This window comes from Roseomonas alba (genome assembly GCF_019430885.1).
GTDB lineage: Bacteria > Pseudomonadota > Alphaproteobacteria > Acetobacterales > Acetobacteraceae > Neoroseomonas > Neoroseomonas alba.
This window is the reverse complement of sequence record NZ_JAHYBZ010000001.1, coordinates 681,387-794,133: the sequence shown is the minus strand read 5'-3', so window position 1 is coordinate 794,133 and position 112,747 is coordinate 681,387. Positions and strand designations below refer to the sequence as shown.

Sequence of the window (112,747 nt, the reverse complement as noted above, 5' to 3'; positions counted from 1 at the left end):
GACGCCGGGTCTCAACGACCTGATCGGCGGGCAGGTCGACATCCTCTTCGACGGCATCCCGGCGCTCATCCCGCATGTGCGGGAAGGCCGGCTGCGCGCGCTGGCCGTCGGCAGCCAGCAGCGCGTGACCTATGTGCCGGGCCTGGAACAGACGCCGGGCATGGCCGAGCTGCTGCCAGGTTCCGGCATGGACATGGAGTTCTGGTATTGCATCTCCGCCGCGGCCAATACGCCGCCGCCGATCGCGCTGGCGTTGTCCCGCGCGACGGTCGGCGCCGTGCGCCAGGCCGATTACCGCGAGAAGCTGATGCCGCTCGGCTTCACGCCGGTCTGGGACGACAGCCCCGACGCCCTCGCGACGTTCATTCGCAGCCAGGATCGCGTGTGGCGGGACCTGGTGGAACTGTCGGGCGCTCGGCTGGACTGATCGGAATCGGAGGGGTGCCGCCCCTCCGAACGCCCGAAACCGTCACTCGCCGCTTCGCAACAGGTTCAGGACCGCCTGCAAGGCATCGGCTATCCGATTGGCGCGGCGACGCAGCCCCACGCGAACCATGCGCGACTCATCAGGCGGCAGGCCAGCAAGGCCCAGCGCCGGCGATAACCCCGGCAGGAGACGGCTGATACGGCCCAGATCGTAATCATGGTTGCTGCTTCCATGATGCAGCACCGGGTTCAGCAGCCGCGTGACCCGCATCAACAGGGCGTTGCGCCCCGCGGCATCCGTCGCTGGCCGGCCGGCCAGCGCCACCGCCGCCGTGCGGACCTGCTCCGCCAGCGTCTGGAGCCAGGCGATCTCGGCCAGTTCCGGCGCCGCCTCGGCATATTCGCGCAGGCTGGCGAGCACGTCGTCCACCATCGCGACCGGGTCGAAGGGCAGGATCTCGGCCCCGGTCAGGGCGCTGACCAGCGCGTGGTGGATCGCCGTATCGGTCGCGAGTTCCGCCGGGTCGCAGCGATCCGGCGTGTCCTGCTCGGTCTGCCACCACCAGGCGAGGCCGCTGCCCGGCATGTGCTCCGGGCTCGCCGCGGGCAGGAAGCCGCTGACCTGGAGGCTCGGCACGCCGATGCCGCAGAAGCTCTGGTCCGAGTTCCGCGCGCTGCGCGTCGGCGCCACATACATGTCCCGGCGGCGCAGGGCATGGGCAACGAACGCCTTCTCGGAGTCCGGCAGCGGCCCGGCCATTGCGTCCAGCACGCCCGTCGCGAAATCATGCAACTCCGCCGTGGTGTTGCGCAGCGCCTTGGTGGTGCCGCCGCGCACGCCGACGATGTCGACATTGACATAGGCGATGGCGTGGTCGCGCAGCTCCGCCCAATGCTGGTCGGCGTACCAGGAGGACCCCGCATAGCCGCCATGCTCATGCCCGGTCCAGAAGGCGAAGCGCAGCCCATGGCGACGACGCGGCCCGGCGGCGAACAGGCGCGCCAGCTCGATCAGCATGGCCACGGCAGCCAGGTTGTCCGTGGCCCCCGGCCCCCAGGTGCAGTAATGCGCGCCAACCATCACGAAATGCGGGGATTCGCCCGGGATATCCGCGACCGGCATGCGCACGGGGCGCCATTCGCGCCGGGCCTCGGCAACCAGCCGGATAGCGGCACCGGGCCGCGCGCGCAGCAGCGCGCCGTCCTCCTGCGACACCTGCACCGCCGGAATCTGCGCCAGTGCGGCGAGATCACCTGCGCCGGTCGGCGCACCCCAGAGCGGCGAAGCCTCGACATAGTGCCGCTCCGGACCGTGCGAGACGGCCACGACGCCGACAGCACCCGCGCGTTGCGCCGCCATGATGGCGTCGTAGCGCGGCAGCCCGTCGATCAACGCAATGCATCCCGCTTCGCCGCGTTCGGACACCGGCGCGACGATGCCGCCGGGCGGCGTGCCGGCGGCCATGCCGACCCCGCTCGCCGCGATCGCGCGCGGCGCCGCGCCCAGCAGCGTCACCTCGGATCGCGTCGGCCAGCCGATGAACGCCTCGAACTCATGCACCGTGCACGCGACACCCGCCGCGGCGAGCTCACGCGCAATGATGGCGCAAGCGGTCTTCTCCGCCTCAGACCCCGCGAGCTTCCGCCCCGGCGCGCAGAGTTCGGACACCAGCGCATGCATCCGCCCGGCGGAGATGCCGAGCGCCGGCGGATCGATCACTCCGCCGCTTCCCGCATGGCCCGCGGCGCCAGGGTGTAGCGCGTGAAGTCGCGGTTCAGCGCCGGCAGCGGCGCGATCTCAATCACCCCATCGGCCGGGCGCATCAGGATCATCGCGACCGTCGCCGACAGGTTGCCGCCGAGATTCATCCGCGGCGGCCGGCACACCGACCACGGCGTCTGCCAGTCGTCGAAGAAGGCCTCGCGCAGGTCGTCCATGGTCAGCCCGCCCTGCTTCGCATCCAGCGCGGCGCGCACGCGACGGTCGCGATAGACGCTGTCCGGAGTGGACAGCAGCCCCGTATCCTTCAGCTTGGCCAGCGCAACGGGGCTCTGCCAGTGATTGGCGTGGACGATCACGCCATTCTCAGGCTGCACCAGGAAGGACTCGTCCGGCGCGCATTCGATGTCGATGCCGAAGCCGCTGGCGTGGCTCAGCATCAGGTTGTTCGACCCCGATTTCGGCGTCCCGTAGAGGATGCGGAAGGCGAGCGCGACCTGCTCCTGCTCCAGCGCCTTGCGCCGCAGCAACGACAGCGGGACGCCCTCCTGAGTGTAGTCGCGGTCGCTCTCCAGGTAGTTCGCGGTGATGGCGATGCCGGCGGCGTTCAGGCCGCAGCGCGCCAGGCCGCCCGCCTCGACGAAGGTCAGCACGTCCGGACCGTCCTCGCGGCGGATGCGCAGCACCACGCCGGTCTCGGCGCATTCGCTCTTCCAGTCCCAGTTCTGGCCGTGGATCAGCGTACCGTCGGCGCTCGCCTCTGGCAGGATGATCGCGCCGGTGCAGCCGTCGGGGTCGCGCCGCGCGGCCTCCAGCGCCTCGGCGCGCTTGGCGAGTTGCAGCACCTCGGTGCGGCAATTGACCAGGACGATGTCCTCGAAGGCGACATCCGCGCCCTCGGCGATGCCGCGCATCTCGGCGACGAAATCGGGCTCGAAGGCCTCGATGCGGGGCACGAAGGCTCGAGCCATGGCGCGCACGGCGCCGGCGTCGCGCCCCTGCCCTGCAAGCTGGGCGCCGTAATGCGCCAGCGACTTGTGCACGCGCGCCTTGGCCGCCCGGCCATAGGCCCGGCCGCGCTCTTCCGGCGGCCCGGCCAGGTCGATCAGGGGAAAGGGTTCGATCGGGTTCGACGACATGCCGCCTGCCTTCTTGAAGGAGGGACCGTGATGATCACCGATGCCGATCCCTCGCAGGCGCCACACTGCCCCCGTCAACGCCGCTGCGCCACCTGCCCCGCCAGGAATTTCTGCACGTAGAGCTGCCGCGCACGTTCCATGTGCGTTACCGACAGATGCTCCAGCGTCTCCCGGTCCTGCTCACGCAGCGCGCGCACCATCGCCTCATGCTCCGCGCAGGCCTGCGCGAGCGCACCCGGATCGGCGGCGCCATAGGCACGGGCAGGGAAGCTCAGCCAATCATGCAGGCGGATCGATTCCGCGAGATACGGGTTGTCGCACAGCCCGAAGAGCAGCCGATGGAAGGCCATGTTCTCGCGATGGATGCGGATCAGGTCGCCGCTGCGCGCCGCCGCCGCATGCGCCTTCATCGCTGCCGTCACCTCCGAGAGGCGCGCCCGCGGCACCGGCAGCGGCGTCGCCTGCGCCGCCGCGCGATGCAGTACCGTGCGCATGGCGTAGAGGTCGTCCAGCTCCTCCGCCGTGAACAGCGGCAGCTCGGCACCGCGATGCCGCGGCTTGGTCACGACGCCAAGGCGCTGCAACTCCGCCAGCGCCGCGCGGACCACATGCCGCTTGGCGTCGTAATCCTCCATCAGGTGGTCCTCGATCAGCCGCGTGCGCGGCAGGATGCGGCCGCGGATGATGTCGGTCTCGATGGCGGCGATGACGGCCGCCACCTGTTCGGGCAGGTCGACATCGCGCGGGGTCCGGGCGGGAGGCTTCACGGCAATCACTTTCAAGGCCCGTTATCGATAATCTTATAGCCTCTTTTGGCAACATCGACCGCCTTTGCAAGGCACTCTGACGCGCGCAAACCCTCGGGCCACGAAACCGAGGAACGCCGCATGGATGCGCTACCGCCCGCCGCCCAGGGTGATGAACTCGTCAGCACCGATCCTGCGACCGGAGCGGTGGTGGGCAGCGTGCGCGTCACCACGCCGGCCGAGCTCGACACGATGGTCGAACGCGCCTGGCAGGCCTTCCACAATTCCGGCTGGAAGACGCTGCTGCCGCATCGCCGCGCGCTGATCCTGCACGCCATCGCCGATGGCCTGGTCGCCGAGAAGGACTCCCTCGCGACCTTGCAGATGCGCGACAACGGCAAGCCGCTCGCGGAATGCCGTGCCATGGTGGACAGCGCCATCGGCACCTTCCGCTACTATGCCGGCGTCTGCGAGACCATCGAGACCGACGTCACGCCCCGTCGCGGCGACTATGTCTCCATCACCGTGCTGGAGCCCTTCGGCGTCGTCGCCTGCATCACGCCGTGGAACTCTCCGATCATGAACGACGCCACCAAGGTGGCGCCAGCGCTGGCGGCGGGCAATGCGGTGCTGCTCAAGCCCTCCGAGGACTCCCCCCTGCTGGCGCCGGAACTCGCGCGCATCGCGCTCAAGGCCGGCCTGCCCGCAGGCATGCTGCAAGTCGTGCAGGGCCGCGGTGCCGAGATCGGCGCGGCACTCGTCGCGCACCCCGGCGTGCGCATGGTCTCCTTCACCGGCGGCACCACCACGGGCCGCGCCATCGGCCGCACCTGCGGCGACAAGCTGATTCCGGCCGCGCTGGAACTCGGCGGCAAGTCGCCGCATGTGGTCTTCGCCGATGCCGACCTCGACCATGCGGTCGCCGCCGTCGTCGCCGGCATCTTCGGTTCGGCCGGCCAGTCCTGCGTCGCGGGATCGCGCCTCTTCATCGAGGCGCCGATCTATGACGAGGTCCTGAAGCGCGTCGTTGACCGCGCCAAGACCCTGCGCGTCGCCGCACCCGATGCGTCGGGCGTCGAGATGGGCCCCCTCGCCTCCTTCCATCATCGCGACCGCGTCATCCGCTTCGTGGATCGCGCGCGCGCCGAGGGTGGCCGCATCCTCTGCGGCGGTGCGGTGCCGGAAGGCCCGGACTACGCGAAGGGCGCCTACTACCTGCCCACGGTCATCGATGGCCTGCCGACCGATGCGCTGACCTGCCAGGAGGAAGCCTTCGGCCCGGTGCTGGTCGCCCTGCCCTTCCAGGACGAGGCCGACCTCATCGCCCAGGGCAACGGCACGGCCTTCGGCCTCGCCTGCGGCATCTGGACCGAGAGCTTCAAGCGCGCCTGGCGCGTGGGCCGTGCCCTCGAAGCCGGGTCGGTCTGGATCAACACCTACAAGCAATCCGTCACCACCACGCCTTTCGGTGGCTTCAAGAACAGCGGGATCGGTCGCGAGAAAGGCATCGACGGCCTCCGCCTCTATGCACAGGTGAAAAGCATGTATTTCGGCCTGCACGAACAGCCCATGTCGGTGGCTCGCTGACCATGGCGCACAAGGACACCGCCGCCGTCCCGGTGAAGGGCAGCAAGCTCATGGTCATCGGCGGGGCGAGCCTGGTCGGCTCCGCCACCGTGGACGAGATGCTGGCGCGTGGCGCCGAGCAGGTCGTCATCTTCGACAACCTCTCCTTCGGCGGCCAGCCGAACATCGCGCACCTTCTGGACAATCCGCGCGTCAAGATCGTCCAGGGCGACATCCTGAAGCTGCACCAGCTCCTCGCCGCGACCGAGGGGCTGGACGGCATCGTCCACCTCGCCGCCTATATGACGCTGAACTTCGACCGCGACCCCTGGGGCGGCATCGACGTCAATATCCGCGGCCTGCAGAACGTGCTGGAAGCCTGCCGCGCCAACCGCGTGAAGAAGGTCATCTTCGCTTCCTCCAACGCGGTCTATGGCTATGGCCCGGGCGTGAAGGGCGACCTGGTGGAGGACACCCCCTTCCACGCCGCCGGCGCGCCCCCCGCCGCCATCCTCTACGGCGCGAGCAAGATCATCGGCGAACAGCTCTGCCGCGACGCGCACCGCAAGCACGGGCAGGATTACATCGTGCTGCGCTACTCGACCGTCTATGGCGAGCGCCAGCACTACCGCGCCGCCAATGCGCTCTACATCGTCGAGACGCATGACGCGATCAAGCGCGGCCAGCGCCCCAAGGTGATCGGCGACGGCAGCGAGACGAAGCACTTCGTCTATGTCGGCGACCTCGCCCGCGCGAACTGCATGGCGCTCGAAGCGCCGACGACCGATGTCGCGGTCAACACCTCCGGCCCCGCCCCGGTGACGACGCTGGAACTGGTGACCCTGGTCGCCGAGCTCTCCGGCCGCCCCGACCTGACGCCGGAACTCGTCGAGCCCGACCCCACCAAGGTGCGCCTGACCTCCGGCGGCGCCTTCGAGATCGTCCACACGGCCGCGAAGGCCGCGATCGGCTGGGAGCCGAAGGTGGATATGCGCGAAGGCCTGCGCCGCCTGCTCGCCTGGCGCGACGCGGAAGCGATGCGCAACGCCGCCGAATGATCACGCCGGATGCCGGGTCCGCCCGGCATCCATGTCCCGCGGGGCCCGCGCCCCCAATCCCTGAGGAAACAGACATGAAGCTCGATCGCCGCGCGTTCGGCCTGCTGGCCGGCGCTTCCCTCCTGCCGGCCTCGGCCCTGGCCCAGGCCCCCTATCCCAGCCGCGCCGTGCGCATGGTCGTGCCCTATCCGGCCGGCGGCGCGACCGACGTGATCGCGCGCATGATCGGCGAGAAGCTGTCCGCGCAATGGGGCCAGCCCGTCGTCATCGAGAACCGCGCCGGCGCCGGCGCCACGGTCGGCGCCGAGGTCGTCGCCCGCTCCGAACCCGACGGCTACACGCTGTTCGAGGCGACCAGCGCCCACACCATCAGCAAGAGCCTCTACACCCACCTCACCTACGATCCGATCCGCGACTTCACCGCGATCACGCTGACAGCGATCATCCCGCTCGTGCTCGTCGTCTCGAAGCGCGTGCCGGCGACCACGCTCCAGGAATTCATCGCCTGGGGGAAGGCGCAGCCGCAGGGCGTGACCTTCGGGTCCACCGGCAACGGCACCGCGCAGCACCTGACCCAGGCGCTGTTCAACAAGCGCGCCGGCATCCAGGCCGAACACGTCCCCTATCGCGGCGACAGCCCGCTCAACACCGACCTGCTCGGCGGCCTGGTGGATGCGTCCTTCTCCACCCTCTCCGCCGTGCTGCCCTACATCAAGAGCGGCGAGCTCAAGGCCATCGCCCTCGCCCACAGCCGCCGCATGGACGCGATCCCGAACGTGCCGACCTTCGCCGAAGCCGGCTGGCCCGATTTCGAGGCCGCGACCTGGTTCGGCACCTTTGCCCCACGCGGCCTGCCCGACGCAATCCGCACGAAGGTCGCCCGCGACATCAGCGCCATCGTCGCCGAGCCCGCTTTCACCCAGCGGCTTGTCGAGATGGGCGCGGACGTGACCAACTACCCGCCCGCGCGCTTCGACGAATTCATCGCCGCCGAGACGGCGCGCTGGGCCGAGGCGGTTCGCGTCTCCGGCGCCACCGTCAATTGAGAGCCGACGCATGACCGATACCGAGACCGCCCTGCTCGCCCGCTGCCGCGCCATTCCGGTCAGCACCTGGTCGGATGCGCTGGACCAGTTCGACGCCTGGGGCCTGGCGCAGGGGCTGACGCTGCAATCGGGCAGCGGCCGCGTCTGCGGCTTCGCCGTCACGGCGCGGCAGATCCCCGGCCGGCTGCATGAATTCGAGAAGGCCGAATTCGCGGTCGGGCGGCTGGTCTCGGCCTCGGCGCCGGGCAAGGTGCTCATGGTCGACGTGGGCGGCCAGCCTATTTCCACCATGGGCGGCCTCGCCGCCTACGGCGCGAAGCAGCTCGGCGTCGAGGCGGTGGTCATCGACGGCGCCTGCCGCGACGTGGACGAGATCCGCAAGACGGGCCTCTGGCTCGCCAGCCGCTGGGTCGCGCCCACCACGGGCAAGGGAAGGCTGCGCCTGATGCCGATCGGCGTGCCGGTCACCATCGGCGGCATCACCGTGCAGCAGGACGACCTGGTGGTCGGCGACGAGAGCGGCATCATCGTCGTCCCGCGCGCCCTGCTGGACGAGGCGCTGCCGCGCGCCGAGGCCCTGGTCGCCGCCGACCAGGCGGTCGAGGCCCGCATGCTGGCCGGCGAGACCTTCGCCGCCGCCGGCGTCGCCACCGGCTACCTCACGCCGAAGGGCTGATCGGCGTGACGGCATCCACCGTGTTGCAGCTCGCCCCCATCGGCCCGCTCGCCGATGGCTTGCTGCGCGACGAGTTGCAGGCGGTGCGGTTGTGGGAACAGGCGGAGGGCTGGCTCGCAACGCATGGCGCCTCGGTCGGCCTGCTCGCGACCAGCGTGCGGTGGGGCTGCGATGCGGCGATGCTCGCCGCCCTGCCCAATCTGCGCGCCGTGTCGAGCTGGGGCGTCGGCTACGACACGCTGGACGTCGCCGCGGCCCATGCGCGCGGCATCCAGGTCGCGAACACGCCGGATGTTCTGGATGATTGCGTGGCGGATCTCGCCTGGGGGCTGCTGATCGCCGCCGCCCGGCGCATCCCGGCGGCGGATCGCTATGTCTCCGCCGGGTCGTGGAAGGTGCTGGGTGAATTCCCTCTGGCGACGCGTGTGTCCGGCAAGCGGCTCGGCATCCTCGGCCTGGGGCGCATCGGCAGCGCCATCGCGCGGCGCGGCGAGGGCTTCTCCATGCAGGTCCGTTACCACGGCCGTGGCCCCAAGGACGTGCCCTATGGCTTCGAGCCCTCCCTCGAAGCCCTGGCGGCGTGGAGCGACTTCCTTGTCGTCGCCTGCGGTGGCGGGACGGAAACGCGCCACCTTGTCTCGGCACCCGTGCTGACGGCGCTCGGCCCGCGCGGTATCCTGGTGAATATCGGGCGCGGTTCCGTGGTGGATCAGGATGCGCTGATCGCAGCCTTGGACGAAGGCCGTCTCGGCGGCGCGGGCCTCGACGTGCTGCAAGGCGAACCCGGCGCGCCGGACGCCCTGCGCAACCGCGACAATGTCGTCATCACCCCGCATGTCGGCAGCGCGACGATCGAAACGCGCGAGGCCATGGAACGCCTCGTCGTGGACAACCTCCACGCCATGCTGCGCGATGGCCGCGTCCTGACCCCGGTCCTGCCGTGACCGACGCGCTGACGCAGGATCTCCGGGCGCTGCTCGGCGCCGCCCATGTCCTGACGGGCGAGGACGCCCAGCCCTACCTGACCGACTGGCGCAAGCTGGTGCAGGGCAACGCCCGCCTGGTGGCGCGCCCGGGCACGACCGACGACGTCGCTGCCGTGATGCGCCTCTGTGCGGCACATGGCGTGCCCGTCACCCCGCAGGGCGGCAATACCGGCCAGGTCGCCGGCGGCGTGCCGGGCGCGGAGGGTGACGGCGTGCTGCTTTCGCTCGCCCGCCTCAATCGCGTGCGGGCCATCGACACCGACAACGACACCATCACCGTCGAGGCCGGCTGCGTGCTGCAATCGGTGCAGCAGGCCGCGGAGGCCGCCGGCCGCCTCTTCCCCCTCTCCCTCGGTGCCGAGGGAAGCTGCATGATCGGCGGCAATCTCGGCACCAATGCCGGCGGCACGCAGGTGCTGCGCTACGGCAATGCGCGGGAACTCTGCCTCGGCCTGGAAGTCGTCCTGGCGGATGGCGAGATCTGGCACGGGCTGCGCGGCCTGCGGAAGGACAACAGCGGCTACGACCTGCGCGACCTGTTCATCGGTAGCGAGGGCACGCTCGGCATCATCACCGCGGCGACGCTGAAGCTGTTCCCGCTGCCGGCCGCGCGCTGCACGGCCCTCGCCGCGCTCGGGTCGATCCATGATGCGGCCCGCTTCCTCGCGCGTTGCCGCGCAGGCTTCCACGCGACGCTGACCGGCTTCGAGCTGATGTCCGGCGCCTGCCTGCGCCTGGTCGTCGAGACCTATTCGCAGCAGCGCGCGCCCTTCGCCACGCTGGACGCGCCCTGGTACGTGCTGGTCGAGATCAGCGACGCCGAGGACGAGCCGCATGCGCTGGCGCGCCTCGAAGCCGTGCTCGGCGCCGCGCTGGAGGCCGGCGAGATCGCCGACGTCGCTATCGCGCAGAGCACCGCCCAGGCCGACGCGCTGTGGCATCTGCGCGAGAGCATCACCCTTGCCCTCGCCGAGGACGGCAAGTGCCTCAAGCACGATGTCTCCCTGCCCGTCTCGGCCGTGCCGCACTTCGTCGAGAGCACTGACGCCGCGCTGCAGCAGCACTTCCCCGGCGTGCGCAACTTCACCTTCGGCCATCTCGGCGACGGCAACCTGCACTACAATGTCGCGCGGCCGGAGGCGGCCGATGATGCGACGCTGCACGCCATGCAGCCCGGCCTGTCCAACCTGGTGCATGACGCGGTGCATGGCCTCGGCGGGTCCATCAGCGCGGAGCAGGGCATCGGCCGCGTCCGCACCGCCGATCTCGCCCGCTACAAGCAGCCTGTCGAGCTGCGCCTGATGCGGGCGATCAAGCAGGCGATCGACCCGGGGGGGCTTCTCAACCCTGGCGTATTGCTGCCGTAGCGCCGCCCCCCCCCGGCCCCGGGGGGGTCGCGACGCCGGCCGGTCAGTCCACCCGCATCCCCGCTTCCCGCACCACCGGCGCCCACATCGCGATCTGCTGCCGCACGAAATCCGCCGCGTATTCCGGCGAGGTATTCTCCGGCGGCACCATGTTCAGTTCCGCGTAGCGTGCGCGCAGCGACGGCACCTTCATCGCCTCCCCTACGAAACCGGCGAGGCGATTGACGATCGCCGGCGGCATGCGCGCGGGTCCGGCCAGCACGTTCCAGGAATCCACGACATAGCCCGGCACCAGACTGCCGATGGCTGGCGCGTCGACGCCCGGGAAGGGCTGGCGCGACGACAGGCCGAGGATGCGTGCCCTGCCCGCTTCGACATGCGGAATGGCCGTCGCGATATTGTCCACGATCAGGTCGATGCGCCCGCCGAGGAGATCCGCCCAGGCCCCGCTGCTGCCGCGATACGGTACATGGATCATCTTCACGTCTGTGCGCTGGCGCAGCAATTCGCCGGCGGCGTGTCCGCTCAGCCCGTTGCCCGCGGTGCCGAAGGTCAGCTCGCGCGCCGAGGGCCCGGTATTCGCCAGCAGATCCGCCAGCGTCCGCAGTGGCGAATTGGCATTCACCGCCACCACGACCGGCTGCAGGTTGAGCTGCGAGATCATGGTGAAGTCGTTGATCGGATCATAGGGGAGGTTGGGATACAGCGTGGGATTCACGCCATGGGTCGCGATGGTGATGACGCCGATGGTGTAGCCATCGGGCGGCGAATCCGCGATCACCTTCACGCCGATATTGCCGCCGGCACCGGGCCGGTTCTCGATGACGAATTGCGGCCCGCCCGGCAGCGCGGAAATGGTCGCTGTCAGCAGCCGACTGACGATGTCCGACCCGCCGCCCGGCGTATAGGGCACGATGTACTTGATGGGCCGGGAGGGCCACGACGCGTCCTGCGCCCGTGCGGCGAGCGGCGCCGTGGCCAGCAGCGCGGCGCCCTTCAGCAGATCGCGGCGATCGAAGCGTGTCATGGTGCGTTTCCTGTCCTGATTCATGATTGGGAAATCGGTGCGAAGCCGTAGAGCGTGACCGGATTGTCGACGAGGACGCGCCGCAGCGCCTCGGCGGAAGGCGCCCAGGCGGCCAGCAGGTCGAGCAGCCGCGCATCGTCCGGCAGCGGCTTCTCGCCGGCCGTCGCGGCGGGGTGTGGCCAGTCGGTGCCCCAGACGACGCGCTCCGGCGCCGCGGCAAGCCAGGCGCGGGTCAGCGCGCCGCTATCCGCGTAATCCGGCGCGCCGTCGGCGCTGTCGTGATACGCGCCCGACAGCTTCACCCATGCCCGGCCACCGTCCACGAGCCGCCGCAACACCGGCCAGGCCGCGTCCTCCATCGCGCCCGGCTGCGCAAAGCGCCCGAGATGGTCGATCACCAGTGGCACCGGCAGGCTTTCCAGCTGCGCCGCCATCGCCGCGATGCGTGAAGCGGGCGCGTGCAGCTGCACATGCCATCCCAACGGCGCGACGCGACGTGCAAGCACGTCCAGCGCATCGGCCGCAGCGCCCGCCGGCCGCGCCAGGTTGAAGCGGATGCCTCGCACCCCGGCCTCGTCCATCGCCCGCAGCGCCACGTCGTCCGTCGCCTCATCGATGACGGCAACCCCGCGTGCCGCATCGCCGAGCTGCCGCAGCGCATCCATCAGGCAGGCATTGTCCGTGCCATAGGTCGAAGGCTGCACGACGACGCTGCGCGACAGGCCGAGATGCTCGCGCAGCCGCCGATACATCGCGACCGTCGCTGCGGCGGGCCGCAACGCCGCGCGTGCATCGGGCGCGAAGCGGTCGTCGTAGATGTGGTGGTGGCAATCCGTCGCCCCCGGCGGCGCGCGGTACACCGGCCGCGCCTCCCCGGCCGTGAATGGAACCGTCGTCACGCCGTCACCGACCAGCTTTCGGTGATCCACGGCGCAAGCTGCTCCGCCCGCAGCTCAAAGCCCGCCCCCGGCCCCTCCGGCAGCGCGACCATGCCCTCGGCATCAAGCACCACCTCGCCCAGCACCGTCTGCAGCGGATTGCCCGACACGTCGCATTCCACGAAGGGATAGGGCATCGCCGCTCCGCCGCGCCGCGCCGGCAGCAACGCCGCCATCTGCAGCGAGGCATGGAAGTTCACCAGCGTGCCGAAGACATGCGGCATGGCCGGCAAGTCCCACGCCGCGCACAGCGCCGCGACGCGCGCGAAGCCCGAATACCCGCCGCAGACCGACATGTCCGGCTGCACCACCGACACCGCGCCGGTCTCGAGGAACTCGCGGAACGCCGCCAGGCTGCCCAGCGCCTCGCCGCCCGCGATGCCGATCGGCGAGGTCGCCGCCACCATGCGGTAGCCCGGCAGATCCTCCGGCACGGTCGGTTCCTCGATCCACAGCAGCCCGGCCGGCGCCATGCGCTGCGCCGCATCGAGCCCCGCCCGCGCCGTGACGCCACGGTTGAAGTCCACCATCAGCGCGACATCCGGCCCGACCTGCCGGCGCAGCGCCGCCGCCATCGCGCCATCCGCCGCCGGGCTCACCCCCGCGCGCGGCTTGATGGCACGGAAGCCGCGCCGCAGATACGCGTCAATGTCGCGCGGGAAGCCGGCATAGGGGTCCGGCCCCTCCACCATGAAGGGCCCGCTGGCATAGGCCGGCACGCGGCTGCGCAACGCCCCGCCGCGCAGCGCCGCGACGCTGATGCCCCGCTGCCGCGCCGCGACATCGTGCAGCGCCATGTCGATGGCCGAGGCCGCCATGATCGACACGCCGCGTTGGTCATAGCCGCGCAGGCCGAGCAGCGCCTCGAAGATGCGCCCGTACTCCGCCGCATCCTGTCCCAGCACCTGCCGCGCCAGGCCGTGGCGGATCAGCGCCGCCGCCGCCCAGGGCGAGGCCCCCACCTCGCCCCAGCCGATCGTACCGTCCGCCGCCTCGACCTCCAGCAGCAGGAAGTCGCGTCGGCGAATGAAGCCCGCCGCATTGCCGAGCGGCACCGCCGGCGCGAAGCCGACATGGTGGCCACGAATGGCCGTGATCTTCCCCATGGCGTCAGGCGGCGATCCAGCCCGGCGCATCGCCGCCGAGGGCCGGCGTCGGCCGCGCCCAGTGCGGCGGCGTCTCCGACATGCGCAGCACCGGCCCGATCGTCTTGAGCCGCCCGTAGGAGGTGTCGGCGGTGACGTGCATGGCGTCGATCTCCGCGCGCGTCAGCCGTTCCGGCGCGTCCTCGAAGCCGGTGATGGTGCCCTGCCGCAGCAGCAACATCGCCGACTGGCACAGCGAGACATTCACATGGTAGCTGCCGCCCTCGCGCATCCGCCGCCCGAGCGCGAGCAGCGCGCCATAGCCCGCGAGATAGCCGGTCAGGTAGTCGCAGACCGGCGCGAAGACGAGCTTCGGCGTGCCGTCGCCGATCGCCTTGCCATGCACATGGGCGACGCCGCTGACCACCTGCGCCACCTGTTCCCAGCCGCTGCGCCCGGCGAAGGGCCCGCCCGACCCGAAGCAGGAGATGGTGAGGTAGATGCGCCCCGGCTGTTCCGCCGTGATTTCCGGCCCCAGCCCGTTCGCGGCGAGCCGCCCGGGGCGATAGCCCCCGATCACGATATCCGCCTGCCGCGCCAGTTCCTGCGCCCGCGCCGCCTGCGTCGGGTCGCGGAGATCGAGGAAGCAGCTCCGCTTGCCGTGGCTCGTGTCACGCACATGCTCGGGCGTCTGCGGCAGGTGCGGCGCGGTGACCATCAGCACCTCGGCCCCATGTTCCGCCAGCGTCCGGCCGCCGATCGGCCCGGCCAGGATGCGCGTGAAGTCGAGCACCCGCACGCCCGAGGCCGGCCGGTCGCCCGCCCCCATCGGCACCGGCGGGCCATCGCGCAGCTTGGTGATCTCCACCACCGGCCGCGCCGCCAGATACTGCCCCTGCGGATGGGCGAGCCAATCCTCCGGGCTGCGGATGCGCCCGCCGCAGCCATTCACCGCGGCGATCGCCTCCTCCAGCGCATCGGCGTCCCAGCGCCCGACGGCTTCCTTCACGGAAGAGGGGTTGAACTCCGCCCCCAGCACGCCGAGCACGCGGTCCTTCAGATGCGGCAGGTTGAGATGCGGCAGCACCCAGGCGCCGTCCCTGGTCGGCCAGGGCTGGGTCGCGGCGATCATCTCCTTCATCCCCTGCGGGATGGGGATGTGCTCGTAGCTGCCATCGGGCTTCTGCCCTTCGGTGTAGTCCACCGTCCGCAGCGTCGCGGCGGCCTGGCGGACATCGACCGAGACCTGCTGCCGGCGGCCGGTCCGCCCTTCCCACAGATCGTTGGCGGCGACGCCGGTCGCGGCCAGCACAGCGGCGGCCGTCTCACCCACGCGCAGCGGCGTGCGATAGAAGGGGTCGTTGCCGGTGATGGTCGCCTCACCCGCGGCCGGCGCGCCGAGACCGCGCACCTCCATCAGCTCCGCGAAAGCGCCCGCCTTGCCCTGGGCCGTGGGCAGGTCCCCGATGGCTTCCGGCATCACCGCGCTCCGGTGTCGCACAACAGGGACGAACGGGCGGCGCTTTCCGATCCTGGCATCGATTCCTCCACGGGCGACTCTTCGGAGCCGCATCTGCTGCGATTTGCCCAGCCTTCGCTCATGCGCTCAAATATGATTTCCGACAGAGATCATGGTCTGAAGTTATGATCCTGAGCCTTCGCGAAATGGAGGTCTTCCGCCAGGTCATGGAGCGCGGCAGCGTCACCGCCGCCGCCGATGCGCTGCGCATCTCCCAGCCCGCCGTCAGCAAGATGCTGCAACAGGCGGAGGACCGGCTCGGCTTCAAACTCTTCGTGCGCGCCAAGAAGCGCCTGCTGCCAACCACCGAGGCGCATTCCCTCTTCCCCGAGACGCTCAACGCCTTCGCCGCCCTCGACGTGGTGCAGCGCCTGGCGGGGGATCTGCGCGCCGGGCGGTCGGGCCTGCTGCGCCTCGCCGTCACGCCGACCCTCGCGCACAGCCTGGTGCCCGAGGCCATCCGCGCCTTCCGCGAAGCCCGGCCGGAGGTGACGGTGACCATGCGCATCATGACGATGCTGGAAGCCGCGACCCTGGTCGCCGACCATCGCGTCGACATCGGCATGGTCATCGGCCATGTCGGCGATCCGCGCGTCTCGGTCCACGACCTCGCCGTGCTGTCGCTCGGCTGCGTGCTGGCGCGCGACCATCCGCTCTGCGCGCGCGACGCGCTGACGCCGGCCGACCTCGCCGACCAGCCCATCATCGCGGTCGCACGCCACCTGCCGGCCGGCCAGCTCGTCGCCCGCGCCTTCGAGGATGCGGATGTCGAACTTCGCGTCGCCGTCGAGGTGAACCAGTCCTCCGTCGCCTGCGCGTTGGCGCAGGCCGGCGTGGGCGTGACGGTGCTTGATGGCTATGCGGTCATGGCGGCACGCGCCCAGGGCATGGAGACACGGCCCTTCCTGCCCTCGGTTCCCCTGCCGGCGCGCATCCTGACGTCACGGCAGCGGCCGCTGCCGAATCTCGCCGCGCTATTCGTGGAGGAACTGCTGGAAGTTGGCCGCGCAGTCTGCCGTTAGGACGCCCGCCGAAGCATCACGGTTGCGCCAGATGCCCGGCCACCGAGGACTCCCGTGCCGGTCACCCTTGACACTGCAGCGCCCATCGCGGCGCATTTCTTGCTTCGACAGCGGCGACAAAGAAGGGCCCATGGCGATGCATCTCGCGACCAGACGTACGCTTCTCCTCACGGCCGCCACGCTTCCCATCGCCGCGCCACAGGTCCGGGCCGCGGAAGCCGGCGCGGCGCTCGCCCTGGCCGTGGGCGCGATCCCGACCTCGCTCGATCCGCAGTATCACACGCTCACGCCGAACAGCGCGCTCGCGCAGCACTTCTTCGACGGGCTCGTGCATCGCGACGCGCAGGCGCGCCTCGTGCCCGGCCTTGCGGAATCCTGGCGCCTGGTCGATGAGAGCACCTGGGAGTTCAAGCTCCGCACCGGCGTCACCTTTCACAACGGCGCACCCTTCACCGCGCGCGACGTGGTCTACACGCTCGAGCGCGTGCCGAAGGTGGTGAACAGCCCCGGCTCCTTCGCGGTCTTCACCCGCGCCATCAAGGCAAGCGAGATCGTCGACGACCACACCATCCGCTTCCGCACGGACGGCGTCTATCCGCTGCTGCCCGCGGATCTGTCGCAGATCGTCATCCTCTGGAGCGGCCTCGGCGACGACACCAGCCAGACCGGCGACTTCAACAGCGGCCGCGCGGTGATCGGCACCGGCCCCTTCCGCCTGCGCAGCTACCGCCACGGCGAACGCGCCGAGATGGAACGCAACCCCGACTACTGGGGCCCCAAGCCGGCCTGGTCCACCGTCGACTACCGCTTCATCGGCAATGACGGGTCGCGCGTCGCGGCACTCCGCGCCGGCGACATCGCCTTCATCGACGCGGTGCCGACCACCGACCTCGCGCGGCTGCGCAGCGAACGGCAGTTCACCCTCTCGGAGACGGTCAGCCTGCGCTCGGTCTATCTCCGCCCCGATTTCCGCGAGAACAGCCCCTATGTCGCCGGGCCGAACGGCGAACCCCTGCCCGTCAATCCGCTGCGTGACCTGCGGGTCCGGCAGGCGCTGTCCATCGCCATCAACCGCCCGGCCATCGCCGAACGCATCATGGCGGGCGCCGCGATCCCGACCGGCCAATTCATGCCGCCGGGCACCTTCGGCAACGTCCCGGACCTCGCCGCGCCGGCCTACGATCCCGACCAGGCCCGTCGTCTGCTCGCCGAGGCCGGCTATCCGCAGGGCTTCACCATCACCCTGCACGGTCCGAACGACCGTTATGTGAACGACGGCCCGATCGCGCAGAGCGTTGGGCAGATGTGGGCCCGCATCGGCATCAAGGCGCGCATCGACACCATGCCCTATGCGGCCTTCGCCCAGCGCAACGCGCGCATGGACACCTCCATCCCGCTCGGCGGCTGGGCGAATTCCAGTGGCGAGCCCTCGGCCGGGCTTCGCGGGCTGCTCGGCACGCGGGATGTCGCGCGCGGCTGGGGCACGGTGAACCGCTCCGGCTACTCCAATCCTGAATTCGATGCCGCTGTCGCGCGCGCGCTCGGCACCGCCGATGACGCCGAACGGGAGAAGCTGTTCCAGCAGGCGACGCGCATCGCCGCCCAGGACGTCGCCTGGATCCCGCTGCACATCCAGAAGAACATCTGGGCCATGCGTCAGGGCCTCGCGCACACGCCGCGCGCGGATGAGATGACCCTCGCCCAGGATGTCCGGCCCGCCTGAGCCGCACGGGGCGCGGCCCGCGTGCCGCACGGCCGCTTACGTCCGGGCTGGAATCCTTGCCCCATGCCCCGCAGATGGAGAGGGGCTCCGGGGGAGGGAAGAGCCCTCCCCCGCTCGACCATCACCGTGATCTCGGGCAAGCTCCGCAGCGGAACCAGCCAGGCGCCTGGACTCAGCCGCCTACCGACCCGAGCTCCTGCCGGACCAGGCTCAGCCAATACGCCACCCCATGCGGAATGGCGTCGTCGTTGAAGTCGTAGGTCGGCGTGTGCAGCCCTTCCGAGCTCGGCCCGCCCGCACCGATGCCCATGAACATGAAGGCCCCGGGACGCGCCTTCAGCATCAGGGAGAAATCCTCCCCGCCGGTGACCGGTCCCGCATTGCCGGTCACCTGCTCCGCCCCTGCCACCGCCGTCGCTGCCTTGACCGCGATCTCGGTCTGCTCGACGTGGTTGACCAGCGCGGTGCCGCGGCGAAGGTATTCGACCTCCGCGGTGCAGCCGAAGGACGTGGCGAGCCCCGCCGCGAGTTCGCGCATGCGCCGCTCCATCGTGTCGCGCACGGCCTCGGTGAAGGACCGTGCGGTGCCGCCGATCACCATCTCCGACGGCATGACGTTGGTCGAGGCCAGCGATCCGCCATGGATGGCGCCGACGCTGATCACCGCCGCGTCGATCGCCGCGACGTTGCGCGAGACGATGGTCTGCACGGCCAGGATGAACTGCGCCGTCAGCACCGTGACGTCCGTCGCCATGTGCGGCGTCGACCCGCCATGCCCGCCGGTGCCGCGGAAGGTCACCACCCAACGGTCGCCTGCCGCCATCGCCGGCCCGGGCTGGATGGCAAAGGTGCCGAGCGGACGGTTGGGCTTGTTGTGCAGGCCATACACCGCATCCACCGGGAAGCGCTCGAACAGTCCATCCGCGAGCATCGCCTTGGCGCCGCCGCGCCCTTCCTCGGCGGGCTGGAAGATGAAATGCACGGTGCCGCCGAAATCCGGGTCATCCGCCAGCATCTTCGCCGCGCCGAGCAGCATCGTCGTGTGCCCGTCATGCCCGCAGGCATGCATCACGCCGGGAGTCGTCGAGGCATGCGGCAGTCCCGTCGCCTCGGTGATGGACAGCGCGTCCATGTCCGCCCGCAACCCGATCGCGCGCTGGCCCGGCTGCCGGCCCTTCAGCGTCGCCACGACGCCGTACTTGCCAACACCCTCGGTCACGTCGAGCCCCCAGCCGCGCAGCGTCCGCGCCACCAGGGCCGAGGTGCGGACCTCCTCCATCCCCATCTCTGGGTGGGCGTGGATGTCCCGCCGGATCGCGACCAGCTCCGGCTGGAGCGCGCGAAGGCGGGCTTGCGTGGCATCGTTCATGATGAGGAATCCCTGATGGCAGCATCGGCGGACGGGTCGCGAATGCTGGCCCCTGACGGGCCGCGTGGCAACCGCCCGCCCACGCTCACGGCAACCGGAGCCCGCCTTCGAGCACCGGGCTCCGCGCCTTCCCGCGCAGCTGGAGCCGGTTGAGATAGAGATACACCACCGGCGTCGTGAACAGCGTCAGCAGCTGGCTGACCGCGAGCCCGCCGACGATGGCGAAGCCGAGGGGGCGGCGAAGCTCCGCCCCCGTCCCCTGGGCGAGCATCAGCGGCAGGGCCCCGAGCAACGCCGCAGCCGTCGTCATCAGGATGGGGCGGAAGCGCAGCAGGCAGGCTTCGCGGATGGCCTCGGCCGGCGACTTGCCCTCGTCGCGCTCCGCAGCCAGGGCGAAGTCGACGAGCATGATGCCGTTCTTCTTCACGATGCCGATCAGCAGGATCACCGCGATCATTGCGATGATGTCGAAATCGAATCCCCCCGCCCACAGCACGATCACCGCCCCGAGCCCGGCCGAGGGCAGCGTCGACAGGATGGTCAGCGGATGGACGAAGGATTCGTAGAGGATGCCGAGCACGATGTAGATAACGACCAGCGCGGCCAGGATCAGTAGCGGCACGCTGGCCAGAGAGGACTGGAAGGCCTGCGCATTGCCCTGGAAGCTGGTCAGCAGGCCACCGGGCGCCTGCAACTGCGCGACGGCCTGGCCGATCGCGGCGACCGCCTCGCTCAGCGCGACGCCGGGTGCCAGGTTGAAGCTGATCGTCACCGAGGGGAACAGCGCCTGGTGGTTGATCGCGATCGGCCTGGTCGGCGCCGCGCTCCACCGCGCGAGTGAAGACAGCGGCACCTGCGTCCCCGTCAGCGGCGAGGTGATGAAGATCTGCTGGAGCGCATTCGGCGCCGCCTGGATCGCCGGCAGCGCCTCGAGCACCACATGGTAGTAGTTGGTCTGGGTGAAGTACTGCGCGGCCTGGCGCTGGCCGAAGGCGTCATACAGCGTGTTGTTGATCTGCAGCGGCGTGATGCCGTAGCGCCCCGCCGCATCGCGGTCGATCGCGATGTCGAGGGTCGTCCCGCCGGTCTGCTGGTCGGTCGCAACGTCGCGAAGCTGCGGGAGCGCCCCGAGGGCCGCGAAGATGCGCGGTGCCCAGAGATCGAGTTGCGCCGCATCCGCATCCTGCAGCGTGTACTGGTACTGCGTGCTGGCGAGCCGCCCGCCGACATTGATGTCCTGCACCGATTGCAGATAGGTCCTGGCCCCCGGCACCGCCTCAAGCTGGGGCGCGAGGCGCCGGATGATTACCCCGGCCGAAGCGTCGCGCTCGTCGCGCGGCTTCAGGCTGATGAACATCCGCCCTTGATTCTCCGTCAGCCCGGCGCCACTGCCCAGGCTCAGCCCCACGCTCGCCACCTCCGGGGCCTGCTGCACGATGGCCGCGAGCCGCAGGGAGATCCGCTCCATCTCAGCGAAGGAGGTCTGCGGCGAGGTCTGGATGGTACCGAGAATCAGCCCCGTATCCTGCTGCGGAAAGAACCCCTTCGGGATGCGCGCGAAGGCGATCCCCGTCGCGACGATGGTCGCGAAGAAGACCGCCAGCATCACCAGGCGGTGGCCGAGCGCGATGTCGAGCAGACGCCGATACCCGTCCTGCAACGCCTCGAAGCCGCGCTCGGACAGGCGGTAGAGCCTGCCATGCCGCGTCCCCGCGTGATCCGCCCGCAGCATGCGCGCCGCCATCATGGGCGTAAGCGTCAGGGACACGATGACCGAGACCAGGATGGTCGCCGTGACCGTCACCGCGAATTCGCGGAACAGCCGCCCGACGATGCCGGGCATCAGGAACAGCGGGATGAACACCGCGACCAGCGAGATGCTGATCGAGACGATGGTGAAGGCGATCTCCCCCGATCCGCGCAGCGCGGCCTCTCGCGGGCCGAGCCCCGACTGCGCGTGCCGCTCGATGTTCTCCAGCATCACGATGGCGTCGTCCACGACGAAGCCGACCGCGATGGTCAGTGCCATCAGCGACAGATTGTCCAGGCTGTATCCCAGCGCGTAGAGCACCGCGAAGGTCGCCACCAGCGCCAGCGGCACCGAGACGGCGGGAATGACCGTCATGCGAAGGCTGCGCAGGAAGACGAAGATGACGGCCACAACCAGCCCGATGGTGATCAGCAGCGTCCGCTGCACATCGGCGACCGCCGCGCGGATCGTCTGCGTCCGGTCGCTCAGCACCGTGACCGTCACGGTGGGCGGGATCGCGGCCTGCAGGGCCGGGAGCGCGGCCTTGATGCGCTCGACCGTGGCGATGACATTGGCGCCCGGCACGCGGCTGACGGCCAGCAGGATCGCCGGCCGCCCGTTGGCGAAGGCCGCGAGGCGCAGGTTCTCCGCCGCGTCCACCGCCTGGCCGATATCCCGCACGCGCACCGGCCCGCCATTGCGGTAGGCGATGATCGCATCGTTCCAGCGCGCCGCCGTGAGGAGCTGGCCGTTGTCGTAGATGACGAAGTCGCGCGTGGCCTGCTCCAGCGACCCCTGCGGCGCGACGGTGGTGAGGGTGGTGATCGCCGTGCGCACATCCTCGAGTGACAGGCCGAGCGAGGCGAGCTTCGCGGTGTCGATCTGGATGCGCACCGCGGGCTTCTGCTGGCCGTTGACGCCGACCTGAGCGACCCCCGCGATCTGCCCGATATGCTCGGCCAGGATCGATTCCGCGTAGTCGTCCACCTGGATCAGCGGCAGCAGATCCGACTGCACCGCGAGGACGAGGATGGGCGCATCCGCGGGATTGATCTTCCGGTATTGCGGCGGCGCGGGCAGGTTCGCCGGCAGTTGCCCGGCGGCCTGGTTGATCGCCGACTGGATGTCGAGCGCAGCCCCGTCGATGTTGCGGCTCAGGTCGAACTGCACGGTGATCGTGCTGGTCCCGAGCACGCTGCTGGAGGTCATCGTCGACACGCCCGGGATCTGCCCGAACTGGCGCTCCAGCGGTGCGGTCACCGATGTCGCGATGATCTCCGGGCTGGCGCCGGGAAGCTGGGTCGTGACCGAGATGGTCGGGAAATCGACCTGCGGCAGTGGCGCGACGGGCAGCAGGGGATAGCTGACGGCGCCGAGGAAGATCAGCGCGACCATCAGCAGGATGGTCGCCACCGGCCGGGCAATGAAGGGGGCCGATAAGTTCATGGCGTGGGACGGCCGCCGGCGGTCGTCATGACGCGGCTGCCCGATTGCAGCCGGTACTGCCCGGCGGTGACGACGCTCGTCCCCGCCGGCGGACCGCCCTCCAGCACCGCGATGCCGCCGGTCATGCGCCGCACCTGCACGCTCTGCGCCGCGACCGTGCGGTCCGGCCGCACGACATACAGCCAGTAGCCGTCCGGCCCGCGCTGGATCGCTGTCGAGGGCACCGTGGGCACGCCGCGATCCGTCCCCAGCGTCAGCCGAACCGTGACGAACTGCCCCGGCCACAATGCGCGGTCCGGGTTGGGCAGCTCGGCCTTGAGCTGCAACTGCCCGCTGGCCGTCTCGATCTGGTTGTTCACCAGCAGCAGCGTGCCCTCCCCCAACGGCCGGCTGCCCTGCCGTTCGAGGACCGTCACAGGCAATGGCCCCGCCGCCATGGCTTGGCGGATCTCCGGCAGGGTCTCGGCCGGCAGGGTGAAGATGACGGCGATGGGCTGGACCTGGGTGATCACCACGATCGTCGTGCCCTCCGCCGCGCGGATCAGGTTTCCCGCATCGACCTGCCGGAATCCCGTCACGCCACCGATGGGCGCGGTCAGGGTGGCGTAGCCGAGCTGGATGCGCGCGGTCGCGATGGCCGCATCGTCCCCCCGCACCTGCGCCTGGAGCTGCGCCACCAGCGCCTGCTGGTTCGCGAGTTGCTGGCGCGACGCGAAGTCGTCCCGCGCAAGATCGGCATAGCGCGCCAGGTTGAGCTCGGCGTTGTGAAGTTGCGCCTCGTCCTGCGCCTTCCGCGCGACGGCCTGGTCGAGCGCGGCCTGGTAGGGCCCCTGGTCGATCTGTGCGAGAACGTCCCCCGCCCGGACCTCCTGCCCTTCCCGGAAGCGGACCTCCTGCAGGACGCCATCCACCTGGGCCCGCAGCGTCACCGCGTTGAGAGCCTGCACCGTGCCGATGCCCTCCAGCGCGACCGGTACATCGGCCAGCCGGACCTCTGCGACCTCGACCGGCACGGCGGCGGTCTGGGCCGGCGCCGTGCCGGAGGCAAACAGGCACGCCGTCACCGCCACGGCGTAGGCGACAGAGTGAGGCTTCACGCCAAGGCTCCCCCATGCGGACCATTCCGATGCGCCCGGCATCGGAATGCCCGGCGCGTCGCGACCGCAAGTTAGGCCGGGTGCCGCCGGCAGTCTGCCGCGCCCCGCGCGGCGCTTTCGGTTCCGCACGGCCGGCGGCGGCCATACGAAGGTTTATCCGTGCCACGCGGAAGGTCGATGCGGACCGACCAGCGTAGAATGTCGCGACCGCGCGCCTTGCCGTCAGATGTCGCCATCGAGATGACGGAGGACAAGCGATGCCGACGATCAGCGCAACATCAACGACTGCCGCATCCACCCGCCCGCCTGCCGGCTTCGGTGTCATGGCGGACATCGACGGCGGCGATGGCTGCCCCGATGCCACGATGGCGCATTTCGTGCGGGCCCTGCTGCCGTCGGATGCGGCCGAGCAGGTGCTCAGCGGCTTCTACACCGATGCCTTCCACGCCAGCCTGCTCAGTCGCCTCGCGGCCCTGCGCGGCTCGACGGATCGCGATGGCCGGCGGCGCGTGTCGCCCCTGCCGAAGTGGAAGCTCCGCCAGGTGGAGGCGCATGTCGACGCCAATATCGGGGAGCGGATCACCCTCGCCGATCTCGCCGCCGCCGCGCGCCTCAGCGAGATGCATTTCGCCGCACAGTTCAGGCTCGCGACCGGACAGCGCCCCCACGACTTCGTCATTCACCGGCGGATCCAGCATGCGCGCCGCATGATGGTCGAGACGCAGGAACCGATCGTCCAGGTGGCGCTCGCGGTAGGCTTCCAGACCCAGGCGCATTTCACCACCGTGTTCAAGCGGGTGGTCGGCCTGACGCCCCATCGCTGGCGCCAGGCCGAGCTGGAACGCGAGGGCGCCCCGCATCCGGTAGCGGCCCCGGCATCCCGCGGCGATCGCTGGGCGGGCGTCTCCGCGACCGCGATGCCGAGCGCCTGATACCAGCGGCCACTCCTGTCCGGACTGTGGAACCGAGAGGGGCTGTGCCCCTCCCGGACTTTCCCCACCAAAGGCCGAAAGGCCTTCGGAGACCTCGACCTGGCGCCGGGCTTTGCGATCAGGATCGGTATCGGAACCCGCCCTCTGGCCCCAAACATGCCAACGAGAGACGGAACGCCTGCGCTGCCCCGCGCCAGGTGCCGGCTTCCAAAGGCCCTGTGGCCGATGGGATCCCATGGCCGTGTGGCTTGGAGGGGCGGGGCCCCTCCCATCTTCCAACCTTCCCGGCCATCAACACAGACCCTCGGTCTGACAGGCCCCTTCGAAGGGTACCGTCCGGCGCATCTCCGGCACCGCCCCACCCCGGGCACGCCATGCGATGCGGAGCAGCCCCTCCGCGCAGCACAGGGGGCAGCGGCACCCGGGGGGAAGCCCGCAATGGCCTTCCCCGCCATGGCGCCGCCGCTTCCGGTCAATGCCCGGCTTCGCCGCGTCGGCTGGCTTCGAACAGGAACCAGGCGCGGCCCTCCGCCTCGTCGATCCGGGCCTCGGGCAGGCTCGCGGTTGCCACATCGCCATGCCGGTCGCTCAGCGCATGCGTCTCGGCGCGATAGACCGCGAGCTGGCGATTGTCGTCGCGCAGCTCGGCGAGCATGTCGAGCGGCGCGACATACTCCGCATCGTTGTCGGCGATGCGCGCGATACGGACCGCATGGCCGATCGAGCGCAGGGTCGTGCCACCGATCTTCCGGGCGCGCTCGGTGATCCGGTCGGTGGTGGCGAAGATCTGCGCCGCCCGGTCGTCGAGCATCAGGTGGCAGTCGCGGAAATGCGTCCCGGACAGATGCCAGTGGAAGTTCTCGGTCTTCGCGTAGAGCGCAAGCATGTCCGCGAGCATGGTGGCGAGCGACGGCTCGGTGACCGCCGCCGCCGGGAAGCGGCTCTGGGTGGCGAGCGGCGCGGTCATGAGCGCAGAGGCCTTGTCGATCTGCGTGGGAAGCTCCCCGATGCGGTGGGCGCTGTGTCCGTTCCGGCCCCCTGCTGGCGGGAAGCATCGCGGGAATGGCTTGCGCTCCGGCGCGGCCGGCGATTTCAACCGGCGCCGGCGGCTTTCCCCACGGCACAATCCCGGCCGCCCCGCATCAGCCGGCGCACGTCTTTCCCGCCAGGCGGCTCAATGTCCCGCCGGGGCCGCGGCACCCAGTCTGGTCGTCCGCAGGCAGAGCGCGAGTGGCACCGCCGCCAGCGCGATCCACATCAGCACCCAGAACACATCGACATAGGCGAGAAGGCTCGCCTGCCGCCCGACCTCGCTGCCGATCCAGGCGAAGGCCTGCTGCTGCGCCTCCGGCAACAGGCTCCCATGGCTGTGGAAATACTCGGTCATCTGCTGCAGCGTCTGCTGGAAGGCCGGGTTGGACGGCACCGCGTTCTCCGCAAGGCGGGATTGGTGGAACTGCTCGCGATGCGCCAGCACGTTGCTGCCGATGGAAACGCCGATCGATCCGCCGGTGTTGCGCGCCATGTTGATCAGCGCCGAGGCCATGTCCGTCCGGTCCGGCGCAATGCCGTCGAAGGATGCGGTGGTGATCGGGATCAGCAGCAGCGGCAGCCCGATGCCCAGCAGCATCCGGGAATGCGCGAAGTACCAGAAGTCGACGGCGCCATACACGCTCGTCAGGCCATACATCGACACCGCGGCGATCACCGCCCCCGCGGCGATCAGGATGCGCGGCTGCACCCGCCCGGACAGCCGGCCGATGACGAGCATCATCGCCATCGTGACCAGCCCGCCGGGGGACAGCACAAGCCCCGCCCAGGTCGCCGTGTAGCCGAAAAGCTGCTGCACCAGGAGCGGCAGGAACTGCGTCGTCGCCAGCAGGATCGCCCCGGTCCCGAGCATGACGACGAAGCAGGCCCCGAACTGGCGTGTCGCGAGCATGCGCAGGTCGATCAGCGGCTGCCGGCGCGTCAGCTCCCAGGGGATCATCAGGATGAAGGCCAGCGCGCAGATCGCCGTCGCGGTGATGATGAAGGTCGATCCGAACCAGTCCTCCTCCAGCCCGCGATCGAGCACGACCTCCAGCGCCCCGAGGAAGGTCGCGACCAGGCCGAATCCCACCAGGTCGAACCGCCCCAGCGTCGCGCGTTCCGCCGCCGTCGCCCGCTGCGGGCGCAGCACCGCCATCACGGCCAGGATCCCGATCACGCCGACCGGCCCGTTGATCAGGAAGCACCAGTGCCAGGAATAGGTGTCGGACAGCCAGCCGCCGAGCGTCGGCCCGACCACGGGTGCCACGACCACCGCCAGTCCATAAAGCGCGAAGGCCTGGCCGCGCTTCGCCGGCGGAAAGGACGAAGCGAGGATCGACAAAGCCGCCGGCACCATGCCACCACCGCCCAGCCCCTGGAGGACGCGGAACAGCAGCAGCGATTCCAGGTTCCACGCGAAGCCGCAGGCGACCGAGCTCAGCGTGAAGAGCCCCAGGCACGCCTGGAAGAACAGCGTCCGCCCGAAGCGCTTCGCCAGGAAGGCGCTGGCCGTGACGATGACCGCATTGGCGACCAGGTAGCTGGTCACCACCCAGGACGCCTGGTCCTCGCTGACGCCGAGCCCGCCGGCGATGTAGGGCAGCGCCACATTGGCGATGGTGGTGTCGAGCACCTCCATGAAGCTCGCCGTGGCGACCAGCACCGCGACGAGCCACGGGTTCGGCACGGCCGCGGATGCCGCGGCGCCGGCCGTGCTGGCGGCCCCGCTCACAGCCACTGCCTCAGCCGCTCGTAGAGCGACGGCGTCGGATCGACGCGCACCGTCGGCACGACCGACATGCCCGGCCCCAGCGCGACGTCGGTGGGCGCGTTGTCGATGCCGATCTTGACCGGCACGCGCTGGGTGATCTTCACGTAGTTGCCGGTGGCATTCTGCGCGGGCAGCAGGGAGAAGGCCGTGCCCGACCCCGGCTGGACGCTGTCCACATGGCCCTGCAGATCGCGGCCGGGATAGGCATCCACCTCCAGCGCCGCGGCCTGTCCGGGCCGCATGCGGTCGAGCTGCGTCTCCTTGAAGTTCGCGGTCACCCAGATCTCGTCCGGGACGAACATCGTCAGGCTGGTGCCCGCCGCAACGTATTCGCCGACCCCGGCCGTCAGCGCCACGACCCGCCCCGGCTCCGCCGCCGTGATCGTCGTGTAGGACAGGTTGAGCCGCGCCTGGGTCTGCTGCGCGGTCGCCTGCTGCAGGCTTGCCGTGGCACCCGCCCGCTGCGCCGTCAGCGCCTGGACCTGGCGCCGCGCGGCATCGAGGGCGGCCTCCGCGGTGCGCAGCGCCGCCTGCTGCTGGCTGAGCTGCGAGGAGGTCTGCTCGGCCGTCTGCTCCGGCCCGTAACCGCGCCGGGCGAGGTCGGCATAGCGCACCGCCTGTTCCTGCGCGAAGGTCAGCGCGGCATGCGCCTGGTCGACCTGCGCCTGGTTCTGCGCGATCTGGGACTGCTGCACCGCGAGCTGCGCGTCGATGGCCGCGATGCTCGCCTGCGCCGCGGCGACCTGCGCATCGGCCTGTAGCAGGGCCGCGCGGAAGTCGCGGTCGTCGATGCGCACGATCACGTCGCCCGTCGTGACATGCTGGTTGTCCGTCACCGGCACCGCGACGATGTCGCCCGAGACCCTCGGCGCAATCGCGATCTGTCGCGCGGCGATGAAGGCGTCGTCGGTCGTCTCGAAGTGATTGCTGTGTTCCCAGTAGAGATAGCCCCCCGCGAACAGCACCGGCAGCAGGACCGATGCCACCGCCGCGCTCCGCGCATGGCGGCGGAAGAAGCCGGGCTGCGCACCGCCCTGGCCCGCCCCGGCCAACGGTGCCGCGTCCTCCGGGCTGGGGCCCTTCATGCGCGGCGCCGTGCCGTCGCCCTCGCCAGCCGGCGGGGCGGGACGAAGCCGCGTGACCTGCGCGGCCGTCTCGGTGGACTCTTGTTCCATGGCACGCATCGTCTTTCCTCGGATGTGGATACGATCCTGCCGCGGCCCGAGCGCACTCGATCAGCGGACACTGCGTGGGATAGACCGAGGTGCATCCGCGCGATTTCCGGACGATGCCGACCCTTGCGGATTCTCACGGTCACCCGGGGCTGTCGCGCCGCACCGGGCAGTGTCCCCGATCTGGGTTGCCGAAGCGCCTTGGGGAGTGCGGCAGGGCCATGTCCGTCGCGGGCAGGTGCCATGCGACGCGCGCCCGGCAACGCCGGAGGTATGCCGAAGGCCGTGCCCTATTGGGGCCGATCGTTGCCCAGAAGCGCTGTAGCGAGGCATTGCGCGATCGTGTCGCCATCGACCGGCTTGCTGAGATAGGCGCTGGCGCCCGCACCCATGACCTGCCCGCGCACCCGATCCGTGGGAAACGCGGTCATGAAGATGATCGGGAAATGCCGCCCGACGCTCCGCAGCCTGGCCTGGAGCTCGGCGCCCGTCATGCCCGGCATCTGCACGTCGAGGATCATGCAGGCAGGATCGTCATGGTCGCGATCCTCAAGGAAATCCCACGCCGAACCATAGCCGCGGACCGCATAGCCGAGCGAGCGAAGCAGGCTGGACAGCGCGCTCCGCACGGCCTCGTCGTCATCGACGACGGCGATCAGGGGAATCTGGTTCATCCGCAACACATCCTCAGCGCCGCGCCGCACCTGCGGCTATCCGATCGCGGCCCGCTCCTTATGGCGACTTGCGGCGCGCGGCGGAATCATACGGAGGTTTGGCGCCGGTCATGACGGCGGGCGCGGCAGCCCCAGGAGTTCCGCCTGGCGCACCAGCTCCGCGAGGGATCTGGCCTGCATCTTCCGCATGGCGTTGCCGCGGTGGATCTTCACCGTGATCTCGCTCAGCCCGATCATGCCGGCGACCTGCTTGTTCATCAGCCCGGCCACGACATGGATCATCACCTCGCGCTCGCGCGCCGTCAGGGTCTCGTAGCGTCCCCTCAGGTCGTTGGCCGCCTGCGCCTCCTTGCGCCGCTGACGGTCGCGCCCGACCGCGGCGGCCACGGCGTCGAGCATGTCCTGGTCGCGGAACGGCTTGGACAGGAAATCGACCGCGCCCGCCTTCATGGCGCGCACGCTCATCGGGATGTCGCCGTATCCCGTCATGAAGACGATGGGCACCGCGATGCCGCTGCGCGCCAGCTCCGCCTGGAGATCAAGCCCGCTCGCACCCGGCAGCCGCACATCCAGGATGATGCAGCCCGGCATCTCGGGGATTGACGCGCCCAGCAGTTCCGCCGGGGATGCATGCAGCCGCGTGGCGAAGCCGACCGACCGGAACAGGCTGTCGAGGGATTCGCGCACCGCCGCGTCGTCGTCGACGATGATCACGATCGCCTCGGCCGCCGGCTGCGATGGCGCGGCGCCGCCCTGACCCGGCTTCATCATGGCGCGGCAATCTCCTCTGTCGCGGCGGGCAGCCACAGGCGGAAGGCCGTCCCCTCGCCCGGGCGGCTTTCGACGGTCAGATGCCCCCCATGGGCCTCGGCGGTGGTGCGGCAGATGGCGAGGCCCATCCCCATACCCTGCTGCCGCGTCGTGAAGAAGGGTTCGAAGAGGCGCGGCAGATCCTCTGCGGCGATGCCCGGCCCGGTATCCGTCACGCTCAGCACGATGCCGCCCGCCTCGTCCCGTGTACCCGACACACGCAGCCGGCGCGGACGGTCCTGGGCCGCCATCGCCTGACCCGCATTCACCATCAGGTTCACCAGCACCTGCTGGAGCTGGATGCGGTCGCCGAGCACCATCGGCAGCCCGGGGGCGACATCGACGTCCAGTGCGACCTGCGCCGCCGACAGTTCCCGCTCGACCAGCAGCACCGCTTCCTCGACGAAGGTCGCGGCGTCCAGCAGGTCCCTCTGCACCGGCGCCTTCTTCACGAAGGATCGGATGCGCGCGACGATCTGGCCCGCGCGGCGCCCTTCGGCGACGATGCGGCTGATCGATTGATCCACCTCGCCGAGGTCCGGCGGATCACGCCGCAGCCAGCGCAGCCCGGCCTCGCCGCTCGTGACCACGGCCATCAGCGGCTGGTTCACCTCATGCGCGATGGAAGCTGACAGTTCGCCCAGCGTCGCCGCGCGTGCCGCATGCGCCAGCTCCGCCTGGGCGAGGAGCAGCGCATCCTGCGCCTGCCGGCGTTCGGCGATGTCCATCACGAAGATCAGGACGGTTCCATCACTGTCCTCCGGGCGCGGGAAGGTGATCGCGAACAGCACCGGGACGCGCGTGCCGTCATCGCGCAGGACCTCGGATTCACCTTCGTAGAAGGGCTCGCCCCGCGCGAAGGCGTCGAGCGTCTCGGCGAAAGTCCGGTCGCTGGCGACCAGCGGTCGCGCCCCGCCGTCGAGCAGCGGCGCCGCGGCGTCGCGTCCGAGCATGGCCAGCATGGCCGGGTTGACGCCGACGGTCCGCGTCAGCCCACGGATGCGCTCCGCCTGGCCGAGGGCGCTGCCGCCCGCCGCCCCCCGCGCCGCGAGTTCGGCCCGGACCCTGCTCCAATCCTCCTCGACGACGCCGACCCGGCTCGCATCGAACATGCGGCGATAGCGGCTTTCGCTGCGCAACAGGGCGGCGGTCGCCGCCTGGCTCTGCAGCGCCAGGATGGCCGAGATGCCGATCGCCGCGAGGCTGACGAAGGCGCGCACGGTCGGCGAGCCGACGTGATGGAGACCATGCATGGCGACATAGGCGAGCAGCGTCAGGGCCATGGTGCCCGCCGCCGCCGCGACGATGTCCCGCCGCCGCCCGCTGCGCGCCGCCAGCAGCACGACCACGACATAGAGCACCGCCACCGCGCCCTCGAGCGGCGTCAGCGTATCGACGAGGAAGATCGCCACGGTGAGGGCCGCGGCGAGCGCCAGAAAGGCCGTCCGGTTGGCCGCCTGCCGCGGCCGGTGCGCGCCCCGCGCGCTCGCGCGCCCTGGCCCTGCCTCGGGGGTTCGGTTCTCGCTCACGATCCTGCCACCATCTCCGCCGCGGGCCCAAGGCGCAGGGCCCCCGCAGCGTCGAGCATGCCCCGGCACGCCCGCACCCGATACTATACGGACGTTTGGGACAACCCCGCCCGTCGGCAGCCCTGCTTCCGGCGCGGTTCCAGGCGCCGTCTCAGCCGGCGCGCAGGATGGTCCGGAAAGTGGTGTAGCCGTCCCGGATGATGCGGCCATAGCCGGCGCCATCCTCCACCGCCGCCACGCCGACATAGCGGTCGGCGAATTCCGTCATTGCCGGCGAGCGCCCCAATTCCAGCATCAGAGATTCCCACCAGGCCGCCGCCTCGGGCGTCATGCGCCCCGGGCCGACGAAGCCGTAGCTGACGGGAAAGCAGAGCGGATAGCCGAGCGACCGGAAGGTCGGCACTTCCGGATGCCCGGGGATCGGAGTGGGCCCGCTCTCGACCATCAGCCGCACCGCGCCCTGTCGCAGCAGCGGCCCATAGTCCGGCGAGGCGACGCCCATGATGTGACCGCCGAGCAACGCCTGGATCGCTTCCGCCCCGCCACGGAAGGGTGCGGTCGTCGTCTCCACCCCCTCATGCTTGAAGGCTTCTTCGACCATCAGCTCAGCGATGCTGCGCGCGCCGGCGGTGCCCCAGGTGAACTTGCCGGGATTGGCCCGCGCGAAGGCAAGCACGCCCCGCCAGTCGGTGAAGGGGCTGTCCGCCCTGACGTAGAGCGGCAGCGGCTGCGCGATGAGCTGCGCGAGCGGCGTGATGTCGGTCAGCGGATCGTAGCCGACATTGCCCTGGTTCGGCAGCACGGCGAGCGCGCCGGCGCTGCCGAGCACGATCATCTGCCCCTCCGGCTGCGCCCGCGCCACGCGCTCCGTCGCGACCGTGCCGCCGGCACCGGGCCGGTTCTCGACGATCACCTGGGCGCCGCGCTTCTCCTTGGCCGCCTCGGCGACCAGGCGCGCCAGCGCATCGCCAATGCCGCCCGCGGCAAAGCCGACCACGATCGTCGCGGTGCCCGGCGGTGGCCGCCCCTGGCCCCATGCGCGCGAGACAGCGGCCGGCGTGGCGAGCGCCGCGATCGGCGCGGCGAGCAGGGATCGGCGGTTCATGGCAGGCTCCATCAAAGATCCGGCACATGGCGGGTCGCTATGGCCCGATGGCCCGCCACGCATCCTTCCGCAGCGCGGTCTGCGCGCCAAGGCGCAATCTTGTGCGATGCAGCAGTTTGACGGCATCCGGGCCCCATGAGTGAATAGCCACATGCCGCCCATCGCGATGCGCCGCGTCGCCCTTGCTGCACCGGCGCAGGACCGACCTCCCCGCATGGCCGTGATGCCGTCTCCCGCTGTCCCGATCGCAAAGGGTCCCGCATGAGCCTGCCGAACGAAGCGCCGCTGCCGCCGCTGGGTCGCGCGATCCGTCCCGCCTTCGCCCTCGACCCCGACTGGTTGACGGTGAGCCACGGCGCCTATGGCGCGACGCCCCGCCCGGTGCTGGACGCACAGACCGCCTGGCGCGCGCGGATGGAGGCGCAGCCCTCGGTCTTCTTCAAGCGCATCCTGCCCGGCGCGCTGCGTGACTCCGCCGCAGCGCTCGCGGCCTATTTGGGCGCGGACGCGCAGGACCTCGCCTTCGTCGAGAACGCCACCGCGGGCTGCAACGCCGTGCTGCAATCCCTCGCCTTCGTACCGGGCGATGAGATCCTCGTCCTCGACCACGGCTATCGCGCCGTGCGCAATGCCGCGCACCACGTTGCCTCGCGCAGCGGCGCGGCACTCGTCACCGTCGCCGTGCCCTGGCCCGATCCCGACCCTGACGAGATCATCCGCCGCGTCGCCGCCGCGCTCACGCCGCGCACGCGGCTCGCCATCCTCGACCACGTCACCTCGCCGAGTGCGCTGGTGCTGCCCATCGCGCAGCTCATCGCCGAATGCCAGGCGGCGGGCGCGAAAGTGCTGGTGGATGGCGCCCATGCGCCGGGCATGCTGCCACTCGACCTGCCGGCGCTCGGCGCCGACTGGTACGTCGGCAACTGCCACAAATGGCTGATGGCGCCGAAGGGGTCCGGCTTCCTCTGGGCCCAGCGCGACCGGCAGGACGGCCTGCACCCGACTGTGATCTCCCACCCCTATGGCGAGGGCTTCCCCGCGGAGTTCGACTACACCGGGACACGCGACAGCACCGCCTTTCTGTCCGTGCCTGCTGCGCTGGAGTTCTGCTCCGGGCTGGGCGGGGAAGCGCTGATGCGCCGCAACGCCGCCCTGGCGCGCGAGGGCGCGGTCCTGCTCGCCGCGCGCTTCGGCACACAGATCGGCGCGCCGGCCGAGATGAGCGCCGCCATGGCCACCATCCGCCTGCCCTGGCGCGGCGCCGCGACGCGCGAGGCCTCGAACGCGCTGCGCGAGACGCTGATCGAGACGCATCGCACCGATGTCCCGGTGCATCCGATCGGCGACGCGCTGTGGATCCGCATTTCCGCCCAGGCCTTCAACGAGATCGGCGACTACGAGGCCCTGGCCGATCGCTGCCTCGCCGCCTGCGCCTGACGGGCGGCGCCGTCCCGCCGCCGCGCCGCCGCCTCTACCGCTTCGTCAGCCACCTCTTGGCGATGCGGCAGGCCACCGTATAGGCCGGGTTGAAGACATTGCCGACATCGTAGCGGACCACCTGTCCCATCAGGTGGCTCGCCGCCCGCGCATCCAGGCCGTAATCCTCGCCGAGCCAGCGCGACATCTCGGTCGTCGCATGCTGCAACGCCTGGTCGAGCGGCCGCGCATTGCCGATGGTGAAGATGTCCTCCGCGGTCTCGCCCCGCGGCCAGGCGATGCTGCGCTTCAGGACTCGGAAGGTCACCTCCATCTCGAAGGAGGTCTCGATGCCCGTGCCGGTGATCTCGCCATCGCCCTGGCTGGCATGGCCGTCGCCCAGATAGAACAGCGCCCCGGGCACCGAGACCGGGAACCACGCCGTCGTCCCCGGCGCGAAGAGCCGGTAATCCATGTTGCCGCCATTCGGCCCGCTGGTCGCTGTGGAGATGGCCTGCCCGCCGGCCGGCGCGACGCCGAAGCAGCCGATCATGGGCTGGATGGCCGGCGCGAAATGCTCCAGGCCCCTGACCGGTTCCTGCAACCGCACGGTCCCGGCCGCCTGGTCGATGTCCCAGACGACGCGCTGCGAGGGCGGCCGGTCGATGATCGCCGCCGGGTCCAGCACGGTCAGCGCAAGCGGCGAATAGGTCCAGCCCGTCCCGCGGCTCGGCGTCAGCCGGTCGATGCGCACGGCGAGCGTGTCCCCCGGCTCCGCCCCCTCGATGAAGAACGGCCCGGTCATGGGGTTGGGCCGGCTCGCCACGGCGACCTCCCGCGCATCGAGGCCCGAGGCGTCGATCGTATCGGTCACCACCGTGTCGCCATCGGCGATGCGCAGGCAGGGCTCGGCCGTGCCGATGGCGTTGAAGTAGCGGGCGGGACGGAAATGATGCTTGGCCATCGGGCTCCCCGGGGAAAGGCTCCGGCGCCCGTCACGGCTTCTGGCCCGCCGGGCGACGGCGTCGGCGCGCAGGCTAGAGCGGTTCCCGGGAGGGTGGAACCGCCCGACCCCTGCCACGCCCCCTTGGTCCGCCCCGATCCCCTTCCGGCCCCGGCCCGCTTGCGCATCCCGCCGGCCGAACCAAGATCACCGCGGCCCGGGCGGCGCGCGGCGCTGCCTCCGGCGCGGGCGCCCTGCCCCGCCACGCCCGGCTGCCCCCCTCAAGGATGGAATGTCGCTCCAGGTGAACGAGGTCGTGACGCGGTGAGCCAACAGACCGAACTCGACAAGGTGAAGACCCGCATCCGGGCGCTGGCCGCGCGCACGGTCGAACGCGGCTGCTCGGAAGCCGAGGCGCTGGCCGCCGCCCAGAAGATCGGCGAGCTGCTCGAGGTCTACGGCCTGACCATGTCCGAGGTGGAATTGCGGCAGGAGACCTGCCTGCAACGCGAGATCGCCTTCACCGGCCCGCGCCTCCAGGCGCTCTCCGCCATCTTCCTCTCGGTGATCGACCTGACCGAGACCCGCGGCTGGATGGTCGGGCGCGACCACTTCGTCTTCTTCGGCCTCGAACCCGATGTGCTGATGGCGGAATACCTGATGCATCTGGTGGCGGGCGCGGTCGATCACGAGGAAGCCCTGTTCCGCGCCAGCGATGCCTATCGCCGCAGTCGCGCCACGCCCCAGAACCGCCTGCGCAGCTTCCGCTACGGCTTCGCCGAGCGCGTGTCGACGCGCATCGAGGAATTCGCCGCCCATCGCCGTGCCGCGGAGGAGGCCGCGCGCCAGCCGACCTCGACCGGCACCGCCCTCGTCCTGGTGAAGGAACAGATCATCGCGGAAGGCTTCGGCGAGCTCGGCATTCGCCTGCGCACCAGCTACACGACGCGGACGGTGCGCGACGGCGCCGCCTACCGGAAGGGCGTCGAGGCCGGCGGCCGCGTGAACCTGCAAAGACCTGTCCGCGGCGCCGGCGGCACGATGCGCCTGCCCGGCCGGACCCGATGACCAGCGCACGGGACGAACGCCTCTACGCCTGGGAGAACCGCGTCGTCGCCCCGCTCGACCGGTCCATCGTGCCGTTCGGGCAGATGCAGGCGCTCATCGACCATGTCTGGACCACGGAGGGGCTGCGCTGGCCGCCCCGCATCCGGCCGCGGAAGGCGACGAAGGCGGTGCTCGCCACCGGCAGCCGCCTCGCCATCGAAGCCCCCGAATCCCTGCCGAGCTGGGTCCTGCTGCACGAGATCGCCCACGCCATGACCAGCACGGCCGAGGGCCGCGGCGCCGGCCACGGCCCCGATTTCGTCGGCGTCTACGTGCGGCTGCTGGTCCGCTTTTGCCGCCTCGACCCCGCGCTGCTCGCCGAGACCCTCGCCGCCGACGGTATCCGGTGGAACGCGGACGCCCGACCCACCTTCCTCGACCCTGGCTGACCCCCGTCGCCCCCACCCGCCCGGGCCGGCGTTCCGCGCATGATCCGTTCGATCCTGCCCGCCGGATCGGGTGATTTCACCTTCCGCCGTCCCGCTCTAGGCTGCCCGCGCGTCTTCGGGGACAGGTGCACGACATGACATTGGCGATGAGCTGGGACGAATGGGCCGCGCAGGATGCCGTCGCGCTGGCCGGCCTCGTCCGCCAGGGGGCGCTGACGCCGGCCGAGCTCGCGGCCCAGGTTGCCGCCGGCATCGCCGCGACGAATGCCGCGGTCAGCGCCGTCGTCGAGGTGTTCGACGACGTGGTGGCCGATCCGCTGAAGGACGGCATGGACCCCGCCGGCCCCTTCGCCGGCGTGCCCTACCTGATGAAGGATCTCGGCCCGACCCTGAAGGGGCGATTGCAGGAGATGGGCTCGCTGCTGATGCGCGGCAACCGCGCCGCGGCGGACAGCTACCTGGCCGGCCGCATCCGCCGGGCCGGACTGAACATCATGGGCCGGACGACAACGCCCGAATTCGGCTGCTGCAGTTCGGCCGAGAACCCCGCCGTCTATGTCACGCGCAATCCCTGGGACACCGACTACACCACCTGCGGCTCCTCGGCCGGCAGCGCGGCGATGGTCGCGGCGGGCGTGCTGCCGATCGCGCACGCCACCGATGGCGGCGGGTCAATCCGCATCCCCGCCGGCGTGAACGGCGTGATCGGGCTGAAGCCCTCCCGCGGCGTCTTCTCCATCGCCCCCGCCGCGTCGGACCTGACGGGGCTGGTCTCCATCCAGGGCTGCCTGACCCGCAGCGTGCGCGACACGGCGCTGTTCGTGGATTCCTGCCGGGGCGGCGCGCCGGGCGAGTTCATGCCCTACTGGACCGCGCCCGAATCCTGTTCGGCGCTGATCGAACGCGACCCCGGCCGGCTCCGCATCGCGCTGTCGCATGAATGGGGCGACTACCGCGCCACGCCGCAACGGGTGGAGGAACTCGCCCGCGTCGGCCGCTTCCTCGAAGGCCTCGGCCACCACGTCGCCTGGACGGTACCGGCGGTCGATTTCCGTGCCGCCTTCGCCGCCCAGACCACCTGCTACATCAGCAATTTCGCGCAGACCATCGCCAACCTGCTCGCCCAGCGCGGCCTCGACCGCCCGCCGGCCGACCTGGTCGAACCCATCAACATCCGCATCTGGGAATACGGCCGCGACATCTCCTATGCGGAACGCGCGCGCATGCAGGGGGTGTTCAACACCACCTCCCGCGCCTTCGGCGCCTTCTTCGAGGATTGGGACATCATCCTGACCCCGATCACCGCCCTGCCGACGCCGCGCATCGGCACGACGGAATACCTGACGATCAGCGACAATCCCGACGTGCTCGACTGGTTCGCCAATCTGTGGCGCAACTTCGCCTATACGCCGCTCGCGAACCTCGCCGGCATTCCGGCGATCTCGCTGCCGCTCGCCACGCAGGACAACGGGCTGCCGCTGGGCATCCAGGCCCTGGCCCGCCAGGCGAATGACGGGCTGCTGCTGCAATTGGCGGCGCAGATCGAACGCGCGATCGGCGGCCGATGGAACGACGGCAGGCGGCCCGGCGTGCATGTCGCGGCGCCATAGGGCGAAGGGCGCGGGGTTCGGCCGGCAGCAGCGGGCGAGGATCAGCCCCATCCACGCCACCTGACGGCGGATGCACGGGGCGCTGCCGCTCTTCAAGCCTCTCCACGCCACGGAATCCCATTCACGTTGCCATGCAACGTGAATGGAGGCGCATCGACCGAACGGCCTTTGGAAACCTCGACCTGGCATCTCGCGGCACGGTTCAGCCATCCATCGGCGCATGCTCGTGGCCCGGCGCCCGGATGCATGCGGGGCACAACGCACCCACGCCTCGAAAGAACCGCATCGCGCCAAGCGTCGGTTCCGAAGGCAGGGCCCTTGCCGGGCGTGCCGCCAAGATGAGAGGAGTGGCAGGATCCGTCCCGCTTCCCCATGTCGCGCCCGGCGGCACCCCCATCCATTCCGACAGGAACTCGCCATGCGCCTCACGGATTTCACCACCCTGACCTTCGACTGCTACGGCACCCTGATCGACTGGGAGAGCGGCATCCACGCGGCCCTGCAGCCGCTCCTGGCGAAGGCCGGCACGGCGCTGTCGCGCGACGCTGCGCTCGAGGCTTTCGGCGAAGCCGAGGCCGCGCAGGAAGCGGAGACGCCGCGCATGATCTACTCGGATATCCTCACCGAAGTGCATCGCCGCCTCGCCAAGGCCTGGGACGTCACGATGGCCGAGGAGGACCATCGCCGCTTCGGCGCCTCCGTGCCCGACTGGCCGGCCTTCCCGGACTCCCCCGCCGCGCTGGCCTATCTCAAGCAGCACTACCGGCTCGTCATCCTGTCCAATGTGGACCGCGTCAGCTTCGCCGGCAGCAACCGCCGCCTCGGCGTGACCTTCGATGCCATCTGCACGGCGCAGGACATCGGCTCCTACAAGCCCGACCTCGCGAATTTCGACTTCATGCTGCGTCATCTCGCGACCATGGGCGTCGGCAAGGCCGATATCCTCCACACCGCGCAGAGCCTGTTCCACGACCATGTGCCGGCGAAGAAGATCGGCCTGGCCACAGCCTGGATCGACCGCCGCCACGACCGGCCCGGCTGGGGCGCAACGCCGGAACCCGCCGAGGCCGGCCGCTACGATTTCCGCTTCGAAAGCCTCGGCGCCCTGGCCGAGGCCCACAAGGCCGCGGCCGCCGACTGATACCGATGGGATCGGCGGGGCTCCGCCTGGCAGGCCCCGCGACGACCGGAACTGTGGAACCGGAGACCGGCTTTGCCCCTCTCCGGACGTCTCCCCACCGAAGGCCAGAGGGCCTTTGGAAACCGATACCTGGTGTTGCGCAGCACTGTTGGCCGGCGACGCCGCGCGCCCACCATGCGGGGTGCCGGCCATTTGCGGCGCGCCGGGCTCGGAACCACTCGTCCTCAGGGGGAAGGACCGCGATGCCCCGCACTAGATGGAAGTCTGCAAAGGCCCTTCGGCCTTTGCTGGGGTGAGCCCGAGAGGGGCAATGCCCCACCCGGTTCCACCGCCCAGGAAACAGCACCGCTGCGACGCCTGCCCTTACGGCCCGGGAAAGTGGCAGGCCACGGCATGCTCCGCCCCATCCCCCAGCAGCGCGGGGTCCTGTTCCGCGCAGAGCCCCGCCGCGCGCGGGCAGCGCGTGCGGAACCGGCAGCCGGATGGCAGGTTGGTCGGGCTGGGCGGCTCGCCTTCCAGCGCGAAGCTGTCGGTGACGCGCGCCCCGCCGATCTTCGGGATCGCCGCCAGCAGAGACTGCGTATAGGGGTGCTGCGGCGCGGCGAAGATCGCCTCGGTCTGCCCGATCTCGACGATGCGGCCGAGATACATCACCGCGACCCGATGGCAGACCAGCCGCACGACGGACAGGTCGTGCGAGATGAACAGATAGGTCAGCCCGAAGGCGCGCTGCAGGTCGAGGAACAGGTTCAGGATCGTCGCCTGCACCGACACGTCGAGCCCCGATGTCGGCTCATCGAGGATCACCACCGAAGGCTTCAGCGTCAGGATGCGCGCCAGCCCCACGCGCCGCTGCTGCCCGCCGCTGATTTCGTGCGGATAGAGATCAAGATGCGTCTCCGGCAGCCCGACCGCCTTCAGGATCTCGCGCACGCGCGTCTCGCGTTCCGCCGTGGGCAGGTCGGTGTGGACGATCAGCGGCTCATGCAGGGACGACCGGATGGTCCAGCGCGGATCGAGCGAGGCCCCCGGGTCCTGGTAGCAGTATTGCAGATGCTCGCGGTATTTCCGCGCCTGTGCCGGCGTCAGCCCCGCGACATCGTTCCCCTCGAAGACGACGCGGCCCGATGTCGCCGGCTGGATGCCCATCAGCGTCTTGCCGAGGGTGGATTTGCCGCAGCCGGACTCGCCCACGATCCCCAGGATCTCGCCGCGCCGCACGTCGAAGGACACGCCATCGACCGCGCGCAGCCAGCCGACCCGGCGTTTCCAGACATTGCGGACGGGGAAATGCTTGTGCAGCCCGTCGACGCTGAGGATCGGCTCCACGGTCATGCGCCGCCCTCCAGCGGGTGGTGGCAGCGCACCGTATGGCCCGCCGCCACGGCCTCGGGCGGCGGCCTCGTGGTCCGGCATTCCTCCGTCGCGCGTTCGCAGCGCGGGTGGAAGCGGCATCCCGATGGCGGGTCGATCAGCCGGGGGATCTCCCCGGCGATGCCGCGGATGCCGTTCTCCGACGACGGCAGGCTGTCGAGCAGCTTGCGCGTGTACGGATGCGACGGCGCGTCGAAGAAGCTCGCCACCGGCGCTTCCTCGACCTCCTGCCCCGCATACATCACCGTGATGCGGTCGCAGATCTCATAGGCCGTGCCGAGGTCGTGCGTGGTGAACAGCACCGCGACGCCATGCTCCCGCGCCAGGCGCTTGAGCAGCGTCAGGATCTGCGCCTGCACCGTCACGTCGAGCGCCGTGGTCGGCTCATCGGCGATGACGAGCTGCGGTTCGGGCAGCAGCGCCATGGCGATCATCAGCCGCTGGCGCTGGCCGCCGGAGACTTCATGCGGATACTTCCGCAGCACGCCCTCCGGGTCGGGCAACTGCACCATGCGGAGCAATTCCAGCACCCGGGCGCGATCCTGCCGCCGGCGGTCCCGCCCCGACAGCGCGCCCCCGCGCAGCAGTGGCGACTTGAAGCGCATCAGGTCGTCGATCTGCGTGCCGATGGTGAAGACCGGGTTGAAGGCGGTGAACGGGTCCTGCGGGATATAGGCGATCGCCCGCCCGCGGATCTCGCTCGCCAGCGTCTTTTCCCCGAGCCCCAGCAGGTCCCGTCCCTCGAAGCGGATCTCTCCCGCCTCGATGCGCGTCGCATGGGGCGGCAGGATGCCGAGGATGGATCGCGCCAGCGTCGTCTTGCCGCAGCCGGATTCGCCGACCAGCCCCATGATCTCGCCGCGCCGGATGGTCAGATCCACCCCATCGAGCACGCGCGCCACCCCGGCATCCGAGCCGAAGGAGACCCGCAGCCCGCGCACCGCGATCAGGTCACTTTCCATGCCGGGCCGCCCGCCTCAGCCGCGGATCGAGCACGTCGCGCAGCCCATCGCCCAGCAGGTTGAACCCCATCACGACCAGGAAGATGGCCAGCCCCGGAAACGCCGCATACCACCAGGCCATCGGCAGGAACTCGCGCGATTCCGCGATGGTCCGCCCCCATTCGGGCGTCGGCGGCGGCGGCCCAAGCCCCAGGAATCCCAGCGTTGCCGCCGTCAGGATCGTCCCGCCCATGCCGATGGTGGTGCGCACGATGATGGAGGAGGAGATCGACGGCAGGATATGCAGCACCATGACGCGATAGGGCGAGCAACCCAGCGCGATCGCCGCCTCGACGAAGGGCTCGTTCTTGCAGGACCGCGTCTCGGCGAAGACCAGGCGCGCCCAGAACGGCCAATAGGTCGCCGACAGCGCCAGGATCACGTTCTCGATCGACGGCCCCAGCGTCTGCGCGATGGCGATCGCCAGCACGATCTGCGGCACGGCGAGGAAGATGTCCGACACCCGCATCAGCAGGTCGCTGCCGATCCCCTCGTAGTAGCCGGCGATCAGCCCGATCGGCACGCCGATCGCGACCGCGACCGCGATGGCGGTCACCGCGATGGTGATGGTGATGCGCGCCCCGAACAGCAGGCGCGAATAGATGTCGCTGCCCATGCGGTCGGTGCCGAGCCAGTTCTCCGCCCCCGGCGCCGACAGCCTCCGCGCGGTGTGGAACTCCGCCACATCCCCCGGATGCGTCGACAGCAGCGGCGCGAGCACCGCCGCGAGCACGAGCAGGACGATCAGGACCAGGCCGAGCAGCGCCGCCCGGTCCTCCATCAGCTTCCTCAGGATACGCAGCATCAGCGGGCCTCCCGCGGATCGATCATGCCGTGGAGGATATCGACGATGAGGTTCACCACGATGAACATCGTCCCGACGACGACTGTGAAGCCCATCACCGCATTGTAGTCCGATGACAGGATGGAATTGACGGCGAAGGTGCCGAGCCCCGGCCAGTCGAACACCGCCTCCACCACCACCGCGCCGGCCAGCAGGATGCCAAAGATCAGGCCGATCTGGGTGACGGTACCGATCAGCGCGTTGCGCAGCACGTATTTCCAGATGACCAGCCGGCGCGGATAGCCCATCGCCGTCTCATACAGCACGTAGTTGGATTGCAGCGCGTCCAGCACGCCCGCGCGGGTGAAGCGCACGATGGTCGCCGTCGCCGGCACGGCCAGCGTGATCACCGGCAGGATCATGTGCTGCAGCGCATCGAGCAGGATCTCATGGTCCTGCAGGATCAGCGCGTCGATCAGGTAGAAGCCGGTGATCTGTTCCGGCCCCCAGCCTTCTACCCGCCCGCCCAGCGGCGTCACCCCGAGCCGCATGGAGAACAGGAGCTGGAGCAGGATCGCGAACCAGAAGCTCGCGATGGCGAGGCCCGCGATCGTCACCACCCGCAGCGCATGGTCCAGCCAGGAATTGCGCCGCAGCGCGGAAACGACGCCGAGCGGCACGCCGACGACCGTCGCCACCACCACCGTGACCAGGGTGAGTTCGAGCGTCGCCGGCAGCCGGCTGAGCAGATCCTCCGCCACCGGCCGGCCGGTATAGATCGAGCGCCCCATATCCCCATCGAAGATCGAGACGATGTAGCGCCAGAACTGCACATGCAGCGGCTGGTCGAGCCCGAGCCTCGTGCGGATCGCCGCGATCGTCTCCGGCGTCGCATTCTCCCCGGCGACGAAGGCCGCGGGGTCCGCCGGCACGATGTGCGAGATGAAGAAGACGATCGCGAGCAGCCCAAGCAGCGTCGGCACGAACCAGGCGAGCCGGTTCACGATCAGGACGACCGTCTTCATGCCTTCGCCGCTCCGGGCCTGCCAGCCGTAATCAGGTGATGCGCAGCCACCGCATCTCCTGCCCGTCGCCGATCGGGCAGAAGCGCACGCCCTGCACGTTCTTGCGGAAGGGGCCGTACCATTTGGTGTTGTGGATGAAGACGCAGGCCGCATCCTCGCTGCTGATGCGCGCCACCTGTTCGTAGAGCGGCGCGCGGCGCGCCTGGTCCGGTACGGCGAGGGCCTCGGCCAGCAGCCGGTCCACCTCCGGGTTGGTATAGTAGCTGGCGTTGCCGCCGCGATGGCGGTTGCTGGCAAGGATCTCGCCGGCCCAGTTGTGCGGGTCGGCGTAGTAGGTGCTGCGCCAGAGGAACAGCATGTCGTACATCTGCTCCGGATCGCGCATCTTGTTGGACACGACCGGCCAGGGCTCGTTCAGCAGCCGGCTCTGGATGCCGGCGCGTGACAGGCCGTTCTGCAGCAGCGCCGCCGCCTGCATGGACTGCTCATAGCCCACCATGCCGGCGACGGTGATCTCCCGCAGCGGCGCCTGGACCCGCTGGAGGTACCATTTCGCCTTGTCGATATCGTAGGTGTAGCCCACGACATCCTTGGGCGCCCCCCACATCGGGTTCGGGATCACCTGGGTGTTGCGCACCACCGATCCGCCCAGGATGTTGTTGATCCAGCCATCGTAGTCGAAGCAGTGGCAGACCGCCTTGCGGAAGTTCGCATCGGTGAAGGGCGGACGCTGGTGGTGCATGGTGGCGTAGAAGAGCCGCGTCGACTCCGCCTCCATGATGTTCATGTTCGCATCGCCCTGCAGCCGCGTGATCTGGTCCTGCGGCATGTAGGGATCGGTGCCCTGAAAATCGCCGCGCACCAGGCCAAGCACGCGGCTGTTCACCTCGGCCACATAGCGGAAGTCGATCTCCTGCAGGCCCGCCGCCCCCAGGAAATGCTGGTCGTAGCGCTGGGCGAGAAAGCCGCGCGCCGGATCGAAGCGCCGCAGGATATACGACCCCGACCCCGCATCGTTGCGCGCGATCCACTCCTGGCCCCAGTCGCCATCCTTCTCGTTCCGCTTCACCAGCGCGCTGTTCACGATGTAGATGTCGTGGGTGATCGCCGCGAAGATCGCCGACGCTTCCTTCAGGTTGAATTCCACCGTCAGCCTGTCGCGCGCCTTGGTCGAGCCCGGCTCGATCAACGGCGCGAACAGCGGATAGGCGCCCTTCTTCACCGCCAGGATGCGGTCCATCGAATAGACCACGTCCTCCGCGGTCAGGTCCGTGCCGTCATGGAACTTCACGCCGGCCCGCAGCTTGAACACATACTGCTTGCCGTCGTCGGACACCGTGTAGCTCTCGGCCAGCCATGGTTCGAGCTTCGGCGGATTGTCGAGCCAGCGCATCAGCCCGTCATAGAGGTTCAGGCGATAGGCGACGCGGCCGACATCGAAGGTTGCATGCGGATCCATCGTGTCGAAGGCGCTGCCATTGGCAAAGACGATGCGCCCGCCGCCGCGCTGCGCCAGCGCGGCGCCGGGCAGGCCCATCATCGCCGTCCCGGCGGCGGCTGCCTTCAGCAGGTCACGTCGTCCGGTGCCCGCGGGCACGGCGTGTTCGCGGCGCTGTTCCATCGCCCGGTCTCCCATTGTGTGCCTCCGGCTGCGGCGCGCCGCAGACATGTCCCGCGGACACGCAGCGGCGCATGCTGGCAATCACCGTGCCGCGGCGTCAAGGCATCAGCCCCGGTTGCCGCGCCCGCCCGTGGCCACTAGCGTTCCGCCCGGAACCGCGTCGCGGGGGACATGATGCACGACGATCCGATCCTGGTCTGGGGCGCGGGCGCGATCGGCGGAACGATCGGCGCCTTCCTCCGCCGGGCCGGCCATGACGTGACCTTCGTCGATCTCGTCGAGGACCACGTCGCGGCAATCGCCGGCGGCGGCCTGACGATCCGCGGCCCGGTCGCCGAATTCACCACGGGCGGCCCCGCCTTCACGCCCGCCGCGCTGTCCGGGCGCTTCCGCCGTGTCATCCTCGCCGTCAAGGCGCACCATACGGCGGATGCCGCACGCGCCCTCGCCCCGCACCTCACCGAGGACGGATACGTCGTCTCCGCGCAGAACGGCCTCAACGAGCTGGTGCTCGCCGACATCCTCGGCGCCTCGCGCGTCATCGGCGCCTTCGTGAATTTCGGCGCGGACTGGCACGGCCCGGGCGACATCCTCTATGCCAATCGCGGCGCGGTCGTCCTGGGCGAGCTCGACGGCGCCCGCACGCCGCGCATCCTCGCCCTGCACGCCCTGCTGCGCGACTTCGACGCGGTCACGGTCATCGCCGACGACATCTTCGCCTATCTCTGGGGCAAGATCGGCTACGGCGCCCTGCTCAAGGCGAGCGCCCTGACCAACGAGACCATTGCCGACTTCATCGATGCGCCGGCGCTGCGCCCCCTGCACCTCGCCCTGATCGGGGAGGTCATGGCCGTCGCCACCGCCGCCGGTGTCCGCCCGATCGGCTTCAACGGCTATGACCCGGACGCCTTCGGCCGCGGCGATGCGGCGGCGATCGATGCCTCCATCGCAGCCATAGCTGCCTTCAATCGCGCCACGGCCAAGCCGCGCAGCGGCATCTGGCGGGACCTCGCGGTCCGGCGCCGCCCGACCGATGCGGGCGCGCAGCTTGCCCCGGTCCTGGCCATGGCGCGCCGCCACGGCATCGCGACACCCGTGCTGGACCGGCTGGTCGCGCTGATCGGCGCCGTCGAGCGCGGCGAGCGCGAGATCGGCATGGAACTTGCCGAGAACCTTCTCGGCATCGCAACCGCGCGGCAGGGGGCCGAGGCATGACGGACAAGGTGGCGGTCGTCACGGGCTCGGCCCGTGGCATCGGGCGCGGCTGCGCGCTGGAGCTCGCTCGGCGCGGCTATGACATCGTGATCGTCGACATGCTGGCCCCGGAGATGCACCGCACGGCCGGCGAGATCACCGCCCTCGGCCGCCAGGTGATGACCGAGGAAGCCGACGTCGCCGACCACGCGCGCGCCAAGGCCATCGCCGCGGCGGTGCAGGCGCGCTTCGGCCGGATCGACGTGCTGGTGAACAATGCCGGCCGCGGCAACCCCACCGGCATCTTCGACATCACCGAGGAAGGCTTCGACCGCACCATCGCGATCAACCTGAAATCCTGCTTCAACTATATCCAGGCCTTCGCGCCGATGATGCTCGATGGCGGCGGCGGGCGCATCGTCTCCATGTCCTCGCTCAACGCGCATACCGGCGGCGTGACCAGTGCGGTGTCGAAATTCTCCTATGCCGCGGCCAAGGCCGGCATCATCGGCATGACGAAGGCGCTGGCGAAGGAACTCGGCCCGACCATCGCCATCAACTGCGTCTGCCCCGGCATCATCGAGACCGAGGTCGGCAATTCGCTCACCAAGTCGCGCGGCCCGGAACTCGCCAAGAAGATCGTGCTGAACCGGCTCGGCACGCCGGCGGATGTCGCGCAGCTCGTCGCCTTCCTCGCCTGCACCGAGCCCTTCTTCATCACCGGCCAGGCCTTCACCATCGACGGCTTCCAGTGGGAGATCTGAACCGCATGGCCTGCCGCGTCGGCGTCGACATCGGCGGCACCTTCGCCGATTTCTGCGTCCTCGACGAAGCGAGCGGCGCGCTCTCCACCCTTAAGGTGCTGACCACGCCGGACCGCCCGGGCGCCGAGGTCATCGCCGGCCTTGAAGGCATCCAACAGCGCTTCGGCGTCGCGCCGGCCGACATCGCCTGGTTCACCCACGGCACCACGGTCGGCGTCAACGCCATCATCCAGCGCAAGGGCATCCGCCTCGCGCTTCTCGTGACCGAGAATTTCCGCGACGTGCTGGAAGTCGCGCGCCTCAAGGTCCCCGACCCCTACCACCTCTATTCCCGCCGCCCCGATCCGCTGGTGCCGCGCGCGCGCGTGCTGGAAGTCCGCGGCCGCCTGCTCGCCGACGGTTCCGAGGCCGAGCCGCTCGACCCCGCCTCGGTCGAGGCCGCCCTCGCCCGCGCCGAGGCCCTGGGTGCGGAGGGCATCGTCCTCGCCCTCATCCATGCCTGGCGCAACCCGGCGCATGAACACGCCGCCAAGGCCATCATCGCGGCGAAGCGCCCCGACCTGCCGGTCTACTGCTCCGCCGACATCTGGCCGATCATCCGCGAATACGAACGCACCGTCACCGCGACGGTGCATGGCCATGTGCAGCCGCGCGTCGCCTATTACCTCGGCTCGCTGCAGGACGCGCTGAAGCGCGCCGGCGTCGCCGCCGAGGCGATGGTCACCAAGTCCAATGGCGGCGTCATGCGCGCCGAGCTCGGCAAGACCCGCTGCGTCGAGATGCTGCTCTCCGGCACCGCCGCGGGCGCGATCGGCGCCGCCTTCGTCGCGCGCCAGGCCGGCATCGACCGGGCGATGAGCCTCGACATCGGCGGCACCAGCGCCGATGTCGCCATCATCGCCGATGGCGCGCCCGGCTACGGCACGGGCGAACGTGTCGGCGACTTCCCCGTCTACATCCCCACCGTCGCCGTCTCCTCCATCGGCGAGGGCGGCGGGTCGATCGCCGCCGTCGATGCCATCGGCCGCCTGACCGTCGGGCCGGAGAGCGCCGGCTCCACCCCCGGCCCCGCCTGCTATGGCCGCGGCGGCACCCGCGCGACCATCACCGATGCGATGTGCGTGCTCGGCTGGATCGGCCATGGCGAGCTCGGCTACGGCGCCGTCAGCGTGCGCCGCGACCTCGCCGAACAGGCGGTCGATGCGATCGCCGCCGCCCTCGGCCGCACCCGCCACCAGGCCGCCGAGGCCATCGTCCAGGTCGCCGTCAGTGGCATGTACAAGGAAGTCAGCAAGCTCGCCGCGCGCCAGGGCGTCGATGCGCGCGATTTCTGCCTGCTGCCCTTCGGCGGCGCCGGACCGATGCTGGGCGCTTTCCTCGCGCGCGAACTTGGCATGCGCGACGTGCTGATCCCGACCACGCCCGGCGTGCTCTCCGCCCTGGGCGGCCTGATCGCGGAAATCCGCAACGACTTCCTCGACACCGTCTATGCCGAGCTTGATGCCGCCTCTCTCCCCGCCCTCGTCGACCGCTTCGCGCGCCTCGAATCCCAGGCCCGCCACTGGCTCGCCGAGGAACAGCGCTTCACCGGCGAGGCCCGCCTGCTCCCCTCCGCCGACATGCGCTACCGCGGCCAGTCCTTCGAGATCGAGGTGCCGCTGCGCCCCGAATGGCTCGCGCAGGGCGACCTCGCCGCCATGGCCGACGCCTTCCATGCCGAGCACGAACGCCTCTACGGACATGCCGACCGCGACGCGCCGATCCAGGCCATCTCGCTGCGCATGGTGATCGCCGGTGCCGTGCCCGCCCCCCGCTTCCCCGAACAGGACCGCGTGAGCGGCGATCCCATTCCCGCCGGCACGGTCACGGTCTTCCTCGACGGCGCCCCGCATACCGCGCCGCTCTATCGCCGCGACGCGCTGCGCCACGGCCACCGCATCGCCGGCCCCTGCATCGTCGCGCAGGAGGACACGACAAGCTGCATCCCGCCCGGCCTGGCCGGCGAGGTCGACCGCTTCGGCAATCTTCGTCTCGGCGTGCAGGCGCCGCAGGGCATGGAGGCCTGACCACATGCACGGGACAACCGCGCCGGCGACCATCGACCCGGTCACTCTTCAGATCCTCGGCAACCACGCCCAGGCGGCGGCGGAGAGCATGGCCTTCACGCTCTTCCGCACCGCGCATTCGACCTTCGTGAAGGAGACGGAGGACTTCACCACCGGCCTCACCACGCCGGACGGCCAGACTTTCGCCTCCCCGCGCGAACTGGGCGCGACCTGGTTCGTCGGCCTCGACTACGGCCCCGTCATCCGCGCCATCGCCAGCTACAATGAAGGCGATGTCTGCATGACGAACGACCCCTACAGCGGCTTCGTCTGCACCCATTCGCCGGACATCCATCTGTGGAAGCCGGTCTTCTGGAAGGGCGAGCTGGTCTGCTTCGCGGTCGGCCACATCCACAACACCGATATGGGCGGTGCGGTGCCCGCCTCGCTGTCGCGCGCGCTGACCGAGGTGCATCAGGAAGGCATCCGCTTCCCGCCCTGCAAGCTGGTCGATCGCGGCATGCTGGACCAGGGCCTGCTCGACGTGATGCTGACCAATGTCCGCGCGCCGACGCAGAACTGGGGCGACCTCAAGGCCCAGCTCGCCGCCATGACGACCGGCGAGCGCAAGGTCCATGAGATGATCCGCCGCTTCGGGATCGAGACCTTCCGTGCCGGCATCCGCGGCCTTCTCGACCTTGGCGAGCGCCAGGCGCGCCTCGTCATCGCCGGCATTCCCGATGGCGACTACCCCTTTACCGACTACCTCGACGAGGATTCGCCCGACGGCCTGCCCTGCCGCCTGCACCTGACGCTGCGCATCCGCGGCGATGCGGCGGAACTCGACTTCACCGGCTCCGATCCGCAGCTCGCCGCCTCGCTGAACATGCCGACCGGCGGCAATCCGCGGCACATCCTGCTGATGGTCGGCTGGAACTACGTCCTCTACACGCTCGACCCGACGGTGCTGCTCAATGGCGGGCTGATCCGCCCCGCCACCTGCATCGTGCCGGAAGGCACCGTGCTGAACCCGGTCTTCCCCGCCGCGGTCGGCATGCGGTCGATGACCTGCATGCGCCTGCAGGGCGTCGTCATGGGCGCCTTCCGCCGCGCCCTGCCCGATCGCCTGCCCGCCGGCCCCGCCAGCGGCGGGCCGATGACCAACGTCAACACCACCGACAATCGCACCGGCCGCCGCATCATGGCGGCGATCGACCCGATCACCGGCGGTGCCGGCGGCTCGCCCCTCGGCGACGGCGCCGATGGCTCGGGCGCCAACAGCGGATTCCTCAAGAACACCCCGGTCGAGATCAGCGAGGCCGAGGTCCCCGTCCGCATCCTCCGCTATGGCCTCGAACCCGATTCCGGCGGCGCCGGGCTGCATCGCGGCGGCCTCGCCACCGTGCTCGAATTCCGCGTCCATGCGCCGGGGACGGTCGTCACCGCACGCAACCGCGACCGCTCGCATTTCCGCGCCATGGGCATCGCCGGCGGCCGGGCCGGCGCGACCTCCCAATTCTGGCGCAACCCCGGGACCGCACGGGCGCAGAACCTGGGCAATACGGATGTCGTCACCCTCGATCCGGGCGACGTGATCCGCATCGTCTGCTCCGGCGCCGCCGGCTGGGGCCCGCCCTGGGAACGCCCGATCGAAGCGGTGCTGGCCGACCTCGACGCTGGCAAGATCACCCGCGAGGCCGCGGAGCGCGATTACGGCGTGATCCCCGGCGATGACGCGGCGACCGTCGCGCGCCGCGCCGCCATGGCCGCCGAACCCCGTCCCCCGGCCGATGCCGGCCCCGAACGCGCCGCGCATGAGGCGATCTGGACCGAGGCCAACTACGCCGCGCTGACCGAGGCCCTGGCGCGCCTGCCGGTCCATTGGCGCCACTTCGCGAAGCGTCGCGTCTTCGCCTCCGTCGCCGCCGATGCCGACCGCCGCGGCGACGGCACCGAGGTGCGGCGCGCCATCGCCGCCCTGCAGGACGAATTTCCCCAGATCGCGTGAAGGAACCGCCCATGGGAACGCGCTTCGCCGGACAGAAGGTCGTGATCACCGGCGCCGCCGGCGTCTATGGGGCCGCCCTCGCCGCGGGCTTCGCGGCGGAAGGCGCGACCCTTCTGCTGACCGACCACGACGCGGACCGCCTCGCGTCGGCCTCCACCGCTCTGCCGGCAGGATGTTTCACGCTGCTCCCGGCGGACCTCACGCACGACGACGCCATCGACGCCCTGATCCATGCGGCGAGCGACGGCGGCGCGCCGCATGTGCTGGTCAACAATGCCGGGCTCTACCCCTTCCTCCCGTTGATGGAGGTCACGCCCGCCGAATACGACCGCATCCTCGGCGTCAACACCCGCGCGCCCTTCCGCCTGATGCAGGGCATCGGCGGTGCGATGGCGCAGGCCGGGCGCGGCGCCATCGTCAATGTCACCTCCGCGGCGGCCGAGGTGATCCGCGGCAACGGCGTGCCCTATGGCGCGTCGAAATGCGCGCTCGAATACCTCACCCGCGCCTTCGCGCTGGAACTCGGCCCCCACGGCGTCCGCGTGAACAGCGTGCGGCCAGGCTTCGCCGAAGGCAGCGCCGCCGTCGTGATGCCGCCGGGCTATGCCGATGCGATCCGCGCGCGATCGCTGCTGCGCAGCCTGTCCACACCGGCGGAGTTCGCTGGCGTGGTGGCCTGGATCTGCTCAGCCGAGGCCGCTCACATCACCGGAACGGTGCTGGATGCCGGCGGCGGCGGACACATCAACCGCCGCGACGGCGCGGCCACGCGGGCACGGAGCTGAACACCGCCCCTTCCGGCGATGTCGAACCGAGAGGGGCTTTGCCCCTCTCGGACTTACCCCACCAGAGACCGAAAGGCCTTTGGAACCTCGACCTGGCGTCATGCGCCACTCGCAGAATGCATGCCGGAACCCGCACCTGCGCCCGAAGCACGCTGCACGACAAGGGGGATGCCTGCACCGCCCCGGGCCCAGTGACGGTTTCCAAAGGCCTCGGGCCTTTGGTGGGGCGGTTTGGAGGGGCAAGGCTCCTCCAATCGGCCGGCCGGAAACCTGGACCGGCATCCGCCAGACCCGGCGCGCAGGCTCCTCCCTGCGGACCCGTCCCTACCCGGCCGCTTCCAGCTTGTCCTGCGTCTTCGTCTCGAAGTCGCTGGCGTCGTGGCGTTCGCGGAGCTGGCCCGACAGCTCTCCCTGCACGCGGTTGACCATGCGCCCGCGCTGCACGGCCGGGCGCTCGCCGATCATCTCCGCCCAGCGCTGCACATTCGTGTAGCTCTGCACGTCGAGGAATTCCGCCGCGCCATAGAGCCACCCCTTCACCAGCCCGCCATACCAGGGCCAGATGGCCATGTCGGCGATGGTGTAGTCCGGGCCGGCGATATACGGGCTCTCCGCCAGGCGGCGGTCGAGCACATCGAGCTGCCGCTTCACCTCCATCGTGAACCGATCGATCGGATATTCCATCTTCGCCGGCGCGTAGGCGTAGAAATGCCCGAAGCCGCCGCCGAGATAGGGCGCGCTGCCCATCTGCCAGAACAGCCAGGACAGGCATTCGGCGCGCGCCGCGGCGTCCTTCGGCAGGAAGGCCCCGAACTTCTCCGCGAGATGCACGAGGATCGCCCCGGACTCGAACACCCGGATCGGCACCGGCCCGCTGCGATCCAGCAATGCCGGGATCTTCGAGTTCGGATTCACCGCGACAAATCCGGACCCGAACTGGTCGCCTTCGCCGATGCGGATCAGCCAGGCGTCATACTCCGCCCCCGCATGGCCCAGCGCGAGAAGCTCCTCCAGCATCACCGTCACCTTCACGCCATTCGGCGTGGCGAGCGAATAGAGCTGCAGCGGATGCCGTCCGACCGGCAGGTCCTTCTCATGCGTCGGCCCGGCGATCGGCCGGTTGATGTTGGCGAAGCGCCCGCCATTCGCCTTGTTCCACGTCCAGACCTTGGCTGGTGCGTATTCGGTCGCTGAACTCATGAGCTTCCTTCCTGATCCGTGGCCGCTGCCGGCCGATACGCTATCAGGTGGGATGCTGCCCGAACTTCGCCAGGGCGCGCCGCCAAGGCGTGCCGCGACCGTCATGCCCGCCGGGGATGGCCCTGCCCAGGCAGCGCCGATACCATCGCGCCCATGACACGGGATCGTCATCGGCGATGACCAGGGCCGCGCGCGAGCAGCCGACACGCGCGGGATGGTCCCGACGGAAGCGCCTTCTCATGCGGGCGGCCCTTCTCGGCCTCGGCCTGCCGGTCGCGCTGATCCTGCTGTTCCGTGTCGTGCCGCCGCCGGCGACGCCCCTGATGCTGATACGCCTCATCCAGGGATATGGATGGCAACGGGACTGGGTGCCGAATACCGCCATCGCGCCCAGCCTCGCCGCGGCGGTCATTGCGTCCGAGGACAACCTGTTCTGCACGCAATGGTTCGGCTTCGATTTCGCCGCGCTGCGCGACCAGATGGATGCCTGGTCGGATGGCGAAAGACCGCGCGGCGCCAGCACCATCACCATGCAGACCGCGAAGAACCTCTTCCTCTGGCCCGGCCGCGATCCAATCCGCAAGCTGTTCGAGGCCTGGCTGACGCCGCAGATCGCGCTGCTCTGGCCCAGGCAGCGCGTGCTCGAGGTCTATCTCAACAGCGTGGAGTTCGGCCCCGGCATCTATGGCGCGGAAGCGGCGTCCCGCCACTTCTTCAGCAAGCCGGCCGCCCGGCTCTCGACGCGCGAGGCCGCCCTTCTCGCAGCCGTCCTGCCCAATCCACTCGAATGGTCGGCCGGCGAACCGGGCCCCTATGTCCGCCGCCGCGCCGCGATCATCGAACGACGCGTCGGCACGATCCGTCCACTGCTCGGCTGCGCCTGGTAGCCGATCCCGCGACGTGCGGAGGCCGCGCTGCCGCGAACCGGGCACGCGCCCCCGACGCCTTCGCCATCGACTGTTCGCGCAGGGTGCCGCGCAATGCACCCACGCGCCGCGGCGAAGCAAGCCGCGATGGGCCCGTGCGCGATCGTGAGGTGCCGTCCCGCGTGGCGCCTGGACGGGGATGCCGCACCGCGCATGCCCGACCTGGTCTCTCAGAGTCTGTCTGGAAAGTCCGGCACCGGCCCGTACCCCCAGCCGGCCACCCATTCCAGGATACTGACGTGGGTGGCCGGGTGGGGATACCGGCCGGTGCCGGACGCGGAAACGCGCCGCATGACGCGTTTCCAAACAGATTCTCAGATGAAGGTCAGCAGCCGCCGCGGATTGCCGACCATGATCGCCTCGATCTCGCTCTCCTGCCAGCCGCGCTTGCGCATGTGCGGCAGCACCTTCTTCTGGATGTGGGCATAGCCATGCCCGCCCCATTCGCTGAACTGGATGGTGTGGCAGATGTCGTGGCTGATCACGACCTGGTCGAGGTGCCCCCGGTCGATCACGCGCCGGATGGTGCGCAGCCGCATGCCGTCATTCGGCATGTCGATGTCGGAATGCGCGTAGTAGGTGTTCTCCTGCCCGAACAGGTCCCATTCCAGGACCACCCCCGCATCGGCCAGCCGGAACAGCCGGTCATCGTCGAAGATGGTGCGGTCGATATGGTCGATGATGGTACGGGTCATGTCGGCCCCGTGTTCCCGCAGGAACTCGACCAGCATCCAGGGATGGTCCTCGTGCCGCGCCGGATGGATGGTCAGCGACGCGCCGGTTTCCTGCTGCGCGATCACCGCCGCGGCGAGGCACCGCTTCTCGGTATCCGTCCATGGCCATTCGCAGCCGATCTCGCCGACGATGCCGGCGCGCACATCGGTGCCCCAGGCGCCCTGCTGCACCTGGTCGATCATCTCCTGCGCGAAGCTGTCGATGCTGCGGTCGTGGTTCCTCGGATCCTGGTAGGTGTGCACATAGTGCCCGCAGCCCATGACGATATGCGCACCGGTCTCGCGCGCCACCTGGGCCAGGCCTTCCGGATCGGGCTCCAGCCCGCCGATGGTCAGCTCGACCACCGTCTTGCCGCCCGCATCCACGATCTCCCGCGTCGCGCGCGCGGCGACGGCGCGGTCCTTCTGCGTGGTGTTTCGGATATCCGTGACGTGGCTGTTCAGCAGGTCCCAATACTGCCCGTGATCCGGCCCGCCGCTGACGCCCGGCTGGCGCTTGTCCGGATGGGTGATGTTCCAGATCAGATGCTCATGCATCAGGGTAGGGCCAAGTTCAGCCGGATCCACGAGCCCCAGTACCGTCTGGGCCTTGCCCCGCATCTCGTCGCGCGTCAGGCGCATTCCGTCTCTCCTTCTCGCAGAGCGTGATCATCCATGGCCGCGGCATCCGCCTAGGTCCCGCTCATCTCCGCTCACGCCGATGGTGCGGCGAAGGGCGACAAACCGCAAACCGCGCCCGGCACCATCCGGCGCTTGCGAAGGGCGGGTACCGATGCGACAGACCTGCGATGGACACCGTGCTCCTCCTCAAGTTCTTCGGCGCCCTGCTCGCGATCATGAACCCGCTCAGCGGCCTGCCGATCTTCCTGAACATGACGGAGGGCGACAGCCCGGCGGTCCAGCGCCGGATCGCACTGCAGGTCACCGGCTATCTCCTGATCCTCGGCACCGTGACGGCGCTCGCGGGGGCCCAGATCCTTGGCTTCTTCGGCGTCAGCATCCACGACCTCCAGGTGGCCGGCGGCCTTGTCGTCCTGAAGCTGGCCTTCAGCATGCTGAGCGGCAGCGACAGCAGCATGCACCACGGCAGCGCCAGCGAGCAGTCAGCCTACCCGGACAGCGCCCGCGCCATCGCCTTCTATCCGCTCGCCTTCCCGGTGATGATGGGGCCCGGCACGCTGACCACGCTGATCCTCTTCGCCGGTCAGACGAAGGGCATGGCGAACTGGATCGGATACTTCGCGGTCCTGGGCGCCGTGGTGCTGTCGGTGGCGGTGGTTTTTGCCCTGGGCAGCCGGGTCGGCACCTTCCTCTCCAACACCGCCCGCGTGATCATGAGCCGCGTGATGGGCCTGATCCTCGCCGCCATCGCCGTCCAGATGATCGCGGACGGGGCGAAGGCCCTGCTCCCCGGACTGGCCGGCTGATCCGCCGAACTGGTGGCGCGCCCTGCCCCGCAGGTGCGAAGCCATGGCCGGTGGCGCTGCATGGAGAGGGGCTCTGCGCCTCTCCAAACCTTACCCCGCCACGCGATCCCATCGGCCACAGGCCCTTTGGAAACCGTCACCTGGCGCCGTGCGCAGCGGCTCGGCCACCATGCGAAGCGCGCTTCATGCGCAACGCCGGGACGCAGGATCGGGCAAAGGCGCCGCCGGTATCAGGCCTCTGCGATGCAGTCGATCGAGACGAGAAAGTCCGGATGCGCGAGGCGCGCCGATTCCGTCGTCTGCCGCGCCGGGAAATTGCCCTCCGCGAAATAGGTGCGGAAGGTCGCGTCGAACTCCGCGTAGCGGCTCATGTCGGTCAGCGCGATGTTCATCTTCACCGCGCGGTCCAGCGACGTGCCGGCCTCCTCCAGGATCGCCTGCATGTTCTTCATCACCTGGTGGATCTGCGCGACCAGGTCGCCCTTGTCGATCGTCGCCGTCATGCGCTCCGCCCCGCGGAATGGCGTCACGCCCGTGACGAAGACGAAGCCGCCCGACTTCACGGCATGATTCACTGCCGATCGCATGGGCGTCACGCGGGACGAATTGATGATCTCTCTGGTCATGGCCGGCTCAGTCCTGTGTCAGTCCAAGTGTCGCGATCAGGGCGCTCAGCCGCGCATTCTCCGACCGGATCCGCTCCGTCAGCTCGGCCGGCGTCAGGATCAGCGGCGTCACGCTGAGCGGGAGCTTCTCGGCGAAGCCGGGATCGTTGGCCGTCGCCTGGAAAGTCTGGACCGCGCGGTCAACCGCCGCGGGCGCCGCGCCCTTCGGGAAGAAGAAGGCCGACCACGCATTCAGCATCTGCGCCCCGGGCGCCGCCTCGCGGAAGGTCGGCACGTCGGGGAATTCGGCGCTGCGCGCCGGCCCGCTATAGGCCAGCGGCCGCAGCTTGCCGGTCTGCATGTGCGGCACGGTGATGCTCGCGGAATCCATCGTCACCTGCACGCGGTTGGCGAGCAGGTCGGTATTGGCCGCCGCGCTGGTGCGGTACGGCACGTGCTGCATGGTGAAGCCGAAGGTGCGGCACACCGTCTCGATGTTCAGATGCGGCACGGTGGCATTGCCCGGCGAGCAGTAGAACAGCGGATTGTCCGCCGGCCGCGACTTCGCATAGGCGACCAGTTCGGCGAGCGTATGCACCGGCAGCGTCGCGTTCACCGCCAGGTAGGTGCTGGACAGATAGGCGCCGCAGACCGGCACGAAGTCGGCGACCGGATCGTAGCGTACCGCCTGCCTGTTGGCGTGCGGCGCGATGGTCAGCGCGGCGGCGGAGATCATCCCCATCACCGAGCCGTCGGCCGGCGCATGGGCGATGTTGTAGGCGCCCAGCGTCCCGCCGGCGGCCGGCTGGTTCTCGATGACGAATTGCTGGCCGGTGCGCGCGGTATGGAGATCGAGAAAGACGCGCGCGACCTGGTCGGTGATGTTGCCCGCGCCATAGGGCACGATCATCTTCACAATGTCGCTGCGGCCTTGGGCATGCGCGCCACCGCCACCGAAGGTGGCGCCAGCCATGGCGGCGCCGAGGAGCCTTCGACGCCCCGGCATGGCATGCGCCCGATGGAACGTCGATCCGGCCGGCTCCGACCTGCTCGTCATGATCCCACCCCAACAATGATTGCGGCCGACACCTGAGATCGGCGGTCTGGCCATGTCAACGGCCCCATCCGCGCCTTCCGCGCCTCTCGGATGGACCCGGTGGCAAGCCGCACGCTCTCTGGGCAGGGCCGCTGCGGAAGAAGGCAGACGAGCGGGGTGACGCGGGATCCGGTCCCGGATCCGGATCACCCGCGCCGGCGCCGCGGCACCGGCGATCTTTCACGAACGCAGAAGAGTGCTTTCGTTTTCGCCGCGCCCTGCGGCGTTGCCTGAAACAGGCGCTCGGATGAAACCTGCGGCCAGACACGGCGAGGAAACGGCAGGAACGCGATGGCAGGCTCGGCAGGGCAGGACAGCTATGATCTGGTGGTGATCGGGTGCGGCGTCGCGGGGCTGTCCGCCGCCACCGCGGCCGCCGAGGCCGGGGCCCGCGTCGCGGTGCTGGAGCGCGCGCCACGAGAGGAGCGCGGCGGGCAATCCCGCTACACCGAAGCCTATCTCCGCATGAAGAGTCATTCGGAGGTGACCGATGACTTCGAGACGATGCTCGCGGAGAATGGCTCCCCGCCCTATCTCGACCCCGACCTCGCGCAGGAGGTGGCACGCGGCCCCGAGCATCGCGCCGGCTATGCGCGCGCCGTCGCGCTGATCGACCCGGAGGTGGTCGGCACCTTCGCCGACGAGGCCGGCCCCACCATCGCCTGGCTGACCGGCCTCGGCGTGCGCTTCGATTTCCTGCCGACGCAGTTCCTCACGAAATCGCAGCCGCGCCTGTTGCCGGTCGGCGGCGGCGCCGCGCTGGTAGAGGCGCTGGCAGCCCGCGCCGAGGTCCTCGGCGTGGACTTCCATTACGAGACCACGGCACAGCGCCTTGAACAGGATGAGGATGGCCGCGTCACCGGCGTCGTCGCGCGCGCCGAGGGCGGGCTGCGCCGCTTCCGCGGCCCCGTCACCCTCGCCGCCGGCGGCTTCGAGGGTAATGGCGAAATGCTGACGCGCTATCTCGGCCCGCGCTCGGTCTATCTGCGCCCGGTCTGCAAGGGCGCGAACTACAATCGCGGCGAAGGCATCCGCATGGCGCTCGACATCGGCGCCGCGGCGAGCGGCGATTTCGGCAGCTACCATGCCGAGCCGGTCGATCCGCGCTCCGGCATCGCCGAACCCTCGGTCTTCATCTTCCCCTACGGCATCCTGGTGAACAAGGCCGGCCAGCGCTTCGCCGACGAGGCGCCCGGCACCGTCGATGCCTATTACGAGCGCGTCACGCGCCGCATCTACGAACAGGCGGAGGGCATCGCCTGGGTCGTGCTCGATGCGCGCCACATGCGCATCCCGAACTACCGGCTCGGCATCCGCACGGACAAGCCGCCCATCGTCGGGCAGACCGTGGCAGACCTCGCCACCGCCATCGGCGTGCCGCCCGATGCGCTGGAAGCGACCGTCGCGACCTACAACGCCGCCTGCGTCGCGGGCGAGTGGAAGCCGCTGGAGCTCGACGGCCTGGCGACGCAGGGGCTGAATCCGCCGAAGTCGAACTGGGCAACGCCACTCGTCGAGGCGCCCTTCCATGCTTATCCGATCATCTCCTCCAACGTCTTCACCTTCGGCGGCGTGAAGATCGACGGGCGCGCGCGCGTGCTCGATGCCAGCGACAGGCCGATCCCCGGCCTCTACGCCGCGGGCGAGATCATCGGCACCTATTGGGGCAACTACACGGGCGCGACCTCGGTGCTGAAGGGTCTCGTCTTCGGGCGCCTGGCCGGCACCGACGCGGCGCAGCGGCGGTCCAACGCGTGAGCACATCCGATCTCGCCGGCCGCGTCGCCCTGGTCACCGGGGCGGCCGGCGGCATCGGCCGCGCGGTGGCGACGGCGCTCGGCGATGCGGGCGCGTCGCTCGCCCTCGCCGACATCCGCGAACCGCCCGCTCCACCCGACGCACTGACGATGGCCGTGGACGTGACGCGCCGAGATGCCATCGCGGCGATGGTCGCACGCACGGTCGAACGCTTCGGCCGGCTCGACATCCTGGTGAATGTCGCGGGCGTGGTCTCCACCGGCGCGGCGGAAACGCTGCCGGAAGCGGAGTGGGATCGCGTCCTCGGCATCAACCTCAAGGGCACCTTCCTCTGCTGCCAGGCAGCGATCCCGGCCATGCGCGCCAACGGCTTCGGCCGCATCGTCAACATCGGGTCCATCATCGGCAAGAATGGCGGCAATGCGCGCCCCTGGCTCGACAAGGGCGAACTCGATCGCGCCGGCAACGTCGCCTACGGCGTGTCGAAGGCCGGCGTTCACGCGTTGACGTATTTCCTCGCGCGCGAGGTGGCGGCGAACGGCATCACCGTGAATGCGGTCGCCCCCGGCCCCATCGCCTCGGCCATGACGACGAACTTCCCCGCCGCGCTGCAGGCGCTGATCCCAGTGGGCCGCATGGGCCGCGCGGAGGAGGTGGCCGCCGCCGTCGCCTTCCTCGCCGGTCCCTCCGCCGGCTTCATCACGGGCGAGGTGCTCGATGTGAATGGCGGCATGTGGGCGGACTGAACGGAGCGACCATGCGGATCTGGCATCACAGTTTCACCGTGCTCGGCAACCTGCCGCCCTATGCGGCGGCGTTGCAGGAGCATTTCGCGCGCGTCGCCGCCCCGGGTACCGAGGTGGTGATGCACGGCATGCATCCGGGCACCTACCAGACCGAGTATCCCGGGAACGACATCAAGTTCGCCTATTTCCAGACGCTGCACAGCCAGCAATTCGTCATGGGTGCGATCGCGGCGGAGGAGCAAGGCTTCGACGCCTTCGCCCTGGCCACCTTGCCCGAGCCCTCGTTGCAGGAGATCCGCAGCATCGTGGACATCCCCGTCGTCGGCTACGGGGAGAGTGCGATGCTGGCGGCGACCATGCTCGGCCAGCGCATCGGCGTGCTGCTCTTCATCCAGGGCATGGCCGGCACGGTGGAACGCAATGTCGAACGCATGGGCCTCGCGTCCCGTTTCGTCGGCGCGCATGAGGTCGGCTTCGGCTTCACCGATGTGCTGGCCGGCTACGCCGGCGACACCGCCCCGCTGATCGAACGCTTCCGCGCCGATGCCCGCGCCCTGATCGCGCGCGGCGCCGACGTCATCATCCCCGGCGAGGCACCGCTCTGCCTGCTGCTCGCCAAGGCCGGCGTGAACGAGGTGGATGGCGTGCCGGTGGTGGATTCCCTCGCCGCCACCATCAAGACCGCCGAGATGATGGTCGGACTGCGCCAGGTGACCGGCGTCTCGCCGAACCGGCGCGGCTATTTCCAGGCGAAGCCGCCGCGCGCGCGGGTGAAGGAACTGCTGGGCTTCTACGGCCTCAACCAGCTGCCGAACCGCCCGGGCTGAGGCGGCGACGACGGGAGGAACAACCATGAACAGACGTCATCTGCTGGGTCTCGCGGCAGCCCTTCCGGCGCTGCCGCACCCTGCGCGCGCGCAGGAGCGCTTCCCTACGCATCCTGTCCGCGTGATCATCCCCTTCGCCGCCGGCGGCAGCACCGACATCATGGCGCGCCTCTGCGCGCAGATGCTGACGGATCGCCTCGGCCAGCCAGCGGTGCCGGAGAACATCACCGGCGCCGGCGGCATGATCGGCGCGCAACGCGTGCTCGACGCGCCGGCGGACGGCCACACGCTGCTGGCCGGCACACCGGGGCCGGTCACCATCAACCCGCATCTCGCGCCGCGCATGCCCTATCATCCGCTGCGCGACTTCGAGGCCGTGGTCTTCGTCGGCGACAGCCCCGCCGTCGCGGTGGTGCGCCGCGACAGCCCGATCCGCTCCGTCCAGGACATCGTCGCGCGCGCCAAGGCGGAGCCCGGCAAGCTCACTTTCGCTTCCGCCGGCATCGGATCCTTCGCCCATCTCAGCGGCGAACTGTTCAAGGCACGCGCCCAGGTGGACATGGTCCATGTGCCATATCGCGGCACCGCGCCGGCGGTGACGGACATGCTGGCCGGCCATGTCGACACGATGTTCGAGAACTATCCTTCCGTGCAGTCCTACATCGCCTCGGGCGAGTTGCGGCCGCTCGCCATCGGCTCGGCGCGGCGCTCGCCGCTGGTGCCGAACCTGCCGACGATGATCGAGGAAGGCGTGCCCAACTACGATTCCAGCTCCTGGTTCGGCCTGTTCCTGCGCGCGGGCACGCCGGCCGGTGCGATCGACGCCGTGAACCGCGCCATCAACGAAGGGCTGCGCGACCAAGCCACCATCGCACGCCTGACGACCATGGGCGTCGAGCCGATCGGCGGCAGCCCCGCCGACTTCAAGGCCTATGTCACCCGCCGCTTCGAGGAGACCGGCGCGCTGATCCGCACGGCCGGCATCACGGCAGGTTGAGAGGGAAACAGCAGTCATGACATCGACTCTTGCCAGGCGCCGCACGGTGCTCGCCGCGACCGCCGCCATCGCCACGGCCCCGCGCCTCGCCAGGGCCCAGGCCTGGGCACCGACCCGGCCGGTGCGCCTCGTCGTCGCCTATCCGCCCGGCGGGGCGACCGACCTCGTCGCCCGCTGGGTGGCGCGGGAACTCTCGCCGCGCCTCGGCCAACCCGTGGTGGTGGAAAACCGGCCAGGCGCCAATGGCATCCTCGGCTCCCAGGCCGTGCAGCAATCGGCACCCGACGGCCATACCTTCATCTTCACCACCGCTGACACGCATTCGGTGAACCCGGTCGTCTATCGGCGCCTGCCCTATCAACCGCAGACCTTCGTCCCGGTCTCCGCCGTCGCGCGGCTGGTCTTCTCGGTCGTCACGCGGCCGGGGCTCGGCATGCGCACCATCCCGGACTTCGTGGCGCTGGCGCGCAGCCGCGCGGACAACCCCCTCACCTACGCATCCTGGGGCGTGGCCAGCACCTCCCAGGTCATGATGGAGACCTTCAAGCACGAGACGCAGACCGCCATGCAGCACGTCCCCTTCCAGGGCGCGTCGCCGGCCGTCGCGGCGCTGCTCGGCGACCAGGTGGATGCGATGATGCTGCCAGTCGCCGTCGCACTCGGACAGGGCGGGCGCCTGCCGATCCTTGGCGTTGCCACGGCGCGGCGCTTCCCGGCGATCCCGGAGGTCCCGACCTTGGCCGAACAGGGCGTCGATCTGTCGGGCGATCTGTGGCTCTCGATCCTCGCCCCGCCCGGCACGCCGGATGCCATCGCCGACCGCGTGTCGCAGGAGACCCAGGCCTTCGTGCGCGCGCCCGAGGCACGCGACTTCATGACGCAGAACGGCCTGATCGCCGACATCGCCGATCGCCGGCAATTCATCGCCTATCTGCAGGAGGAGGACGCCATCTGGCGCGCGCGCGTCGCGCGGCTGAACGTCCGCCTCGATGACTGACCCTTCGAAACAGCAGCCGAGGATGGCATGAGTTCGATCTACCTGGTGCTCGACATGGAAAACGACCTGGTCGCGGAGGACGGCCCCAACGGCAAGGGCCCGCTCGGCGCCCTGGTCCGCAGCCGCGGCATCATTCCCCGCACCGCCGCCGCGATCGCCAAGGCGCGCGCGGCCGGCGTGCCGATCGGCTATGTCCGCGTCGGCTTCTCGCCCGACTACCGGGAGGCGCCGACCACTTCGGCGATCTTCAACGGTGCGCGGCAGCACGGGCTGTTCAAGCTCGGCAGTTGGGGCACCGAGGTCCACAAGGATCTCGCGCCGCAGCCGGGCGACTTCGACATCGTCAAGCACCGCGTCAGCCCGTTCTATGCAACGAGCCTCGAGGCGATCCTGCGCGCGCATGGCATCCGGCGGATCTTCTGTTCCGGCGTGTCCACCATCGCCGTGGTGCAGGGCACGGTACGCGATGCCCATGACCGCGACTATGTGTGCACCGTCATCGAGGATTGCTGCGCCTCGCCCACCAACGAGGATCATGACGCCGCGATCCGCGTGCTGCAGCGCTTCGCCACCTTCACCACATCCGACGCGGTCGACTTCACGGCCTGACCGCGCATCGCGCGACGCGTCGCCAGCGCCCCGGGAGCGATCCCGGGGCGCTTTTCGTTTGTGCACTGCCGTCGGCATTTCGTCTTTCGTGAATGGAGTATTCGCGAACCATGCCGTGCTCGCTGCTGGACCCACTCCAGGGCTCGCCGATAATCCCCCGCGTGTCGCAGGACGACACCAATGGACCAACGGCAGCAAGGCACGGCAATGGCGCAGGAGGAAGCCCTCGGGGCAATCGATGTCATCGTGGTCGGCGCGGGCAACGCGGCGATGTGCGCCGCCCTGTCCGCGCAGGAGGCCGGCGCCCGTGTGCTGGTGCTGGAACGCGCGCCGGAGGAGGATCGCGGCGGCAACAGCGCCCATAGCGGCGGCGCCTTCCGCACCGTCTATGACGGCGTCGAGGATCTGCAGCGCATCGTCCCCGACCTCACGGACGCCGAGATCGCGATGACTGATTTCGGCACCTATACGCGCGACACCTATTTCGACGACTGCATGCGCCTGTCCAACTGGCGTGCGAATGCGGACCTGATCCAGGTGCTGGTGGACCACAGCCTGCCCACCATGGTCTGGATGCGCGAGAAGGGCGTGCGCTTCGTGCCCATCTACGGCCGCCAGGCCTTCAAGCTGGACGGGAAGTTCAAGTTCTGGGGCGGGCTGACGGTGGAAGCCGTCGGCGGTGGGCGCGGACTGATGGACATGCTCTTCGCCTCCGCGGCGAAGCGCGGCATCAAGGTCCTGTATGGTGCGCGCGCCGTCAGTCTGATCGCCGACGATGACGGCGTGCATGGTGTGGAGGTGATCCACCAGGGCAAGCGGCGCGCGATCCGCTCCGGCGCCGTGGTGCTCGGCGCCGGTGGCTTCCACGCCAATGCCGAATGGCGCGCGCGCTACCTGGGCCAGGACTGGGACCTCGCCAAGCCGCGCGGCACGCGCTTCAACACCGGCGACGGCATCCAGATGGCGCGCGACGTCGGCGCGCTGTCCTACGGTCACTGGTCTGGCTGCCACGCCGTCGCCTATGACCGCTGCGCCCCCGAATTCGGCGAGCTCGGCCTGGCCGGGCAGCAGAAGAACGGCTTCCCCATGGGCATCATGGTGAACCTCCGCGGCGAGCGCTTCTTCAACGAGGGCGCGGATTTCCGCAACTACATCTACGCGACGCTCGGCAAGGCGGTGCTGGAACAGCCCGCCGGCCTCGCCTGGCAGATCTTCGACCAGCACGTCGCGCATCTTCTCTCGGACGAATACCGCATCCGCCAGATCACCAAGATCGAGGCCAACACGATCGAGGAGCTCGCCGACCGGATGGGCGATGTCGATCGCGAAGGCTTCCTGCGCACCGTGCGCGAATGGAACGCCGCGGTGCAGCGCGACGTGCCCTTCAACCCGAACATCCGTGACGGGCGCGGCGTTCCCGGGCTGAAGGTGCCGAAGACCAATTGGGCCAATCCGCTCGACAAGCCGCCCTTCATCGCGATCGGCATCACCTGCGGCGTCACCTGCACCTATGGCGGCATCCGCGTCGACGAGACGGCCATGGTGGTCAGCGAGGACGGGCCACGCATCCCCGGCCTCTACGCGACCGGCGAGATGGTGGGCGGCCTCTATTACACCGGCTATCCCGGCGGTGCCGGCCTCATGTCGGGCTCCGTCTTCGGACGCTCCGCCGGCGCGGGTGCGGCTGCCTATGCGCGGCAGGTGTCGGCCGCGTGATGATGGAAACCGACATCCTCGTCGTCGGCGGTGGCGCCGCCGGCTTCGCCGCCGCGCTCGAAGCGGCTGAACGCGGCGCCGAGGTCCTGATGCTGGAAAAGCTGTCCGAGACGGGCGGCTCCTCGGCCATGAGCGGCGGCTGCCTCGCCTTCGCCGGCACCGACATGCAGCGCGAACAGGGCATCGCGGACGATGCGGCGCTGCTGGCGCGCGACCTGAAGCAGCTCGGCGGCGGTGCGGCGGATGATGCGCTGATCGCCGTCTATGCCGACCATCAGCTCGAGACCTATGACTGGCTGAAGGCGCATGGCCAGGTCTTCGCGCCGGGGCTGGAGGCCTCCTCGGGCCAATCCGTCCCGCGCGTGCACACCGTCGATCCGGCGGATCTGGTGCGGCTGCTCGCCGCGCGCTGCCGCGCGACCGGCAAGGTGACGCTGCTGACCAACACCGCGGCGCGACGGCTGCGGCGCGATGCCACCACCGGCCGCGTCACCGGCCTGCTGGCCGAAGGCCCGGATGGCGCCCTCGACATCACAGCCCGCCGCGGCGTGATCCTGGCCAGCGGCGGCTTCAGCCGCAATCCCGAACTGCTCGCGCAATTCGCGCCGGCCTGCGAGCACGCGGTCTTCGTCGGCGGAGAGGGCAATGCCGGCGACGGGCTGCGCATGGCCTGGGCGCTCGGTGCCGACCTGCGCGACATGGCGCAGATCAAGGGCACCTTCGGCAAGCACCCGACCGACGAGCTGAACAACCATAGCTGCCTCTGCGTCTACAAGGGTGCGATCGCGGTGAACCAGGATGGCCGCCGCTTCGTCGATGAATCGCTCTCCTACAAGCTGCTCGGCGAGGCCTGCCTGCGCCAGCCCTACGGCACCGGTTTCCAGATCCTCGACGCCCCGATCATGGCGAGCGGCGACAACGAGGTCCGCATCCTCGACTTCGAGCGGCGGCTGGAGGAAGGCCTCTTCATCGAGGCCGACACGCTGGAGGATCTCGCACGCCAGATCGAGGTGCCCGAGGCGACGCTGCTGAAGACCGTCGCCGACTACAATCGCTTCGTCGATGCCGGCGAGGACCCCGAATTCGGCCGCCGCCACATGGTGCACAACCACGGCGCGCTGCGGCGGATCGAAACGCCGCCCTTCTACGCCTATCCCTCCACCGCCGCCGTGTACGGCACCTATTGCGGCCTGCGCGTGGACCCGCAGATGCATGTGATCGACGTCTTCGGCGAGCGCATCGATGGCCTTCTGGCCGCCGGCGAGGTGGTCGGCGGATTCCACGGCAACGCCTACATGACCGGTTCTGCGCTGGGCAAGGCGCTGATCTTCGGCCGCATCGCCGCCCGCACCGCCGTGGCGGCCTGACCGCCATGGAGATTGTGGTCCTGCTCGCCGGCGTGGTGGATCCGAAGTGGCGGCTGGAACGGCTCGCATTACGGGCGGGCGGCGAGCAGCCGGACGAAACCGGCCTGCCCTATCGCCTCAGCCCTTTCGACGAGGCGGCGCTGGAGACGGCGCTGAAGCTGCGCGACGCCGATCCCGCGATCCGCGTCACAGCCGTGATCCCGGGCGATGCGGCCCGCGATCCGCTGCTGCGCGCGGTGATGGCGCTGCGCCCGCATCGCGTCTTCCGCTTCGACACTGCCGGCGCGCCGCTCTGGGACCCCCACGCTGCCACCCGCCTGCTCGCCGCCGCGGTCGATGCCGCTGCTGCGGCCGGGCTGGTGCTCATGGGCCGTGAGTTCGGCGACGGCGATGACGGCGTCCTGCCACCCCTGCTCGCCACGGCGCGCGGCTGGACCTTCTGCGGCCAGGCGCATGCCCTGGCCCTTGCCGACGGTGCCATCGTCGCGCACCGCATGCGCGGCCCGCGCGAGGAGGCGATCGCGCTGGCGACGCCAGCCCTGGTGAGCGTGACCAACGATCGCAGCAACCGCCTGCGCCACCCGCTGATGAAAAACGTCGTGCTGACCAGGCGCGAGCCGATCGAGATCGTGACCATGCCGGCCGATGCCGGTCCGATCGCCCTGCACGCCCGCTCGCTCGCCGTCGTCCCGCCGCCGCAACGCGGCGCCGGCGCCTGCCGCATGCTGGAAGGCCCGCTCGACACGCAGATCGCCGAGATGGCGACCTATCTGCGCGATTGGCGTGACGGAGCGTCGCGATGACCCGCCGCATCCTCGCCCTGGTCCCGCTCGGCGATCCCGCGGTTTCCGATCCCTGCGCCGCGATCGCCGCCGCCGCGGATGTCGCGGCGCGGCACGGGCTTCGGGCCGGCGCGATGCTTCTCGGAACAGCCTCCGACATCGATACCGCTGCCGCCCAGGCAGCGCGGGAGGGTGCGGTGGAGATCGTGCTCGCGACCCATCGCGCGTCCGATGATCCGCCGCTGGTCGAACACCTCCTGGCGTCCTTTGCCCACCTGCTTGCCGAGGATGAGGACGCGCTCCTGCTGCTCCTGCCCGGCGGCGCGGTGGGGGAAGAACTCGCCGCGCGCCTCGCCGCCCGCATCTACGCTGTCCCACTCGGCCGATGCAACGCGCTGGCGCTGGACGGCCACACGGTGACCGCGCATCGCGCGACCTATGGCGGCCGCGCGGAGCTGGTGGTGGAAACCGATGCACCCCGCTGCATCGCCGTGCTGCGGCGCCCGATGGAGACGCCGCCCGCGGTCGCGGCACCGACGGTGACGCGGGTCGAACTCGACATTCCGCTACCGCAGGACGTGCCCCAGCCGATGATCCAACCTGCCGCCGCCGACCGTCCCCGGCGTGTCGATGCGGCGCGGCTGGTCGTCTCCGGCGGCCGCGGCATGGGTGGGCCGGACGGCTTCGCGCAGCTCCACGAACTCGCCGCGCTGCTCGACGCCGCGACGGGCGCGAGCCTGCCCGCCGTCGATGCCGGCTGGGCCAGCGTGTCGCAGCAGGTCGGCCAGTCGGGCGCCTTCGTGGCCCCCGATCTGTACCTCGCCGTCGCGATGTCCGGCACGCCCCAGCATCTCGCCGGCATCGCGCTGCGCAGCCGCATCGCCGCCATCAACAGCGACCCCGAGGCCGACATCTTCCGCGTCGCGGAGATCGGCCTCGCCGCACCCTGGCAGGAGGTCCTGCCTCGGCTCATCGAGAAGATCCGCGACGGCTGACGGGGCCGACATCACCCACATCGAGAACGGGAGGACAGGAATGCCACACATCACAACAACACGCCGCCTGCTGCTGGGCGGCGGCGCCGCCCTGGCGCTGCCGGCGCTTTCGGCCTTCGCGCAGGCGTTTCCCGATCGCCCCATCCGCCTCATCATCGGCTTCCCGCCGGGTGGGTCGAACGACGTGACCGCGCGCATCCTGCAACCCCGCCTGCAGGAACTGCTCGGCCAGCCGATCGTCATCGAGAACCGCCCGGGCGCCAACGCGACGCTCGCGGCCGACTACGTCCAGAAATCGCCGCCCGACGGCTACACGCTCTACCTCGCGAGTTCGAGCCCGCTGGTGATCGCGCCGCACACCAACCGCAACATCAACTACAATGCCGGCACCGACTTCGCCGCCGTCGCGACGGTGGCGGCGACCCCCTCGGTGCTCGCGGTCGGTCCCGCCAGCCGCGCCCATACGGTGCAGGAATTCATCGCCGAGGCGCGGCGCGGGCCGGTGAACATCGCCTCATCCGGCGCCGGCGGCCTCGCGCATCTCGCCATCGAGATCCTGCGCCGCGAAATCAGCCCGAACATCACGCATGTCCCCTATCGCGGCGGCGGCCCGGCCGCGACCGACACCATGGCGGGCAATGTGCAGGGCGTGATCGTCGATCTCGCGGCGATCTATGGTCTCATCAAGGACGGCAAGCTTCGCGCGCTGGCGGTCATGTCCGACCGGCGCAGCCCGCTGCTGCCGGACGTCCCGACCTTCACCGAGGTCGGCGTGCCCGGTGTCGTCGCCGTCAACTGGGTCGCGATCGTGGCACCGCTGCGTACGCCCGAGCCCATCCTGCAGCGCCTCTACACCGCCTTCACAGACGTCGCGAAGGCGCCGGAGACCCGCGAACGCTTCGCCGCCGTCGGCCTGGAGACCATGACCATGGCCTCGCCCGCCGCGACCCAGGCCTTCCTGCGCAGCGAATGGGACAAATGGGGCGCGGTCGCGCGCAGTTCCGGCGCGCGCGCCGACGAGTAAGCGCGCCTTCGCCGAAAGGTCCTTTCGCATCTGGCGCGTGGACCCGCGCGCCGGACGCCCCCTAGCGTTCCGGACAAGCACAAGGAGGAAGCAATCCATGTCCCGTGATGCGCGCATCGCTGCGCCAAGACGCAGCCTCTTGGCCGCTGCCGGCGTGGCGCTCCTGGCACGGCCGGCGCTGGCCCAGGCCCGCCCCATCCAACTGGTGGTCCCCTTCGCCGCCGGTGGCGGCACCGACATCGTCGCTCGCCACTTCGCCAATGCCGCGAGCCGCTTCGGCACGACCATGGTCGTCATGCCGATGCCCGGCGGCGGCGGGGCGCGCGGCAGCCGCTACGTGCTGGACGCCGCGGCAGACGGCAACACGCTGCTCTTCGGCACCATGGGCTCCAACGTGCTGACACCGATGATGAACGACGTCGGATTCCAGCCCGACAGCTTCGCGCCGGTCGCGATCATCGCCGCGACCACGCATGTCTTCTGCGTCGCCGGCACCTCGCCGATCCAGACCATGACGGATCTTCTCGCCGCCGCGCGCCGTCGCAGCGTCAGCTACTCCTCGGCCGGCGTCGGCAGCGTCGGCCACGTGCTGATGGAAGTCTTCGCGCGCCGCACGAACACCGAATTCCTGCACGTTCCCTATACGGGCAGCGCCGGCGCGCTCGCCGCCGTGCTCGGCGGGCATGTGGACATGACGCTGCCCACCACCGGCTCCGCGCTGCCCTCGATCCGCGACGGGCAGATCCGCCCCCTCGCGGTCACCGCCGCGAACCGCTCGGTCGAGGCGCCCGACATCCCGACGACGCGCGAGGCCGGCGTCGACGTGCTGGTCGCGAACTGGCGCGGCATCCTCGCACCACCGGGCACGCCGGCCGCGACGCGCAGCGCCCTGACCGACCTGTCCCGCCGCATTGTCGCCGATCCGGAATTCGTCCGGCAGGCGAGCCATGCCGAAGGCGAACCGCCGATCTTCGTCGATGGCGACGGCTTCGGCCGGCAGATCGCCGCGGAGATGGCGGAGTACCGCGACGTGATCGCCACCATGCGCCGCACCTGACAGGACGGAATCGGAGACGACCCCATGACCGAAGGCCGCATCCTCGCAACGGGCCTGAAATTCCCCGAAGGCCCCGCGGCAATGCGCGACGGTTCCGTGCTGGTAGCGGAGATCGCCGGCGGCACCATCCGCAAGGTGGCGCCCGACGGCACCGCCTCCGTCTTCGCGACGACTGGCGGCGGGCCGAACGGCCTCGCCTTCGGCCCGGATGGCGCGCTCTATGTCTGCAACAACGGCGGCAACACCTATGGCGCCGGCCACTTCACCGCGACCGGCCCGGCCGCCGACTACGATGGCGGGTCCATCCAGCGCGTCGACATGGCAACCGGCGCGGTGCGCACGCTCTACACGCATTGCGGCGCGAACCGCCTCTCCTCACCCAACGATCTCGTCTTCGATGGCGCGGGCGGCTTCTACTTCACCGACATCGGCAAGAAGTTCGCGCGCAACCGCGACCATGGCGGCGTCTATTACGCGCTGGCCGATGGCTCGCGCGTCACGGAGATCGCCTATCCCTTCGCCGCCGCCAATGGCTGCGGCCTCTCGCCCGACGGCAGGACCCTCTACGTCGCCGAGACCGAGACCTCCCGCATCTGGGCCTTTGACATCACCGCACCGGGCGTCGTGAAGCGCGCCGGCTTCCCCTCCCCCAATGGCGGGCGGCTGCTCTGCGGCCTGCCGGGCTTCCAGCGCTTCGACAGCCTCGCGGTGGATTCCGCCGGCAATGTCTGCGTCGGCACATTGATGACCGGGCACATCACCGTCATCGCCCCGGATGGCACGGTGCTGCGCCAGGTGAAGACGCCCGACATCTACCCCACCAACATCTGCTTCGGCGGGCCGGACCTGCGCACCGCCTACATCACGCTGTCGGAGACCGGGCGCCTGCTCGCCCTCGACTGGCCCGTGCCGGGCCTCGACCTGCACCACGCGCTCTGACCGCACCCCTGCCCGGAAGGAAACCGCCATGTCCTCCGTGATCGCCGCCGCGCCGGACGCGGCCACCGCCATCCCGCTCAGCCGCGCCCTCGCACGGCTTGTGCTCGACCGGCATCGCCGCGGCCTTCCCCCCGACGTCCAGGCGCGCGCCGAGCTGCACGCGCTCGACAGCCTCGGCATCGCCATCGCCGCGCGGCCCGTGCTGCCGATCTGCCAGCAGGTGATCGAGGCCATGTCCTTCGGCACCACCGGCGGCACCAGCGCCATCATCGGCGGCGCGGAGCGCCTGCCGCCCGCCGCCGCCGCCTTCGTCAATGCCGCCCTCGCCCATGCGCTCGACTATGACGACATCCATGACGTCGCGCGGCTGCATCCAACCACGGTGACGCTGCACGCCGCGCTCGCCGTGGCGGAACCGGCCGGCGCCGACATGGCGCGCGTGCTCTCGGCCATGGCCCTCGGCAACGAGGTGATGTGCCGCCTCGGCGAGGCCTGCGCGCCGAGCGGCGGCGGCCCGGGCTCCGACTGGTTCCTCACCCAGCTCTTCGGCTATCTCGGCGGCTGCGTCGCCGCCTGCGTCACGCTCGACATGACCGAGGAGCAGCTCGTCTCGGCACTCGGCCTCGCCTACATGCAGCTCGCCGGCGGCAAGGAGGCGGGCTTCGGCGTCGGCTCCACGGCACGCTCCATCTATCCGGCCTTCGCCGCGATGGGCGGCGTGCAGGCGGCGCTGCTCGCCCGGGCCGGCGTGTCGGGGCCGGAGACGGCGCTGGACGGCGCGGCGGGGATGTTCCGCATCTATCTCGGCGGTGACGCCGGCCCGGCGACGCGCGCCGCGGTGATCGACCGGCCTGGCTGGTGCTGGCTTGCCACCGAGGTGAAGCCCTGGCCGAGCTGCCGCCTCTCCCATCCCTATGTCGCCGCGGCGCTGGCCCTGCGCGAACGGCTCGGCGGCCCGCCGGCGCGCGGGCGCATTGCGGTCGCCGTGAACGCCTCCGCCGCCAAGCTCTGCCACCCGATCGCGGGGCGCCGCGTGCCGGACACGTTGCAGGACGCGAAATACAGCATCCCCTTCATGACCGCCTTCACCCTGGCCCATGGCCGCGTCGACCTGGACACGCTCGGCCCGCAGGTGACGGGCGACGCGGCGGCGCTCGCCCTCGCCCAGCGCATCGACATCTTCGAGACCATGCCCGACAAGCCCGGCCATCCGCCCGCGGAGATCACCGCCGAGGGGCCCGACGGGCCGGTCACGGTGCGGCGCACCGCGGCACCCGTGCTCGATGCGGCGGGCGTGCGGGCGAAATTCGAGGAATGCCTGCGCCATGCCGGACGGGACGACGCGTCAGGCGCCACCTGGGACGCGCTGCTGCGGGCGCTGCGCCACGGCAGCGCCGCAGATCTCGTCGCGGCCGTGCCGAGGTAGGCAGGTGGTCCGGGACAGGCGCCGCCTTCCGAACGGCCCCTCATGCCAGCGGCGGCCCCTGTCCCGATCTGCAGAATTGGAGGGGCTTTGCCCCATACGCGCAAAGATTGGGGCGATGGCGCATCGGGGAAGGGCTCTGCCCCCCGAACCCCCACCCGCCAAAGGCCCGAGGCCTTTGGAAACCGTCACTTGGCGCCGGGCGCCAACAGATTGCGTTCCAAGTGCTCCAAGCACTTGGCGGGGTGAGGTTTGGAGAGGGGCGGCGCCCCTCTCCAACGGCCCGCCGCGCCTCATCGTCGCGCGTATGAGGCGGAGCCCCTCCAATCTTCCACGGTCACCCGCGTTCAATAAGAACCGCTGCGATCAGCGCGCCCGGATCGGAATCGGTGCCGAATCCGGCTGAGCCCCGAAATGCGACGCCAGGAATTCCACCAATGCCCGCACCTTCGGCGGCGTGAACCGGGTGCGCGGATAGACGGCGTAGAAGGTCTGCTCGTCCATTTCCCAGTCCGGCAGCAGCCGCACCAGTTCCCCCCGCCGGCAGGCGCGGTCGGCCAGCACGTCGAGCACGTAGATCAGCCCCGCGCCATGCGCGGCGGCCTGGATCAGCGCGTCGGTGCTGTTGAAGAACAGGTTTCCTTCCGGCCGGATCGTGTGGCGTTCCTCGCCGCGCTGGAAGTGCCAGATGCGCAGATCCCCGCTCGGCGAGCCTGAGAAACCCAGGCAGTGCTTCGGCTCCACCTCGGCGGGCGATGCCGGCTCCCCATGCTGCTGGAGGAAGGCGGGCGCCGCGCAGAGCACGTAGCGTGCGCGATAGATCAGGCGTGCCACCAGCTCCCCCGATTCCACCGCCTCCATGCGGATGCCGACATCCACGCCGTGCTTGATCAGGCTCCCGACCTCGTTGCTGAGGGTAGTGGCGACACGCAGTTCCGGGTGCAGCGCGCTGAACCGGGCCAGGGCCGGCCCGACCACCAGGTGGCCGACGGCGATCGGCGTCTCCAACCGCACCACGCCGCGTTCGCGCTCGCTCATATCGGCCTCAGCCTCGCCGATCTGCTCGAGGATCGAACGGCACCGCTCGTAGTAACGCGCGCCCTCCTCGGTGAGGCGGACATAGCGCGTCGAACGCTGCAGCAGCGTCGTGCCGAGATGCGCCTCGAGCTTGCGGATCAGCGTTGTCACGGAGGCATTGGCGATGCCCATCTGCGCCGCGGCGCGCGACATGCTGCCGCTGTCCACCGTCCGCACGAAGGTCTCCATGGCCAGGAGCCGGTCCATCGTTCTGCTTCCTCCCGCCCGGCCAGAATATGCCGGCGAAAGGCCAGTTTCGGGCGTGCGGGCCCGGTGGACAAGCAGCGCCGTGCGGATCGACGGCTTGGTCCGTCGTCCGGGATCATCCCATGGGCGCCGCTGCGACGCCCGATGGGACGATCCGCTTGCCCTCACATGCCCAGGGCGCGCCGGTACAGGTCGAGCAGCGTCTCCTGCTCCTCGACGTCCGCCGGCTCCTGCTTCCGGATGCGGATGATCTGGCGGATCACCTTCACGTCGAAGCCAGCCGACTTCGCCTCGGCCATGATGTCCTTGATGTCGGAGGAGAGCGCCTTCTTCTCCTCCTCCAGCCGCTCCACCCGCTCGATGATGGATCGCAGCCGGTCGGCCGCAATGCCGCCGACCTCGGTATCGTCCTGTTTGGTCGCAGCCTGCGACATGGTCCCCGCCTCCGTCTGAAGGGCGGCGGGTTTAGCCCTGGGGCGGCGCGCCATCAACCTTGCTCTGCTCAGTGGCCCGGATTCGCCGCGGCGAATTTCGCCTTCTGCTCGGCCGATGCCTCCTTCTGATGCTTGGCCTGCCACTCCTTGTAGGGCATGCCGTACACGATCTCGCGCGCATCCGGATCGGCGAGCGGGATGCCGCGCCCCTCGGCGGCCTCGCGATACCAGCGCGACAGGCAGTTCCGGCAGAATCCCGCCAGATTCATCATGTCGATGTTCTGCACATCGGTCCGCTCGCGCAGATGCTCGACGAGCCGGCGGAAGGCCGCGGCCTCGAGCTCGGTGCGGGTGGTGTCGTCCATTTCGGGTGCTGGCATGGCGCGATCTCCTGTCTTGCGCCCAATCTGGTGCAGCGCCGGCCGGCCGCCAACCTCCGCCGCAACGGATTTGCCCCGCGCCCGCCGCCCCCGGTGTAGTCTGTCCTCCGCGCCCGGCGAAACGACCGCGGCGCGGGAGGCAACCACCATGTCGCACACCCTGCATCCGGAAGCGGCCGCCTTCGACCTCGCGGCCCTGACCCGAGCCCTGGAACACAGCGACGCCGACGCGCTCCTCGCCCTCTACGACGAGGACGCCGAGATGGAGATCATCGACCGCAACCGCCCGCCCAGCGCGCCGATGCGCCTGGTGGGCCGTCCCGCCATCGCCGCCTTCTGGCGCGACGTCTGCGCGCGGGAGATGACCCACGCCGTCGGCGAGGCCATCAGCACCCCGCACCGCGCCGCCTTCGTCGAGCGCTGCATCTACCCCGATGGCTGCCACGTGGTCTCGGCCATGACGCTGGAACTGCGCGACGGCCGCATCCGCCGCCACCTGACCGTCCAGGCCTGGGACGAGACAAGCTGCGGCTGACACCCCCCGGGTTGCATCACGGGCGGGACGACGGATGATGCCGCCCGACGAGACCTGGGGACGGAACGCATGCAATTTGACGACGCCACGGCCCGCGCGGCGTTGCGCCGCCTTTTCGACGCCGCGGTCGCCGCCGCCGACCCGCGCGTGGTCCTCGCCCGCCACCTGCCGGACAAGCCCGCCGGCCGCGTCCTCGTCCTCGGCGCCGGCAAATCCGCCGCCGTCATGGCCGCCGCCGTCGAGGATGCCTGGCCCGACGTGCCGATGCGCGGCCTGGTCGTCACCCGCTACGGCCACGGCCACCCGACCCGCCACATCGAGGTCGCCGAATCCGCCCACCCCGTCCCCGACGAGGCCGGCGCGACCGCCGCCCAACGCATGCTCACCCTCGCCGCCGAGGCGCGCGAGGGCGACCTGGTCCTCTTCCTCGTCTCCGGCGGCGGGTCATCCCTGACCACCCTTCCCGCCCCCGGCCTGTCGCTGGCGGACCTCATCGCCGTCAACAAGGCCCTGCTCGCCTCGGGTGCCACCATCCACGAGATGAACTGCATCCGCCGCCACCTCTCCGCCTTCTCCGGCGGCCGGCTCGCCGCGGCGGCCCACCCGGCGCGCGTGGTCACCCTGGCCATCTCCGACGTCCCCGGCGACGACCCCACGGTCATCGCTTCGGGCCCCACCGTCCCCGACCCCTCGACCTTCGACCAGGCCCGCGCCCTCGTCGCCCACTACCGCATGGCGCTGCCTGACGCAGTTACCGCCCATCTCGCCGCCGCCGCCGATGAATCCCCCAAGCCCGGCGACCCGCGCCTCGGCACCCCCGACTACCGCTTCATCGCCACCCCGCAGATGGCCCTGGAAGCCGCCGCCACCGCCGCGCGCGGCCTCGGCCTCTCCCCCCTCATCCTGGGCGACGCCCTGGAAGGCGAGGCCCGCGAACTCGGCACCGCCCTGGCCGGCATCGCCCTTTCCGCCCGCACCCACGGCCACCCGGTCGCCGCCCCCTGCGTCCTCCTCTCCGGCGGCGAGACCACGGTCACCATCCGCACGACACCCCCCGGCCGCGGCGGCCGCAACGGCGAGTGCCTCCTCGGCACCACCCTCGCCTTGGCCAGCGCGCCGGGCATCTACGCCCTCATGGCCGACACCGACGGCATCGACGGCTCCGAGGACAATGCCGGCGCCATCGCCACCCCCGACACCCTCGCCCGCGCCCGCACGGCCGCCCTCGACCCCCGAGCCCTCCTTGCCGCCCATGACAGCCACCGGCTGTTCTCGACACTGGGGGATCTGCTGACGACCGGCCCGACCCTGACCAACGTCAACGACTTCCGGGCCATCCTGGTCGCCTGACCGGCCCCCGGCGGGGCGCGCTCATTCGATCCGAACGTTGTTCTCGCGCGCGACGCGCTGCCAGGTCGCGGTCTGGGTCTCGATGAAGCGGCCGAAGACCTCCGGCTCCGACATCACCAGGTCGAAGCCCAGCCCGTCGCTCAGCCGGCCCTGCACGGCCGGCGTTCCGACAACGCCCAGCAGAGCCTCGCGAACCCGCTGCAGGATCGGCCCGGGCGTCCCTGCCGGCGCCAGCATCCCGGTGAAGGACACCGCGTCGATCCCCGCCACGCCGAGGTCCCCCAGCGTCGGCACATCCGGGTACTTTCCCGACCGCGCTGCGCCCGTCTGCGCCAGCGGCCGCACCAGCCCCGAGGCGACATGCCCCGACAGCGCCGCCGCCCCCATCGCAAGGTCGGTCTGGTTCCCCGCCGCCGCCGTCGCCAGCGGCCCGCCCCCGCCATAGGGCACGTGCAGGAAGCGCAACCCCGTGATCCCCTGGATCTGCGCCAGCACCAGGTGCGTCATCGTGCCATTGCCATTGGTGGCACAGCTGATCGCCTCCGGTTCCTCCTGCCGCGCCGCCTCGAACACCTCCGGCAGGGTCTGCCACCGCCGCGCCGCCGGCGTTACGATCAGCATCGCCGTCGTGCCGATCAGGGTGATCGGCGCCAGGTCCCGCGCCGAATCGAAACCACGGTTCGGCATCAGCGCGGGATTGGTCACATGGCTGTCGAACACCAGCACGAAGGTCTGCCCGTCCGGCGCCGACCGCGCCACCGACGCCGTGCCCAGCGTCCCCCCGGCCCCCGCCCGGTTCTCGACCACCACCGGCACGCCGAGCGCCGCCTGCAGCCCCGGCTGCACCACGCGGGCCACCGCATCCACGGTCCCTCCCGGCGGATAGGGCGCGACCAGCCGGATCGGCCCCCTTGGCCAGCCTTGCGCAAACGCCGGGGCGGCCACGCTCGCCCCCGCTCCGATCAGGAGGTGTCGCCGCGTTGGACGCATCTTGTTTCCTTCCCATCCCTTCGCCGCGACGGTTCTTCGCCATCGCGACGGACCGGAGCCTGCAGCCCCACCATGGATGCAGCCACGCCTCTCCCGCTCCGCGCCAGCCCACATGCCCGGCATTCCATCATCCGGAACGCCTTGACCCGCCGCCCTCCCATTTCAGAGGGTCAGCCATCCTGTCGCTTACCTGTCTTAAGGTATTTTCCCCTCTCGGCAGAAAATCCTTATGTGATGTAAGATACCCCCATGCGCGACCCGACCCTCGAAGAGATCTTCGCCCGCCGCGGGGCCATCACCCGCATCGCCACCGAGCTCGGAATCTCCACCGCCGCCGTCTCCCAATGGCGCCGCGTCCCCGACGACCGCGTCCTCGACGTCGCCCGCATCCTCGGTCTCACCCCCCAGACCCTCCGCCCCGACCTCGCCGAACCCCCCGCTCCCAAGCCGGAAGGCCAGACCCGCATGCCCGCTGCCCGCCCAGCCCTGCGCCGCCGCCGCCGCACCAAGATCCTCGCCACCCTCGGCCCCGCCTCCTCCACCCCCGAGATGATCGAACGCCTCTACCGCGCCGGCGCCGACGTCTTCCGCCTCAACTTCTCCCACGGCTCGCACGAGGATCACGCCGCCCGCATCGCCATGATCCGCGATGTCGAACGCAAGGTCGGCCGCCCCATCGGCATCCTCGCCGACGTCCAGGGGCCAAAACTCCGCGTCGGCCGCTTCCAGGCCGGCCGCGTCCAGCTCCAGACCGGCCAGACCTTCCGCCTCGACCTCAACCCCACCCCGGGCGACGTCCGCCGCGTGAACCTCCCCCACAAGGAGATCATCAGCGCCGCCCAGATCGGCACCACCCTCCTCCTCGACGACGGCAAGCTCCGCCTGCGCGTCACCCGCACCCGCCCCGACCACCTGGAAACCGAAGTCGTCGTCGGCGGCCCCCTCTCCGACCGCAAGGGCGTCAACGTCCCCGACGTCGCCCTCCCCATCCCCGCCCTGACCGAGAAGGACCGCGCCGACCTCGACTTCGTCCTCCCCCTCGGCATCGAATACATCGGCCTGTCCTTCGTCCAACGGCCCGAGGACGTGGAGGAAACCAAGCGCATCGCCGCCGGCCGCGCCTGGGTCATGGTGAAGATGGAAAAGCCCCAGGCGGTCGAGAACCTCGACGCCATCCTGGCCCTGACCGACTGCGTCATGGTCGCCCGCGGCGACCTCGGCGTCGAACTCCCGCCCGAGGAAGTCCCCCTCGTCCAGAAGCGCATCGTCCGCACCGCCCGCGCCCTGGGCAAACCCGTCGTCGTCGCGACCCAGATGCTGGAATCCATGATCACGGCCCCCAGCCCCACCCGGGCCGAGGTCTCCGACGTCGGCACCGCCGTCTTCGACGGCGCGGACGCCGTGATGCTCTCCGCCGAAACCGCCGCCGGCCAATACCCCTACGAGGCGGTGAACATGATGGACCGCATCATCGCCCGCGTGGAACAGGACGACGACTGGCGCCGCCTGATGGACGCCTCCCGCCCCGCGCCCGAGAAATCCTCCGCCGGCGCCATCGCCACCGCCGCCCGCCAGGTCGCCGAGACCATCTCCGCCGAGGTCATCGCCACCTTCTCCTCCACCGGATCGACCACCCTGCGCGTGGCGCGCGAACGCCCCACCTGCCCGATCCTGGGCCTGACCGCGAACGAGTCCACCGCCCGCCGCATGACGGCGGTCTGGGGCGTCCACCCGCTCGAGGTCAGCGAAATTCACTCCATGACCGAAATGGTGGCCCGCGCCCTGCGCGCCGCACAGACGGAAGGCTTCGCAGGACAGGGGGACGAGGTGGTGGTGACCGCCGGGGTGCCGTTCGGCACGCCGGGGACGACGAACGCGCTGCGGGTGGCGGTCGTGAAGTGACTGTCGCGCGTGTCGTGAGCGCGTAGGACGCAGGGGCTCTGCCCCTGCACCCCGGCAGGAAACTCAGTTTCCTGCACCTTCGACCTGTCAGCCTGTCGCTCAGCGCGATGGTGCCGCCCATCAATCCGCGGATGGAAGCTGCCCCCGCTCCTCGCCGCCGCCAGCCGGATCCACCAAGCCAAGCGTCGCGCCATTGCCCGGTTTGCCGCCAGGTCCCAATCGACCGCGCAAGAGGTCATTCCGACGACGAACGGGTTGTATTTTGAGGACGCCGCTCCCACGTAACCAAAGCGAGCTTTTCCTGCATGACGAACATAAGCGTTGTTGCAGGATATGTGGGCTTGGCCTGCACGAGTGTTCGCGGGAGGCTCGGTCATGCGCCCGGCTGCTCCATACATTTCCTCACTCGCTGACCGACGGTGACCGCGCGGTTATCGTCCCGCGCCTCATTGCCCCATCACATTCCGGTTCAGTCGCACGTCGTCGCATCGGCATGTCCGCCGGATCGCGCGTCTGACCCGGTCGACCGGAGTATCGATTTCGATGGAGACCCGCACCACGAGAGAGCTCGTCGAACTGCGCCAGCCATTCTCAGTGAAGAGCCGCATCGGCAAGCTGCCGCCCGGTCAGTACATGATCGAGTTGCATGAGGAGAGATTCGACGGCTTGTCCTTTCCGGACTGGCGGCGGAGCAGCATGACGATCGCAGATGCCGACCCGAGGCATGGCGAGAGGCAAGATGCCTCGCCCCTCACGCCTAGCGAACTGGCCGATCTGCTCAATGCGGATCTGGAGCCATGAACGCCTCCACCAGCCCTTCCGCGAGGTGGGACGGCCATCGTGTGCTGTTCGAACTGCGCATGAACGACGGAGAACAGGTCCGGTGCGCGATCTCGCGCCTCGCTCTTTTCGAGGTCAGCGGCGGTGGAACCTTCAGATCGGACGACATCCTGCGGCGTTTCTCTGTGGCGCGCTTGCGGATCGAAGCCGCTGCACGCGCCAAGCTTCAGAGTCGCGACACCCCGCCGATCGGAGTCCTGCATATCTGGGAAGACGACGTGCTCAATCCCCCGCCGCCGGCATCCTCGCCCTGCGCCATGAAAGCAACCCGTCGACGCGATTGAGAGCCAGCCCCGACCGCCCGGCGCCCCCCCCGAACGGAGGAAATCACATGATCAGGATGCGACACCTCGCTGACCATGTGTACCTTCAGTGCTGCAACGGGGCGGGAGCGCCTGCGGTCATGCTCGTGTTCAAGACTGCGGCGACGATCGTCGCCGCAGCCATCGCGCTGCGTATGCTGAGCCTCGGATAGGGGGGGGCGATCCGACGATAGGCCACATGCCTGGACACACGGCGATATCGGGCACGACACAAGCCCGACCATCACGCACCGGAAGCTGCGCCACCTTGGGCAAGCGGCACAACTACACGCGCGGTGAACGGATCGCTGACGGCGCCCTGCACATTCTCGGCGTATCGGCCGGCATCTTCGCCTGCGTGACGCTGTTCCTCGCAAACACCGATCCTTCGGCGTTGGGCCTGGCTGCGATCGGGCTCTACTCGGCCGGCCTCCTGACGATGCTCGGCTGTTCCACGCTCTACAATCTCGCGCCAGAGGGGATTGCCAAGACCATATTCCGGCGACTTGATCACGCGGCGATCTTCGCGATGATCGCGGGAACCTACACGCCGATCGGCATCCTCGGCATCGGCGGCGTATGGGGCTGGTGCCTGGTCGCAGCGGTTTGGGTCGGAGCACTGGCAGGAAGCACGCTGAAACTCGCGGCACCAGGCCGCTTCGAAGGCGCGGCGATTGCTGCCTATCTTCTGCTCGGCTGGGCTGGCCTGGTCGCCATCGGTCCCCTCACGGCGAACCTCTCCGCGCGAGCCATCATGCTGATCGCGCTAGGCGGAGCCTTCTACAGCATGGGCGTTCTGCTGCACCTGGCAACGAAGCTCCGCTACCACAATGTGCTGTGGCATGCGTTCGTACTGGCGGGGGCGGGAAGCCACTTCGCCGTGGTCTACGGCCTTGTGGCGCGGACGGCACCATAGGCAAGGCGGATCGTGCCCCGCCACCGCGACGCCGCCGGCCGACACCTCACGCCGCGGTCAGCCGGCTTTCTGCGGATGAACACGCGGGCGCCGGGCATGACCCATCCCATGCCGTCAGCGCATCACGTGCCGTCAACGACGGGCCTTGCCCTTCGCGATCTCGCGCTCGATCACGTTCCGATCGGTCGCGCCCGATCGCCTCATGATCTCGCGCACGATGGCCGTCGAGATCCGATGCCGCTTCGCGAGCAGCGCAACGTCTTCTTCGATCTCGGCCTCGGATCTCTGCACGGCAACGTCGGGGGCGCGGCTGGTCATCGGGTTACTCCACGAAATGGCGACTGCGCTGAAACCGCCCGGCGGAACAGCGTCATTGATGACGACGCACCGCTGGTCGCGGCGTACCTCGCGCGCAGCGTAGCGCGCCCACGCATCGCCTTCTGCTCGGCGATGAGCGCGCGCTCCTACCCCTTGGCATCGAACAGAGCGGCGAGTTCGGCGAAGCGTTTGGCACGACGCTTCTCGCGCGCCACGGCGCACGCTCGTTCTTCCTTGTTGGCGACGCCGCCCCGACGGGACGGCGTCGCAATCACACGACAGGGCCAAGCGCTGAGCGCCGGCCGCGGTCGTAAAAGCCCTCAGGCCTTGCGCAGGTTGGTCGCGGACATCTTGCCCTGCTGACCGCGCTGAACGTCGAATTCGATCTTGTCGCCTTCCTGGGGCGTGCCGATGCCGGACCGCTCGACGTCAGAGATGTGGAGGAAAACGTCCTTCGTGCCGTCGTCGGGCTGAATGAAGCCGTATCCCTTGGTTGCGTTGAACCACTTGATGGTACCAATGGACATGTGTGTTCCGCTTGTTCGCAAAGGTGCGACCGCACCGAATGGTGCGTCCGATCAATCTTCTGCTGGGGGGCGGGCGGGCTCGGCGCTCGATCACGAGCAGAGAGAGCGCAGCAAGACCAAGAAAAGCTGACGGACCTCAGATAGTCCCTCACGCACCAGATTGAAAGGTGCGAATGCGGCATACGGGAAAACGGACCGATAATCCCGCAGCACCGTCCAGGCCGGAGAACGAAAACCCGCGGAATACGCCCGATGTGCCGGGCACGGCATCCCCCAGGGCGCGGCGCGTCTGCACCCGCGCGGCGCATGTGACGCATCGGCTGTCGTCACCCGCGTGAAACCGAACCCCGACTGGCGCCGCCTGATGGACGCCTACCGCCCCGCGCCGGAAAAGTCGTCCGCCGGCGCCATCGCCACCGCCGCCCGCCAGGTCGCCGAGACCATCTCCGCCGAGGTCATCGCCACCTTCTCCTCCACCGGATCGACCACCCTGCGCGTGGCGCGCGAACGCCCCACCTGCCCGATCCTGGGCCTGACCGCGAACGAGTCCACCGCCCGCCGCATGGCCACGGTCTGGGGCGTCCACCCGCTCGAGGTCAGCGAAATTCACTCCATGACCGAGATGGTCGCCCGCGCCCTGCGCGCCGCGCAGACGGAAGGCTTCGCGGGACAGGGGGACGAGGTGGTGGTGACCGCCGGGGTGCCGTTCGGCACGCCAGGGACGACGAACGCACTGCGGGTGGCGATCGTGAAGTGAGGGTTGCGCGTGCGGTGAGCGCGTAGGACGCAGGGGCTCTGCCCCTGCACCCCGGCAGGAAACTCAGTTTCCTGCACCTTCGATCTGTCAGTCTGGTGCGCTGGCAGGACAGCGTCGCCCATCCATCCGATGACGGAGATCACGCACGTCAACAGCACGCAAGACATACCTCAGAAGCCGTCTACTTTACCGTCCGAGTTGGACGTTGTGGGACGAGCTTGCCTATCCCGTAAGCGAGCCCTACAATCCAGGCTCTTGATACCCAGAGACCCGCAAAATCCGGGGATCAGTGAGCATGTCGAAACTTGCCGATTCTGGCATCACGGATATCGCAATCCAGACACTCAGCGTCTTCGTTTAGCAGAATAAGCCTGTGCCATTTCGATATCCTTAATAGCTCTTTCGCGCTCCTCATTCGTAAAATACGCAGGATCACTAAAGAGATCTTTAGCCTCCGAATATTGACCGACCTCCACAAGATAATGTGATTTTGTCTCGAGAAATAGTCGATAGTTCCATCTTCTGTCATACATTTCTCTGCTTTCCATCATTTTTTCCATGGCCTGGATAGCCTGATCCGCTCTACTGCGATTTCCCGCCTTCAAATATATCTCGGCTTGCAGGCGCCTTACCTCAAATATCATTGGCGTCTTAGCAGCAGCTTGATCAATAAGTATGGCAGCCTTCTTATTGTCTCCCCAAAGATGTTCGTATTCAGCGCGGCGTGTCGTATAAAAGGAGCGTCCGCTCTCCTCGCCTACCGTCTCCAAGACGGCAAACAGGTCCTCTATTTCGCTCGTCCCTGTCCCCGCAGTGCGCTTTCGGATCAGAACGGTGAGCAACATATCGACCAAGTATGCATTTGTTCGAGCATAGCTGCGCGCCTCACGGGCCAACCCCTCGGCCGCTTCTAAATGCCCCCTGGCAAGGGCAATCGCGGCTAACTCCCGCATCGCCGAGACGTTACCGTGGTGGAAGTCGTAGGCTTTCTGAAAGAGATCCTGGGCCGCAGGCAGCCTACCCCGCATCCTCTGCCGAAAGCCTTCGAGGTAATAGACGTTGCTTCGCGCCCAGTCGTCGCTAGCGCGCAAATGCAGCTTTGCTATAGCCACGTCGAATACTTCGTCGGCTCCGATGCGTGCGGCCGCGAGGCACAAGAACCGACAAGCGGCAACCAACCCATTCGTGGAAAGCCGAGCTTCGCCCTCGAGCGCCCCCAAACCGAACCGAATGCTCTCCTTCCACTGGCGTTGATCGTATCGTAGCTTAGCGAGCCAGACGAAGTGAGAAGGCAGCAGGAAAGCGGCCGCCAATTCAGTCAGAACACCTCCACCTTCGACCGTCGCTAGAACGGCCGAGTCTACGAGGGACACAGGCGCCGTGCCCTCTTCAAGGCGAACACTTAGAGAACGGGCTACGGTTGCCGTCGCATCGGCCTGGAGTTGCGCCGGCATCTTGACGCGAGGATCCCGCTCGACAGCCACCCGAAGCGCGGGCGATATGCGGAAACGATCCCCATCAGACTCAAGCACGTGCAGCAGAACGAGCCTTTGCAGATTTTCGGCGAGCGCCGAAGCGGAGACGGAGAGCGCTTGACAGATCGTGTCAAAATCTAGCTCCGGAATATTCTTTAACAATGTCAAAACTGAAGATTCCACCTCTTCAATTTTAATTCTACTAAAATACTCAGATGATTGACGGTGTTTCCAATCGATGAAATCCGCCGGGTCCGCCAAAAATATCTTAATGCCCTTGTCCAAAATCTCATCCACAATACGGTATATATTATATGGGTGCCCCTCGGATAACGACGCTAGCTGCTCAAGTGCCTCAACATCGAACTCTATCCTGTTCCGCTTCAGTAAAGTGGACGTAAGTCTTAGCGTGGCGTCCCAGCCCAGAGACGTGATAGCCAAAAATGCTACGTCCGTCCGGGTCACACGATGCCGATATGGAATCATCCTCCCAGATATGAACGTGACGGGCGGATGTGGGTAGGCTTCCAGACCATCAATCAGCTTTGTCAATTCGGGGCTAAACATGCCAGAGTCTGTGAGCATACCGCCTTCGTCAAGGAGTATCGCAGCCTCGTTGCTTGGGAGAAGCGAGTTGAGCAGCTGCGCCGTCATTCGCGCTTGCTCGTCTGGATTTGCGACATTGAAACTTGTCATGCGGATGCGCAGCTCTGTAGCAGTTATCGTCGGCCGCAACTCTGCCAGTATGCCTCTATAAAGCTCTTCTGGCCCATCGTATTGCGATATACTGACCTGAGGAAACACCCTCCCCACATGAGGAAAATGGTTCTCGTAGAATTTGGCAGCCAGCGAACGTCTTCCTGCGCCCGCATTTCCCGATAGGTAAATACCCTTGATAGGAGGCCTCCCGTGATCGGAAACCTGATTGTCTAAAGCCTTTAGCTCTTCCTCACGCCCAAGGAACGGATGCGCAAAGCTTTGCGCCTTGCTGCTCGCCGATATGAGTTGTCCTTGTATAAGCCGGGCAGCCGCTTCTGGATCTAAGGATTTCCGGACAATATTGAAGAATTTAACATTTTCGCTAGCTGACGCAAAAGCGCTATCGTCAAGACATATCGCAAGAAATCGGGAGATACTACCCCTCGCCAAAAACTCTATCCCGAGCATCGTTTCAAATTCAACGTACGCAGATCTAATTGATGCTTGAGACAGAAAGAGGCAGAATAGATCAGACCGCCCCAACGCCACTCGAATCGCGTCCGAGTTCACCAGCCCTGCATCAAATGTAGTTGCATCCAATTCATAAGAGCCCGGCCGTAGGTTCTCTGCAACACGGTCCACAAAGTCTTTGTCAGCCGACGAATGTGACAGGAACGCTCGCACCGACACCTCCCTGGCAAAACTACTCCCACTTTTTGAAGCATAGCGCACTATTCTTTCCAGCGCGACGGCGTCAAAAGATCAGCGCTTCGAGGGGCCGTTTCGCGACGGGGAACGACTGTTTCTGGGATCAGTACCGAGGGCGTCGACCCACCATAGATAAACGCTCAGCCGCCATAATCGGCCTCAGTGTCAGAACCGAGCGGTTCTGACACTGAGCGGATGGTCACCATTTGCCGGTCGGTTCAACCCGAAACCCGCCGGTCGACAAACGGCTCCGTGCGAACACGTGCCGGACGCCGGCCCAAGAGAGAATCCTGGAACACAAAACGATATAGGAAAATATTGCTTTTCTCAGACATGTATGCTTGAAGGCTCTCATGCGCCCCCAACCCCTCACCCCCACCCAATTCCTCGCCCTCCTCCCCTACATCCTCCCCCGTTCCCCCGCCGGCCGTCAGATCGGCGACCTCAAGGGCCGCCTCAACGCCATATTCCACCTCGCCTGCACCACCGACCCCTGGCGAGCCCTCCCCCCGGAACACGGCAAGCCCGACACTGTCTCCCGCTACTTCCGCCGCCTCACTCACGCCGGCCTGTGGGAACGCCTTCTCGAAGCTATCAAGGAAAACCATCCCAAGCACCCGCTGAATGAGGTCGCCCCCCTCATCTTCCGCGCCTGCCGCCGCGCCATCCGGCTCCGGGGCCTCAAATTCATCGCCCTCATCCGCCGCCTCGGCTTCCTGCACGCCCTGAACGGCCCGCCGCACAAGCTCCCCAACCCCGATTTGTCCGAAAAGCTGAAGCGCCTGCGCCTGCCGCCCGCGCCAACAACGCGCAAGCAGATCGCGGCCTATCTCGGCTACCTGAAGGCGCTCAAACACCTCCATCGCATGGCCGGCGGGATCAAATACATCCCCCGCCGGCTGCGCCTCGGCTGGTGCTGACCCGGTGCGCCCCTACGCCGCCACCAGGTTCGCAGGCGTCTCCCCCGCGAAGAACGCCGCGAGCGACTCTTCCACCAGCTTCTGCTGCACCCGCTGCGCGAGCGTGGTGAAGGCCGCGATATGCGGCGTCAGCACCGCATTCGGCACGGCCAGCAGGCGCTCGGGCACCGCCGGCTCATGCTCGAACACGTCGAGGCCCGCGCCATGGATCACCCCCTGCTCCAGCGCCTCGATCAGGGCCGCCTCGTCGATCACCGACCCCCGGGCGATGTTCACCACCACGCCCTTGCGCCCCAGCGCGGCCAGCACCTCGGCATTCACGGCATGGCGCGTCTCGGCACTCGCCCGCACCGCGACCACCAGCACGTCGCACCACTCGGCCATGCCCTTCAGCGTCGGATGATAGACGTAGGGAACGCCCGCCTTCGGCCCCCGCCCGTGATACCCGACCTCCATCTCGAAGGCCGCGGCGCGGGATGCGATCTTCGCCCCGATCGACCCCAGCCCATAGACACCCATGCGGTTCCCTGCGAGCCCCGGCACCAGCCCGAGGCTATCCAGGCTCCGCCACTTCCCCGCCCGCAGCGCCCGCTCGCCCTTGCCCATGTCGCGCGACGCCGCGATCACCAGCCCCATGGCGAACTCCGCGACCGAGGTCGCATTGGCATCCTTCGCATGCGTGACGATGATGCCCCGCCTGGCCGCCTCGGCCATGTCCACCCCTTCGAACCCGGTGCCGTAGCAGGCGATCATCCCCAGCTCCGGCAGGGCATCCATCATCGCCTTGTCGGTGCGGTTCCCCCCGATGGTCACCAGCACCCGCGCCTTGCGCGCCGCCTCCGGCACGCCTTCCGGCGTCACCGGACTGAACGGCCCATGCACTTCGTAGGTGGTGGCAAGCCGCTCGCGCAGCCGCGCGGCGATGGGCAGGCCAAGAAGAATGGACGGCAACATGAGGAAGACTCCGAAGGCTTCACCGCTTCCGGCGCTTCACTCCCTGACATCCATCCCACCACGCCGCGCCACGCCTCTCAACCCCGCCTGGCCGCCTTCTCCCCCGCGAGCAGCGCCCGCTTCCGCTCCACCCCCCACCGATACCCGGTGAGGTCCCCGCTCACCCCCACCACCCGGTGGCACGGCACCGCGAGCGACACCTTGTTCTGCGCACAGGCCCGCGCGACCGCCCGCGTCGCCCTCGGCATCCCCATCTCGGCGGCGAGCCCGGAGTACGTCCTCGTCTCCCCGAGCGGGATGCGCCGCAGTGCCTCCCACACCTGCCTCTGGAACGCCGTCCCTCTCAGATCCAGCGGCAGATCGAGCGCCGCCTTCGGCTCCGCGATGAACGCCACGACGGTGCGCATCGCCTCCGCCAGTTCCTCCGGCGCATCGAGGATCTGCGCCTGGGGGAAGCGGTGCATCACGTCGCCGCGCAGCCCGGCCTCATCCTCGCCGAACCCCAGGAAGCACACCCCGGCATCGGTCGCCCCGATCATCAGCGGCCCCAGCGCACTCTCGGCCAGCGCGACGCGGATCACCTCCCCCGCCCCGCCCCGCCTGGCCGCGCCGGGTGTCATCCCCAGCACCCTGCCCGGCTCCTCATACACCCGGCTCTCCGAGCCATACCCCGCTTCCGCCACCGCATCCGCCACCCGCGACCCGCCCGCGAGTGCCGCCGACAGCCGCCTGGCCCGGACGCTCTCGGCATACGACCGCGGCGTGACCCCGGTGATGTCGCGGAACAGCCTGAGGAAGTGGTGCCTCGCATACCCCGCCCGCTCCGCCAGCGCGGCGAGGGAGGGAATGGTCTCGCTCTCCTCGATCATCGCGCAGGCCGCCCGGATGGCCGCCGCATGAAGCCCGGCCCGCTCCCCCTTCGGGTCGCACCGCTTGCAGGCCCTGAACCCCGCCGCCTCGGCGGCCGCCACATCACAGAAGAACCGGGTGTTCTTGCGCAGCGGCGCGCGGGACGGACACCCCGGCCGGCAGAACACTCCCTGCGTCGTCACCGCATAGAGGAACGGCCCCATGGCCGGATTGGGATCACGCGCCACCACGGCAGCCCAGCGGGCATCGTCGATGGCGACAGGGGGGCTGAGGTCATCAAGCATACCCATCTCCTTGCCAGGATCGGCGCTGGCCCAGCCATCCGCGCGTTGCGCTGGCGTCCTGGCGGACGTCAGCGGTGGCGGAGCGGCGCGCAGGTCATTGGGCATGCCCATCTCCTTGCCATGGGCGCCTCCGGCACAGCCATCCGCGCATTGCGTCGGCACCCCCGCCGTCGCGCCTCACCGCGCCGCGAGCATGCTCCGCGCCACGATCATGCGCATGATCTCGTTGGTCCCTTCGAGGATCCGGTGCACCCGCAGGTCCCGCAGGATCTTCTCCACGCCATAGTCGGCGAGATACCCATACCCTCCGAGCAACTGCAGCGCATCATCCACCACCCGCGACCCGGTATCGGTCACGAAGCGCTTGGCCATGGCACAGAAGGCCGTCGCATCCGGCGCCTTGGCATCCAACTTCGCGCAGGCCCGCCACAGCAGGGACCGCGCGGCTTCCAACTCGATGCGCATGTCGGCCAGTTTGAATTGGGTGTTCTGGAAGTCGCTGATGGCCTTGCCGAAGGCCCGCCGCTCCCGCGTGTAGTCCAGCGCAATGGTCAGCGCCGCCTCCGCCCCGCCCAGCGAGCACGCCGCGATGTTCAGCCGCCCCCCATCGAGCCCCGCCATGGCGAACCGGAACCCCTGCCCTTCCTCCCCCAGCAATGCGGAGGCCGCCACGCGCGCCTCCTGGAAGATCACCTGGCGCGTGGGCTGCGCGTTCCACCCCATCTTGCGTTCATTGGCCCCGAAGGACAGCCCCGCCGTCTCCTTCGGGATCAGCAGCGCGGAGATGCCAGACGGCCCCTCGCCCCCCGTGCGCACCATGGTCAGGTACAAATCCGACACCCCGGCGCCGGAGATGAACTGCTTCGTCCCGTTCAGCACATAGCCTTCATTGTCGCGCGCCGCCCGCGTGCGCAGCGCCGCTGCGTCCGACCCCGACCCCGGCTCGGTGAGCGCATAGGACGCGATGCGCTCCATGGTCACGAGTGACGGCAGCCACTCGGCGCGCTGCGCCTCCGACCCGAAGCGGTCGATCATCCAGGCGACCATGTTGTGGATGGACAGGTAGGCTGCGACGGTCGGGCATCCGGTCGCCAGCGCCTCGAACACCACCGCGGCGTCGAGGCGCGTGAGGCCCGACCCGCCGGCCTCCTCCCGCACATAGAGCGCGGCCATGCCCAGCTTCGCGGCCTCCCGCATCTCCTCCACGGGGAAATGCCGCTCCTCGTCCCAGCGGCGGGCATTGGGGGCCAGCACTTCCCGCGCGAAGTCGAGGGCCACGGATTGCAGTTCGCGTGTCGCCTCGGGCAGGTCGAATGCGGTTGTCATGGGCGTTGTCTCTCCCTGCTGCTCGCATCGCGGATCGCCTGTCGACGGCCGCGGTCACGCCTCAGCGCCACTCGGTGACCGACATGGTGAAGTAGTGCCGGTCGCCGCGATAGTAGGACACGGTGCAGAACACCGGCTGCCCGTCGCCACTATAATAGGTGCGCTCGCCCTCCAGCACCGGCACGCCGACATCGACGCCCAGCTCGGCGGAGAATGACGGGTCGGACAGCCGCGCGGCGATGACCTGCTGGACCCGCACGATATCGCAGCCATGCAGGTCGTTGAGCACCGCCGCGAGGCTCATGCGGCGAAGCTGGTCCTCGGCCTCATACACCTTCATGCCGACCTCCAGCGGTAGGTAGCTGTAGATGAAGACGATCGGCGCGCCCTCGACGATGCCGAGGCGCTCCAGCGTCACCACCCGGTCGCCGCGCGCGAGGCCGAGACGCTGCGCGATCCGCGCCGGTGCGATCTGGATCGAGCGCCGCAGGATCCGCGTCTCCGTCCCCTCGCGGTCGCGGATCGTGGTCTCGAGCAGGCGGCTCGGTTCCTGCTCGGTGCGGGGTTCGCGGGGGCCGACATAGAAGGTGCCGCGCCCCTGATCGCGCCGGATGACACCCTCGCCTTCGAAGAGTGCGAGCGCCTGCTGGACCGTCGCGCGGCTCACCCGGAACGTCGCGCACAGCTCGTTCTCCGACGGCAGGCGATCGCCCGGCAGCATCTCCCGCTCCCAGCGCGCTTCCAGCAGGGCCTTGATCGTCACGTATTTCGGAACTTGCGGGCGCATGGCGGGACACCTAAGGTTGTCTGGTGCACCAGACAAGAAGACAAGAACGGGGCGGGCCTTGCCTGTATGGCGGCGGCGCCGGGTGGGCACAACGCTGCCCGAGACGAGCGCGAGAGCCGCGCTCACCACGACCGAGCTGAACCGCGAGAGGGAGATCCGACATGCGAACGACCCGTCGACGCCTTGTCCAGGGGGCCGCGATCGGCCTCGCCCTTCCCAGCCTCGCCAAGGCCGAGGATGCCTGGCCGTCCCGCCCGATCCGCTGCATCGTCCCGCTGCCGCCGGGCGGCGGCACCGACACCGTGGCGCGCCTGGTCATGCGTCGCCTGTCGGAGGAACTCGGCGCCACCATCGTCATCGAGAACCGGCCCGGTGCCGGCGGGACGATCGGCAGCGAGGCCGTCGCCCGCGCCGCGCCGGACGGCTACACCTTCGGCATCGCGACCACCAGCAGCCACCCCGTCTCGACCATCTTCCGCCGGGACGTGCCCTATGACCCCGTGACGTCCTTCACCCCGGTCACGCTGCTCGGCACCACACCTTACGTGCTGATCGGCGGCAGCGCGGCCAGGGCGCAGGATCTCGCCGGCTTCCTGGCCTATGCGCGCGCCCATCCGGGCCAGGTGAACTACGCCTCGGTGGGCACGACGACGCTCGGCTATCTGCTGACCCGGCATTTCGAGCAACTCACCGGGCTGAGCATGGCCCATGTGCCCTATCGCGGATCCTCCCAGGCCTATCCGGACCTGATGAACGGCACGGTCGCCGTGCTGCTCGACAACCCGCCCGGCTCGGCGGCGCTGGTACGGGACGGCAAGCTGACCGCCTTCGCGGTGACGCGGCCATCGGCCATGCTGCCCGACGTGCCGACCTTCGAAAGCCTGGGCGTCCAGGGCTTCGATGCGCTGTTCTGGTATGGGCTGGTTGCGCCGGCCGGTCTGCCGCCGCAGATCGCGACCCGCATACGCGATGCCCTGGCCAAGCAATTCCTCGTCGATCCCGGCGCGGCGGAGCTCCGCGCGTTGGACGTGGAGCCTGTCATGTCGACGCCGGACGCCTTCGGCCGAACCCTCGCCGAGGACGCCCGCACATGGCGCGAAACGGCCGAGCGCCTCGGCATCGGTCCGGAATGACGCCCGCATCCTGTCCCAAGGGAGTATCCATCATGGACGGCAGCACCGCCCCCGCCTACCGCGTCAATGAACTGACGCCCGATCCGAAGGTCGCCTTCGACCCGAAGGTGGTCCGCGACTACGTCACCTACGCGCATCGCCTCGCGGCGCGCGGGCTGGTCAACAGCAGCGTCGGCGGGATGGTCATCCGCACGGCGCATCCCGACTATGCGGACGGCGTCTGCTATGCCAAGCCGCAGGGCCTGAGCCTGGAGGAGGTGGAGGCCGAGGACCTCGTCATCACCGACATCCCCTATGGCCGCATCCTGCAGGGCGGGCGCGCCACCACCGTCGGCCACCAGATGAACCGCGAGATCCTGCGCCTGCGCCCCGACGTGAACTGCGTCATCCACCTGCATCACGACGAGACCATCGCCTTCCTCGCCGCGGGCTTCGAGGAGTTCCGCTCCTTCAGCCTCACCTATGGCTACCTGATGCAGAAGCCGGCGCACTACCTGCCCGCCAGCATCAACGTCGAGGAGGATGTCGCCCCCATCAAGACGTTCATCCAGGACACCAACTGCATCATCATGCGCCGCCACGGCTTCACCGTGCTCGGCCGCACGGTGTCCGAGGCATATCACCGCACCTGCGTGCTGGTCAGCGAGGTGAAGCGCAACATCATCGTTGAGACGCTGTGCGCGGTGACCGGGAAGACGCCGGAATACATCACCGAGGAGCAGCTCGCCTACATGGCGCAGCACGGAGATGCGGTGATGTACCCGACGCTGGTGAAGCGCCAGGGCTGAAGGACCGTTTGGAGGCGCCGGCAGCGGCGCGCACGCCAAACCGGGTCACCCACGTCAGTATCCTGGACGGGGTGCTGGCCGGCGCCGCACACGGCAACAGGCCCTGCGGCGTGTTGCCGGACGGCCTCCGAGGCGGGCGGCGGCGCCCGCCTATTCGGCGGCGATGGCCGGGGCCTCGATCGCCGCGAGCACGCTGCGCGTCGCGGCGAGGTTGCGGGCCTTGATCGGGCCGAAGCCCTTCACGCCGGCCCAGGCCTCGGCCCATTCGGCAGCCAGTGCCGGCGTGCCGAGCAGGCGCTCGATGCCGGCGCGGAATTCCGCCGGCAGGGCGCGTTCGGTGCGGCGTTCCTCGGTGCGGCCGAAGGGATCAAGCGCCGTGCCGCGCAGCACCTTGCCATGGCGCAGCAGCCCCATGGCGCGGAACATCCAGGGGCCGAAGCGGCGCTTCTTCTCGCCCATCGTGGGCGGGGCGAGATGCATCTCGATCGCCTGCGTGCCGGTGAAGCCGTGGGCCAGGGCATCCTTCCATTCCGGCAGGGCGTGGAGGCGGGCCACCTCGTACTCGTCCTTGTAGGCCATCAGGCGATGAAGCTGGGTGGCCACCGCGCGGGTCAGGCGCTCATCGCCCAGGCCGCGCACCTTGGCCACGAAGGCCTCGTAGTCGCGGGCGTAACGCGCGTTCTGGTAGGCGGTGAGATCCGCGACGCGGCGGGCGATCAGGGCGTCCAGCGTCTCGGCGACATGGGTCGGCGGGGCAAGGTCTTCGAGCGCGGCGGCACGGCCGCGGGCGAAGGCTTCCTTGTTCAGCGCCACCTGCGCGCCGTTGAGTTCCAGGGCGCGGTTGATGGCTTCCGACGACAGCGGCACCAGGCCGCGCTGATAGGCGATGCCGAGCAGATAGACGTTCAGATAGACGGCGTCGCCGAGTTCTTCCTCGACCCGCGTCGTGCCCGGCAGGGCGATGGTGTCACGGCAGGCGCCGCGGATGCTGTCGAGCATCTCCGCCGCCTGGTACTGCGTGCCGGTGTTCTTCACGAACTGCGCGGTGGGCGCGAGGTCGGCATTGACCACCGCGGCGGTGCGCTGCGCGCCCAGCAGCGGGCGCGCCGTGCGCCCATGTGCGACCACCATGTCGGCCGCGATCAGCAGGTCGGTGGTCCCGGCGGTGATGCGCGCGCCGGCGATGGATTCCGGCGCCGCGTCCGGCGCGCCGATGCGGAGCTGCGCATAGACACCGCCACCCTTCTGCGCGAGCCCAAGCAGGTCGAGGCTGCGCACCGGCCGCCCTTCGAGATGCGCGGCCTGCGCGAGGATCGCGGCCAGCGAGGACACGCCCTGCCCGCCGACGCCCGCCATCAGCAGGTTCCACGCCTCGCCCTGCACCTCGGGCCGCACCGGTTCGGGCGGCGCGGCGCCCGAGGCCACGACGTGATGTTCCGCCGGCTTCGCGCCGACCAGCGTGACGAAGGACGGGCAGAAGCCCTGCACGCAGGAGAGGTCCTGGTTGCAGGCCGACTGGTCGATCTTCCGCTTGCGGCCGAACTCGGTCTCGACCGGTTCCACGGCAAGGCAGTTCGACACGCGAGAGCAATCGCCGCAATCCTCGCAGACGCGCGGGTTGATCATCACGCGGCGATCCGCCTTGGGGGCGAGGTCGCGCTTGCGCTTGCGGCGGCGCTCGGTCGCGCATTCCTGGTCGTAGATGATGGCGGTGACGCCGGGCGTCTCGCGCATCGCCTTCTGCACGGTGTCGAGTTCGGAGCGATGATGAAAGGTCACGCCGGCGGGGATGGTCGCATCGCCCTGATGGCGCTCCGGGTCATCGGAGACGATGGCGATGCGCTGCACGCCCTCGGCGCGAAGCTGCGCGGCGATGTGGGGGACGTCGATCTCGCCTTCCGGCGTCTGGCCGCCGGTCATGGCGACCGCGCCGTTGACCAGCACCTTGAAGGTCATGTTGGCCTTCGCCGCGACGGCGAAGCGCACGGTCAGCGAGCCCGAATGGCCCCAGGTGCCGTCGCCGATATTGGCGAAGATGTGCTTCTCGCTGGTGAAGGGGGCCTGGCCGATCCAGGGCATGCCCTCGCCGCCCATCTGGGTGAACAGGTCGGAATTCCGGTCCATGTTCTTCGCGAGATAGTGGCAGCCGATGCCCGCCAGCGCGCGCGAGCCTTCAGGCACCCTGGTCGAGGTGTTGTGCGGGCAGCCCGGGCAGAAATAGGGGTCGCGCAGATGCAACGGCACCGTCTGCAGCGCGGCAAGGTTGTCGAGTTCCGCGATGCGTTCATGCAGCCGATTGGTGCGCAGCGGCGCCGGCAGGCGCGCGGCGAGTGCGCGCAGGATCTGCGCGATGTCGAGCTCGGTCAGGTCGGACAGCAGGGGCTTGCCGTTCTCGTCCTTCTTGCCGGTCACGCGCGGGCGCGTCGGCGCATGGAACAGCGCGTCGCGGAGCTGCCATTCGACCATGGGGCGGCGATCCTCGATGACGAGGATCTCCTCCAGGCCCTCGGCAAAGGCGCGGGCGGCCTCGGCATCCAGCGGCCAGGCGAGGCCCACCTTCCAGATGCGCAGGCCGTGTTCGCGCGCGAAGGCCTCGGAGATGCCGGCCTCCTCCAGCGCCTGGCGCAGCACGGCATAGGCCTTGCCGCGCACGGCGATGCCGAAGCGGGCCTCGGGCGCATCCAGCACGATGCGGTCGATGTCGTTGGCGCGGGCGAAGGCGATGGCGGCCGGCAGCTTGAAGTGGCGCAGCCGTTCCTCCTGCGCGATCGGGCTATCGAGCAGGCGGATGTGCAGCCCATCGGGCGGCATGGGCAGCCCGACCGGATCGCGCGTCGCATAGCGCGCGGGGTCGAGCAGCACCGTCATCGACGCGTCCATGGTGTCAGCGACACATTTCACGCCCACCCACAGCCCGGCGAAGCGCGACAGGGCAATACCCTTCAGGCCGAAGGCCAGGACTTCGCCGACATCGGCGGGATCCAGCACCGGGATCTCGGCATCCATGAAGCTGACTTCGCAGCCCGAGGTGATGGTCGACGACTTCGACGACGGGTCATCGCCCGCCAGCGCGATGACGCCGCCCTTCGGCATGGTCCCCGCGCTGTTCGCATGGCGCAGCACGTCGCCGGAGCGATCCACCCCCGGCCCCTTGCCGTACCAGATGCCGAAGACGCCATCGACCGTCGCGCCGGGCGTCAGCCCGACCTGCTGGGACCCCCAGACGGCGGTCGCGGCCAGGTCCTCATTCAGCCCGGGCTGGAAGGCGATGCCATGCGCGCGCAGCCGCTTCTGCTGGCGCCCCAGTTCCTTGTCGAAGCCACCCAGCGGCGAGCCGCGATAGCCGGAGATGAAGCCGCCGGTCTTCCAGCCGAGCGCGGCGTCCATCTCCTGCCGCAGCATGGGCAGGCGGACCAGCGCCTGGGTGCCGGTCAGCAGCACCGGGGCGCCGCTGGCGTCCCAGCGTTCGTCGAGTGTCGCGTCCGGTCGGATGATATTGCCCATGACGGTCATGTTGGGACTCTCCACCCGCACTGCCAATGGCAGGATGATGAACCGCCGTCGCCGGGCAATTCTTTCGTTTTCTATTGTGCAGCGCCGAAGAGACGGAACATCCTTCTGCCATGGACGCGACAGACCGACGGATCCTCCGTGCCCTCGCCCGCCGCGCGCGGCTGACCAACGCCGAACTGGCCGAAGAGGTGGGGCTTTCCCCCTCCCCCTGCTGGACGCGGGTGAAGCGGCTGGAACAGGCCGGGGTGATCGCGGGGTATCATGCGGTGCTCGACCAGGCGGCGCTCGGCCTGCCGGACACGGTGTTCCTGGAAGTGATGATGGAACGCCACGACGACGAGAATCTGAAGCGATTCGAGGAAGCGGTCAGCGGCATGCCCGAGATCCTGGAATGCTGGCTGGTCACGGGCGAATACGACTACGTGCTGAAGGCGGCGGTCGGCGGCACGGCGGGGTATGAGCGCCTGTTGCGGGAGAAGATCTACCGCCTGCCGGGCGTGCGGCACACGCGGTCGGCCTTCACGCTGCGGTGCCTGAAGCGGGTGCTGTCGCCGGTGCCGTAAGCCAGGGCCTTCTGCGGTCCGAGAGGGGCGCCGTCCCTCTCGGGCTCACCCCGCCAAAGGCCCGAGGCCTTTGGAAACCGATACCTGGCGCCCGGCGCACCAGCCAGACTGCGTGCCGAACCCCGCCCTTGCGCGGGCAACGCGCTGCGAGGGGAATGGAATACCCGCACCGCACAGCATCAGGTGACGGTTTCCAAAGACCCCGTGGCCTTTGGCGGGGTGGCTTGGAGGGGCAGAGCCCCTCCAATTCCCTTCACCCGCTGCGAACAGCGCGGGCCGTTCCCTCAGTGCTGCTCCAGCTCGTCGTAGTAGGTCTTGATGCTGTTGAAGACGTTCAGCACGCCGAACAGCACCAGGCCCCAGCCGAAGATGGTGATGCCGACATCGCGTGCCGCGGCCGCCATGAACAGGCCGAGCAGCGCGAGCACGCCATAGAGGATGAAGAAGAAGACGCGGCCACCGGTCATTGCGGTGTCTCCTTGCGGGGTTTGTCGTCGAACAGGATGCGTGCGGCCGCACCGTCCAGGTCTTCGTACTGGCGCGACCGCAGCGCCCAGAGGAATCCCAGCAGGCCGATCAGGCCCAGCAGCAGGGAAGCAGGGATCAGGTAAATCAGCACGCCCATCGCTCTACGCCTTGCCCGCGCGCAGTGCGTTCAGCACCACGACCAGAGAGGAGGAGGCCATCACCACCGCCGCGAGGAGCGGCGTGACCAGCCCCAGCGCCGCCATCGGCACGGCGAGGACGTTATAGAGCAGCGAGAAGCCGATATTCTCCCGCGCGATCGCCTGGGCGCGGCGGGCGATGCGGATCGCTTCGGGCAGGGCGGCCAGCCCTTCGCGCTGCAGCACCAGGTCTGAAGCGGTCTGGGCGAGATCCGTCGCGCCGGCAGGGCTCGCGGAGACATGCGCGGCGGCGAGCGCGGCCGCGTCGTTGATGCCGTCGCCGACCATCAGCGGCCGGCGTCCGGCGGCTTTCAGCGCGGCGATGCGCGCCTGTTTGGCCACCGGATCGACGCCCGCGCGCCACTCCGCGATGCCGGCCTGCCAGGCAATGGCGGCGACGGCACCCTCGGCATCGCCGGAAAGCAATTCCGCATCCAGCCCGAGCCCCGCCAGCGCGGCGACCGAGGCCGGCGCGTCATCCCGCATGCGGTCGGCGAAGCGGAAGCGGACGGGTTCGCCGCTGCCTTCGCGGAAGACCAGCGTCATGCCATCGGCAGAGGGCGGCAAGCCGCAGAAGGCGGGCGACCCGAGACGTGCCGTGCCGGCGTCCAGCCCCTGCCCCGGGACCTCGCGCACACCCTCCGCGAGCGGCACGTCCGGGCACGCGCGCACCAGCGCCTGGGCCAGCGGATGGCGCGACGCCCGTGCAATAGCCGCCGCACGTGCCAGCACGGCCTCGTCCTGCCCTTCCGGGATCAGGACCGGGCGGCCCTCGGTAAGGGTGCCTGTCTTGTCCAACACGGCATGATCGGCGGTCGCGAGGCGTTCCAGGGCCGTCGCCGATGTCACCAGCACCCCGCGCCGGAACAGCGCGCCGACCGAGACGACCTGCACCGCCGGTACGGCAAGCGCCAGCGCGCAGGGACAGGTGATCAGCAGCACGCAGACCGCATTCACCAGCGCGACCTGCCACGGCGCGTCTAGCACGCCCCACCAGACAGCGAAGGTCAACGCGGCCACGGCATGCACGGCCGGCACGTAGAAGCGGGAAGCGCGATCGGCGATGGCGACGAAGCGGCCCTTGGCCTGCTCGGCCCGCTCCAGCAGCCGCGCCATGGCGGCGAGCGACCCGTCCCGCGCCGCCGCCGTCACCGTCATGGTGAAGGCCGCGCCCATGTTCACCGCGCCCGCGGGCAGCGGATCGCCCGCGGCGAAGTTGCGCGGCACGCTCTCGCCGGTCGTCGCGGCGGCGTCGAGCAGCGCGTCGGTTGTCGCCACGCCGTCCAGCCGCAGCCTTTCCCCGGCGGAGACCAACACACGATCGCCGGCGGCAATCGCCTCGGCCTGCACCGCTTCCATGTGCCCGTCAGGCAGGACGCGGCTGACCAGCCCTTCCTGAAGCGCGAGGAGTTCCGCGACCGACTGCCGCGCCCGGCGCCGTGCCGCGCGGTCGAAGACGCGGCCCGCCAGCAGCAGCGCCAACAGCATCGTCGCGCCGTCGAACCAGGTGTAGGGACCGTTGCGCAGCGTCTCGGACAGGGACATCCCGGCCGTCGCCAGCACACCCAGCGAGACGGCGAGGTCCATGCTCGGCCGCCCCGCGCGGATCGCCCGCCAGGCGGAACTGTAGAACGGCATACCCGCCAGCAGCACGACCGGCATGCCGATCAGCGCCGCGAGCCAATGCAGCCCATGCCGCAGTGCCGGCCCCATATCTCCGCCGACCCATACGGCGACGGAGATCAGCATGATGTTCATCGACCCGAAGGCCGCGATGCCGAGCGCGCGGATCAGCGCGCGGCCCTCGGCGTCCTCGGTCGCGCGCAGGCAGGCCGGCGACCAGGGCGCGACACGGAAGCCAAGCCGCTGAAGCAGCGCCGCAAGGTCGTTCGCCCGCCCGGCCTCGCCCCGCCAGGTCACGGTCAGCCGCCGCGCGGACAGCGAGGCGCGGGCGGACAGCACATCCGGCTCCGCCGCCAGCGCCTGTTCCACGAGCCAGACGCAGGCTCCGCAGGTCAGGCCGGACACGATCAGTTCCAGCCGCTGCGTCCCGTCCCGCTGCGTCACCGCGAAGGGGGCCAGGTCAAGACCCGGGGCCAGCGCCTCCGGCCGCAACGCGCCCGCCTCCGTCTCCCGCCGCCCGTAAAAGGCGCCGAGGCCGAGCCCGGCGACCAGGGCATGGGCGCCCTCGCAACCCGAGCAGCAGAAGCGCTCCTGCCCCGCCGCCAGCCGCGCACCGCAATGGGCGCAGCAGGCGGGAGAAAGCGCCGCGGAGGAGACAGGCCGCGCGCGGCCGAGCAGGCTCACCGCACCATCACCCGCTGGCGGATATCGAAGGGCGTGCCGTCGACGCCGTAGAGCGTCAGCCGCGCTTCCCATTGGCCGCGTTCGGTCGGCTGCACCTCGGCCGCCCAACGGCCGCCGCCGCGCGGACCGAAGGCCAGCGGCAGTTCGATGCCTTCGAGCGGCCGCAACAGCACGCCCTCGATGCGGCCCGGCACCGGATGGCCGTCGCGATCGGTCGCGACCACGCTCAGCAGCCCGCCGGCGAGCGTGACTTCCGCACGCCAGCCGAGCGCATCCTGGCGCGCGGCTTCGGCGAGCACGGAATCATAATGCCGGCCCTGCTCGTAGGCGCGCGGTACGGTGACGCCCGTGAAGGTGGAGATGGCGTAGTAGATCAGCACCCCGTTCACCGTGAAAACGACCAGGAAGGCTCCGACGAAGGCCCAGGGAATCCAGCGGCTGCGACGCGGATCGTGCGGCACCTGCTCCATAGCCATGCTCATGACTTCGGTCCCAGGAAGTTGCTCGACTGGCTCGCCACCGCGCGACCCTGGGCATCGAGCAGGCGGAACGACACGGGCGTGTCCTCCGCGATGCGCTGGCCATGCGGCACGGTGACGAAGACGCGGTACTGCGCGATGCCGTCGGCACGACGGTGCAGCACCGGGCGGCCCTGTGCATCGTCCTCGACATCCTGCACCGTCATGTGGAAGCCCTCAGGCGCCTGCAGCACCAGGGCGAGCGGCGCCTCATCCCGCGTCTTGTTCACGATCTTGATCGTGTAGGCGTTGCGCACCGCGCCATCCGACAGGCGGACGAAGAGCGGTGCGCGGTCGCGCAGCACGGTGACGTTCAGCGTCGAACGCATCAGGAAGGCGCCGAGCATGACCAGGGCGACCGCGGTCAGCGCGCCCGCATACATCAGAGTGCGCGGACGAACGAAGCGCGGCATCTGGCGGGCGGCCATGCCGGCCTTGAAGCGGTCAGGCCCCGGCGCCATGCCGGCAGTCGCCGCGGCGCTGGCCGAGAGATTCTTCAGCGTCTCGAAGGCGACGAGCCCCTTGGGCCGGCCAAGCTTCGACATGACGCTGTCGCAGGCGTCGACGCAGAGCCCGCAGCCGATGCACTCGAGCTGCTGCCCGTCACGAATGTCGATGCCCGTCGGGCAGACATGGACGCAAGCGAAGCAGTCGACGCAATCGCCCACGCCTTCGGCCTTGAGCTTGCCGCGGGGTTCGCCGCGCCAATCGCGATAGGTGACGACGAGCGAATTCTCATCAAGCATCGCGGCCTGGAAACGCGGCCAGGGGCACATGTAGGTGCAGACCTGCTCGCGCGCCCAGCCGGCGAGCAGATAGGTGAAGCCGGTGAACAGCGCGACGAAGAAATACACCTGCGCGCTGGCATGCCCGGTGAGGATCTGCATCGTCACCGTGGGCGCGTCGACGAAATACATCACCCAGGCGCCGCCGGTCGCCGCGGCGATCAGCAGCCAGACACCATGGGTCAGCGACTTGCGCACCCAGTAATTCGTGTCGTGCGGACCCTGATCGAGCTTCATCCGCGCATTGCGGTCGCCCTGGATCCAGCGCTCGACGAACATGAACAGGTCGGTCCAGACCGTCTGCGGGCAGGTGAAGCCGCACCACAGCCGGCCGAACAGGGAGGAGACGGCGAACAGCCCGAAGGCGCCGAGGATCAGTGCCCCGGTGAGGAAGTAGATCTCCTGCGGCCAGATCTCGATCCAGAACAGGAAGATGCGGGCATTGGCGATATCGACCAGCACCGCCTGGTCGGGCACGCCGGGGCCGCGGTCCCAGCGGATCCACGGCACGATGTAGTAGAGAGCGAGACAGAGGGTCAGCACGGCCCACTTGACCGAGCGGACCTTCCCGAAGACGCGCTTCGGATAGACCTTCTGCCGCGCGGCATAAAGCGGCTGCGCGGCGGCGGAGGCGGGTGCCTCCGCCGGTCGGTCAGCCTTGGCCCGATGGGGGGCCTCGACGCTACTCATGTTGCCGCTCCCGTCAGGCAAGGGCTATTCGCCCCCACCCAGAGAATGCACGAAGACGGTCAGCATATTGACCACGGCGGGGTCGAGGCGGCCTTCCCAGGCCGGCATCACGCCGAGGCGCGGATTGCGCACCATGGCGATGATATCGGCCTTGCCGCCGCCATAAAGCCAGACTTGGTCGGCGAGGCTCGGCGCGCCGAATTCGCGATTGCCGCGCCCGTTGTCGCCATGGCAGGAGGCGCAGTTCTCCGCGAAGATGGTCCGCCCGCGTTCCACCGCGGCCGGATCGGAAGACCGCCCCGACAGCGACAGCACATATTCCGCGACGTCGCCGATCTGCGGATTGGTCAGCATGCCATCGGCGCCGAAGCGCGGCATGACGGAGGTCCGCGCCGCCTCGTCCTCGGTGTTGCGGATGCCATGCGCGATGGTCTGGTGGATCGCGGCGAGCGAGCCGCCCCACAGCCAGTCATCGTCCACCAGCGCCGGGAAGCCGCTGCCGCCCTGCCCACCCGCGCCATGGCAGGCGGCGCAGTTGTTGGCGAAGGCGACGCGACCGCCGGCCAGCGCGAAGGCGCGCATCTCGGGATCGGCGGCGATCTGCGCCGGGGTCGCCGCGCGCAGCCGCGCCATCATCGGCGCGTTGCGCGCATTGGCCTCGGCCACCTCGGCGACGATCGCCTCACGCGCGATCCACTGCGTGGTGCCGCGCCAGAACGGCAGCGACGGATACAGCACCATCCATACCGCGGCGAAGGCGATGGACGCGTAGAAGGTCCACAGCCACCATTTGGGCAGCGGGGTGTTGAGCTCCTTGAGCCCATCCCACTCATGGCCGGTGGTCTCCCGCCCGGTCACGCCGTCCTTTTCGATCTTCGTCGGCATCCTCGGATGCTCCTCAGCGTCCGCGCTCGGCGGAATCGGTGTCCCGGAAGGGGATGTCGGCCTGGGCCTGGTAGTAGGCCTTCTTCGACGGGCGCAGGACGAACCACAGCATCCCGAGGAAGAGGACGAAGAACCACACGACCCAGAGGGAACGCAGCGTCGGCAGATACTCGATCAGCGTCTGCATGGCGGCCTCCTTACGGTTGCTGCCGCAGCTGCGCCGGCGTCACGTCGCGGAAGTCGACGAGGGTGCCGAGCATCTGCAGATAGGCGACGAGGGCGTCCATTTCCGTCACCACGCCGGGATCGCCGTCGAAGGCGCCCTGGCGGGCCCGGGCGTAACGGCCCTGGAAGCCCGAGGCATCCACATCCGGGCTGGCCTGGGCGCGCAGATCGGCCGCGGCATTGGCGATCATGTCGTCGGTGTAGGGCACGCCCGTCACGCGCAGCGCCCGCATGCGATCCTGGATGTCCCGCGCATCGAGCGGCCGGTCGAGGAAGGCATAGGGCGGCATCACCGAGGCCGGCACCACGGCGCGCGGGGAACGCAGATGCGCCGCGTGCCAGTCATCCGAATAGCGGCCGCCGACGCGCGCGAGGTCCGGCCCCGTGCGCTTCGACCCCCACTGGAACGGATGGTCGTACATGCTCTCGGCCGCCAGGCTGTAGTGGCCGTAGCGCTCGAGCTCGTCGCGGAAAGGGCGGATCATCTGGGAGTGGCAGAGGTAGCAGCCTTCCCGGACATAGATGTCGCGCCCGGCCTGTTCGAGCGGCGTGTAGGGGCGGACGCCCGACACGCGCTCGATGGTGGTCTCGACCGCAAAGAGCGGGACGATCTGCACCAGGCCGCCGATGGACACGGTGATCAGCGTGAGCACCCCCATCAGGATCAGGTTGCGCTCGATGACGCCGTGGTCGCGAAGCCAGTTGAACATGGCGCGGGCCCCCTTATTCCGCCGCGACGGCGATGGCGGAAGACGGCACGGGCTCGGGCTCGGCGGCCTCGCTGCTGGTGACGGTCTTCCACAGGTTGAAGGCCATGATCAGCATGCCGGAGAGGTAGAGCACCCCGCCCAGCATGCGGATCACGTAATAGGGGTGCATCGCCTCGACGGTCTCGACGAAGGAGTATTGGAGGAAGCCGAGCTCGTCATAGGCGCGCCACATCAGGCCCTGCATGATGCCCGAGACCCACATGGCGGTGATGTAGAAGACGATGCCAAGGGTCGCGAGCCAGAAGTGCCAGGCGATCAGCTTCTCGCTCCATACCCCCTTCTTCTTCCACAGGGCGGGGAACAGGTAGTAGAGCGCGCCGAAGGTGATGAAGCCCACCCAGCCCATCGCGCCGGAATGCACATGGCCGATGGTCCAGTCGGTGTAGTGCGACAGGCCGTTGACCGCGCGGATCGACATCACCGGGCCTTCGAAGGTGGACATGCCGTAGAAGCCCACGGCGGTCACCGAGAAGCGCAGCGCCGCATTGGTGCGCAGCTTGTCCCACGCCCCCGACAGGGTCATCAGCCCGTTGATCATGCCGCCCCAGGACGGCATCCACAGCATGACCGAGAACACCATGCCGAGCACCTGCGCCCAGTCGGGCAGCGCGGTGTAGTGCAGGTGGTGCGGACCGGCCCAGATGTAGAGGAAGATCAGCGTCCAGAAGTGCACGATGGACAGGCGATAGGAATAGACCGGCCGGTTCGCCTGCTTCGGGATGAAGTAGTACATCATCGCGAGGAAGCCGGCGGTCAGGAAGAAGCCGACCGCGTTGTGGCCGTACCACCACTGGATCATCGCCCCCTGCACGCCCGCCGGAGCCGAGTAGGATTGCGAGGAGCCGAGGCTGACCGGGATCGAGATGTTGTTCCCGATATGCAGCATGGCGATGGTGATGATGAAGGCGAGGTAGAACCAGTTCGCCACGTAGATGTGGGGTTCCTCGCGCTTGATGATCGTACCGCCGAAGATGATGAGGTAGGCGACCCACACGAAGGTCAGCCAGAGGTCCACATACCATTCGGGCTCGGCGTATTCCTTGCCCTGGGTGATGCCGAGCACGTAGCCCAGCGCCGCCATGACGATGAAGAAGTTGTAGCCCCAGAAGAGGAACCAGCCGGCTTCCTCACCCCCGAACAGTCGCGCGCGGCAGGTGCGCTGCACGACATAGAGGCTGGTGCCCAGCAGGGCATTGCCGCCGAAGGCGAAGATCACCGCGCTGGTGTGCAGCGGGCGCAGACGGCCGAAGGTCGTCCATTCCAGATCGAGGTTCAGGAGCGGGAAGGCGAGCTGGGAGGCGATCACCACGCCCGCCAGGAAGCCCACCACGCCCCAGAAGGCTGTGATCACCGCGAAGGCGCGGATCGGCGCCTCGACGTAGCCGACCTCCCGCACCCCCAAAGCCTGCCCCGGAGCCAGGGCGGCGGTTGCCGTTGCTGCTGCCACGACCAAAATCTCCCCATGCGGCGGCACGGCGGAGTCGCCACGCGCACCATGATGCGCAATGAATACACGAGGTCCTGCGCCGTCCTTGATTCGAATCAAGTCCGCGGCGGCGCAGCAGGCCTAAGGGTCGAAACGTTGTCGGGACAGCACGGTCCCGGGGGGAAGTTCAGCCATGCCGAGCGACGCGGATTCCATTGCCCGCCGCCCAGCCATCGTCACCGCGGTCCCGCCGGACCGCCCCTGGCTGTGGCTCACCGAAGGCTGGCGGGACCTGATGGCCAACCCCCAGCTTGGCTTCTTCTATGGCGGGGCGCTGACCCTCGCCGGCTGGGCGCTGGCCCTGCTGCTGCTCTGGGCGCGCACCGCCTGGGCGATCCTGCCGGCCTCGGCGGGCTTCTTCATGGTGGCGCCGCTACTGGCGGCCGGCCTGTATGAAGCATCGCGCCTGCGCGAGGCCGGGCAGCCCGTCACCTTCACCGCCTGCCTCGCCGGCTTCACGCGCAATGGCGGGCAACTCGCCTTCATGGGGGTGGTGCTCCTGCTGCTGCACCTGTTCTGGGTGCGGGTCGCGGCGCTGATCTTCATGCTGATGTTCGGTGTGAACTTCGCCCCAGCGATCGAGGACCTGCCGATCGCGATGCTGCGCTCCCCGATGCTGCTGCCCTTCCTGATCATCGGCACCGCGGCCGGCGCGGCGCTGGCCGCGGCGGCCTTCGCTGTCTCGGCGGTGTCGATCCCGATGCTGGTGGACCGGCCGGAGACCTCGGCCTTCGAGGCGATCGCAGTGTCGGTGCGGGCCGTGCTCGCCAACCCGGCGGCGATGCTGTTCTGGGCGGGACTGATCGTGGTCTTCACGGCAATGGCAATGGTGCCCTTCTTCCTGGGGCTGGCGCTGGTCGTGCCGCTGATCGGGCACGCGACTTGGCACGCGTATCGGGACTTGGTGCGGTAAGCCTGCGTCTCGACGCTTCTTGATGCCCGCGGAGCGGCCCTACGCCGTTCCGACGGGCATCGTCTGGCCGGCGATCCAGAGCCAGCGCCCCAAGCCATGGCCGAAGATGCAGAGGGACCGATAGCGTCCGGTTACCATGCGCCCATCGATCCTGAATTCGTCGTGGATCAGAAGGGTGGCTATGGCGATGCCGTCGACCAGCCTGACGTCGAGATCGGCAAAGCGCTGCTGCGTGAACACGACCTTCCCGGACGTGCAGTAGGTGTCGACGTAGCCCGCCTTGTCGAAGGCTCGCCCGCCCGCATTGACGTAGACGAAGTCCCTGTGGATCAGGGCGTTCAGATCCTCCGCCCGTCTCGCCACCAGAGCGTGTGCCTTCGCCTCCAACAGGAGCCGTATCTCGTCCAACGCCGTCATGACAGCGAGTGAAGCACGGGCAGAAGCGCTAAGCCCACCCGCGAAAGGCTGGCCTCCACGCCTCCTGGTTCAGGCGGCGACCCGCACCGCCATGGCCGCGAGCATGACCCCGTTCAGCACGAACAGCGCCGCCCCGGCGACCCGCATGCCCGGACCAGCCCGCCGCCCGAAGAAACGCCCGAGCAGGGCGACCCCCATCAGCGCCGGCATGGTCCCCGCGACAAAGGCCAGCATGGCCAGCGCGCCGCCCAGCACCGACCCTGTCGCCGCCGCGCCCGCCAGCGCGCCATAGAGCAACCCGCAGGGCAGCGCCGACAGCATCAGCCCCAGCGCCACGCCGCGCAGCCCGGTCGGTGCGGCGATCAGCGCGCCGAGACGCCGTTCCAGCACCGCCGGCAGCCGCGGCGCCGGCAACTTCGGCAGCAGGGCGGCTACCCGCGCCGAGGCCTGGGCGAACATCAGCAGCGCCGCCGCCGCCAGCAGCCCCGCCAGCACGAAACGGAACCCCGTCCCCAGGGCGACAACGCCCGCGAGCCCGCCGGCCGCCGCACCCAGCGCGCCGTAGCCGATGGCGCGGCCCAGGTGATAGGGCAGCAGCGCCGCGCCCGACAGCCGCGCGACCCAGCCCCCCGCCGCCGCCCGGTCGGCGACCGCGGCCGCCTGGGCGATGACGAAGGGGCCACACATGCCCGCGCAATGCGTCGCGCCGCCGGCGAGCCCCGCCAGGAACAGCGCCGACATCACCGCCGCCAGACCGCCGGGCCCGAGCGCCGTCAGGTCGTGCAGGCAACTCGCCACGAAATCCATGCGGGGCTTCTAGCACGCGTCCGCTGGCCTGACTTGTCCTGCCGCAAGGCCTCGTCAGCCGGCGCGCCAGGGACTACACGCGAGGGGTCATGCATCCCCTCGCCCTCACCATGGGAGAACCCGCCGGCATCGGCGCCGAGATCGCCGCCGGTGCCTGGTTCGCCCTGCGCGCCTCCGGCCCTGCCTTCTTCCTGATCGACGATGCGACGCGGCCCTTCGGCGTGCCGGTGCAGGCCATCGCGGCGCCGGAGGAGGCCGCGGCGGTCTTCCCGCACGCCCTGCCCGTCCTGCACCGCCCGCTGCCGCACCAGCCCGTGCCCGGGAAGCCCGACCCGGCGAACGCGGCCGCGGTCATCGCCTCGATCACCGAGGCGGTGGAACTGACCAAAGCCGGACGCGCCGGCGGGGTGGTCACCAACCCGATCCAGAAATCCGTGCTGACCGCGGCGGGGTTCAGGCATCCGGGCCACACCGAATATCTCGGCGAGATCGCCGGCACCGGCGTGCCGCCCGTGATGATGCTGGCCTCGGACGACCTGCGCGTCGTTCCGGTCACGGTGCATGAGGCGCTGGCGAAGGCCATCGCGCGGCTGACGCCGGACATGATCGTCGAGACCGCCCGAATCACCGCCCGCGCCCTGCGCGAGGATTTCGGCATTGCCCGGCCGCGCCTGGCCATCGCCGGGCTGAACCCGCATGCCGGCGAGGCCGGCACCATGGGCCGCGAGGACATCGAGATCGTCGCCCCCGCCGTCGCCGCGCTGCAGGCCGAGGGCATCGCCGCGCGCGGCCCCATGCCGCCCGACACCATGTTCACCGCCCTGGCGCGGCCGAGCTATGACGCGGCGATCTGCCTCTATCACGACCAGGCGCTGATCCCGATCAAGACGCTCGACATGGCGGGCGGCGTGAATGTGACGCTCGGCCTGTCCATCGTGCGGACCAGTCCTGACCATGGGACCGCGCTCGACATCGCGGGAACGGGCAAGGCGAGTCCTTCCTCGCTGCTCGCGGCGATGCGCATGGCGGCGGTGATGGCGGCGCGCCGCGGGGGCACCGCGCCGGAGACACCCGCCGGCTGGCAACCCATCGCATCCGCCCCGCGCGACGGCACCCGCATCCTGCTCACCGATGGTGAGGTCGTCACCGGCGGCCGCTGGGTCATCGGCACCCGCCATTCGGGGGCCGCGGAAGCCCCGGTCGCGCTGTTCGTCGCCGACAGCGGCAACGACGTGGACTGGAAGGGCGGGCCGGACATCGTCGAGCCGCTCTACTGGCAGCCCTTGCCGACGCCGCCCAAGAGGACCGCATGACGCATCTCGATTTCTCGGTGAACGTCGATCACGTGGCGACGCTGCGCAATGCGCGCGGCGGCAGCTTCCCCTGCCCGGTCGAGGCCGCGCGCGTTGCGGTCGCCTCCGGCGCCGATGGCGTGACCATGCATCTGCGCGAGGATCGCCGCCACATCCGCGACCGCGATGTCGAGCGCGTCCGCGCCGAGATCGCCGCGCCGCTGAACTTCGAAATGGCCGCGACAGAGGAGATGGTCGCCTTCGCCGAACGCATCCGCCCGCCCTATTGCTGCCTGGTGCCGGAGAAGCGGCAGGAGCTGACGACCGAAGGCGGGCTCGACGTGCTGCGCGCCGCGCCCTTCCTGAAGCAAGCCATCGACCGGCTGCGCGCGGCGAATGTGCGCGTGTCGATCTTCATCGAGGCCGATCCGGCCCAGATCGACGCCGCCGCGCGGCTCGGCGCCCAGGCGATCGAGCTGCATACCGGCAGCTACGCCGAAGGCCCGGTCGAGAACCGCCCGGCGCAACTGGCCCGGCTGAAGCGCGGCGCGGAGGCGGCGAAGGCTGCCGGGCTGCTCTGCCATGCCGGCCACGGCCTGACCTATGACACGGTCGGCCCCATCGCGGCATGGCCCGAGGTGACCGAGGTCTCGATCGGCCACTTCCTGATCTCCCAATCCGTCTTCGAGGGGCTGGGGGAGACGGTGAAACGGTTCCGCTCCATCATGGACGCCGCTCGCACCGCATAAGGAAACGCCCATGCCCACGCTGACCGTCGACGGCTACCCCCTGTCCTATGCCGAGGCCGGATCGGGCCCGCCGCTCGTGATGGTCCATGGCACGCTGGGCGACCAGCGCTCCTGGGCCGGCCAGATGGACGCCTTCGGCGCGCAGTACCACGCCATGGCCGTCAGCCTGCGCCATTGCTGGCCGGGCGAATGGACGGATGGCGGCGACTTCACCATCGCGCGCCACACCGCCGACATCGCGGAACTCATCAAGGGCCTCGGCGAAGGCCCGGTGCGCCTGGTCGGCCATTCGCGCGGCGGGCACATCGCCTTCCGCGTCGCCCAGCACTATCCGCAACTCATCGACACGCTGGTTCTGCTGGAACCTGGCGGAGAACTCGACGAGACCCTGGGCGGCGCGCCGCCGGCCGGCAAGCAGGGCACGGCCTTCTCCACGGCCGCGGCGCTGATCGCCGAGGGCAAGATCGAGGAAGGCCTGACCGTCGTCGCCGAGCATACCGGCGGTCCCGGCGCATGGGCCAAGCGCTCCGAGGCGCGCAAGCGGGTGAACCGCGACAATGCACGGACGCTGCTCGGCCAGGCGAACGAGAACCGCAAGCCCTATAGCCGCGCCGAGGCGGAAGGCATCCGCCTCCGCACCCTCCTGGTCGGCGGCAACCAGTCCCAGCCGCAGTTCGGGCGCATCCTCGACGCGCTGGAGCGCACCATGCCCAACGCCACGCGCGTGACCATCCCTAACGCCGCGCACAGCGTCCAGGCCGACAATCCGAAGGACTTCAACGCCGCGGTGCTGGCCTTCCTCGAAAAGCGTTGACGGAAGCCGCCGTCCCCGCAACCATCCGGCCCATGTTCGCGCGCCCCGCCACGCTGACCCTGCGACGCCGTCGTCCCACGACGACGGTGTGGCGGCGTGCGCCCGATCCGACGTCGCGAGGCACGATCCGGGGCTGACAGTCCCGAACCGTCCTCCCGGCTCTCCGGCGCCCCGCCCACCGCAAGGTCGGCGGGGTTTTTCATGTCCACCCCTCTGAGATCCCATCCCATGGCAGACCTCGCCCCCACGGCCCTGCGCCGCGCCACCCCGGCCGATGCCGAGGAGATCCGCGCGATCACGCGCGCCGCCTATGCGCGATGGGTGCCGGTGATCGGCCGCGAGCCCCTGCCGATGCAGGCCGACTACCATGAGGCGCTGCGCAAGCACCGCTTCGACCTGCTGCTGCGCGGGCTGCACATCCTCGCCCTGATCGAGACGGATCTGCGCGAGGATCACCTGTGGATCGAGAACATCGCCGTACGCCCGGAGGAACAGGGCCGCGGCCTCAGCCACCGCCTGATCGCCCATGCCGAGGGCCTGGCGCGCGAGGCGGGGCGCGGCGAGATGCGGCTGCTGACCAACGCCGCCTTCGGGCAGAACGTCGCGATGTATGAACGCCGCGGCTTCGCCGTCACCGCCCGGGCGGATTTCCTGAATGGAGTCACGGTGTTCATGACGAAGGGCCTCGCCTGACGCGACAGGCAACCCGTCAACGCGAAGGTTGCACCGGAGAGGGGCGCTGCCCCTCTCCAGACCTCACCCCGCCAGGCCACCGTGTGGCCTGGACCGCCGGCATTTGGCGCTGGACATAACGGTTGCGGCCGAACACTCGAAACACCCGCACGGCGCAAACGCGTCCTGAAGCGTCAATCGGACAATGGCGCCCGGCGTCACATCAAGGTCTGCTAAGGCCCTGCGGCCTTTGCTGGGGAGAGTTCGAGAGGGACAAAGCCGCTCTCGATCCCCCGCCGGAAGCAAGCTTGGAATCAGGGCGGCCTTTCGGCCTTTACCGGGGAGGATCAGGGAGAGGCCAAGCCCCTCCTTCATCCTGCCTCACGCGTCGGTAAATTGCAGTGCCGCCAGCCGAGCGTAGAGTCCGCCTTGCGCGAGCAATGCCTCATGCGTCCCGGTCGCGATGATGCGCCCCGCCTCCATCACCACGATTCGATCCGCCCGCCGCACCGTTGCGAGCCGATGCGCCACCACCAGCGTGGTTCGCCCGCGGGACGCGCGGGCCAGCGCCTGCTGCACCGCGTGTTCGCTTTCGGCATCGAGGGCGCTGGTCGCCTCGTCCAGCAGCAGCACGGGTGCGTCGCGCAGGATGGCGCGCGCGATCGCGATGCGCTGGCGCTGACCGCCCGACAGGGTGACGCCGCGCGCGCCGAGATGCGTGTCGAAGCCGTCCGGCAGCGCCTCGATGAAACGGAGGGCCGAGGCGGCTTCCGCGGCGTCGCGCAGTTCGGCCTCCGTCGCCTCCGGGCGGCCGTAGCGGATGTTCTCGGCAACGGTCGCGCTGAAGATCGCAGGGTCCTGCGGCACCAGGCCGATGCGGCCGCGCACCGCCTCGGGGGCGGCCTGGGTGATCTCGACGCCGTCGAGCAGGATCGCGCCGGCGGTCGGATCGTAGAAGCGCAGCAGCAGCGTCAGCACCGTGGTCTTGCCGGCCCCCGAAGGCCCGACCAGCGCGACCGTCTCCCCCGCCTCGA

General features: G+C 69.5%; 102 protein-coding genes and 1 pseudogene (2 of these 103 only partly in view). 52 read left to right on the top strand and 51 right to left on the bottom strand.

All coding sequences use genetic code 11. The features are described 5' to 3' along the window. A protein-coding gene (locus KPL78_RS03620) for a Bug family tripartite tricarboxylate transporter substrate binding protein (RefSeq protein ID WP_219761514.1) crosses the window boundary here: on the top strand, positions 1-427 show its 3' end. The gene continues 563 nt to the left of window position 1, outside the view; only the last 427 of its 990 coding nucleotides appear in the window; its start codon lies off the left edge, out of view; the stop codon is at positions 425-427. Positions 428-469: 42 nt separating this feature from the next. Here the strand turns inward: KPL78_RS03620 and KPL78_RS03615 are convergent, their stop codons facing one another. The 3 genes from KPL78_RS03615 to KPL78_RS03605 all read right to left on the bottom strand — a co-directional run bounded on the left by KPL78_RS03615 (position 470) and on the right by KPL78_RS03605 (position 4,052). Next, complete coding sequence (locus KPL78_RS03615) at positions 470-2,146, bottom strand: M28 family peptidase (protein ID WP_219761513.1); 1,677 nt, start codon at positions 2,144-2,146, stop codon at positions 470-472. Continuing rightward, positions 2,143-3,285: a C45 family autoproteolytic acyltransferase/hydrolase gene (locus KPL78_RS03610; RefSeq protein ID WP_219761512.1), complete on the bottom strand. Its 1,143-nt coding sequence runs from the start codon at positions 3,283-3,285 to the stop codon at positions 2,143-2,145. Before KPL78_RS03610 ends, KPL78_RS03615 begins: the two co-directional genes overlap by 4 nt. Positions 3,286-3,359: 74 nt before the next feature. Continuing rightward, positions 3,360-4,052 carry a GntR family transcriptional regulator gene (locus KPL78_RS03605; RefSeq protein WP_219761511.1) on the bottom strand — a complete coding sequence of 231 codons (693 nt, stop codon included), beginning with the start codon at positions 4,050-4,052 and terminating at the stop codon, positions 3,360-3,362. A gap of 120 nt (positions 4,053-4,172) precedes the next feature. On the opposite strand from KPL78_RS03605, the gene KPL78_RS03600 reads away from it, so the two are divergent. The 6 genes from KPL78_RS03600 to KPL78_RS03575 all read left to right on the top strand — a co-directional run bounded on the left by KPL78_RS03600 (position 4,173) and on the right by KPL78_RS03575 (position 10,730). Further along, complete coding sequence (locus KPL78_RS03600; protein WP_219761510.1) at positions 4,173-5,618, top strand: aldehyde dehydrogenase; 1,446 nt, start codon at positions 4,173-4,175, stop codon at positions 5,616-5,618. Between the two features lie 2 nt (positions 5,619-5,620). Beyond that, on the top strand, positions 5,621-6,655 hold the full coding sequence (locus tag KPL78_RS03595; protein ID WP_219761509.1) for an NAD-dependent epimerase/dehydratase family protein: 1,035 nt from the start codon (positions 5,621-5,623) through the stop codon (positions 6,653-6,655). A gap of 74 nt (positions 6,656-6,729) precedes the next feature. Next, entirely contained in the window at positions 6,730-7,701 is a 972-nt protein-coding gene (locus KPL78_RS03590) for a Bug family tripartite tricarboxylate transporter substrate binding protein (protein WP_219761508.1), read from the top strand. Positions 7,702-7,711: 10 nt separating this feature from the next. Then, positions 7,712-8,377 carry an RraA family protein gene (locus tag KPL78_RS03585; protein WP_219761507.1) on the top strand — a complete coding sequence of 222 codons (666 nt, stop codon included), beginning with the start codon at positions 7,712-7,714 and terminating at the stop codon, positions 8,375-8,377. 5 nt (positions 8,378-8,382) lie between these two features. Continuing rightward, entirely contained in the window at positions 8,383-9,321 is a 939-nt protein-coding gene (locus tag KPL78_RS03580) for a 2-hydroxyacid dehydrogenase (protein ID WP_219761506.1), read from the top strand. After that, positions 9,318-10,730, top strand: coding sequence for an FAD-binding oxidoreductase (locus KPL78_RS03575; protein WP_219761505.1), 1,413 nt, complete (start codon positions 9,318-9,320; stop codon positions 10,728-10,730). The genes KPL78_RS03580 and KPL78_RS03575 overlap by 4 nt, the downstream gene beginning before the upstream one ends. Positions 10,731-10,773: 43 nt before the next feature. Here KPL78_RS03575 and KPL78_RS03570 read toward each other — a convergent pair whose 3' ends face one another. The 4 genes from KPL78_RS03570 to KPL78_RS03555 are packed head-to-tail and all read right to left on the bottom strand — an operon-like array spanning position 10,774 to position 15,260. Continuing rightward, the gene (locus KPL78_RS03570) at positions 10,774-11,757 is read right to left on the bottom strand and encodes a Bug family tripartite tricarboxylate transporter substrate binding protein (protein WP_219761504.1); all 984 of its coding nucleotides are present in this window, start codon (positions 11,755-11,757) and stop codon (positions 10,774-10,776) included. Between the two features lie 20 nt (positions 11,758-11,777). Continuing rightward, complete coding sequence (locus KPL78_RS03565; RefSeq protein ID WP_369412613.1) at positions 11,778-12,686, bottom strand: amidohydrolase family protein; 909 nt, start codon at positions 12,684-12,686, stop codon at positions 11,778-11,780. Then, positions 12,653-13,801: a mandelate racemase/muconate lactonizing enzyme family protein gene (locus KPL78_RS03560; RefSeq protein ID WP_219761503.1), complete on the bottom strand. Its 1,149-nt coding sequence runs from the start codon at positions 13,799-13,801 to the stop codon at positions 12,653-12,655. The genes KPL78_RS03565 and KPL78_RS03560 overlap by 34 nt, the downstream gene beginning before the upstream one ends. Before the next feature lie 4 nt (positions 13,802-13,805). Further along, the gene (locus tag KPL78_RS03555; RefSeq protein ID WP_219761502.1) at positions 13,806-15,260 is read right to left on the bottom strand and encodes a CoA transferase; all 1,455 of its coding nucleotides are present in this window, start codon (positions 15,258-15,260) and stop codon (positions 13,806-13,808) included. Between the two features lie 164 nt (positions 15,261-15,424). Between KPL78_RS03555 and KPL78_RS03550 the strand changes: the two genes are divergently transcribed. Further along, entirely contained in the window at positions 15,425-16,321 is an 897-nt protein-coding gene (locus KPL78_RS03550) for a LysR family transcriptional regulator (protein ID WP_219761501.1), read from the top strand. A gap of 130 nt (positions 16,322-16,451) precedes the next feature. After that, positions 16,452-18,044 carry an ABC transporter substrate-binding protein gene (locus KPL78_RS03545; RefSeq protein WP_219761500.1) on the top strand — a complete coding sequence of 531 codons (1,593 nt, stop codon included), beginning with the start codon at positions 16,452-16,454 and terminating at the stop codon, positions 18,042-18,044. A gap of 172 nt (positions 18,045-18,216) precedes the next feature. On the opposite strand, the gene KPL78_RS03540 is transcribed toward KPL78_RS03545, so the two are convergent. The 3 genes from KPL78_RS03540 to KPL78_RS03530 all read right to left on the bottom strand — a co-directional run bounded on the left by KPL78_RS03540 (position 18,217) and on the right by KPL78_RS03530 (position 23,706). After that, positions 18,217-19,413 carry a M20 aminoacylase family protein gene (locus KPL78_RS03540; RefSeq protein ID WP_219761499.1) on the bottom strand — a complete coding sequence of 399 codons (1,197 nt, stop codon included), beginning with the start codon at positions 19,411-19,413 and terminating at the stop codon, positions 18,217-18,219. Positions 19,414-19,498: 85 nt separating this feature from the next. Next, positions 19,499-22,609 carry an efflux RND transporter permease subunit gene (locus KPL78_RS03535; RefSeq protein WP_219761498.1) on the bottom strand — a complete coding sequence of 1,037 codons (3,111 nt, stop codon included), beginning with the start codon at positions 22,607-22,609 and terminating at the stop codon, positions 19,499-19,501. Continuing rightward, positions 22,606-23,706 carry an efflux RND transporter periplasmic adaptor subunit gene (locus KPL78_RS03530; RefSeq protein WP_219761497.1) on the bottom strand — a complete coding sequence of 367 codons (1,101 nt, stop codon included), beginning with the start codon at positions 23,704-23,706 and terminating at the stop codon, positions 22,606-22,608. Before KPL78_RS03530 ends, KPL78_RS03535 begins: the two co-directional genes overlap by 4 nt. Before the next feature lie 323 nt (positions 23,707-24,029). Between KPL78_RS03530 and KPL78_RS03525 the strand changes: the two genes are divergently transcribed. Continuing rightward, positions 24,030-24,638 carry a helix-turn-helix domain-containing protein gene (locus KPL78_RS03525; RefSeq protein ID WP_219761496.1) on the top strand — a complete coding sequence of 203 codons (609 nt, stop codon included), beginning with the start codon at positions 24,030-24,032 and terminating at the stop codon, positions 24,636-24,638. A gap of 472 nt (positions 24,639-25,110) precedes the next feature. Here the strand turns inward: KPL78_RS03525 and KPL78_RS03520 are convergent, their stop codons facing one another. From KPL78_RS03520 to KPL78_RS03490, 7 genes are all read right to left on the bottom strand, one after another. Continuing rightward, positions 25,111-25,605: a Dps family protein gene (locus tag KPL78_RS03520; protein ID WP_219761495.1), complete on the bottom strand. Its 495-nt coding sequence runs from the start codon at positions 25,603-25,605 to the stop codon at positions 25,111-25,113. Between the two features lie 207 nt (positions 25,606-25,812). Further along, positions 25,813-27,402, bottom strand: coding sequence for a DHA2 family efflux MFS transporter permease subunit (locus KPL78_RS03515; protein WP_219761494.1), 1,590 nt, complete (start codon positions 27,400-27,402; stop codon positions 25,813-25,815). Further along, on the bottom strand, positions 27,399-28,616 hold the full coding sequence (locus KPL78_RS03510) for an HlyD family secretion protein (RefSeq protein ID WP_219761493.1): 1,218 nt from the start codon (positions 28,614-28,616) through the stop codon (positions 27,399-27,401). The genes KPL78_RS03515 and KPL78_RS03510 overlap by 4 nt, the downstream gene beginning before the upstream one ends. A gap of 287 nt (positions 28,617-28,903) precedes the next feature. Next, positions 28,904-29,287: a response regulator transcription factor gene (locus tag KPL78_RS03505; protein WP_219761492.1), complete on the bottom strand. Its 384-nt coding sequence runs from the start codon at positions 29,285-29,287 to the stop codon at positions 28,904-28,906. Between the two features lie 108 nt (positions 29,288-29,395). Continuing rightward, positions 29,396-30,058 carry a response regulator transcription factor gene (locus tag KPL78_RS03500; protein ID WP_255568532.1) on the bottom strand — a complete coding sequence of 221 codons (663 nt, stop codon included), beginning with the start codon at positions 30,056-30,058 and terminating at the stop codon, positions 29,396-29,398. Further along, on the bottom strand, positions 30,055-31,626 hold the full coding sequence (locus KPL78_RS30720) for a sensor histidine kinase (RefSeq protein WP_219761491.1): 1,572 nt from the start codon (positions 31,624-31,626) through the stop codon (positions 30,055-30,057). Before KPL78_RS30720 ends, KPL78_RS03500 begins: the two co-directional genes overlap by 4 nt. A 151-nt stretch (positions 31,627-31,777) precedes the next feature. After that, positions 31,778-32,731 carry a tripartite tricarboxylate transporter substrate binding protein gene (locus KPL78_RS03490; RefSeq protein ID WP_219761490.1) on the bottom strand — a complete coding sequence of 318 codons (954 nt, stop codon included), beginning with the start codon at positions 32,729-32,731 and terminating at the stop codon, positions 31,778-31,780. Positions 32,732-32,992: 261 nt separating this feature from the next. On the opposite strand from KPL78_RS03490, the gene KPL78_RS03485 reads away from it, so the two are divergent. Beyond that, entirely contained in the window at positions 32,993-34,168 is a 1,176-nt protein-coding gene (locus KPL78_RS03485; protein ID WP_219761489.1) for an aminotransferase class V-fold PLP-dependent enzyme, read from the top strand. A gap of 34 nt (positions 34,169-34,202) precedes the next feature. Here KPL78_RS03485 and KPL78_RS03480 read toward each other — a convergent pair whose 3' ends face one another. Then, positions 34,203-35,111 carry an acetamidase/formamidase family protein gene (locus KPL78_RS03480; protein ID WP_219761488.1) on the bottom strand — a complete coding sequence of 303 codons (909 nt, stop codon included), beginning with the start codon at positions 35,109-35,111 and terminating at the stop codon, positions 34,203-34,205. Between the two features lie 303 nt (positions 35,112-35,414). Between KPL78_RS03480 and KPL78_RS03475 the strand changes: the two genes are divergently transcribed. The 4 genes from KPL78_RS03475 (at position 35,415) to KPL78_RS03460 (ending at position 39,337) form a co-directional block, all read left to right on the top strand. Next, the gene (locus KPL78_RS03475) at positions 35,415-36,158 is read left to right on the top strand and encodes a DUF2786 domain-containing protein (RefSeq protein ID WP_219761487.1); all 744 of its coding nucleotides are present in this window, start codon (positions 35,415-35,417) and stop codon (positions 36,156-36,158) included. Beyond that, complete coding sequence (locus tag KPL78_RS03470; RefSeq protein ID WP_219761486.1) at positions 36,155-36,586, top strand: SprT family zinc-dependent metalloprotease; 432 nt, start codon at positions 36,155-36,157, stop codon at positions 36,584-36,586. Before KPL78_RS03475 ends, KPL78_RS03470 begins: the two co-directional genes overlap by 4 nt. 134 nt (positions 36,587-36,720) lie before the next feature. Then, positions 36,721-38,196: an amidase gene (locus tag KPL78_RS03465; protein ID WP_219761485.1), complete on the top strand. Its 1,476-nt coding sequence runs from the start codon at positions 36,721-36,723 to the stop codon at positions 38,194-38,196. A 418-nt stretch (positions 38,197-38,614) separates the two neighbouring features. Continuing rightward, complete coding sequence (locus tag KPL78_RS03460) at positions 38,615-39,337, top strand: haloacid dehalogenase type II (RefSeq protein WP_219761484.1); 723 nt, start codon at positions 38,615-38,617, stop codon at positions 39,335-39,337. Between the two features lie 363 nt (positions 39,338-39,700). Here the strand turns inward: KPL78_RS03460 and KPL78_RS03455 are convergent, their stop codons facing one another. Genes KPL78_RS03455 through KPL78_RS03435 form a run of 5 tightly spaced genes read right to left on the bottom strand, consistent with a single transcriptional unit; the run spans position 39,701 to position 45,142 of the window. After that, positions 39,701-40,672 (bottom strand): ABC transporter ATP-binding protein, encoded by a 972-nt coding sequence (locus KPL78_RS03455; RefSeq protein WP_219761483.1) that lies wholly within the window; start codon positions 40,670-40,672, stop codon positions 39,701-39,703. Next, positions 40,669-41,673, bottom strand: a complete 1,005-nt coding sequence (locus KPL78_RS03450; RefSeq protein WP_219761482.1) for an ABC transporter ATP-binding protein — start codon at positions 41,671-41,673, stop codon at positions 40,669-40,671. The genes KPL78_RS03455 and KPL78_RS03450 overlap by 4 nt, the downstream gene beginning before the upstream one ends. Further along, the gene (locus tag KPL78_RS03445; RefSeq protein WP_219761481.1) at positions 41,663-42,517 is read right to left on the bottom strand and encodes an ABC transporter permease; all 855 of its coding nucleotides are present in this window, start codon (positions 42,515-42,517) and stop codon (positions 41,663-41,665) included. Before KPL78_RS03445 ends, KPL78_RS03450 begins: the two co-directional genes overlap by 11 nt. Continuing rightward, complete coding sequence (locus tag KPL78_RS03440) at positions 42,517-43,521, bottom strand: ABC transporter permease (RefSeq protein ID WP_219761480.1); 1,005 nt, start codon at positions 43,519-43,521, stop codon at positions 42,517-42,519. The genes KPL78_RS03445 and KPL78_RS03440 overlap by 1 nt, the downstream gene beginning before the upstream one ends. Before the next feature lie 31 nt (positions 43,522-43,552). Beyond that, positions 43,553-45,142 (bottom strand): ABC transporter substrate-binding protein, encoded by a 1,590-nt coding sequence (locus KPL78_RS03435; protein ID WP_219761479.1) that lies wholly within the window; start codon positions 45,140-45,142, stop codon positions 43,553-43,555. A gap of 171 nt (positions 45,143-45,313) precedes the next feature. Between KPL78_RS03435 and KPL78_RS03430 the strand changes: the two genes are divergently transcribed. Genes KPL78_RS03430 through KPL78_RS03410 form a run of 5 tightly spaced genes read left to right on the top strand, consistent with a single transcriptional unit; the run spans position 45,314 to position 51,938 of the window. Continuing rightward, a complete protein-coding gene (locus tag KPL78_RS03430) occupies positions 45,314-46,357 on the top strand; it encodes a ketopantoate reductase family protein (RefSeq protein WP_255568530.1) in 1,044 nt (347 codons plus the stop codon). Beyond that, positions 46,354-47,100 (top strand): SDR family NAD(P)-dependent oxidoreductase, encoded by a 747-nt coding sequence (locus tag KPL78_RS03425; protein WP_219761478.1) that lies wholly within the window; start codon positions 46,354-46,356, stop codon positions 47,098-47,100. The genes KPL78_RS03430 and KPL78_RS03425 overlap by 4 nt, the downstream gene beginning before the upstream one ends. Positions 47,101-47,105: 5 nt before the next feature. Then, positions 47,106-49,166 (top strand): hydantoinase/oxoprolinase family protein, encoded by a 2,061-nt coding sequence (locus KPL78_RS03420; protein ID WP_219761477.1) that lies wholly within the window; start codon positions 47,106-47,108, stop codon positions 49,164-49,166. A 4-nt stretch (positions 49,167-49,170) separates the two neighbouring features. Further along, positions 49,171-51,153 (top strand): hydantoinase B/oxoprolinase family protein, encoded by a 1,983-nt coding sequence (locus tag KPL78_RS03415; RefSeq protein ID WP_219761476.1) that lies wholly within the window; start codon positions 49,171-49,173, stop codon positions 51,151-51,153. 11 nt (positions 51,154-51,164) lie between these two features. Beyond that, positions 51,165-51,938: an SDR family NAD(P)-dependent oxidoreductase gene (locus tag KPL78_RS03410; protein ID WP_219761475.1), complete on the top strand. Its 774-nt coding sequence runs from the start codon at positions 51,165-51,167 to the stop codon at positions 51,936-51,938. A 324-nt stretch (positions 51,939-52,262) separates the two neighbouring features. Here KPL78_RS03410 and yghU read toward each other — a convergent pair whose 3' ends face one another. Beyond that, a complete protein-coding gene (yghU, locus tag KPL78_RS03405; RefSeq protein WP_219761473.1) occupies positions 52,263-53,138 on the bottom strand; it encodes a glutathione-dependent disulfide-bond oxidoreductase in 876 nt (291 codons plus the stop codon). Positions 53,139-53,377: 239 nt separating this feature from the next. Between yghU and mtgA the strand changes: the two genes are divergently transcribed. Further along, a complete protein-coding gene (mtgA, locus tag KPL78_RS03400) occupies positions 53,378-54,025 on the top strand; it encodes a monofunctional biosynthetic peptidoglycan transglycosylase (RefSeq protein WP_255568529.1) in 648 nt (215 codons plus the stop codon). A gap of 353 nt (positions 54,026-54,378) precedes the next feature. Here the strand turns inward: mtgA and KPL78_RS03395 are convergent, their stop codons facing one another. After that, positions 54,379-55,419: a phosphotriesterase family protein gene (locus tag KPL78_RS03395; protein WP_219761469.1), complete on the bottom strand. Its 1,041-nt coding sequence runs from the start codon at positions 55,417-55,419 to the stop codon at positions 54,379-54,381. Between the two features lie 167 nt (positions 55,420-55,586). On the opposite strand from KPL78_RS03395, the gene KPL78_RS03390 reads away from it, so the two are divergent. Continuing rightward, positions 55,587-56,225, top strand: coding sequence for a MarC family protein (locus tag KPL78_RS03390; protein ID WP_219761467.1), 639 nt, complete (start codon positions 55,587-55,589; stop codon positions 56,223-56,225). 230 nt (positions 56,226-56,455) lie between these two features. Here KPL78_RS03390 and KPL78_RS03385 read toward each other — a convergent pair whose 3' ends face one another. Further along, entirely contained in the window at positions 56,456-56,851 is a 396-nt protein-coding gene (locus KPL78_RS03385; RefSeq protein WP_219761466.1) for a RidA family protein, read from the bottom strand. A gap of 7 nt (positions 56,852-56,858) precedes the next feature. Continuing rightward, positions 56,859-57,803, bottom strand: coding sequence for a tripartite tricarboxylate transporter substrate binding protein (locus KPL78_RS03380; RefSeq protein WP_219761464.1), 945 nt, complete (start codon positions 57,801-57,803; stop codon positions 56,859-56,861). Positions 57,804-58,217: 414 nt separating this feature from the next. On the opposite strand from KPL78_RS03380, the gene KPL78_RS03375 reads away from it, so the two are divergent. The 14 genes from KPL78_RS03375 (at position 58,218) to KPL78_RS03310 (ending at position 73,166) form a co-directional block, all read left to right on the top strand. Further along, the gene (locus KPL78_RS03375; RefSeq protein WP_219761462.1) at positions 58,218-59,684 is read left to right on the top strand and encodes an FAD-dependent oxidoreductase; all 1,467 of its coding nucleotides are present in this window, start codon (positions 58,218-58,220) and stop codon (positions 59,682-59,684) included. After that, positions 59,681-60,430, top strand: a complete 750-nt coding sequence (locus tag KPL78_RS03370; protein WP_219761460.1) for an SDR family NAD(P)-dependent oxidoreductase — start codon at positions 59,681-59,683, stop codon at positions 60,428-60,430. Before KPL78_RS03375 ends, KPL78_RS03370 begins: the two co-directional genes overlap by 4 nt. Positions 60,431-60,441: 11 nt before the next feature. Beyond that, a complete protein-coding gene (locus tag KPL78_RS03365; RefSeq protein WP_219761458.1) occupies positions 60,442-61,257 on the top strand; it encodes an aspartate/glutamate racemase family protein in 816 nt (271 codons plus the stop codon). Between the two features lie 25 nt (positions 61,258-61,282). Next, the gene (locus tag KPL78_RS03360; protein ID WP_219761456.1) at positions 61,283-62,254 is read left to right on the top strand and encodes a Bug family tripartite tricarboxylate transporter substrate binding protein; all 972 of its coding nucleotides are present in this window, start codon (positions 61,283-61,285) and stop codon (positions 62,252-62,254) included. A gap of 16 nt (positions 62,255-62,270) precedes the next feature. Beyond that, positions 62,271-63,251 (top strand): Bug family tripartite tricarboxylate transporter substrate binding protein, encoded by a 981-nt coding sequence (locus KPL78_RS03355; RefSeq protein WP_219761454.1) that lies wholly within the window; start codon positions 62,271-62,273, stop codon positions 63,249-63,251. Positions 63,252-63,278: 27 nt separating this feature from the next. Beyond that, positions 63,279-63,860, top strand: a complete 582-nt coding sequence (locus tag KPL78_RS03350) for a cysteine hydrolase family protein (protein ID WP_219761452.1) — start codon at positions 63,279-63,281, stop codon at positions 63,858-63,860. A gap of 180 nt (positions 63,861-64,040) precedes the next feature. Beyond that, a complete protein-coding gene (tcuA, locus tag KPL78_RS03345; protein WP_255568527.1) occupies positions 64,041-65,576 on the top strand; it encodes an FAD-dependent tricarballylate dehydrogenase TcuA in 1,536 nt (511 codons plus the stop codon). Then, positions 65,576-66,943, top strand: a complete 1,368-nt coding sequence (locus tag KPL78_RS03340) for an FAD-dependent oxidoreductase (protein ID WP_255568624.1) — start codon at positions 65,576-65,578, stop codon at positions 66,941-66,943. The genes tcuA and KPL78_RS03340 overlap by 1 nt, the downstream gene beginning before the upstream one ends. A gap of 5 nt (positions 66,944-66,948) precedes the next feature. Then, positions 66,949-67,746 carry an electron transfer flavoprotein subunit beta/FixA family protein gene (locus tag KPL78_RS03335; protein ID WP_219761449.1) on the top strand — a complete coding sequence of 266 codons (798 nt, stop codon included), beginning with the start codon at positions 66,949-66,951 and terminating at the stop codon, positions 67,744-67,746. Further along, positions 67,743-68,720: an electron transfer flavoprotein subunit alpha/FixB family protein gene (locus KPL78_RS03330; RefSeq protein ID WP_219761447.1), complete on the top strand. Its 978-nt coding sequence runs from the start codon at positions 67,743-67,745 to the stop codon at positions 68,718-68,720. The genes KPL78_RS03335 and KPL78_RS03330 overlap by 4 nt, the downstream gene beginning before the upstream one ends. 40 nt (positions 68,721-68,760) lie before the next feature. After that, positions 68,761-69,744 carry a Bug family tripartite tricarboxylate transporter substrate binding protein gene (locus tag KPL78_RS03325; protein ID WP_219761445.1) on the top strand — a complete coding sequence of 328 codons (984 nt, stop codon included), beginning with the start codon at positions 68,761-68,763 and terminating at the stop codon, positions 69,742-69,744. Between the two features lie 97 nt (positions 69,745-69,841). Then, positions 69,842-70,801 (top strand): tripartite tricarboxylate transporter substrate binding protein, encoded by a 960-nt coding sequence (locus tag KPL78_RS03320; protein WP_219761443.1) that lies wholly within the window; start codon positions 69,842-69,844, stop codon positions 70,799-70,801. Between the two features lie 24 nt (positions 70,802-70,825). Continuing rightward, positions 70,826-71,740, top strand: a complete 915-nt coding sequence (locus tag KPL78_RS03315) for an SMP-30/gluconolactonase/LRE family protein (protein WP_219761441.1) — start codon at positions 70,826-70,828, stop codon at positions 71,738-71,740. 28 nt (positions 71,741-71,768) lie between these two features. Next, positions 71,769-73,166 carry an MmgE/PrpD family protein gene (locus KPL78_RS03310; RefSeq protein WP_219761439.1) on the top strand — a complete coding sequence of 466 codons (1,398 nt, stop codon included), beginning with the start codon at positions 71,769-71,771 and terminating at the stop codon, positions 73,164-73,166. 363 nt (positions 73,167-73,529) lie between these two features. Here the strand turns inward: KPL78_RS03310 and KPL78_RS03305 are convergent, their stop codons facing one another. The 3 genes from KPL78_RS03305 to KPL78_RS03295 all read right to left on the bottom strand — a co-directional run bounded on the left by KPL78_RS03305 (position 73,530) and on the right by KPL78_RS03295 (position 75,261). Then, positions 73,530-74,447 carry a LysR family transcriptional regulator gene (locus KPL78_RS03305; RefSeq protein WP_219761438.1) on the bottom strand — a complete coding sequence of 306 codons (918 nt, stop codon included), beginning with the start codon at positions 74,445-74,447 and terminating at the stop codon, positions 73,530-73,532. 164 nt (positions 74,448-74,611) lie between these two features. Beyond that, on the bottom strand, positions 74,612-74,881 hold the full coding sequence (locus KPL78_RS03300) for a DUF2312 domain-containing protein (protein ID WP_219761436.1): 270 nt from the start codon (positions 74,879-74,881) through the stop codon (positions 74,612-74,614). Between the two features lie 68 nt (positions 74,882-74,949). Further along, the gene (locus KPL78_RS03295; RefSeq protein ID WP_255568526.1) at positions 74,950-75,261 is read right to left on the bottom strand and encodes a DUF1244 domain-containing protein; all 312 of its coding nucleotides are present in this window, start codon (positions 75,259-75,261) and stop codon (positions 74,950-74,952) included. Positions 75,262-75,409: 148 nt separating this feature from the next. Here KPL78_RS03295 and KPL78_RS03290 point away from each other — a divergent pair, with 148 nt between their 5' ends. Both KPL78_RS03290 and KPL78_RS03285 read left to right on the top strand, forming a co-directional pair. Beyond that, the gene (locus KPL78_RS03290; protein ID WP_219761434.1) at positions 75,410-75,796 is read left to right on the top strand and encodes a nuclear transport factor 2 family protein; all 387 of its coding nucleotides are present in this window, start codon (positions 75,410-75,412) and stop codon (positions 75,794-75,796) included. 69 nt (positions 75,797-75,865) lie between these two features. Beyond that, complete coding sequence (locus KPL78_RS03285; RefSeq protein ID WP_219761432.1) at positions 75,866-77,146, top strand: glycerate kinase type-2 family protein; 1,281 nt, start codon at positions 75,866-75,868, stop codon at positions 77,144-77,146. A 21-nt stretch (positions 77,147-77,167) separates the two neighbouring features. On the opposite strand, the gene KPL78_RS03280 is transcribed toward KPL78_RS03285, so the two are convergent. Next, positions 77,168-78,013 carry a tripartite tricarboxylate transporter substrate-binding protein gene (locus KPL78_RS03280; protein WP_219761430.1) on the bottom strand — a complete coding sequence of 282 codons (846 nt, stop codon included), beginning with the start codon at positions 78,011-78,013 and terminating at the stop codon, positions 77,168-77,170. A 588-nt stretch (positions 78,014-78,601) separates the two neighbouring features. On the opposite strand from KPL78_RS03280, the gene pyk reads away from it, so the two are divergent. The 4 genes from pyk (at position 78,602) to trhA (ending at position 82,096) form a co-directional block, all read left to right on the top strand. Then, a complete protein-coding gene (gene pyk, locus KPL78_RS03275; RefSeq protein WP_219761704.1) occupies positions 78,602-80,038 on the top strand; it encodes a pyruvate kinase in 1,437 nt (478 codons plus the stop codon). A 543-nt stretch (positions 80,039-80,581) separates the two neighbouring features. Then, a complete protein-coding gene (locus KPL78_RS03270) occupies positions 80,582-80,839 on the top strand; it encodes a hypothetical protein (RefSeq protein WP_219761428.1) in 258 nt (85 codons plus the stop codon). Then, complete coding sequence (locus KPL78_RS03265; RefSeq protein ID WP_219761426.1) at positions 80,836-81,162, top strand: DUF1488 family protein; 327 nt, start codon at positions 80,836-80,838, stop codon at positions 81,160-81,162. The genes KPL78_RS03270 and KPL78_RS03265 overlap by 4 nt, the downstream gene beginning before the upstream one ends. Before the next feature lie 286 nt (positions 81,163-81,448). Continuing rightward, the gene (gene trhA, locus KPL78_RS03260) at positions 81,449-82,096 is read left to right on the top strand and encodes a PAQR family membrane homeostasis protein TrhA (protein WP_255568524.1); all 648 of its coding nucleotides are present in this window, start codon (positions 81,449-81,451) and stop codon (positions 82,094-82,096) included. 132 nt (positions 82,097-82,228) lie between these two features. Here trhA and KPL78_RS03255 read toward each other — a convergent pair whose 3' ends face one another. Both KPL78_RS03255 and KPL78_RS03250 read right to left on the bottom strand, forming a co-directional pair. Continuing rightward, the gene (locus KPL78_RS03255; protein ID WP_219761422.1) at positions 82,229-82,414 is read right to left on the bottom strand and encodes a hypothetical protein; all 186 of its coding nucleotides are present in this window, start codon (positions 82,412-82,414) and stop codon (positions 82,229-82,231) included. Positions 82,415-82,734: 320 nt separating this feature from the next. Next, complete coding sequence (locus KPL78_RS03250) at positions 82,735-82,941, bottom strand: cold-shock protein (RefSeq protein ID WP_219761420.1); 207 nt, start codon at positions 82,939-82,941, stop codon at positions 82,735-82,737. 364 nt (positions 82,942-83,305) lie between these two features. On the opposite strand from KPL78_RS03250, the gene KPL78_RS03245 reads away from it, so the two are divergent. Then, the gene (locus tag KPL78_RS03245; protein ID WP_219761418.1) at positions 83,306-83,698 is read left to right on the top strand and encodes a pyruvate kinase alpha/beta domain-containing protein; all 393 of its coding nucleotides are present in this window, start codon (positions 83,306-83,308) and stop codon (positions 83,696-83,698) included. Between the two features lie 344 nt (positions 83,699-84,042). Here KPL78_RS03245 and KPL78_RS03240 read toward each other — a convergent pair whose 3' ends face one another. Continuing rightward, complete coding sequence (locus tag KPL78_RS03240) at positions 84,043-86,556, bottom strand: TIR domain-containing protein (RefSeq protein ID WP_219761417.1); 2,514 nt, start codon at positions 86,554-86,556, stop codon at positions 84,043-84,045. 377 nt (positions 86,557-86,933) lie between these two features. Here KPL78_RS03240 and KPL78_RS03235 point away from each other — a divergent pair, with 377 nt between their 5' ends. After that, positions 86,934-87,500 carry a transposase gene (locus KPL78_RS03235; protein WP_219761415.1) on the top strand — a complete coding sequence of 189 codons (567 nt, stop codon included), beginning with the start codon at positions 86,934-86,936 and terminating at the stop codon, positions 87,498-87,500. Positions 87,501-87,512: 12 nt separating this feature from the next. Here the strand turns inward: KPL78_RS03235 and KPL78_RS03230 are convergent, their stop codons facing one another. The 4 genes from KPL78_RS03230 to KPL78_RS03215 all read right to left on the bottom strand — a co-directional run bounded on the left by KPL78_RS03230 (position 87,513) and on the right by KPL78_RS03215 (position 91,721). Continuing rightward, positions 87,513-88,454 (bottom strand): 2-hydroxyacid dehydrogenase, encoded by a 942-nt coding sequence (locus KPL78_RS03230; protein ID WP_219761413.1) that lies wholly within the window; start codon positions 88,452-88,454, stop codon positions 87,513-87,515. A 77-nt stretch (positions 88,455-88,531) separates the two neighbouring features. Next, entirely contained in the window at positions 88,532-89,608 is a 1,077-nt protein-coding gene (ada, locus tag KPL78_RS03225) for a bifunctional DNA-binding transcriptional regulator/O6-methylguanine-DNA methyltransferase Ada (protein ID WP_219761411.1), read from the bottom strand. Between the two features lie 177 nt (positions 89,609-89,785). Then, positions 89,786-90,934 (bottom strand): acyl-CoA dehydrogenase family protein, encoded by a 1,149-nt coding sequence (locus KPL78_RS03220; protein WP_219761408.1) that lies wholly within the window; start codon positions 90,932-90,934, stop codon positions 89,786-89,788. 61 nt (positions 90,935-90,995) lie between these two features. Beyond that, a complete protein-coding gene (locus tag KPL78_RS03215) occupies positions 90,996-91,721 on the bottom strand; it encodes a GntR family transcriptional regulator (protein ID WP_219761406.1) in 726 nt (241 codons plus the stop codon). A 161-nt stretch (positions 91,722-91,882) separates the two neighbouring features. Between KPL78_RS03215 and KPL78_RS03210 the strand changes: the two genes are divergently transcribed. After that, the gene (locus KPL78_RS03210) at positions 91,883-92,854 is read left to right on the top strand and encodes a Bug family tripartite tricarboxylate transporter substrate binding protein (RefSeq protein WP_219761405.1); all 972 of its coding nucleotides are present in this window, start codon (positions 91,883-91,885) and stop codon (positions 92,852-92,854) included. Between the two features lie 32 nt (positions 92,855-92,886). After that, entirely contained in the window at positions 92,887-93,642 is a 756-nt protein-coding gene (locus tag KPL78_RS03205; RefSeq protein WP_219761403.1) for a class II aldolase/adducin family protein, read from the top strand. A gap of 150 nt (positions 93,643-93,792) precedes the next feature. Here the strand turns inward: KPL78_RS03205 and KPL78_RS03200 are convergent, their stop codons facing one another. Beyond that, positions 93,793-97,155, bottom strand: a complete 3,363-nt coding sequence (locus tag KPL78_RS03200) for an indolepyruvate ferredoxin oxidoreductase family protein (RefSeq protein WP_219761401.1) — start codon at positions 97,153-97,155, stop codon at positions 93,793-93,795. Between the two features lie 110 nt (positions 97,156-97,265). On the opposite strand from KPL78_RS03200, the gene KPL78_RS03195 reads away from it, so the two are divergent. Next, on the top strand, positions 97,266-97,718 hold the full coding sequence (locus KPL78_RS03195; protein WP_219761399.1) for an Lrp/AsnC family transcriptional regulator: 453 nt from the start codon (positions 97,266-97,268) through the stop codon (positions 97,716-97,718). A 284-nt stretch (positions 97,719-98,002) separates the two neighbouring features. Here KPL78_RS03195 and KPL78_RS03190 read toward each other — a convergent pair whose 3' ends face one another. Genes KPL78_RS03190 through ccoN form a run of 9 tightly spaced genes read right to left on the bottom strand, consistent with a single transcriptional unit; the run spans position 98,003 to position 106,010 of the window. After that, positions 98,003-98,185: a hypothetical protein gene (locus KPL78_RS03190; RefSeq protein ID WP_219761397.1), complete on the bottom strand. Its 183-nt coding sequence runs from the start codon at positions 98,183-98,185 to the stop codon at positions 98,003-98,005. Then, positions 98,182-98,343: a cbb3-type cytochrome oxidase assembly protein CcoS gene (ccoS, locus tag KPL78_RS03185; protein WP_219761395.1), complete on the bottom strand. Its 162-nt coding sequence runs from the start codon at positions 98,341-98,343 to the stop codon at positions 98,182-98,184. The genes KPL78_RS03190 and ccoS overlap by 4 nt, the downstream gene beginning before the upstream one ends. A 4-nt stretch (positions 98,344-98,347) precedes the next feature. Continuing rightward, entirely contained in the window at positions 98,348-100,690 is a 2,343-nt protein-coding gene (locus tag KPL78_RS03180) for a heavy metal translocating P-type ATPase (RefSeq protein ID WP_219761393.1), read from the bottom strand. Further along, positions 100,687-101,172: a FixH family protein gene (locus KPL78_RS03175; protein WP_219761391.1), complete on the bottom strand. Its 486-nt coding sequence runs from the start codon at positions 101,170-101,172 to the stop codon at positions 100,687-100,689. The genes KPL78_RS03180 and KPL78_RS03175 overlap by 4 nt, the downstream gene beginning before the upstream one ends. Then, positions 101,169-102,683, bottom strand: a complete 1,515-nt coding sequence (ccoG, locus tag KPL78_RS03170; RefSeq protein WP_219761389.1) for a cytochrome c oxidase accessory protein CcoG — start codon at positions 102,681-102,683, stop codon at positions 101,169-101,171. Before ccoG ends, KPL78_RS03175 begins: the two co-directional genes overlap by 4 nt. A gap of 24 nt (positions 102,684-102,707) precedes the next feature. Further along, positions 102,708-103,568 (bottom strand): cytochrome-c oxidase, cbb3-type subunit III, encoded by an 861-nt coding sequence (gene ccoP, locus KPL78_RS03165; RefSeq protein ID WP_219761387.1) that lies wholly within the window; start codon positions 103,566-103,568, stop codon positions 102,708-102,710. A gap of 13 nt (positions 103,569-103,581) precedes the next feature. Beyond that, positions 103,582-103,755: a cbb3-type cytochrome oxidase subunit 3 gene (locus tag KPL78_RS03160; RefSeq protein WP_219761385.1), complete on the bottom strand. Its 174-nt coding sequence runs from the start codon at positions 103,753-103,755 to the stop codon at positions 103,582-103,584. Positions 103,756-103,765: 10 nt separating this feature from the next. After that, positions 103,766-104,503 (bottom strand): cytochrome-c oxidase, cbb3-type subunit II, encoded by a 738-nt coding sequence (ccoO, locus tag KPL78_RS03155; RefSeq protein WP_219761383.1) that lies wholly within the window; start codon positions 104,501-104,503, stop codon positions 103,766-103,768. Positions 104,504-104,516: 13 nt separating this feature from the next. After that, entirely contained in the window at positions 104,517-106,010 is a 1,494-nt protein-coding gene (gene ccoN / locus KPL78_RS03150) for a cytochrome-c oxidase, cbb3-type subunit I (RefSeq protein ID WP_432761273.1), read from the bottom strand. Positions 106,011-106,182: 172 nt separating this feature from the next. Here ccoN and KPL78_RS03145 point away from each other — a divergent pair, with 172 nt between their 5' ends. After that, a complete protein-coding gene (locus KPL78_RS03145; RefSeq protein WP_219761380.1) occupies positions 106,183-106,962 on the top strand; it encodes a DUF2189 domain-containing protein in 780 nt (259 codons plus the stop codon). A 39-nt stretch (positions 106,963-107,001) separates the two neighbouring features. Here KPL78_RS03145 and KPL78_RS03140 read toward each other — a convergent pair whose 3' ends face one another. Together KPL78_RS03140 and KPL78_RS03135 are read right to left on the bottom strand one after the other, a co-directional pair. Beyond that, positions 107,002-107,379: a nuclear transport factor 2 family protein gene (locus KPL78_RS03140; protein WP_219761379.1), complete on the bottom strand. Its 378-nt coding sequence runs from the start codon at positions 107,377-107,379 to the stop codon at positions 107,002-107,004. Positions 107,380-107,448: 69 nt separating this feature from the next. Further along, positions 107,449-108,186 carry a sulfite exporter TauE/SafE family protein gene (locus tag KPL78_RS03135; protein WP_219761377.1) on the bottom strand — a complete coding sequence of 246 codons (738 nt, stop codon included), beginning with the start codon at positions 108,184-108,186 and terminating at the stop codon, positions 107,449-107,451. Positions 108,187-108,275: 89 nt separating this feature from the next. Between KPL78_RS03135 and pdxA the strand changes: the two are divergent. The 4 genes and pseudogenes from pdxA to KPL78_RS03115 all read left to right on the top strand — a co-directional run. Beyond that, positions 108,276-109,235, top strand: a pseudogene (pdxA, locus tag KPL78_RS03130) (4-hydroxythreonine-4-phosphate dehydrogenase PdxA); the annotation flags it as partial. Between the two features lie 260 nt (positions 109,236-109,495). Beyond that, positions 109,496-110,227: a pyridoxine 5'-phosphate synthase gene (locus KPL78_RS03125; protein ID WP_219761373.1), complete on the top strand. Its 732-nt coding sequence runs from the start codon at positions 109,496-109,498 to the stop codon at positions 110,225-110,227. Positions 110,228-110,237: 10 nt separating this feature from the next. Further along, entirely contained in the window at positions 110,238-111,041 is an 804-nt protein-coding gene (locus tag KPL78_RS03120) for an alpha/beta fold hydrolase (protein ID WP_219761371.1), read from the top strand. Between the two features lie 228 nt (positions 111,042-111,269). Continuing rightward, positions 111,270-111,734, top strand: coding sequence for a GNAT family N-acetyltransferase (locus KPL78_RS03115; protein WP_219761369.1), 465 nt, complete (start codon positions 111,270-111,272; stop codon positions 111,732-111,734). A gap of 360 nt (positions 111,735-112,094) precedes the next feature. On the opposite strand, the gene KPL78_RS03110 is transcribed toward KPL78_RS03115, so the two are convergent. Continuing rightward, positions 112,095-112,747: the 3' portion of an ABC transporter transmembrane domain-containing protein gene (locus KPL78_RS03110; protein WP_432761272.1), read on the bottom strand. Its footprint extends 1,084 nt past the window's final position; only the last 653 of its 1,737 coding nucleotides appear in the window; its start codon lies off the right edge, out of view; the stop codon is at positions 112,095-112,097.

Excerpts from the sequence above, each read along its gene's own strand:
- KPL78_RS03425 (WP_219761478.1), top strand. The coding sequence starts at position 46,354 with ATGACGGACAAGGTGGCGGTCGTCACGGGCTCGGCCCGTGGCATCGGG.
- KPL78_RS03360 (WP_219761456.1), top strand. The coding sequence starts at position 61,283 with ATGAACAGACGTCATCTGCTGGGTCTCGCGGCAGCCCTTCCGGCGCTG.
- KPL78_RS03310 (WP_219761439.1), top strand. The coding sequence starts at position 71,769 with ATGTCCTCCGTGATCGCCGCCGCGCCGGACGCGGCCACCGCCATCCCG.
- KPL78_RS03465 (WP_219761485.1), top strand. The coding sequence starts at position 36,721 with ATGACATTGGCGATGAGCTGGGACGAATGGGCCGCGCAGGATGCCGTC.
- KPL78_RS03325 (WP_219761445.1), top strand. The coding sequence starts at position 68,761 with ATGCCACACATCACAACAACACGCCGCCTGCTGCTGGGCGGCGGCGCC.
- KPL78_RS03300 (WP_219761436.1), bottom strand. The coding sequence starts at position 74,881 with ATGTCGCAGGCTGCGACCAAACAGGACGATACCGAGGTCGGCGGCATT.
- KPL78_RS03450 (WP_219761482.1), bottom strand. The coding sequence starts at position 41,673 with ATGGAAAGTGACCTGATCGCGGTGCGCGGGCTGCGGGTCTCCTTCGGC.
- KPL78_RS03460 (WP_219761484.1), top strand. The coding sequence starts at position 38,615 with ATGCGCCTCACGGATTTCACCACCCTGACCTTCGACTGCTACGGCACC.
- KPL78_RS03305 (WP_219761438.1), bottom strand. The coding sequence starts at position 74,447 with ATGGACCGGCTCCTGGCCATGGAGACCTTCGTGCGGACGGTGGACAGC.
- KPL78_RS03550 (WP_219761501.1), top strand. The coding sequence starts at position 15,425 with ATGATCCTGAGCCTTCGCGAAATGGAGGTCTTCCGCCAGGTCATGGAG.
- KPL78_RS03230 (WP_219761413.1), bottom strand. The coding sequence starts at position 88,454 with ATGTTGCCGTCCATTCTTCTTGGCCTGCCCATCGCCGCGCGGCTGCGC.
- KPL78_RS03270 (WP_219761428.1), top strand. The coding sequence starts at position 80,582 with ATGGAGACCCGCACCACGAGAGAGCTCGTCGAACTGCGCCAGCCATTC.
- KPL78_RS03205 (WP_219761403.1), top strand. The coding sequence starts at position 92,887 with ATGGACGGCAGCACCGCCCCCGCCTACCGCGTCAATGAACTGACGCCC.
- tcuA (WP_255568527.1), top strand. The coding sequence starts at position 64,041 with ATGGACCAACGGCAGCAAGGCACGGCAATGGCGCAGGAGGAAGCCCTC.
- KPL78_RS03510 (WP_219761493.1), bottom strand. The coding sequence starts at position 28,616 with ATGGAACAAGAGTCCACCGAGACGGCCGCGCAGGTCACGCGGCTTCGT.
- yghU (WP_219761473.1), bottom strand. The coding sequence starts at position 53,138 with ATGAGTTCAGCGACCGAATACGCACCAGCCAAGGTCTGGACGTGGAAC.
- KPL78_RS03455 (WP_219761483.1), bottom strand. The coding sequence starts at position 40,672 with ATGACCGTGGAGCCGATCCTCAGCGTCGACGGGCTGCACAAGCATTTC.
- KPL78_RS03560 (WP_219761503.1), bottom strand. The coding sequence starts at position 13,801 with ATGGGGAAGATCACGGCCATTCGTGGCCACCATGTCGGCTTCGCGCCG.
- ccoP (WP_219761387.1), bottom strand. The coding sequence starts at position 103,568 with ATGCCGACGAAGATCGAAAAGGACGGCGTGACCGGGCGGGAGACCACC.
- KPL78_RS03480 (WP_219761488.1), bottom strand. The coding sequence starts at position 35,111 with ATGGCCAAGCATCATTTCCGTCCCGCCCGCTACTTCAACGCCATCGGC.
- KPL78_RS03285 (WP_219761432.1), top strand. The coding sequence starts at position 75,866 with ATGCAATTTGACGACGCCACGGCCCGCGCGGCGTTGCGCCGCCTTTTC.
- KPL78_RS03375 (WP_219761462.1), top strand. The coding sequence starts at position 58,218 with ATGGCAGGCTCGGCAGGGCAGGACAGCTATGATCTGGTGGTGATCGGG.
- KPL78_RS03195 (WP_219761399.1), top strand. The coding sequence starts at position 97,266 with ATGGACGCGACAGACCGACGGATCCTCCGTGCCCTCGCCCGCCGCGCG.
- KPL78_RS03190 (WP_219761397.1), bottom strand. The coding sequence starts at position 98,185 with ATGACCGGTGGCCGCGTCTTCTTCTTCATCCTCTATGGCGTGCTCGCG.
- KPL78_RS03485 (WP_219761489.1), top strand. The coding sequence starts at position 32,993 with ATGAGCCTGCCGAACGAAGCGCCGCTGCCGCCGCTGGGTCGCGCGATC.
- KPL78_RS03505 (WP_219761492.1), bottom strand. The coding sequence starts at position 29,287 with ATGAACCAGATTCCCCTGATCGCCGTCGTCGATGACGACGAGGCCGTG.
- KPL78_RS03535 (WP_219761498.1), bottom strand. The coding sequence starts at position 22,609 with ATGAACTTATCGGCCCCCTTCATTGCCCGGCCGGTGGCGACCATCCTG.
- KPL78_RS03390 (WP_219761467.1), top strand. The coding sequence starts at position 55,587 with ATGGACACCGTGCTCCTCCTCAAGTTCTTCGGCGCCCTGCTCGCGATC.
- KPL78_RS03265 (WP_219761426.1), top strand. The coding sequence starts at position 80,836 with ATGAACGCCTCCACCAGCCCTTCCGCGAGGTGGGACGGCCATCGTGTG.
- KPL78_RS03525 (WP_219761496.1), top strand. The coding sequence starts at position 24,030 with ATGGCGGACATCGACGGCGGCGATGGCTGCCCCGATGCCACGATGGCG.
- KPL78_RS03330 (WP_219761447.1), top strand. The coding sequence starts at position 67,743 with ATGACCCGCCGCATCCTCGCCCTGGTCCCGCTCGGCGATCCCGCGGTT.
- KPL78_RS03210 (WP_219761405.1), top strand. The coding sequence starts at position 91,883 with ATGCGAACGACCCGTCGACGCCTTGTCCAGGGGGCCGCGATCGGCCTC.
- KPL78_RS03600 (WP_219761510.1), top strand. The coding sequence starts at position 4,173 with ATGGATGCGCTACCGCCCGCCGCCCAGGGTGATGAACTCGTCAGCACC.
- KPL78_RS03590 (WP_219761508.1), top strand. The coding sequence starts at position 6,730 with ATGAAGCTCGATCGCCGCGCGTTCGGCCTGCTGGCCGGCGCTTCCCTC.
- KPL78_RS03610 (WP_219761512.1), bottom strand. The coding sequence starts at position 3,285 with ATGTCGTCGAACCCGATCGAACCCTTTCCCCTGATCGACCTGGCCGGG.
- KPL78_RS03295 (WP_255568526.1), bottom strand. The coding sequence starts at position 75,261 with ATGCCAGCACCCGAAATGGACGACACCACCCGCACCGAGCTCGAGGCC.
- KPL78_RS03340 (WP_255568624.1), top strand. The coding sequence starts at position 65,576 with ATGATGGAAACCGACATCCTCGTCGTCGGCGGTGGCGCCGCCGGCTTC.
- KPL78_RS03335 (WP_219761449.1), top strand. The coding sequence starts at position 66,949 with ATGGAGATTGTGGTCCTGCTCGCCGGCGTGGTGGATCCGAAGTGGCGG.
- KPL78_RS03115 (WP_219761369.1), top strand. The coding sequence starts at position 111,270 with ATGGCAGACCTCGCCCCCACGGCCCTGCGCCGCGCCACCCCGGCCGAT.
- KPL78_RS03365 (WP_219761458.1), top strand. The coding sequence starts at position 60,442 with ATGCGGATCTGGCATCACAGTTTCACCGTGCTCGGCAACCTGCCGCCC.
- KPL78_RS03555 (WP_219761502.1), bottom strand. The coding sequence starts at position 15,260 with ATGCCGGAAGCCATCGGGGACCTGCCCACGGCCCAGGGCAAGGCGGGC.
- mtgA (WP_255568529.1), top strand. The coding sequence starts at position 53,378 with ATGCGGGCGGCCCTTCTCGGCCTCGGCCTGCCGGTCGCGCTGATCCTG.
- pyk (WP_219761704.1), top strand. The coding sequence starts at position 78,602 with ATGCCCGCTGCCCGCCCAGCCCTGCGCCGCCGCCGCCGCACCAAGATC.
- KPL78_RS03245 (WP_219761418.1), top strand. The coding sequence starts at position 83,306 with ATGGACGCCTACCGCCCCGCGCCGGAAAAGTCGTCCGCCGGCGCCATC.
- KPL78_RS03430 (WP_255568530.1), top strand. The coding sequence starts at position 45,314 with ATGATGCACGACGATCCGATCCTGGTCTGGGGCGCGGGCGCGATCGGC.
- KPL78_RS03385 (WP_219761466.1), bottom strand. The coding sequence starts at position 56,851 with ATGACCAGAGAGATCATCAATTCGTCCCGCGTGACGCCCATGCGATCG.
- KPL78_RS03145 (WP_219761380.1), top strand. The coding sequence starts at position 106,183 with ATGCCGAGCGACGCGGATTCCATTGCCCGCCGCCCAGCCATCGTCACC.
- KPL78_RS03250 (WP_219761420.1), bottom strand. The coding sequence starts at position 82,941 with ATGTCCATTGGTACCATCAAGTGGTTCAACGCAACCAAGGGATACGGC.
- KPL78_RS03415 (WP_219761476.1), top strand. The coding sequence starts at position 49,171 with ATGCACGGGACAACCGCGCCGGCGACCATCGACCCGGTCACTCTTCAG.
- KPL78_RS03380 (WP_219761464.1), bottom strand. The coding sequence starts at position 57,803 with ATGGCTGGCGCCACCTTCGGTGGCGGTGGCGCGCATGCCCAAGGCCGC.
- KPL78_RS03490 (WP_219761490.1), bottom strand. The coding sequence starts at position 32,731 with ATGAACCGCCGATCCCTGCTCGCCGCGCCGATCGCGGCGCTCGCCACG.
- KPL78_RS03435 (WP_219761479.1), bottom strand. The coding sequence starts at position 45,142 with ATGGAACAGCGCCGCGAACACGCCGTGCCCGCGGGCACCGGACGACGT.
- KPL78_RS03540 (WP_219761499.1), bottom strand. The coding sequence starts at position 19,413 with ATGAACGATGCCACGCAAGCCCGCCTTCGCGCGCTCCAGCCGGAGCTG.
- KPL78_RS03500 (WP_255568532.1), bottom strand. The coding sequence starts at position 30,058 with ATGATGAAGCCGGGTCAGGGCGGCGCCGCGCCATCGCAGCCGGCGGCC.
- KPL78_RS03125 (WP_219761373.1), top strand. The coding sequence starts at position 109,496 with ATGACGCATCTCGATTTCTCGGTGAACGTCGATCACGTGGCGACGCTG.
- ccoS (WP_219761395.1), bottom strand. The coding sequence starts at position 98,343 with ATGGGCGTGCTGATTTACCTGATCCCTGCTTCCCTGCTGCTGGGCCTG.
- ada (WP_219761411.1), bottom strand. The coding sequence starts at position 89,608 with ATGCTTGATGACCTCAGCCCCCCTGTCGCCATCGACGATGCCCGCTGG.
- KPL78_RS03520 (WP_219761495.1), bottom strand. The coding sequence starts at position 25,605 with ATGACCGCGCCGCTCGCCACCCAGAGCCGCTTCCCGGCGGCGGCGGTC.
- KPL78_RS03135 (WP_219761377.1), bottom strand. The coding sequence starts at position 108,186 with ATGGATTTCGTGGCGAGTTGCCTGCACGACCTGACGGCGCTCGGGCCC.
- KPL78_RS03350 (WP_219761452.1), top strand. The coding sequence starts at position 63,279 with ATGAGTTCGATCTACCTGGTGCTCGACATGGAAAACGACCTGGTCGCG.
- KPL78_RS03545 (WP_219761500.1), top strand. The coding sequence starts at position 16,452 with ATGGCGATGCATCTCGCGACCAGACGTACGCTTCTCCTCACGGCCGCC.
- ccoG (WP_219761389.1), bottom strand. The coding sequence starts at position 102,683 with ATGAGTAGCGTCGAGGCCCCCCATCGGGCCAAGGCTGACCGACCGGCG.
- KPL78_RS03470 (WP_219761486.1), top strand. The coding sequence starts at position 36,155 with ATGACCAGCGCACGGGACGAACGCCTCTACGCCTGGGAGAACCGCGTC.
- KPL78_RS03315 (WP_219761441.1), top strand. The coding sequence starts at position 70,826 with ATGACCGAAGGCCGCATCCTCGCAACGGGCCTGAAATTCCCCGAAGGC.
- KPL78_RS03215 (WP_219761406.1), bottom strand. The coding sequence starts at position 91,721 with ATGCGCCCGCAAGTTCCGAAATACGTGACGATCAAGGCCCTGCTGGAA.
- KPL78_RS03320 (WP_219761443.1), top strand. The coding sequence starts at position 69,842 with ATGTCCCGTGATGCGCGCATCGCTGCGCCAAGACGCAGCCTCTTGGCC.
- KPL78_RS03585 (WP_219761507.1), top strand. The coding sequence starts at position 7,712 with ATGACCGATACCGAGACCGCCCTGCTCGCCCGCTGCCGCGCCATTCCG.
- KPL78_RS03255 (WP_219761422.1), bottom strand. The coding sequence starts at position 82,414 with ATGACCAGCCGCGCCCCCGACGTTGCCGTGCAGAGATCCGAGGCCGAG.
- KPL78_RS03445 (WP_219761481.1), bottom strand. The coding sequence starts at position 42,517 with ATGCTGCGTATCCTGAGGAAGCTGATGGAGGACCGGGCGGCGCTGCTC.
- KPL78_RS03410 (WP_219761475.1), top strand. The coding sequence starts at position 51,165 with ATGGGAACGCGCTTCGCCGGACAGAAGGTCGTGATCACCGGCGCCGCC.
- KPL78_RS03140 (WP_219761379.1), bottom strand. The coding sequence starts at position 107,379 with ATGACGGCGTTGGACGAGATACGGCTCCTGTTGGAGGCGAAGGCACAC.
- KPL78_RS03120 (WP_219761371.1), top strand. The coding sequence starts at position 110,238 with ATGCCCACGCTGACCGTCGACGGCTACCCCCTGTCCTATGCCGAGGCC.
- KPL78_RS03200 (WP_219761401.1), bottom strand. The coding sequence starts at position 97,155 with ATGACCGTCATGGGCAATATCATCCGACCGGACGCGACACTCGACGAA.
- ccoO (WP_219761383.1), bottom strand. The coding sequence starts at position 104,503 with ATGTTCAACTGGCTTCGCGACCACGGCGTCATCGAGCGCAACCTGATC.
- KPL78_RS03355 (WP_219761454.1), top strand. The coding sequence starts at position 62,271 with ATGACATCGACTCTTGCCAGGCGCCGCACGGTGCTCGCCGCGACCGCC.
- KPL78_RS03160 (WP_219761385.1), bottom strand. The coding sequence starts at position 103,755 with ATGCAGACGCTGATCGAGTATCTGCCGACGCTGCGTTCCCTCTGGGTC.
- KPL78_RS03175 (WP_219761391.1), bottom strand. The coding sequence starts at position 101,172 with ATGAGCATGGCTATGGAGCAGGTGCCGCACGATCCGCGTCGCAGCCGC.
- KPL78_RS03440 (WP_219761480.1), bottom strand. The coding sequence starts at position 43,521 with ATGAAGACGGTCGTCCTGATCGTGAACCGGCTCGCCTGGTTCGTGCCG.
- KPL78_RS03290 (WP_219761434.1), top strand. The coding sequence starts at position 75,410 with ATGTCGCACACCCTGCATCCGGAAGCGGCCGCCTTCGACCTCGCGGCC.
- KPL78_RS03395 (WP_219761469.1), bottom strand. The coding sequence starts at position 55,419 with ATGCGCCTGACGCGCGACGAGATGCGGGGCAAGGCCCAGACGGTACTG.
- KPL78_RS03235 (WP_219761415.1), top strand. The coding sequence starts at position 86,934 with ATGCGCCCCCAACCCCTCACCCCCACCCAATTCCTCGCCCTCCTCCCC.
- KPL78_RS03220 (WP_219761408.1), bottom strand. The coding sequence starts at position 90,934 with ATGACAACCGCATTCGACCTGCCCGAGGCGACACGCGAACTGCAATCC.
- KPL78_RS03595 (WP_219761509.1), top strand. The coding sequence starts at position 5,621 with ATGGCGCACAAGGACACCGCCGCCGTCCCGGTGAAGGGCAGCAAGCTC.
- KPL78_RS03570 (WP_219761504.1), bottom strand. The coding sequence starts at position 11,757 with ATGACACGCTTCGATCGCCGCGATCTGCTGAAGGGCGCCGCGCTGCTG.
- KPL78_RS03420 (WP_219761477.1), top strand. The coding sequence starts at position 47,106 with ATGGCCTGCCGCGTCGGCGTCGACATCGGCGGCACCTTCGCCGATTTC.